Annotated in this window: 106 protein-coding genes (2 of these 106 cut by a window edge); 68 read left to right on the top strand and 38 right to left on the bottom strand. The window is 70.4% G+C overall.

Features of this window, described 5'->3' with window-relative positions; genetic code table 11:
- On the top strand, nt 1-223 hold the final stretch of the coding sequence (locus tag F9C11_RS37490; RefSeq protein WP_409182080.1) for an RHS repeat-associated core domain-containing protein. Its footprint begins 3836 nt before the window's first position; the window shows 223 of its 4059 coding nt (coding positions 3837-4059); its start codon lies beyond the left edge, outside the window; it ends in the stop codon at nt 221-223.
- Between the two features lie 55 nt (nt 224-278).
- Here the strand turns inward: F9C11_RS37490 and F9C11_RS37485 are convergent, their stop codons facing one another.
- Complete coding sequence (locus tag F9C11_RS37485) at nt 279-2075, bottom strand: AMP-dependent synthetase/ligase (protein ID WP_409182079.1); 1797 nt, start codon at nt 2073-2075, stop codon at nt 279-281.
- Between the two features lie 112 nt (nt 2076-2187).
- On the opposite strand from F9C11_RS37485, the gene F9C11_RS37480 reads away from it, so the two are divergent.
- From F9C11_RS37480 to F9C11_RS37450, 7 genes are read left to right on the top strand one after another with little or no spacing between them, the layout of a single operon-like run.
- On the top strand, nt 2188-2598 hold the full coding sequence (locus F9C11_RS37480; protein ID WP_409182078.1) for a polyketide cyclase / dehydrase and lipid transport: 411 nt from the start codon (nt 2188-2190) through the stop codon (nt 2596-2598).
- Nucleotides 2599-2607: 9 nt separating this feature from the next.
- Nucleotides 2608-3402 carry a metallophosphoesterase gene (locus tag F9C11_RS37475; RefSeq protein WP_409182077.1) on the top strand — a complete coding sequence of 265 codons (795 nt, stop codon included), beginning with the start codon at nt 2608-2610 and terminating at the stop codon, nt 3400-3402.
- A 26-nt stretch (nt 3403-3428) separates the two neighbouring features.
- Complete coding sequence (locus F9C11_RS37470; protein WP_409182076.1) at nt 3429-3866, top strand: SRPBCC family protein; 438 nt, start codon at nt 3429-3431, stop codon at nt 3864-3866.
- Entirely contained in the window at nt 3867-5024 is a 1158-nt protein-coding gene (locus F9C11_RS37465) for an ArsA family ATPase (RefSeq protein ID WP_409182075.1), read from the top strand.
- The gene (locus tag F9C11_RS37460) at nt 5021-5497 is read left to right on the top strand and encodes a hypothetical protein (RefSeq protein WP_409182073.1); all 477 of its coding nucleotides are present in this window, start codon (nt 5021-5023) and stop codon (nt 5495-5497) included. Before F9C11_RS37465 ends, F9C11_RS37460 begins: the two co-directional genes overlap by 4 nt.
- A 15-nt stretch (nt 5498-5512) precedes the next feature.
- Nucleotides 5513-6439, top strand: a complete 927-nt coding sequence (locus F9C11_RS37455) for an ROK family protein (protein WP_409187061.1) — start codon at nt 5513-5515, stop codon at nt 6437-6439.
- 53 nt (nt 6440-6492) lie between these two features.
- The gene (locus F9C11_RS37450; RefSeq protein ID WP_409182072.1) at nt 6493-7362 is read left to right on the top strand and encodes an NUDIX domain-containing protein; all 870 of its coding nucleotides are present in this window, start codon (nt 6493-6495) and stop codon (nt 7360-7362) included.
- 736 nt (nt 7363-8098) lie between these two features.
- Here F9C11_RS37450 and F9C11_RS37445 read toward each other — a convergent pair.
- Nucleotides 8099-8887 (bottom strand): SDR family oxidoreductase, encoded by a 789-nt coding sequence (locus F9C11_RS37445; protein WP_409182071.1) that lies wholly within the window; start codon nt 8885-8887, stop codon nt 8099-8101.
- Between the two features lie 108 nt (nt 8888-8995).
- Here F9C11_RS37445 and F9C11_RS37440 point away from each other — a divergent pair, with 108 nt between their 5' ends.
- Nucleotides 8996-9565, top strand: a complete 570-nt coding sequence (locus tag F9C11_RS37440; RefSeq protein WP_409182070.1) for a TetR/AcrR family transcriptional regulator — start codon at nt 8996-8998, stop codon at nt 9563-9565.
- Here the strand turns inward: F9C11_RS37440 and F9C11_RS37435 are convergent.
- From F9C11_RS37435 to F9C11_RS37420, 4 genes are read right to left on the bottom strand one after another with little or no spacing between them, the layout of a single operon-like run.
- Nucleotides 9562-10017 carry a YdeI/OmpD-associated family protein gene (locus F9C11_RS37435; protein ID WP_409182069.1) on the bottom strand — a complete coding sequence of 152 codons (456 nt, stop codon included), beginning with the start codon at nt 10015-10017 and terminating at the stop codon, nt 9562-9564. The genes F9C11_RS37440 and F9C11_RS37435 overlap by 4 nt on opposite strands.
- A gap of 19 nt (nt 10018-10036) precedes the next feature.
- Nucleotides 10037-11176 (bottom strand): glutamate--cysteine ligase, encoded by a 1140-nt coding sequence (locus F9C11_RS37430; protein ID WP_409182067.1) that lies wholly within the window; start codon nt 11174-11176, stop codon nt 10037-10039.
- A 10-nt stretch (nt 11177-11186) separates the two neighbouring features.
- The gene (locus F9C11_RS37425; protein WP_409182066.1) at nt 11187-11732 is read right to left on the bottom strand and encodes a hypothetical protein; all 546 of its coding nucleotides are present in this window, start codon (nt 11730-11732) and stop codon (nt 11187-11189) included.
- Complete coding sequence (locus F9C11_RS37420) at nt 11729-12496, bottom strand: alpha/beta hydrolase (protein WP_409182065.1); 768 nt, start codon at nt 12494-12496, stop codon at nt 11729-11731. Before F9C11_RS37420 ends, F9C11_RS37425 begins: the two co-directional genes overlap by 4 nt.
- 218 nt (nt 12497-12714) lie before the next feature.
- Here F9C11_RS37420 and F9C11_RS37415 point away from each other — a divergent pair, with 218 nt between their 5' ends.
- Together F9C11_RS37415 and F9C11_RS37410 are read left to right on the top strand one after the other, a co-directional pair.
- Nucleotides 12715-13476: a lysophospholipid acyltransferase family protein gene (locus F9C11_RS37415; RefSeq protein WP_409182064.1), complete on the top strand. Its 762-nt coding sequence runs from the start codon at nt 12715-12717 to the stop codon at nt 13474-13476.
- Between the two features lie 20 nt (nt 13477-13496).
- A complete protein-coding gene (locus F9C11_RS37410; protein ID WP_409182063.1) occupies nt 13497-13985 on the top strand; it encodes a polyadenylate-specific 3'-exoribonuclease AS in 489 nt (162 codons plus the stop codon).
- A gap of 415 nt (nt 13986-14400) precedes the next feature.
- On the opposite strand, the gene F9C11_RS37405 is transcribed toward F9C11_RS37410, so the two are convergent.
- On the bottom strand, nt 14401-15495 hold the full coding sequence (locus F9C11_RS37405; protein WP_409182062.1) for a 3-deoxy-7-phosphoheptulonate synthase: 1095 nt from the start codon (nt 15493-15495) through the stop codon (nt 14401-14403).
- A gap of 291 nt (nt 15496-15786) precedes the next feature.
- Here F9C11_RS37405 and F9C11_RS37400 point away from each other — a divergent pair, with 291 nt between their 5' ends.
- The 3 genes from F9C11_RS37400 to F9C11_RS37390 all read left to right on the top strand — a co-directional run bounded on the left by F9C11_RS37400 (nt 15787) and on the right by F9C11_RS37390 (nt 18616).
- Nucleotides 15787-16812, top strand: a complete 1026-nt coding sequence (locus tag F9C11_RS37400; RefSeq protein ID WP_409182061.1) for a 6-phosphofructokinase — start codon at nt 15787-15789, stop codon at nt 16810-16812.
- Between the two features lie 87 nt (nt 16813-16899).
- Nucleotides 16900-18171, top strand: coding sequence for a S41 family peptidase (locus F9C11_RS37395; RefSeq protein ID WP_409182060.1), 1272 nt, complete (start codon nt 16900-16902; stop codon nt 18169-18171).
- 10 nt (nt 18172-18181) lie between these two features.
- Nucleotides 18182-18616, top strand: coding sequence for a VOC family protein (locus F9C11_RS37390; protein WP_409182059.1), 435 nt, complete (start codon nt 18182-18184; stop codon nt 18614-18616).
- A 45-nt stretch (nt 18617-18661) separates the two neighbouring features.
- Here F9C11_RS37390 and F9C11_RS37385 read toward each other — a convergent pair whose 3' ends face one another.
- Nucleotides 18662-20407: a putative Ig domain-containing protein gene (locus F9C11_RS37385; protein WP_409182058.1), complete on the bottom strand. Its 1746-nt coding sequence runs from the start codon at nt 20405-20407 to the stop codon at nt 18662-18664.
- A 134-nt stretch (nt 20408-20541) separates the two neighbouring features.
- Here F9C11_RS37385 and F9C11_RS37380 point away from each other — a divergent pair, with 134 nt between their 5' ends.
- Nucleotides 20542-23382 carry an ATP-binding protein gene (locus F9C11_RS37380; protein WP_409182057.1) on the top strand — a complete coding sequence of 947 codons (2841 nt, stop codon included), beginning with the start codon at nt 20542-20544 and terminating at the stop codon, nt 23380-23382.
- A 30-nt stretch (nt 23383-23412) separates the two neighbouring features.
- Here the strand turns inward: F9C11_RS37380 and F9C11_RS37375 are convergent, their stop codons facing one another.
- On the bottom strand, nt 23413-24849 hold the full coding sequence (locus F9C11_RS37375; RefSeq protein ID WP_409182056.1) for an aromatic amino acid ammonia-lyase: 1437 nt from the start codon (nt 24847-24849) through the stop codon (nt 23413-23415).
- 10 nt (nt 24850-24859) lie between these two features.
- A complete protein-coding gene (locus tag F9C11_RS37370; protein WP_409187060.1) occupies nt 24860-25162 on the bottom strand; it encodes an ArsR/SmtB family transcription factor in 303 nt (100 codons plus the stop codon).
- 169 nt (nt 25163-25331) lie between these two features.
- On the opposite strand from F9C11_RS37370, the gene F9C11_RS37365 reads away from it, so the two are divergent.
- The 8 genes from F9C11_RS37365 to F9C11_RS37330 all read left to right on the top strand — a co-directional run bounded on the left by F9C11_RS37365 (nt 25332) and on the right by F9C11_RS37330 (nt 35524).
- A complete protein-coding gene (locus F9C11_RS37365; RefSeq protein WP_409182055.1) occupies nt 25332-26558 on the top strand; it encodes a glycoside hydrolase family 18 protein in 1227 nt (408 codons plus the stop codon).
- A gap of 60 nt (nt 26559-26618) precedes the next feature.
- On the top strand, nt 26619-27284 hold the full coding sequence (locus F9C11_RS37360) for a DUF2461 domain-containing protein (protein ID WP_409182054.1): 666 nt from the start codon (nt 26619-26621) through the stop codon (nt 27282-27284).
- A 157-nt stretch (nt 27285-27441) separates the two neighbouring features.
- Nucleotides 27442-28866 (top strand): pyruvate kinase, encoded by a 1425-nt coding sequence (pyk, locus tag F9C11_RS37355; RefSeq protein ID WP_409182053.1) that lies wholly within the window; start codon nt 27442-27444, stop codon nt 28864-28866.
- Between the two features lie 36 nt (nt 28867-28902).
- Nucleotides 28903-29805 carry an acyl-CoA thioesterase II gene (tesB, locus tag F9C11_RS37350; protein WP_409182052.1) on the top strand — a complete coding sequence of 301 codons (903 nt, stop codon included), beginning with the start codon at nt 28903-28905 and terminating at the stop codon, nt 29803-29805.
- Nucleotides 29806-30242: 437 nt separating this feature from the next.
- A complete protein-coding gene (locus F9C11_RS37345; RefSeq protein ID WP_409182051.1) occupies nt 30243-31142 on the top strand; it encodes a helix-turn-helix domain-containing protein in 900 nt (299 codons plus the stop codon).
- 13 nt (nt 31143-31155) lie between these two features.
- On the top strand, nt 31156-31359 hold the full coding sequence (locus tag F9C11_RS37340; RefSeq protein ID WP_409182050.1) for a DUF397 domain-containing protein: 204 nt from the start codon (nt 31156-31158) through the stop codon (nt 31357-31359).
- 185 nt (nt 31360-31544) lie between these two features.
- Nucleotides 31545-31751, top strand: a complete 207-nt coding sequence (locus tag F9C11_RS37335) for a hypothetical protein (RefSeq protein WP_409182049.1) — start codon at nt 31545-31547, stop codon at nt 31749-31751.
- A 761-nt stretch (nt 31752-32512) separates the two neighbouring features.
- Nucleotides 32513-35524 carry an AAA family ATPase gene (locus F9C11_RS37330; protein WP_409182048.1) on the top strand — a complete coding sequence of 1004 codons (3012 nt, stop codon included), beginning with the start codon at nt 32513-32515 and terminating at the stop codon, nt 35522-35524.
- Between the two features lie 18 nt (nt 35525-35542).
- Here the strand turns inward: F9C11_RS37330 and F9C11_RS37325 are convergent, their stop codons facing one another.
- Nucleotides 35543-37153, bottom strand: coding sequence for a succinic semialdehyde dehydrogenase (locus tag F9C11_RS37325; RefSeq protein ID WP_409182047.1), 1611 nt, complete (start codon nt 37151-37153; stop codon nt 35543-35545).
- A 67-nt stretch (nt 37154-37220) separates the two neighbouring features.
- On the bottom strand, nt 37221-37829 hold the full coding sequence (locus F9C11_RS37320; protein ID WP_409182046.1) for a TetR/AcrR family transcriptional regulator: 609 nt from the start codon (nt 37827-37829) through the stop codon (nt 37221-37223).
- A gap of 98 nt (nt 37830-37927) precedes the next feature.
- Here F9C11_RS37320 and F9C11_RS37315 point away from each other — a divergent pair, with 98 nt between their 5' ends.
- On the top strand, nt 37928-39079 hold the full coding sequence (locus tag F9C11_RS37315; protein WP_409182044.1) for an acyl-CoA dehydrogenase family protein: 1152 nt from the start codon (nt 37928-37930) through the stop codon (nt 39077-39079).
- A gap of 27 nt (nt 39080-39106) precedes the next feature.
- Nucleotides 39107-40249: a CaiB/BaiF CoA transferase family protein gene (locus F9C11_RS37310; protein WP_409182042.1), complete on the top strand. Its 1143-nt coding sequence runs from the start codon at nt 39107-39109 to the stop codon at nt 40247-40249.
- Between the two features lie 32 nt (nt 40250-40281).
- On the opposite strand, the gene F9C11_RS37305 is transcribed toward F9C11_RS37310, so the two are convergent.
- Nucleotides 40282-40803 (bottom strand): GNAT family N-acetyltransferase, encoded by a 522-nt coding sequence (locus F9C11_RS37305; protein WP_409182041.1) that lies wholly within the window; start codon nt 40801-40803, stop codon nt 40282-40284.
- Between the two features lie 196 nt (nt 40804-40999).
- On the opposite strand from F9C11_RS37305, the gene F9C11_RS37300 reads away from it, so the two are divergent.
- The 6 genes from F9C11_RS37300 (at nt 41000) to F9C11_RS37275 (ending at nt 45128) form a co-directional block, all read left to right on the top strand.
- Nucleotides 41000-41167, top strand: coding sequence for a hypothetical protein (locus F9C11_RS37300; RefSeq protein WP_162836029.1), 168 nt, complete (start codon nt 41000-41002; stop codon nt 41165-41167).
- 340 nt (nt 41168-41507) lie between these two features.
- A complete protein-coding gene (locus tag F9C11_RS37295; RefSeq protein WP_037713183.1) occupies nt 41508-41990 on the top strand; it encodes a hypothetical protein in 483 nt (160 codons plus the stop codon).
- A 193-nt stretch (nt 41991-42183) separates the two neighbouring features.
- Nucleotides 42184-42669, top strand: coding sequence for a hypothetical protein (locus F9C11_RS37290; RefSeq protein WP_409182040.1), 486 nt, complete (start codon nt 42184-42186; stop codon nt 42667-42669).
- 135 nt (nt 42670-42804) lie between these two features.
- The gene (locus F9C11_RS37285) at nt 42805-43737 is read left to right on the top strand and encodes a lytic transglycosylase domain-containing protein (protein WP_409182039.1); all 933 of its coding nucleotides are present in this window, start codon (nt 42805-42807) and stop codon (nt 43735-43737) included.
- 627 nt (nt 43738-44364) lie between these two features.
- A complete protein-coding gene (locus F9C11_RS37280) occupies nt 44365-44751 on the top strand; it encodes a hypothetical protein (protein ID WP_409182038.1) in 387 nt (128 codons plus the stop codon).
- Nucleotides 44752-44777: 26 nt separating this feature from the next.
- Entirely contained in the window at nt 44778-45128 is a 351-nt protein-coding gene (locus tag F9C11_RS37275) for a DUF3817 domain-containing protein (RefSeq protein ID WP_409182037.1), read from the top strand.
- Between the two features lie 71 nt (nt 45129-45199).
- Here the strand turns inward: F9C11_RS37275 and F9C11_RS37270 are convergent, their stop codons facing one another.
- Complete coding sequence (locus F9C11_RS37270) at nt 45200-46801, bottom strand: cation acetate symporter (protein WP_409182036.1); 1602 nt, start codon at nt 46799-46801, stop codon at nt 45200-45202.
- A complete protein-coding gene (locus tag F9C11_RS37265; RefSeq protein ID WP_409182035.1) occupies nt 46798-47235 on the bottom strand; it encodes a DUF485 domain-containing protein in 438 nt (145 codons plus the stop codon). The genes F9C11_RS37270 and F9C11_RS37265 overlap by 4 nt, the downstream gene beginning before the upstream one ends.
- Nucleotides 47236-48203: 968 nt before the next feature.
- Here F9C11_RS37265 and F9C11_RS37260 point away from each other — a divergent pair.
- Genes F9C11_RS37260 through F9C11_RS37245 form a run of 4 tightly spaced genes read left to right on the top strand, consistent with a single transcriptional unit; the run spans nt 48204 to nt 54330 of the window.
- On the top strand, nt 48204-52508 hold the full coding sequence (locus F9C11_RS37260; RefSeq protein ID WP_409182033.1) for a nitrate- and nitrite sensing domain-containing protein: 4305 nt from the start codon (nt 48204-48206) through the stop codon (nt 52506-52508).
- Nucleotides 52505-52957: a roadblock/LC7 domain-containing protein gene (locus F9C11_RS37255; protein ID WP_009075317.1), complete on the top strand. Its 453-nt coding sequence runs from the start codon at nt 52505-52507 to the stop codon at nt 52955-52957. The genes F9C11_RS37260 and F9C11_RS37255 overlap by 4 nt, the downstream gene beginning before the upstream one ends.
- A gap of 7 nt (nt 52958-52964) precedes the next feature.
- Nucleotides 52965-53735: a DUF742 domain-containing protein gene (locus tag F9C11_RS37250; RefSeq protein WP_409182032.1), complete on the top strand. Its 771-nt coding sequence runs from the start codon at nt 52965-52967 to the stop codon at nt 53733-53735.
- Nucleotides 53716-54330, top strand: coding sequence for an ATP/GTP-binding protein (locus F9C11_RS37245; RefSeq protein ID WP_081654960.1), 615 nt, complete (start codon nt 53716-53718; stop codon nt 54328-54330). Before F9C11_RS37250 ends, F9C11_RS37245 begins: the two co-directional genes overlap by 20 nt.
- A gap of 134 nt (nt 54331-54464) precedes the next feature.
- Here the strand turns inward: F9C11_RS37245 and F9C11_RS37240 are convergent, their stop codons facing one another.
- Nucleotides 54465-55028, bottom strand: a complete 564-nt coding sequence (locus F9C11_RS37240; protein WP_409182031.1) for a dihydrofolate reductase family protein — start codon at nt 55026-55028, stop codon at nt 54465-54467.
- A gap of 167 nt (nt 55029-55195) precedes the next feature.
- Here F9C11_RS37240 and icmF point away from each other — a divergent pair, with 167 nt between their 5' ends.
- Nucleotides 55196-58435 carry a fused isobutyryl-CoA mutase/GTPase IcmF gene (gene icmF / locus F9C11_RS37235; protein ID WP_409182030.1) on the top strand — a complete coding sequence of 1080 codons (3240 nt, stop codon included), beginning with the start codon at nt 55196-55198 and terminating at the stop codon, nt 58433-58435.
- A 4-nt stretch (nt 58436-58439) separates the two neighbouring features.
- Here icmF and F9C11_RS37230 read toward each other — a convergent pair whose 3' ends face one another.
- Complete coding sequence (locus F9C11_RS37230; RefSeq protein WP_409182029.1) at nt 58440-59144, bottom strand: class I SAM-dependent methyltransferase; 705 nt, start codon at nt 59142-59144, stop codon at nt 58440-58442.
- A 108-nt stretch (nt 59145-59252) separates the two neighbouring features.
- Between F9C11_RS37230 and F9C11_RS37225 the strand changes: the two genes are divergently transcribed.
- The gene (locus F9C11_RS37225) at nt 59253-60089 is read left to right on the top strand and encodes an LLM class F420-dependent oxidoreductase (RefSeq protein WP_409182028.1); all 837 of its coding nucleotides are present in this window, start codon (nt 59253-59255) and stop codon (nt 60087-60089) included.
- A gap of 51 nt (nt 60090-60140) precedes the next feature.
- Here F9C11_RS37225 and F9C11_RS37220 read toward each other — a convergent pair whose 3' ends face one another.
- Nucleotides 60141-62141: an acyl-CoA dehydrogenase family protein gene (locus F9C11_RS37220; protein ID WP_409182027.1), complete on the bottom strand. Its 2001-nt coding sequence runs from the start codon at nt 62139-62141 to the stop codon at nt 60141-60143.
- Nucleotides 62142-62285: 144 nt separating this feature from the next.
- Between F9C11_RS37220 and kstR the strand changes: the two genes are divergently transcribed.
- From kstR to F9C11_RS37190, 6 genes are all read left to right on the top strand, one after another.
- Nucleotides 62286-62924 carry a cholesterol catabolism transcriptional regulator KstR gene (kstR, locus tag F9C11_RS37215; RefSeq protein ID WP_409182026.1) on the top strand — a complete coding sequence of 213 codons (639 nt, stop codon included), beginning with the start codon at nt 62286-62288 and terminating at the stop codon, nt 62922-62924.
- 300 nt (nt 62925-63224) lie between these two features.
- Nucleotides 63225-65960, top strand: coding sequence for a DEAD/DEAH box helicase (locus tag F9C11_RS37210; protein WP_409182025.1), 2736 nt, complete (start codon nt 63225-63227; stop codon nt 65958-65960).
- Nucleotides 65960-67111: an SWIM zinc finger family protein gene (locus F9C11_RS37205; RefSeq protein ID WP_409182024.1), complete on the top strand. Its 1152-nt coding sequence runs from the start codon at nt 65960-65962 to the stop codon at nt 67109-67111. The genes F9C11_RS37210 and F9C11_RS37205 overlap by 1 nt, the downstream gene beginning before the upstream one ends.
- A 58-nt stretch (nt 67112-67169) precedes the next feature.
- On the top strand, nt 67170-67991 hold the full coding sequence (locus F9C11_RS37200) for an SDR family NAD(P)-dependent oxidoreductase (RefSeq protein WP_409182023.1): 822 nt from the start codon (nt 67170-67172) through the stop codon (nt 67989-67991).
- Nucleotide 67992: 1 nt separating this feature from the next.
- Nucleotides 67993-68544 (top strand): TetR/AcrR family transcriptional regulator C-terminal ligand-binding domain-containing protein, encoded by a 552-nt coding sequence (locus F9C11_RS37195; protein ID WP_409182022.1) that lies wholly within the window; start codon nt 67993-67995, stop codon nt 68542-68544.
- 9 nt (nt 68545-68553) lie between these two features.
- Entirely contained in the window at nt 68554-68892 is a 339-nt protein-coding gene (locus tag F9C11_RS37190; protein WP_409182021.1) for a hypothetical protein, read from the top strand.
- Here the strand turns inward: F9C11_RS37190 and F9C11_RS37185 are convergent.
- Nucleotides 68878-69588, bottom strand: coding sequence for a helix-turn-helix transcriptional regulator (locus F9C11_RS37185; RefSeq protein ID WP_409182020.1), 711 nt, complete (start codon nt 69586-69588; stop codon nt 68878-68880). The two genes, F9C11_RS37190 and F9C11_RS37185, sit on opposite strands and share 15 nt — an antisense overlap.
- A 142-nt stretch (nt 69589-69730) precedes the next feature.
- Between F9C11_RS37185 and folE the strand changes: the two genes are divergently transcribed.
- Nucleotides 69731-70333, top strand: a complete 603-nt coding sequence (gene folE, locus F9C11_RS37180; RefSeq protein WP_182890725.1) for a GTP cyclohydrolase I FolE — start codon at nt 69731-69733, stop codon at nt 70331-70333.
- Here folE and F9C11_RS37175 read toward each other — a convergent pair.
- Nucleotides 70297-71535, bottom strand: coding sequence for an alpha/beta hydrolase fold domain-containing protein (locus tag F9C11_RS37175; RefSeq protein WP_409182019.1), 1239 nt, complete (start codon nt 71533-71535; stop codon nt 70297-70299). The two genes, folE and F9C11_RS37175, sit on opposite strands and share 37 nt — an antisense overlap.
- Nucleotides 71536-71594: 59 nt before the next feature.
- Here F9C11_RS37175 and F9C11_RS37170 point away from each other — a divergent pair, with 59 nt between their 5' ends.
- The gene (locus F9C11_RS37170) at nt 71595-72989 is read left to right on the top strand and encodes a WS/DGAT/MGAT family O-acyltransferase (protein ID WP_409182018.1); all 1395 of its coding nucleotides are present in this window, start codon (nt 71595-71597) and stop codon (nt 72987-72989) included.
- A 7-nt stretch (nt 72990-72996) separates the two neighbouring features.
- Here the strand turns inward: F9C11_RS37170 and F9C11_RS37165 are convergent, their stop codons facing one another.
- Together F9C11_RS37165 and F9C11_RS37160 are read right to left on the bottom strand one after the other, a co-directional pair.
- On the bottom strand, nt 72997-73560 hold the full coding sequence (locus F9C11_RS37165; RefSeq protein WP_409182017.1) for a hypothetical protein: 564 nt from the start codon (nt 73558-73560) through the stop codon (nt 72997-72999).
- Nucleotides 73561-73893: 333 nt separating this feature from the next.
- Nucleotides 73894-74835 (bottom strand): alpha/beta fold hydrolase, encoded by a 942-nt coding sequence (locus tag F9C11_RS37160; RefSeq protein ID WP_409182016.1) that lies wholly within the window; start codon nt 74833-74835, stop codon nt 73894-73896.
- A 127-nt stretch (nt 74836-74962) separates the two neighbouring features.
- On the opposite strand from F9C11_RS37160, the gene F9C11_RS37155 reads away from it, so the two are divergent.
- Genes F9C11_RS37155 through F9C11_RS37135 form a run of 5 tightly spaced genes read left to right on the top strand, consistent with a single transcriptional unit; the run spans nt 74963 to nt 79674 of the window.
- Nucleotides 74963-76030, top strand: a complete 1068-nt coding sequence (locus F9C11_RS37155; protein WP_409182015.1) for an acyl-CoA dehydrogenase family protein — start codon at nt 74963-74965, stop codon at nt 76028-76030.
- 2 nt (nt 76031-76032) lie between these two features.
- Nucleotides 76033-77205, top strand: a complete 1173-nt coding sequence (locus F9C11_RS37150) for an acyl-CoA dehydrogenase family protein (protein WP_409187059.1) — start codon at nt 76033-76035, stop codon at nt 77203-77205.
- Nucleotides 77202-78110 carry a bifunctional MaoC family dehydratase N-terminal/OB-fold nucleic acid binding domain-containing protein gene (locus tag F9C11_RS37145; RefSeq protein ID WP_409182014.1) on the top strand — a complete coding sequence of 303 codons (909 nt, stop codon included), beginning with the start codon at nt 77202-77204 and terminating at the stop codon, nt 78108-78110. The genes F9C11_RS37150 and F9C11_RS37145 overlap by 4 nt, the downstream gene beginning before the upstream one ends.
- Nucleotides 78107-78505, top strand: coding sequence for a MaoC family dehydratase (locus tag F9C11_RS37140; RefSeq protein ID WP_409182013.1), 399 nt, complete (start codon nt 78107-78109; stop codon nt 78503-78505). Before F9C11_RS37145 ends, F9C11_RS37140 begins: the two co-directional genes overlap by 4 nt.
- Nucleotides 78502-79674: a lipid-transfer protein gene (locus tag F9C11_RS37135; RefSeq protein ID WP_409182012.1), complete on the top strand. Its 1173-nt coding sequence runs from the start codon at nt 78502-78504 to the stop codon at nt 79672-79674. Before F9C11_RS37140 ends, F9C11_RS37135 begins: the two co-directional genes overlap by 4 nt.
- Here the strand turns inward: F9C11_RS37135 and F9C11_RS37130 are convergent.
- On the bottom strand, nt 79662-80225 hold the full coding sequence (locus F9C11_RS37130) for a dihydrofolate reductase family protein (protein WP_409182011.1): 564 nt from the start codon (nt 80223-80225) through the stop codon (nt 79662-79664). The two genes, F9C11_RS37135 and F9C11_RS37130, sit on opposite strands and share 13 nt — an antisense overlap.
- A gap of 158 nt (nt 80226-80383) precedes the next feature.
- Between F9C11_RS37130 and F9C11_RS37125 the strand changes: the two genes are divergently transcribed.
- Complete coding sequence (locus F9C11_RS37125; RefSeq protein WP_409182010.1) at nt 80384-80941, top strand: DUF5134 domain-containing protein; 558 nt, start codon at nt 80384-80386, stop codon at nt 80939-80941.
- A 1-nt stretch (nt 80942) separates the two neighbouring features.
- Here F9C11_RS37125 and F9C11_RS37120 read toward each other — a convergent pair whose 3' ends face one another.
- Genes F9C11_RS37120 through kstD form a run of 6 tightly spaced genes read right to left on the bottom strand, consistent with a single transcriptional unit; the run spans nt 80943 to nt 86448 of the window.
- Nucleotides 80943-81410, bottom strand: coding sequence for a riboflavin kinase (locus F9C11_RS37120; RefSeq protein ID WP_409182009.1), 468 nt, complete (start codon nt 81408-81410; stop codon nt 80943-80945).
- A gap of 27 nt (nt 81411-81437) precedes the next feature.
- On the bottom strand, nt 81438-82298 hold the full coding sequence (locus F9C11_RS37115; RefSeq protein ID WP_409182008.1) for a MaoC/PaaZ C-terminal domain-containing protein: 861 nt from the start codon (nt 82296-82298) through the stop codon (nt 81438-81440).
- Nucleotides 82299-82309: 11 nt separating this feature from the next.
- Nucleotides 82310-83335 carry a 2Fe-2S iron-sulfur cluster-binding protein gene (locus tag F9C11_RS37110; RefSeq protein WP_409182007.1) on the bottom strand — a complete coding sequence of 342 codons (1026 nt, stop codon included), beginning with the start codon at nt 83333-83335 and terminating at the stop codon, nt 82310-82312.
- Nucleotides 83328-83594 (bottom strand): hypothetical protein, encoded by a 267-nt coding sequence (locus F9C11_RS37105; protein ID WP_409182006.1) that lies wholly within the window; start codon nt 83592-83594, stop codon nt 83328-83330. Before F9C11_RS37105 ends, F9C11_RS37110 begins: the two co-directional genes overlap by 8 nt.
- Entirely contained in the window at nt 83591-84775 is a 1185-nt protein-coding gene (locus F9C11_RS37100) for a Rieske 2Fe-2S domain-containing protein (protein ID WP_409182005.1), read from the bottom strand. Before F9C11_RS37100 ends, F9C11_RS37105 begins: the two co-directional genes overlap by 4 nt.
- Nucleotides 84772-86448: a 3-oxosteroid 1-dehydrogenase gene (gene kstD, locus F9C11_RS37095; protein WP_409182004.1), complete on the bottom strand. Its 1677-nt coding sequence runs from the start codon at nt 86446-86448 to the stop codon at nt 84772-84774. Before kstD ends, F9C11_RS37100 begins: the two co-directional genes overlap by 4 nt.
- 100 nt (nt 86449-86548) lie before the next feature.
- Here kstD and F9C11_RS37090 point away from each other — a divergent pair, with 100 nt between their 5' ends.
- Genes F9C11_RS37090 through hsaB form a run of 5 tightly spaced genes read left to right on the top strand, consistent with a single transcriptional unit; the run spans nt 86549 to nt 91647 of the window.
- Nucleotides 86549-88135, top strand: coding sequence for an FAD-binding protein (locus tag F9C11_RS37090; protein ID WP_409182003.1), 1587 nt, complete (start codon nt 86549-86551; stop codon nt 88133-88135).
- A 32-nt stretch (nt 88136-88167) separates the two neighbouring features.
- Entirely contained in the window at nt 88168-89337 is a 1170-nt protein-coding gene (gene hsaA / locus F9C11_RS37085) for a 3-hydroxy-9,10-secoandrosta-1,3,5(10)-triene-9,17-dione monooxygenase oxygenase subunit (RefSeq protein WP_409182002.1), read from the top strand.
- Nucleotides 89337-90182: a 4,5:9,10-diseco-3-hydroxy-5,9,17-trioxoandrosta-1(10),2-diene-4-oate hydrolase gene (hsaD, locus tag F9C11_RS37080; protein WP_409182001.1), complete on the top strand. Its 846-nt coding sequence runs from the start codon at nt 89337-89339 to the stop codon at nt 90180-90182. Before hsaA ends, hsaD begins: the two co-directional genes overlap by 1 nt.
- Nucleotides 90182-91081: an iron-dependent extradiol dioxygenase HsaC gene (hsaC, locus tag F9C11_RS37075; protein WP_409182000.1), complete on the top strand. Its 900-nt coding sequence runs from the start codon at nt 90182-90184 to the stop codon at nt 91079-91081. The genes hsaD and hsaC overlap by 1 nt, the downstream gene beginning before the upstream one ends.
- Nucleotides 91078-91647 (top strand): 3-hydroxy-9,10-secoandrosta-1,3,5(10)-triene-9,17-dione monooxygenase reductase subunit, encoded by a 570-nt coding sequence (hsaB, locus tag F9C11_RS37070; RefSeq protein ID WP_409181999.1) that lies wholly within the window; start codon nt 91078-91080, stop codon nt 91645-91647. Before hsaC ends, hsaB begins: the two co-directional genes overlap by 4 nt.
- An 18-nt stretch (nt 91648-91665) precedes the next feature.
- Here hsaB and F9C11_RS37065 read toward each other — a convergent pair whose 3' ends face one another.
- A complete protein-coding gene (locus tag F9C11_RS37065) occupies nt 91666-91953 on the bottom strand; it encodes a Smr/MutS family protein (RefSeq protein ID WP_409181998.1) in 288 nt (95 codons plus the stop codon).
- Nucleotides 91954-92033: 80 nt separating this feature from the next.
- Between F9C11_RS37065 and F9C11_RS37060 the strand changes: the two genes are divergently transcribed.
- Both F9C11_RS37060 and F9C11_RS37055 read left to right on the top strand, forming a co-directional pair.
- Nucleotides 92034-92627 carry a PadR family transcriptional regulator gene (locus F9C11_RS37060; protein WP_409181997.1) on the top strand — a complete coding sequence of 198 codons (594 nt, stop codon included), beginning with the start codon at nt 92034-92036 and terminating at the stop codon, nt 92625-92627.
- Entirely contained in the window at nt 92624-93802 is a 1179-nt protein-coding gene (locus F9C11_RS37055; protein WP_409181996.1) for an FAD-dependent oxidoreductase, read from the top strand. Before F9C11_RS37060 ends, F9C11_RS37055 begins: the two co-directional genes overlap by 4 nt.
- A gap of 134 nt (nt 93803-93936) precedes the next feature.
- Here the strand turns inward: F9C11_RS37055 and F9C11_RS37050 are convergent, their stop codons facing one another.
- Nucleotides 93937-94986 (bottom strand): MBL fold metallo-hydrolase, encoded by a 1050-nt coding sequence (locus F9C11_RS37050; protein WP_409181995.1) that lies wholly within the window; start codon nt 94984-94986, stop codon nt 93937-93939.
- 10 nt (nt 94987-94996) lie between these two features.
- Nucleotides 94997-96034 carry a fatty acid desaturase family protein gene (locus F9C11_RS37045; RefSeq protein ID WP_409187058.1) on the bottom strand — a complete coding sequence of 346 codons (1038 nt, stop codon included), beginning with the start codon at nt 96032-96034 and terminating at the stop codon, nt 94997-94999.
- Between the two features lie 488 nt (nt 96035-96522).
- Here F9C11_RS37045 and F9C11_RS37040 point away from each other — a divergent pair, with 488 nt between their 5' ends.
- From F9C11_RS37040 to F9C11_RS37025, 4 genes are read left to right on the top strand one after another with little or no spacing between them, the layout of a single operon-like run.
- Nucleotides 96523-96720 carry a hypothetical protein gene (locus tag F9C11_RS37040; RefSeq protein WP_409181994.1) on the top strand — a complete coding sequence of 66 codons (198 nt, stop codon included), beginning with the start codon at nt 96523-96525 and terminating at the stop codon, nt 96718-96720.
- Nucleotides 96721-96722: 2 nt separating this feature from the next.
- Nucleotides 96723-98156 (top strand): sodium:solute symporter, encoded by a 1434-nt coding sequence (locus tag F9C11_RS37035; RefSeq protein WP_409181993.1) that lies wholly within the window; start codon nt 96723-96725, stop codon nt 98154-98156.
- Complete coding sequence (locus F9C11_RS37030; protein WP_409181992.1) at nt 98153-99355, top strand: amidohydrolase family protein; 1203 nt, start codon at nt 98153-98155, stop codon at nt 99353-99355. Before F9C11_RS37035 ends, F9C11_RS37030 begins: the two co-directional genes overlap by 4 nt.
- Nucleotides 99356-99396: 41 nt before the next feature.
- Nucleotides 99397-100563, top strand: coding sequence for a low temperature requirement protein A (locus tag F9C11_RS37025; RefSeq protein WP_409187057.1), 1167 nt, complete (start codon nt 99397-99399; stop codon nt 100561-100563).
- Nucleotides 100564-100597: 34 nt separating this feature from the next.
- Here the strand turns inward: F9C11_RS37025 and F9C11_RS37020 are convergent, their stop codons facing one another.
- Complete coding sequence (locus F9C11_RS37020; protein WP_409181991.1) at nt 100598-101404, bottom strand: alpha/beta fold hydrolase; 807 nt, start codon at nt 101402-101404, stop codon at nt 100598-100600.
- Nucleotides 101405-101486: 82 nt separating this feature from the next.
- On the opposite strand from F9C11_RS37020, the gene F9C11_RS37015 reads away from it, so the two are divergent.
- Nucleotides 101487-101975, top strand: coding sequence for a pyridoxamine 5'-phosphate oxidase family protein (locus tag F9C11_RS37015; RefSeq protein WP_409181990.1), 489 nt, complete (start codon nt 101487-101489; stop codon nt 101973-101975).
- 551 nt (nt 101976-102526) lie between these two features.
- Nucleotides 102527-102904 carry a VOC family protein gene (locus F9C11_RS37010; protein ID WP_409181989.1) on the top strand — a complete coding sequence of 126 codons (378 nt, stop codon included), beginning with the start codon at nt 102527-102529 and terminating at the stop codon, nt 102902-102904.
- A gap of 385 nt (nt 102905-103289) precedes the next feature.
- Here the strand turns inward: F9C11_RS37010 and F9C11_RS37005 are convergent, their stop codons facing one another.
- Nucleotides 103290-104420, bottom strand: coding sequence for a steroid 3-ketoacyl-CoA thiolase (locus tag F9C11_RS37005; protein ID WP_409181988.1), 1131 nt, complete (start codon nt 104418-104420; stop codon nt 103290-103292).
- A gap of 255 nt (nt 104421-104675) precedes the next feature.
- On the opposite strand from F9C11_RS37005, the gene F9C11_RS37000 reads away from it, so the two are divergent.
- The 3 genes from F9C11_RS37000 (at nt 104676) to F9C11_RS36990 (ending at nt 107829) form a co-directional block, all read left to right on the top strand.
- Nucleotides 104676-105902 carry a cytochrome P450 gene (locus F9C11_RS37000; protein WP_409181987.1) on the top strand — a complete coding sequence of 409 codons (1227 nt, stop codon included), beginning with the start codon at nt 104676-104678 and terminating at the stop codon, nt 105900-105902.
- A 66-nt stretch (nt 105903-105968) separates the two neighbouring features.
- Nucleotides 105969-106754, top strand: a complete 786-nt coding sequence (locus F9C11_RS36995) for a transglutaminase-like domain-containing protein (RefSeq protein ID WP_409181986.1) — start codon at nt 105969-105971, stop codon at nt 106752-106754.
- Between the two features lie 43 nt (nt 106755-106797).
- Entirely contained in the window at nt 106798-107829 is a 1032-nt protein-coding gene (locus tag F9C11_RS36990; RefSeq protein ID WP_409181985.1) for a YhjD/YihY/BrkB family envelope integrity protein, read from the top strand.
- A 32-nt stretch (nt 107830-107861) separates the two neighbouring features.
- Here F9C11_RS36990 and F9C11_RS36985 read toward each other — a convergent pair whose 3' ends face one another.
- From F9C11_RS36985 to F9C11_RS36975, 3 genes are read right to left on the bottom strand one after another with little or no spacing between them, the layout of a single operon-like run.
- A complete protein-coding gene (locus F9C11_RS36985; protein ID WP_409181984.1) occupies nt 107862-109025 on the bottom strand; it encodes a thiolase domain-containing protein in 1164 nt (387 codons plus the stop codon).
- Nucleotides 109022-110074 (bottom strand): thiolase domain-containing protein, encoded by a 1053-nt coding sequence (locus F9C11_RS36980; protein WP_409181983.1) that lies wholly within the window; start codon nt 110072-110074, stop codon nt 109022-109024. Before F9C11_RS36980 ends, F9C11_RS36985 begins: the two co-directional genes overlap by 4 nt.
- Before the next feature lie 6 nt (nt 110075-110080).
- Entirely contained in the window at nt 110081-111064 is a 984-nt protein-coding gene (locus F9C11_RS36975; RefSeq protein WP_409181982.1) for a Zn-ribbon domain-containing OB-fold protein, read from the bottom strand.
- 79 nt (nt 111065-111143) lie between these two features.
- Here F9C11_RS36975 and F9C11_RS36970 point away from each other — a divergent pair, with 79 nt between their 5' ends.
- The gene (locus F9C11_RS36970; protein ID WP_409181981.1) at nt 111144-112673 is read left to right on the top strand and encodes an acyl-CoA synthetase; all 1530 of its coding nucleotides are present in this window, start codon (nt 111144-111146) and stop codon (nt 112671-112673) included.
- Nucleotides 112674-112760: 87 nt separating this feature from the next.
- Here the strand turns inward: F9C11_RS36970 and F9C11_RS36965 are convergent, their stop codons facing one another.
- Nucleotides 112761-113546 carry the 3' portion of a crotonase/enoyl-CoA hydratase family protein gene (locus F9C11_RS36965; protein ID WP_409181980.1) on the bottom strand. 3 nt of this gene lie beyond the right edge of the window, so only the last 786 of its 789 coding nucleotides appear in the window; its start codon lies off the right edge, out of view — the gene reads right to left on this strand; the stop codon is at nt 112761-112763.

Genomic DNA, 113546 nt, shown 5'->3' with positions numbered 1-113546 from the left:
GCCGGGCACCAAGCCGAAACCGGGCGAAACCTACGACAGCATGGTCGACGAAATCAACCGCATGCCGAACGCCGAGGTTCGCAAGCACAACCTGGACATGCTGAAAGAGATCGACGAAATGCTGAAGGAACCCCGGTATGCCGGGAAAGCGGACAAGATCCGCGAAAACCTCGTGCTGGAGTACTTCAACAATCCGAAAATCCAGGCGCCGGTCGCACTGTGACGGCAGGAAAACGGGCCCGCGCCGGGAATGGCGTGGGCCCGTTTTCCGGTCCGGGTCACTTCCGGTACAGCGCCTCGATGTCGGACGCGTAGTTCTTGCTCACCACGTTGCGCTTCAGCTTCAGGCTCGGCGTGATCTCGCCGCCCGCCTCGGTGAAGTCGTTCGCCAGCACGGTGAACTTCTTGATCGACTCCGCGTGCGACACCTGCTTGTTCGCCTCGTCGACCGCCGCCTGGATCTCCGCGCGCAGGTCCGGGTCCTCGGCCAGGTCGGACACCGTCGCGGAGTCCGGCTTGCCGTGCTGGGACTTCCAGGCCGGGAAGTACTCCTCGTCGATCGTCACCAGCGCGGCGATGAACGGCCGCTGGTCGCCGACCACCATCACCTGGCTCACCAGCGGCGCGGCCTTGATGGTGTCCTCGAGCCCGGACGGGGCGACGTTCTTGCCGCCCGCCGTCACGATGATCTCCTTCTTGCGGCCGGTGATCTTGAGGAAGCCTTCGGAGTCCAGCTCGCCGAGGTCGCCGGTGTGGAACCAGCCGTCGGTGAGGGCTTCCGCGGTCGCTTCCGGGTTGTTGTAGTACCGGCCGAACACGACGTCGCCCTTGAGCAGGACCTCGCCGTCCTCGGCGATGCGCACCGAGGTGCCCGCGACCGGACGCCCGACGGTGCCGACGCGGAACGCCGCGCTGGTGTTCACGTTCGCCGCGGCGGACGTTTCGGTGAGGCCGTAGCCCTCGAACACCGGCACGCCGATGCCGCGGAAGAAGTGCGCCAGCCGCGCGCCCAGCGGAGCCCCGCCGGACACCGCGGCGACGCAGCGGCCGCCCAGCGCGGCGCGGAGCTTGCCGTACACCAGCTTGTCGAACACCAGGTGCTTCGCGCGCAGGCCGAGCGAAGCGCCGCCCTTTTCCTGCGCCTCGCTGTACGCGACCGCGGTGGCCTCGGCGGCGTCGAAGATCTTGCCTTTGCCGTCGGCGTGCGCCTTCTGCTTGGCGGTGTTGTAGACCTTCTCGAACACGCGCGGCACGGCGACCACGAAGGTCGGCCGGAAGGTGCCGAGGTCCGGGACCAGGTTCTTCACGTCCGGCGTGTGGCCGAGGGTGACGCGGGCGGTGAGCGCGGTGATCGCGATCGCGCGGGCGAGGATGTGCGCCAGCGGCAGGAAGCACAGCAGCGAGTTGCCCTGCTCCATCAGCTCCGGGAAGGCCTCGATGTCCGCGCGGATCTCGGCGAGCAGGTTCCGGTGGGTCAGCTCGACGCCCTTGGGCCGCCCGGTGGTGCCCGAGGTGTAGACGATGGTGGCCGTCTCGTTCGCGGTCACGCCGCGACGGCGGGTGTGCAGGTCCTCGTCGGAGACCTCGGCGCCCAGCGCGGTCAGCTCGTCGACCGCCGGGGAGCCGCCCTCGATCTGCCACGTGTGCTCCAGCGTGCTGAGCCGCCCGCTGATCTCCTCGACCGCTTTCCGGTGCGCGCCGGTCTCCACGACGACGGCCTTGGCCGCCGAATCGGAAAGGATCCAGTACACCTGTTCGGGCGAAGACGTTTCGTAGATCGGCACGGTGACCGCGCCCGCGGCCCAGATCGCGAAGTCGACCAGCGTCCACTCGTAGCGGGTCTTCGACATCAGCGCGACCCGGTCGCCGTGCCCGACGCCCGCCGCGATCAGGCCCTTGGCCACGGCCGCGACCTGGTCGGCGAAGTCCTTCGCGGTCACGTCGAGCCAGGTGCCCTCGACCTGCCGCCGGAAGCTGACCACGTCGGAGAACCGCTCCGCGTTCGCCCAGACGACATCGGCCAGGTTCTCGTCGTCGGTCACCGGCTTCCCGGCGGGGGCGCTGTATTCGCGCACGTGGACCTCCGTGTTCGACGCGTGCGGTTACCCGCCAGTCAACTTAGCGTGCCGTAGACCTTAAGACCATGCTGGCACGGGGCGCGCGGCGAGGTCGTGACATCGTGTCCGGGTGCACGAACCACCAGCACTCGATCTCGTAGACGAGACCTTCCTCGTGGTGCCCCCGTCCACCGTCGCGGCCGCCTTCGCCGACCCGCGCTCGTGGCGGCGGTACTGGCCGGACCTGGAATTGCGGGTCTACACCGACCGGGGGGACAAGGGCCTGCGCTGGACCGTCACGGGCGCCTTGATCGGTACCATGGAGGTCTGGCTGGAACCTGTTCTCGACGGCACCGTGCTGCACTACTTCCTCCGGGCCACGCCTGCCGGTCCCGGCGGCGTCCCGCGCGAGCTGAGCCCGCGCGAACTGCGCCGCGAATTCGACCGGCGGGCGCGCGCGGCGAAGGACGTGGCGCTGGGGCTGAAGGAGATCCTCGAGGACGGGCGCGAGCCGGGGGTTCCGCCCCGGACCGTCGAGTAGGAGGCTCTTGTGCGGGTTCACGTCGTTTCGGACGTGCACGGCAACGCCGACGCGCTGAAGCGGGCGGGGGACGGGGCGGACGCGCTGGTCGTGCTCGGCGACCTGCTCGACTTCGTCGACTACCACGACCACGACAAAGGCATCATGGGCGTGCTGTTCGGCGCGGAGAAGGTCGGCGAGTTCGCCCGCCTGCGCCGCGAAGGCACCAGGGACGAGACGGTCGCCTACTCGCGCACGCTGTGGGCCACCCTGGACGACCCGGCCGCCGCGGTCGACGAAGCGGTCCGCGAGCAGTACTCCACGTTGTTCGCCTCGATGACCGCGCCCACGTACGCGATCCCCGGCAACGTCGACGCGCCTTCGGCCTGGCCGGAGTTCGCCGGCGAAGGCGTGCACCTGGTCGACGGCGAGGTCGTCGCCATCGGCGGGCTGCGGTTCGGCTTCGCCGGCGGAGCGGTGCTGCCCGACGGCGTGCTCCCGCGTCCGCGCAAGGGCGCGGCGTGGCGGCCGTACCTGCGGGCGCGCGAGGAGTTCGACGCGGCGGTTTCGCTGCTGGACGAGGTCGACGTGCTCTGCACGCACATCCCGCCCGCGGTGCCCGAACTGACCTACGACGTGGTCGCGCGCCGCGCCGAACTCGGGTCGAAGGCGCTGCTGGACCTGATCCGGCGGCAGCGTCCGCGCTGGTCGGTGTTCGGGCACGTGCACCAGCCGCTGGCCGTGCGGCGCCGGGTCGGGCACACCGAGTGCCGTAACGTGGGTCACTTCAAGGAGACCGGGCAGCCCTACGTGCTGCGCTGGTGACTGTGCTGTCCGGCTACGCTTCGTCCATGGCCGAGCAGTCCACGCAGTCCATCGAGGTCGACGCCGAGCCCGCACGGGTCATGTCGGTGATCTCCGATTTCCCCGCGTACCCGGAGTGGACCAAGGCGGTCCGCGAGACCGAGGTGCTCGCGACCGACGACGCGGGCCGGGCGAAACAGGTGAAGCTGACCCTCGACGCCGGGCCGATCAAGGACGTGTACACGCTCGAGTACGACTGGGACGACGACGGTCTCGGCGTCAGCTGGCACCTGGTCAAGGGCCAGATGCAGAAGGCCCAGAACGGCCGGTACGCGCTCGAACCGCTCGGCGGCGGGCGCACCCGCGTCACCTACACGCTGTCGGTGGAGCTGGCGCTGCCGATGATCGGGCTGCTGCGGCGCAAGGCGGAGAAAATGGTCATGGACACCGCGCTCAAGGAGCTCAAGCGCAGGGCCGAGGGCTAGATGCGGATCCTGCTGTTCACCGGCAAGGGGGGTGTCGGGAAGACGACGCTCGCCGCGGCTACCGCTGCCGCGCTCGCCGGCCGCGGCAGGAAGACGCTCGTCGTGTCCACCGACCCGGCGCATTCGCTCGGCGACGCGTTCGGCACGCCGCTGGGCGCCGAACCCTCCGAAGTGGACCTTCGCCGCGACGGCACGCCGGCCGGGCTGTGGGCGGCGCAAGTCGACTCCCGGGCGCTGGCCGACCGCACCTGGCACGAGCTGCGCGGCGAACTGCGGAAGGTGCTGGCCGGAGCCGGTCTCGACGTGCTGGACGCGGAAGAGCTGACCGTGCTGCCCGGCGTCGACGAACTGCTCGCGCTGAGCGAGGTGCGGCGGCTGGCTTCGCAGGGGCCGTGGGAGACCGTGGTGGTCGACTGCGGGCCCACCGCGGAAACGCTGCGCTTGCTTTCGCTGCCGGAAGCTGTGTCGGGCTACCTGGGCAGGGTGTTCGGCAACCGCCGGGTCGCGGCTTCGGTGCGGAAGCTCGGCGCACATCTCGACGCGCTGCGGGAGCTGCTCACCGACCCGCGCGTGACGACCGTCCGGCTGGTGCTGACGCCGGAACGGGTGGTGGTCGCCGAGGCCCGGCGCACGCTCACGTCGCTGGCGCTGCGCGGCATCGCGGTCGACGGCCTGATCGCCAACCGGCTCATGCCCGCGCCCGGATTCTGGCGCGGTTCGGCGGCGAAGTGGCTGCGCACCCGGCGGGACCAGCAGGACGCGGTGCTGGCGGAACTGGCCGAGGCCGGCTTCGGCCCGGACGAACTGGCCCGCGTCGAGCACCGGGCGAGCGAACCGGTGGGCGCCGAGGCGCTCGCCGAGCTGGCCCGCGAGCTGTACGGCAGCCGGGATCCGTTGTCCGGCAACGGAAAACCGGTCACGCCGCTGTTGTCGGCGGCCGCCGACGGCGACGGTTTCCGGCTGCGGATCGCGCTTCCGCTGGACCGGGATTCGGCGGTCGACCTCGCCCGCGTGGACGACGACCTGGCGATCACCGTCGACGGGTTCCGCCGGCTCGTCGCGCTGCCCGAAACGCTGCGCCCGTGCCGGATCACCGGCGCGGAATCCGACGCCGAAGGCCTGGTGATCAGCCTGGCCGGGAACCAGGGATCCGGATGAGCGAAGAGCATGCCGAGGGGGCTGCCGGGTGGTCCTCGGACGGCCTGAAGCTGGCCGAGGAGATCCGGCTGCTGGTCGAGATGGTGATCGAACGCGCCGCGCCGTGGCTGGAAGGCGTCATGGCGGCCGGGCACGGGGACCGCGCGAAGCCCGAAGAGCCGGGCGCGCCCGATGTGGAGGACAGCACTTCGGGATGCGGGTGGTGCCCGCTGTGTGCGATCGTCGCCGTCGTGCGCGGCGAGCGGCCGGAGTTCGTGGCCCGGGTCCTCGAACAGGCGGCGCAGCTCGTCGCGTTGCTGCGGGCGGTGCTCGCGGACCGGTGGGAGCCGGAGGAGGGCGTGCACATGCCCGGGTTCCGGCCCGCCGCGCATCCGCCCGCCGCGGCGGAGGCGTCGGCTTCGGAGCCGTCGTCGCGGGTCCAGCACATCGTCGTCCGCAAGCGCGCGGACTGGCAGCCGGAGCGGGAGATCTGATTGCTGACCGTAGGGGTGGACGTCGGCGGCACCAGCGTGCGCGCCGGCGTCGTGGACGAGCGCGGCTCGCTGCTCGACACGGCGCGCGTCGGGACGCCGAGCGAGGAGAACGCGCTCGAAGACGCCATCGCCGGGGTCGTCGAGACCCTGCGCAACCGGCACGACGTCGCCGCGGTCGGCCTTGCCGTGGCCGGGTTCGTGGCCCGGGACCGCCGCACGGTGATGTTCGCGCCGCACCTGGCCTGGCGCAACGCCCCGGTGGCGGACCGGATCGCCAAGCGCGTCGGCCTGTCGGTGACGCTGGAGCACGACGTCAATTCGGCGGTCGTCGCCGAGCATCGCTTCGGCGCCGCGCGCGGGGCCGGGGTGGCCGCGCTGGTCGCGCTGGGCACCGGAATCGGCGCGGGGTTGCTGCTGGACGGCGAGATCTACCGGGGCGCCCACGGGGTCGCGCCGGAACTCGGCCACCTCACCGTGGTGCGCGACGGCCGGGCTTGCCCCTGCGGGAAGTACGGTTGCTGGGAGCGCTACTGCAGCGGTACGGCGCTGGCGGCGACGGCGGTCGAGCTGCTGGCGCGGTACCCCGGCCGCTCCACCGTGCTGTCCCGGGAAATCGCCGGCGACCCCGGTTCGGTCACCGGTCGCCGAGTGGCCCGCGCGGCCCGCGACGGCGACCCGATCGCCTTGCGTGCCATGGCGGAACTGGCGAAATGGCTCGGCGAAGGGCTCGCACTGGTGGCGGACGTCTTCGACCCGGAGATCATCGTGATCGGCGGGGGAGTGTCGGAGTCCGCGCCGCTGTTCCTGGACGAGGCCCGGGAGCACTACGCCGGGGCGATCACCGGCGCGCGGCACCGCCCGCTGGCCCGCATCCGCACCGCGCATCTCGGCGACGACACGGCGATCGTGGGCGCGGCGGCGCTGGCGATGGACACGTTGTGAGCGGGTTCTGACCGGGATTAACACGTACAAGGTTCTGTGGAAGGCTGGGCCGGGTGACGCCGACGACCGCCAACCGCTTCGTGCGGTGCTCTTGCGGCAGGCAGCACTGGGGTGCGTTCGGTGCGGCCGGGTTGTTGTTGTGCGATCCCAGCCGCGGGGTGCTGTTGCAGCGGCGCGCGTGGTGGGTGCACAACGGCGGCACGTGGGCCTTGCCCGGCGGCGCCCTCGAAGCCGGGGAGACCGTGCATGAGGCCGCCGCTCGGGAAGCGTGGGAAGAAGCCGCGATCCCCGCGTCCGCGTTCCGCGCGATGTCCGCCTCGGTGCTGGACCACGGCGAATGGCAGTACACGACCGTGCTCGGCCTGGCCGACAGCGCGCTGCAGGCCCAGGTCGCGAACGAGGAAAGCGCCGAAATGCGCTGGGTCCCGCCGGACGAGGTCGCCGCGCTCGACCTGCACCGCGATTTCGCCCTCGCCTGGCCGGTGCTGCGCGAGCAACTGGGCCGGGAACTGGTGCTGGTGGTCGACGCGGCGAACGTGATGGGCTCCCGCCCGGACGGCTGGTGGCGCGACCGCCGAGGTGCCGCGGAACGCCTGCGCGACCAGCTGACCGCCCCCGCGGAGAACGGCCTGCGCGACGACGTGACCGGAATCGGCGCGGGCCCGGCGTGGTCGTGGTGGCCCCGGGTGGTGCTGGTGGTCGAGGGCAAGGCCAGAGGAGTGGAACCGATCCCGGGAGTAGAGGTCGTCGCGGCGGAGGCCGACGGCGATTCGAAAATCGTCGAGGTGACCGCCGCGGCCCGGCAACGCCCGGACGACCACGTCGTGGTGGTGACGGCGGACCGCGAGTTGCGGGGTCGGGTGGGTGATTTGGGGGCGCGGGTGTTGGGGCCGGGGGTTTTGTTGCGCGAGTTGGGCGGCTGATCGGTCGCCGCGGGGATCGTGGTTGTTCCGTCGTCGCACGGCTGCGTTTCGGGAGGCCGGGTCGTCGTGGTGCGTGGCCGGGTGGGTGATCTGGGGCGCGGGTGCCGCGGCGGGGGTGTTGCGGGAGTTGGGCGGTTGATCGGTTGCTGCGCGGGAGGTCGTGCCGCGGTGGCGGGTGTTCGCGAGTTGCGCGGCCGGGTCGGCGATCTGGGGGCGGGGGTGTTGTTGCGGGAGTTGGGCGGTTGATCGGTGGCTGCGCGGGAGGTCGCGTCGCGGTGGTGGGTGTTCGCGAGGTGCGGGGCCGTGTGGGCGACCTTGGGGCGTGGGTGCTCGGGCCGGAGATTCTGCTGCGGAATCTGCGCGGTTGATCGGTCGGCGCGCGATCGGGGTGTTTGTTGTTGCTCGCCTGGGTTTCGGGGGGGGGGGGGGGGGGGCGAGTCGCGCGCCCGGGTGGGAGATCCCGGCGCGGTTGCTCCGGACCGAGGGTTTTGTTGCGGAAGTCGGGCGGCTGATCGGTCGCCGCGGCGATCGTGGTTGTTCCGTCGTCGCACGGCTGCGTTTCGAAGGGCGCGCCGCGGTGGCGGGTGTTCGCGAGCTTCCCGGCGCGGTGAGCGTCTCGGTGCGCGGCTGCTGGGGCCGGGGACTCTGCTGCGGGAACTCAGCGGCTGATCAGTCGCCGCACGCTCCCGAGCTTCCCGGCCGCCTAAGCGACCTCCACAACACCATCCAGCAACCGTCACACGGTCTTCACCGCCCCCGCGTCGATCAGGTAGTCCGCTCCGGTGATGCTCGCCGCCAGCGGTGACGCCAGATACGCGATCAGCGCGGCCACCTCGTCCGGTTCGACCAGCCGTCCGGTCAGCATTCCGGCGCCGGCGGGGAGTCCGGCCAGCAAATCCTCCTGCGACAACCCCATCGACGAAGCCAGCTCGGCACCGTAGCTGTCCGGGCCTTCCCACAGTGCGGTGCGAACCGGCCCCGGTGAGACAGTGTTGACTCGTACTCCCTGCGGTCCGAACTCCTCCGCCAGTGCTTTCCCGAACGCGGTCAGCGCGGCTTTCGCGGTGGTGTAAGCGATCGGGCCCGAGTGCGGCATCCGCGCACCGTTCGAGGAAACCGTCACGATCGCGCCCCGGCGTTCGAGCAGATGCGGCAGCGCGGCGCGCGAAGCCCGGACCGCGGCGAGGAAGTTCAGCTCCAGCAGCTCTGTCCATTGGCGATCGGTGACCGACAGGAAACCGCCCGCTTGGCCGCTGGCGCTGTCGCCGCCGCCGACGTTGTTCACCAGGACGTCCAGCCCGCCGAGTTCCGCGACGGCCTGTTCGAGCAACAGTCCGGGGCTGTCCGGGGCGGAGAGGTCCACCGCGACGGGCACCGCGCCGGTTTCCTTCAGTTCCGGCGTGATCGTCCGGGCGGCGGCCACCACTCGCATTCCTTCGCCGATCAGCGCGGACACCGTGGCCAGCCCGATTCCCCGGCTCGCTCCGGTGACGACCGCGGTCTTGCCGGCCAGTTGCAGATCCATCGGTGAAACTCCCTGAGTCGGGTCAAGTGCGTTGCAGCTAAGCTAGCAGTTGCAACACTGATGACGCAACTAAGAACCGAACGGCAACCATGGCGTAAACTGGACGGCATGGAGAAACGGGCCCGGCGCGCGGACTCGGAACGGACGGCCCAGGCGATCCTCGAGGCTGCCGAACGCGTGCTCAGCGACAACCCGGCGGCGACCATGGAGCAGATCGCGGAGGCTGCCGGGGTCTCGCGGACGACGGTGCACCGCCGGTTCGCCAGCCGGGAGGCGCTGGTGGACGCCATGACCCTCTGGGCGACGCAGCAGTTCCGCAACGCGCTCGCCAGCGTCCGGCCCGACGTCACGCCGCCGCTGGTCGCGCTCTACCAGGTGACCGCGAACGTGCTGCGCGTCAAGCTCCGGTGGGGGTTCGCGATGAACGCGCACCCGGCGGAAGAAGGCGTGCTGACCCCGGACGTGCTCGCCCAATGCGACGTTTTCTTCCAGCGGCTGGAGGAAAGCGGCGCGCTGCGGCCCGGCGTCGACCTCGTCTGGGCGCGCCGCGTGTACTGCGCGCTCATCCACGAAGCGGCGCAGGACCAGGACGCCGACGACGACCCGGACGCGCTGGCCGCTCGCGTCGTCGACACCGTGCTCGGCGGCTTCGGCAAACCAGGCGTGACGCTGGGCTAGGGAAGCCCGTCCCCGGCCAGCTCCGCGACGATCTTCGCGATCCGGCGCCGCCGCGTCTCGGCGCGCTTGGCGGACGTGACCGCTTCGGCTCGTTCCCGTTGCGCGGTAAAGGAAAGCTTGTCGAACGCGGCCCGCGCGCCGGATCGTTCGGCCAGCGCCGCCGCGAGGTCGTCCGGCATCTCGACGGTCCGCTCGGCCAGGTCGGCTTCGAGCGTGACCTCGACCGTCTCCCCGGCGGCGACCCCGGCCGCCTCCCGGTTCGCCGCGCTGAGCGGCAGCATGAACTCGCCGGAGTAGACCGCGACCGTGCTGCGGTAGGTGTGCGGGCCGATGGTCACCCGCACCTTCGGCCGCCGCCCCTGGTCGAGAGCCTCGACGACCTCGGCCGGGACCCGGAAGCCGGTGGCGGTTTTGCCGTTGAGTTCGACAAGCGTCCGGAACGTATGCGACATCGCTGCCTCCCGGCCTCAGCTAAGCGTGCGGCACGCCGTCGCGCATCTCGGTGACCAGCGCGGCGACCACGGCCTTCAACGATCCGTTGTACTGCTTCGCCACCGCTCGCTGCCGCTGGTAGCTCGCGCCGACCCGGAGAATGTTCTCGACATCGCGCAGCTCGCGTACGCAGTCCAGCCGTCGCGCGACTGGTTCCAGCCGGTCCAGCAGCTCGGCGAGGTCTTCGGTGACGAGGCGTTCGCGGCCGGCGGCGTCGAGGATGACGATCGCGTCCAGGCCGTAGCGGGCGGCGCGCCACTTGTTCTCCTGCACGTGCCACGGCGGCAGCACCGGCAGTGTTTCGCCCTTGTCGAGACGGGCGCTGAAGTCGTCCACCAGGCACTGCGTGAGCGCCGAGATCGCGCCTACTTCCTGCAGCGTCGGCAGCCCGTCGCACACGCGCATTTCGATGGTGCCGAAGTGCGGGGCCGGGCGGATGTCCCAGCGGATCTCGGAAAAATGGTCGATCACGCCGGTGGTGAACATGTCCTCGACGTAGCCCTCCAGCTCCGCCCATTCGCGGAACTGGAACGGCAGCCCGGCGGTCGGCAGCTGCTGGAACATCAGCGCCCGGTTCGAGGCGTACCCGGTGTCCTCTCCGGACCAGTACGGCGACGACGCGGACAGCGCCTGCAGGTGTGGCGCGTAGCGCAGCAGCCCGTCGAGCACCGGCAGCACCTTGTCGCGGTGGTCGAGCCCGACGTGGACGTGCACGCCGTAGATCAGCATCTGCCTGCCCCACCACTGGGTGCGGTCGATCAGCTTGGCGTAGCGCTCCTTGTCGGTCACCTTCTGCCGGTACCACGAGGAAAACGGGTGCGAGCCGGCGGAGAACACCTCGACGCCCAGCGGGTCGGCGACCCGGTGCACCTCGTCGAGCGCCTCGTCGAGGTCGCGTTTCACCTCGGCGACCGTGCGGCAGACGCCGCTGACCACCTCGATCGTGTTGAGCAGCAGTTCCTGTTTGATCCGGGGATGCTCGGCGGCTCCGTCCGGGCGGACCGCGGCGAGCAGGTCCTCCGCGACCGACCGCAGTTCGCCGCTGCGCCGGTCCACCAGCGCGAGTTCCCATTCCGCGCCGACGGTGGACCGCCGGGACGCCTGGAAGTCGATCCGCATGCCCGCCCGGTCAGACCTGGGCGCCGTTGCTGGGGTCCGCGCCCGGCGGCGGGCCCTGGCGCACGCGCAGCAGGAGCAGCGCGATGCCGGTGGCGAGCGAGAGGATGCCCAGCGGCGTGGCGAGCGCGGGGCCGACCCCGATCAGGTTCGGCACGATCAGCAGCAGGAGCCCGACGACGAAGAACAGCAGCACGACGAACGCGCCTTTGCGCCAGCGAGGCAGCGGCGGCGGCTCCGGCGGCACGTAGTGCTCGTCGTCCTCGGCCGGGTCGCCGGAGAACATCGTGGCGTCCCATTCGGTGCCGCCGGTGCGCCAGCCCTCCGGCGACGGGGGAGCGGACGGAGCCGGCGGGTCCGCGGCGGGCTTCGGCTTGGCCTTGCCCGCGTCGGGTTCGGCTCCGGCGGGCGCCTCGGGTTCGGCGGAGCCGGGGCGTCCGCCGGAGAACGGGTCCTCGTCCAGGAACACGCCCACGCCCTCGGCCCGGAGGTCGGCCACGATCTCGGCGAACGTGGCGTCGACGTCCTCGGGCCCGTCCGCGCCTTTCCCCCGGTTCATCCGGCACCCACCTGTCCCGCCCGCAGCTTCCGGGCGAAGTCGACACTGCGGCTGAAGATCAGTTCCGCGTCGTGGTCCTGCGTCGCGACGTGGAAGCTGTTCTCCAGCACCACCTCGGTCACGTCCGTGCTCGAGATGCTGTCCAGCACTATCCGCGAGTTCTCGGGTTCGACGACGTGGTCGACCCGCGAGTGCAGCAGCAGCACCGGCTGCGTCACCTTCGGCAGGTCGGCGCGCACGATCTTCCACAGCCGGGCGAGGCTCGCCGCCGCCCGCACCGGCGTGCGCGGATAGGCCAGTTCGACCTCGCCGGGCTTCGCGATGTCGTTGCCGATCGCGCGGATCGACGGGACCACTCGCGACAGCAGCGGCAGCACCTTGGCGTCCAGGCTCAGCCGCGTGACCGACGGGTTGACCAGCACGAGGCCGGAAATGTCCGAGCCGAATTCCTCGGCGAGGCGCAGCGTGAGCGTCCCGCCCATCGACATCCCGCCGACGAACACCTGGTCGCACTCCGCGCGCAGCGCCAGCAGCGCCTCGCGGACGGCCCCGTACCAGTCGTGCCAGGTCGTCCGGTTCAGCTCGCGCCAGTGCGTGCCGTGGCCGGGCAGCAGCGGGCAGCGCACCGCGAAGCCCTCGGCGGCCAGGTGCCGGCCCCAGGCGCGCATGCCGTCGGGCGTGGCGGTGAATCCGTGGCAGAGCAGGAAGCCGGCCCCGGAGGAACCCGGGTGGGAGAACGGTTCCGCGCCGGCGAGCACGCCCATCACGAACGCCCTTCCGAATCGAAGCGGTGGAGTCCTCCCATGCTCTCACGCCGAAGCCGGGTTGTGGGGCCCACTCCGGAAGCGAGGATCCTTCCGGTCCCGCTGTGAGATGGGTCGCTGCCGCCGGGTGACCGCCCGCTCTCGCGTTGTGCCGCCCGGTGCTTGTTCCGTACCCTGACCTGCCGGGGCCCGCGCGGGCAGGAAAGGACTGGAACCCGGTGCTGTACTGGCTGATGAAGTGGGTGTTCATCGGGCCGCTGCTGAAGACGCTGTGGCCCACCAAAGTCGTCGGCGCCGAAAACATCCCCGAGACGGGTGGCGCCATCCTCGCCGGCAACCACCTCGCGGTCGCGGATTCGTTCTTCATGCCGCTGCGCGTCAAGCGCAAGGTCACCTTCCCGGCGAAGTCGGAGTACTTCACCGAACCCGGGTTCAAGGGCCTGCTCAAGAAGTGGTTCTTCACCGGCGTCGGCCAGTTCCCCATCGACCGCTCCGGCGGCAACGCCGCGCAGGCCGCGCTCGACACCGCGATCCGGCTGGTCAAGGACGGCCACCTGCTCGGCATCTACCCCGAGGGCACCCGCTCCCCGGACGGGCGGCTGTACAAGGGCAAAACCGGCGTCGCCCGGATCGCGCTCGAATCGCGCGGCGTGGTGATCCCGGTGGCGATGATCGGCACGGACAAGGTCAACCCGATCGGTTCCAGGATGTGGTGGCCGCGGCGGCTCGAGGTGCGCTTCGGCAAGCCGCTCGACTTCTCCCGCTACGAGGGCCTGGCCGGCGACCGGTTCATCGAACGGTCCATCACCGACGAGATCATGTACGCGCTGATGGAGCTGTCCGGCCAGGAGTACGTCGACATCTACGCGGCCAAGGCCAAGGAACTGCTCGCCGCCGAGGCGGCCGGGGTGAAGCCCGCGGTGCCGGCGCAGCCGAGCGCCCTGGACGCCGATCGGGTGCCGGAGACGAAGGCCGGGTAGGGCCCTACTAGAGTTCCCCGGTGCGTTTTTTCTACGACACCGAGTTTATTGAGGACGGCGTGACGATTGACCTCGTGTCGATCGGTGTCGTTGACGAGCGTGGGCGCGAGTTCTATGCCGTGTCCACCGATTTCGACCCCGGGCGGGCCGGGGCTTGGGTGCGGGAGAACGTGCTGCCCAAGCTGCCGTCCCCGGCGGATCCGGCCTGGCGGAGCCGGGAGCGGATCCGGGAGGATCTGCTGGAGTTCTTCGGGAAGCCGCCCGGCGGGATCGAGTTGTGGGCCTGGTTCGCGGCGTATGACCATGTGGCGCTGGCGCAGTTGTGGGGGCCGATGCCCGCGTTGCCTCGGCAGTTGCCTCGGTTCACCCGGGATCTGCGGCAGCGGTGGGAGGACGCCGGGAAGCCGAAGTTGCCTGCTGCGCCTGGGGATCAGCATGACGCGTTGGCTGATGCTCGGCATAACTTGCAGCGGTGGGAGGTTATTGAGGAGGCTTTTCGGAGGCGGTGAGTTTTCGGCGGGGCTGCGGGGTCGGCTCGTCGCCTGGCGGCGACATTGCCGGTTAGTGGTTGCGTGGGGCACCCCGATTTTTCATTGTGCTGACGGTTCGGGGGTGCTTGTCAAGGCGGGAAAGATGCCTTGACAAGCACCCCCGAACCGCAGGGCGGCTTTGTATCGGGGTTGGGGGAGGGGCTGGGTGCCTCGCTGTTTGGGTGCAGCGGTGCGGTTTTAGGGCTGGGTGCCTCGTTCGTGGGTGCAGCGGTTGCGGTTGGGGGAGCTGGGGCCTCGCTGTTTGGGTGCATCGGCGGTGGTTTAGGGCTGCGAGGGGAAACCTGGGGGAATTCGAGTCCGTGGGGGTTCCCCTCACGGACCGTGTAAGTCGTGAGGGGAACCCAGAGGGACTGGGGCTGTGAAGGCGGCCTCGCTAGCTGCTGCGGCGGGTGCGGACTGCGGTGGCCAGGGTGTCCAGCAGGGTTTCGGTGGTGTCCCAGTCCATGCAGGCGTCGGTGATGGACTGGCCGTAGGTCAGCTTCTCCGGGTGGCCCAGGACCAGGTCTTGGCGTCCGGCAACCAGGTTGCTTTCCAGCATCAGGCCGGCGATTCCGCGTTCTCCGGCGGCGATCCGGCCGGCCAGGTCGCGGACGACTTCCGACTGGCGGACGTGGTCCTTGCCGCTGTTGCCGTGGCTGGCGTCGATCACCAAGCGTTCCGGGAGGCCGGACTTCGCCAGGCGGGCCAGGGTTTCCTCGACGGTCGCCGGGTCGTGGTTCGGGCCGGAGGAGCTGCCTCGCAGGATGACGTGGCAGTCCGGGTTTCCGGAGGTCGTCACCAGGGCTGCCAGGCCGTCCACGTTGATGCCGGGGAAGACGTGCGACGCGGCGGCGGCGCGGGTCGCGTCCACGGCTACCTGGATGTCTCCTTCGGTCGAGTTCTTGATGCCGACCGGCATGGACAGGGCGCTGCACAGTTGCCGGTGGACCTGGCTGGCCGCCGTGCGGGCGCCGATCGAGCCCCACGTGACGATGTCCGCGATGAACTGCGGGGTGATCGGGTCCAGGAATTCGCAGCCGACCGGGAGGCCCAGCGCGGAGACGTCCAGCAGGAGTTTCCTGGCCAGCCGCAGGCCCTTGTTGACCGCGAAGGTGCCGTCCAGGTCGGGGTCGTTGATCAGGCCCTTCCAGCCCAGCGTGGTGCGCGGCTTTTCGAAGTACACCCGCATCACGACGTGCAGGTCTTCGCGCAGCGCTTCCGCCTTCGCGGCCAGGCGGCGGGCGTAGTCGAGGGCGGCTTCCGGGTCGTGGACCGAGCACGGGCCGACGATCACCGCGAGGCGTTCGTCGCGGCCGTCGAGGATGTCGACCGTTTCCGTGCGGCCGGTTTGCACCACTTTCGCGACCGCGGCGTCCACCGGATGGTCTTCGCGCAGCAGGGCGGGCGAGATGAGGGGGCTGACCGACGTGGTGCGGCGGTTGTCCAGCGTGCTCGCGTCGGCGGGGGCGGCGACGAGGGGGGTGCTCATGTGCGGGTGGTTCCTTCCTGGTGGACACCGACCCGCGGGGGACTCGCCGAGCCGGTTCGAGATCCGGCTCGGGTGGAGGTCAGCGCAGGTTCACGCGGCCGTGCCCACCCGGGGCCGGCTTCGTAAACCAGAAATAGCGCTGCACGCCGCCCAAGGTAGCACACCGCCGCGAGGGCCCTGCCCGGACCGGATCGGGCAGGTGGTCCGGCCTGCACCGATCCAGATGAAAGCCGCTACGCTGTCCGCGGACTGTGACTGGACTCTCCCTGCGAGGAAGACGGAGGCAACAGAATGCGTGTCGGTGTGCTGACGGGGGGCGGCGACTGCCCCGGCCTGAACGCGGTCATCCGCGCGGTGGTCCGCAAGGGCGTCGAGGTGCACGGCTGGGAGTTCGTCGGCTTCCGCAACGGCTGGCAGGGCCCGCTGACCGGCGACAGCCGGCCGCTCGGCCTCGCCGACGTCGAGGACATCCTCACCCGCGGGGGCACCATCCTGCGGTCGTCGCGGACGAACCCGTACAAGGTCGACGGCGGCGTCGACCAGATCCGCAAGGTGCTCGCCGACCAGGGCGTGGACGCGCTGATCGCGATCGGCGGCGAGGACACCCTCGGCGTCGCCAAGCGGCTGACCGACGACGGCATCGGCGTCGTCGGCGTGCCCAAGACCATCGACAACGACCTCGGGGCCACCGACTACACGTTCGGCTTCGACACCGCGGTCTCCATCGCCACCGAGGCGATCGACCGGCTGCACACCACCGCCGAATCGCACCACCGCGCCCTCGTCATCGAGGTCATGGGGCGGCACGCGGGGTGGATCGCGCTGCACTCCGGCCTCGCCGGCGGCGCGAGCGTGATCCTGGTGCCGGAGCGGCACTTCTCCGTGGACCAGGTCGTGCAGTGGGTCGAGCAGCGCTTCGAGAAGGAGTACGCGCCGATCATCGTCGTGGCCGAGGGCGCGCTGCCCGAGGGCGGCGAGGAGAAACTGCTGACCGGCGAGAAGGACGCCTTCGGGCACGTCCGGCTCGGCGGCATCGGCAACTGGCTGGCCGACGAGATCTCCGAGCGCACCGGCAAGGAATCGCGCGCGGTCGTGCTCGGCCACGTCCAGCGCGGCGGCACCCCGACCGCGTACGACCGGGTCCTCGCGACGCGCTTCGGCCTGCACGCGGTGGACGCGGTCGCCGACGGCGACTTCGGCGTGATGGTGGCGCTCAAGGGCACCGACATCGTCCGCGTGAAGCTGTCCGAGGCGACGGCCGAGCTGAAGACCGTGCCGCTGGAGCGGTACCAGGAAGCCGAGGTCTTCTTCGGCTGAGATTCTCCGGTGGTAGGGGCAACCCCACCACAGCGCCGGGGGCGCGCGGTATTCCGCGCGTCCCCGGCTTTTTTCTACCCTCGGCTCGTGCGAACCTTCCTGGCGGGTATGGCGATTCTCTCGGCGACCGCGGCTCCGTCTACTGTGGACGGTGTCTGGCGGACCGACGGGTACGGGCAGCTGGTCCAAGTCTCCGGCGGCAAATTGACGACCTATGACGTGACCAAGGTCAGCTGCCTGCCCGGCGCGCTGTCCGGAACCGGCGACGGCACCAGGTTTTCGACCAATGAAGGCTCCGTTGTCACCGTCCGGGCAGGCCGGATGAGTTTCGACGACAACCTCGGCGTGCGGTCCCTGCGTCGCGTCCCCGGCGGGTTGCCCGCGGAATGCCGGGCTTCCTCCGCGGACCTGTTCGACGTTTTCTGGCACAGTTTTGCCGAGAACTACCCGTTTTTCCGGGCCAAAGGCGTCGACTGGAAGTCCGAAGGGGACGCTGCCCGCCGCGAAATCACCGAGCATCCCGAACGGCTCTACGACGTCCTTTGCGGCCTGATCCGCCCGCTGCACGACGCTCACGTCGGCCTGCTCGCGGCAGGTCAGCATTGTTCTTCACCCCGTCCTGGCACACCGGATCTGAAAACGACCGTCCCGCGCGCGATCGCCGTCGCGGACGCGAATCTCGGCGCGCCGGTTCAACGCTGGGCCGACGGAGCCATCGCCTACGCCGATCTGCCGGAGGGCCGCGGGTACCTGCGGATCAGCGGATTCCATGACTACGCCGACACTTTCGCCGCCAGCAGCGAGGTGCTGGCGAAAGCGCTGGACGAGATCTTCACCGCCGACCGGGTGCGCACGCTGCGCGGCCTGATTCTCGACCTGCGCGTCAACGGCGGCGGAGACGACCCGCTCGGCCTGCAGGTCGCCGCCCGGCTCACCGACGTCCCGCACTTCGCCTACGCCAAACGCGCGCGCAACGACCCGGACGACCCAGCGAAGTTCACTGTGCCGCAACCATTTTTCGTCCAACCCGCCGCAGCGCCACGTTACTCCGGCCCCCTGACAGTTCTGATCGGAAACCTGGACGTCTCGGCGGGGGAGACCTTCCTGCAGGCGCTGCTGAACCGGCGTCCAAGGCCAGTCCTGATCGGACAGTCCACCCAGGGCGCGTTCTCCGACCTGCTGGAGCGGACGCTGCCGAAACCAGGCTGGAAGGTGGCGTTGCCGAACGAGGAATACCTCGATCCGCACGGCCGCACCTACGACGGCGCCGGCATCGGCCCGGACGTCCCGGTCCCGGTCTTCGCCCCGGACGATCTCGCCGCCGGACGGGACCCGGCGCTGGCCGCCGCCCGCCGGTAAGGTGAGCGCCATGGGGTCGGTCAAACAGTTCCAGGTCACTTTCGACTGCGCGGAACCCGCGCGCGTCGCCCGCTTCTGGTGCGAGGCGCTCGGGTACGTCGAGCCGCCGCCGCCGGAAGGATTCGCCGACTGGGCCGAGTTCGACCGGACCCAGCCGCCCGAGGAACAGGGTTCGTGGGCGGCCTGCGTCGATCCCACGGGGGTCGGGCCGAGGCTGTACTTCCAGCGCGTGCCCGAGGGCCGGGTGGTGAAGAACCGGGTGCACCTCGACGTGCGGGTCGGCAGCGGGCTGGTCGGCGAGGAACGCCTGGCGGTGCTGAAAGCCGAGGCCGAACGGCTGACGGCGCTGGGCGCGTCGGTGGTGCAGGTGCTGGAGGCGGACGGCGTGAACGAGTCGTGCATTCCGATGCAGGACGTCGAGGGCAACGAGTTCTGCCTGGACTGACGAAGCCGCCGTGCCGCGGGGTGCGGCACGGCGGCTCTCCAACGATCAGGAAACGGATACGTTCGCCGGAGCGGTGAACGCGCCGCCCGACACCTGGTAGATCTGCGACACGGTGAGGCTGCCGCCGACCGGGATCGTGTCCTGCCCGGTGATCACGACGTGCCCGGTCGATCCGGACGCGGTGCCCGGGTTCGTGTTCGACAGGGACTCGTTCGAGGCCAGGTCGAACGACAGCGTCCAGCCGTTCGCCGCCGACGTGCCGCCGTTGGTCAGGGTGAAGTGCGCGAAGGCGCCGAAGCCGTAGTCGTAGTCGGTGGTGAACTTCGCGGTCAGCTTGCCCGCCGGAGCCGTCGTGACGGTCCAGGTGAACGGAGCCTGCGCGGTCGCCCCGGCGGAGTCGGTGGCGGTCACGGTGACGTTGCTGGTGCCCGCGGCGCTCGGCGTGCCGGTGATCGAGCCGGACTTGCTGTCGATGGCCAGTCCGGCCGGGAGGCCGTCCGCCTTGTAGGTGTACGGCGAGGTGCCTCCGGAGGCGGTGACCTTCAGCGAAACCGCCTTGCCCACCACGCTGTTCTGGTTGCCCGGGTTGCTGACGCTCAGCTTGCCGTTGGTGCCGCCGCCGGGGGTCAGGCCGGCGACGCCGTGCGGCGTGCCGAGGCCGGTCGGGCCGTCCCAGCCGGTGCCCGCGTTGCAGATCACCGTGCCGCAGTTGCCGTTGCTGCCCGAGGTGACGTCGTTGAAATCGCCGGTGTGCGCGTACGGGTAGGTCGCGGCGTTGTCGCCGTCCTTCGGCGTGCCCGCGAGCGCCCAGATCCCGGCGACGATCGGCGTGGCCAGGCTGGTGCCGCCGTACTGCGACTGCTGGCCGTTGACGTAGATCGTGATGCCGGTGTTGGGGTCCGCGTCGGCCGAAATGTCCGAAGTGGCCCGATTGTCGCACGCGGTGCTGATCCCGTTCTGGAACGCGGGCTTGCCGAATTTGCTCGAACAGCCGCTGCCCGCCTTGGACCAGGCGGTTTCGGAGTAGCCGCCGCCGGACGCGGTCAGCGTCGTGCCGCCGACCGCGACCACCTCGGGCGAAGTGGCCGGGTATTCGGCCTGGGAACCGCTTTCGCTGCCCCAGTCGCCGGTGGCGGCCAGCACCGCGACGCCCGGGTGGTTGTAGTGCTGCTCGGCGTCCGACGGGATCGCGCTCTCGTGGTCGGCGTAGCTGTTGGACACGATCTTCGCGCCGAGCCTGACCGCGCTGTCGACGGCCGCCGCGAGGTCGCTGTCCTCGTTGGTGTTGGCCTCCACCAGCAGGATCTTGCAGTCGGGGCAGAGCGCGCTGACCGCGTCCACGTCGATGGCCATTTCGGTCGCCCAGCCCGAATCGGTCTTGGACGGAAGCGTGCTCGTGCCGTCCTGCCCGACCACGGTCAGGCAGCCGTTCGCCTTGGTGCAGGAGCCCAGGTTCCAGTGCGACCGGTAATCGTTGAGGTCCTTTTCGATGCCGGGGTCGTCGAAGGCGTCGACGATCGCGACGGTGGTCCCGCCGCTCTTCATCCCGGCGACGCCGTAAGCCTTCTGCAGGTCGGCCGGGCTCATCGCGCTGGCCGGGCGGGCTCCGGCCGAAACCAGTTGCACCGCCTGGCATTTCGCGTAACCGGCGGGTGCGCTGGCGCACGACGCCGGGCTCAGCTGGGGGCTGGCGCCGGCGCCCGGGGCCGAAAGCGCCGCGACCCCCGCTCCCAGCGCGAGCGCGGCGCCGGCGGCGGCCAGCCGTCTCAAGGTCATTCCTGCACGCATCATCGCGTCCTTCCTCGTACGCCGCTGCCCGGAAGGCGGGCGAAAAGCGGTGCCGCCATTGGATTTCACCGAGGCGGCGCGAACCAGGAACAACCGGCACAACCGGCCGTTGTGCCGGGGAACCCGACCTTCGGGGGATGTCCCGCGCCCCGGGGCGAGCGACCATGGACCGGCGGGAGGTGCGGGACATGCCGGACGGCGCGACGGAAACGTTCGACCGGACGCTGGTCCGGTTGCGCCGGGCAGCCGGGCTGACGCAGGAACAACTGGCGCAGCGCTGCGGGCTGAGCGCCCGCGGCGTGGGGAATCTCGAACGCGGGCAGCGGCATCCGCGCCGCGTCACCGTGCAGCTCCTCGCCGACGGTCTCGCGCTGCCCGAATCCGCCCGCGCCGAACTGCTCGCGGCCGCCCGGCGCGGCAGGCAGCGTCCGGCCGGCCCGGTCCCGCCGCCCCCTCCGGCGCCGGACCTCATCGGCCGCACCGAGGAACACGCGTTGCTGGACAAGCACCTTTCCGGCACTGGCAGGCCGTTTCTGGTCTTCGCCGGGCAAACCGGAATCGGCAAGACCCGGCTGCTCGCCGAGGCCGCGAGGATGGCCGAGGCGCGCGGCACGGCGGTGCTCTCGACGGCGTGCTCCCGGCACGGCGGGGAGCCGTACGCGCCGCTCTCCGAAGCGTTCGCCCGGCACCTCTCCGAACATCCCGCCGGGCCCGGCCTGGCGTTCCTGCTTCCCGAACAACGCACCGCCGAACCGGCTCCGCCCCGGTGGCTGATGTTCGCCGAAGCAGCGCGGTTTCTCGACACGCTGGCGCGGCGGCACGGCGTGCTCGTGCTCCTGGACGACCTGCAATGGGCCGGTCCGGACGGGCTCGCGCTGCTGGCTTCGCTCGTCCAGGACGTGCGGCCGGACCGGGTCCGGTTCCTCGCCGCCTATCGCGACACCGAAATCGCCGCGGCCGAGCCATTGGCCGACACGCTGCTCGACCTGTACCGGAAAGGCTTGCTGACCCAGCATTCGCTGTCCCCGCTGGCGGACGAGGACGCGACGACGCTGCTGCGGCACAGCGCCGGGACCGAGGTGGGGCACTCCGCCCGCGACCGGGTGCTGCGGCTCGCCGGCGGTCTCCCGTTGTTCCTGGTCCAGTTAGGACACGTACTGGGCAGAACCGGCAAACCGCCCGCGGAACTGCCGTGGGGCCTCGCGCACGCGGTGCGCCGGCAAGTCGGTGCATTGCCCGAACGCACCGCCGAGGTGCTGACGCTGCTGGCGGTGGGGCAGCAGCGGATGGACCCGGACGTGCTGGCCGCGGCCGCCGGGCTGGATCCGGCCGAACTGTCCGAGGTGCTGGCTCCCGCGCACACCGCGCGGCTGCTGGACGAAAACGCCGAGGGCGTCCGGCTGACTCACGAACTGGTCGCCGAGGTGGTGAACGGAGATCTGCCGCCGAGCCGACGGCATGTGCTGCACCGGAGACTCGCCGAGGCATTAGGCGGCGCGGCGGCGGCCTACCACTACACGCACGCGCAGGACACCGAACGCGCCGCGCAGACTCTGCGGCACGCGGCGGAAAACGCCAGCAGGCAAGCCGCGCACGACACCGCCGCCCAGCATTGGGGCGCGTTGGTCGATCTGCTGGATCGCACCGGTTCGCAACCGGCGGTCGCCGAAGCCGCCGAAGCCTGGGCGGCCGCACTCGCCGCGGCCGGTCGGTACGACGCCGCGCTCGCCGCCGCCGAACGCGCGCTTTTGGGGTACCGCAAGGAAGGGGACGAAGAACGGCAACGCCTGGTGATCGCTCGGATCGGCTACCTGCATTACCAGCGCGGCACTCCGCGGGAAGGCCTGGCCCGCATCGCGCCGACGCTGACCGAAGACCGGCCCGGCGGATCGGCCGTACGGCTGCGGCTGGCTCGCGCCGCCAACCTCTACCAGAGCACGCGCTACCGGGAGTCCGTCGAAGTCTCCACCGCCGCGATCGTCGCGGCGGAAGCGGCGGAGGACGAGCACGGCCTCGCTGGCGGACACCTGCGTCGCGGACTCGCGTTGCGCCTGCTCGGCCGCAACGAGGAAGCGCTGGCCGATCTGCACACCGCTGCGGCCACCGCGGAATTGTGCGGCGACCGGGAGATCGTCGTCCGCGCGCTGACCGGGGTTGCCGTGCTGCACCACTATCGCGGCGAACTGGCCCGGGCGGACCGGCAGTTCGACCGGATCCTCCGGCTGGCCGAGGAACTCGGCGACCGGGAGCTGCTCAGCCGAGCCGTCTGCAACGTCGGCGCGAGCGCGGTTTACGTCGGCCGCTGGGGCGACGCGCGACGGCGGTTCAGCCAGGCGCTGGAACTGGCCGGACACGGCCGCTCGCCGATGTGCGGCGCGATGGCCCTCATCGGCCGGGGTGCCTTGTGGTCAGCCTGCGGCCGCTACGACGCGGCAGCCGACGATCTGACCCGAGGGATTCGGCTGGGCCGCGAAAGCGACAATGCCGACATCATCTGCAACGCGTCCGCCCAGTTGGCGGAGAACGACGTGCGGACGGGCCGACCTGAGCGAGGCGTGCGCCGGTTGCTGCCTTTGCTTGCGCTGCAAGGGGAACGCAGCTGGCAGATGACGGATGCGCTGCCGTTTCTCGCCGAAGCGCAACTGGCCGCCGGTGATCCGGTCGCCGCCGGGGAGACCGCCGCGGAGGCGGTGGCTTGTACCGAGCACATCGAGCATATCCTCGCCCGCACGGATGCTTTTCGGGTGCAGGGACTGGCTTTTCTCCGGCGTGGGGCGGTTTCGCCGGCGGAGGAGAGCATGGAGGAAGCGCGGTCGCTGGCTGAGCGGATGGCTTCGCCGTACCTGCTCGCCCGGGTGAGCGCGGCGCTTGCCGACTTGTCGGATCACCGCGGCGACTCCGTTGCGGCGGCTCGGCATCGGAGGCGGGCGGAGGAGTTGTTCACGGAATTGCGGCGGGATGCGTTGGCGGAGGACTGAGCAGCGCGAGCTAGTGTCCACTGTGGTCAGTCAGATCCGTGCCAATTCATCCAGCACCCCAGCAGCCTTCGCGATGTCGTCGGTCAACGGCCGATCCTCCAACCGCTCATCCAGCACCTCTTCCGCCGCCGTGAACGCCGCCCGTACCGGCAGGTCCACCAGCTCCGCCTTCCGGATCCGCAACGCCCGCACCGCCGCTACCAGTTCGCAAGCCAGCACCTGCCGATAAGCAGAAGCAGCCGCCGTAGCCGCCCGCGCGGCCTGGGTCGAGAAGCTCGCGTGGTCCTCGATCCCGCGCGACACCACCGCGGTACCGAGCGTCGCGGGCAATGCCGCCTGCCGCAGTTCGGTCAGTGCGTCATGTGCCACGTACTCCAGGATCATCACCCCGGAACTCCCCGGCGGCCCGACCGCGAGAAACGGCCGCAACCCGGTGAACTCCGGTTCCACCAAGTCGCCCAACCGGGCCACGGACAGCTCCGCGACCTGATGCACCGTCGCGCGGGCCTGGTCGAGCGCGGTCGAGACGTACGCGGTGTGGAAGTGCGCATGGTGGTAGGCATCGCCGTGCACTGTGGAGATCATCGGGTTTTCCGTGCTGGCATTGATTTCCACGGCGAGCACGTCCCGCAGGTAGTGAATTGCGTCCAAAGCCGGACCCTGCACTTGAGGGAAAGCGCGCAGCCCGAAGGGATCCTGCAGCCGACGCCCCGGCTTCGGCGTGCCGTGCATGCCCAACAGCCGACGCATTTCTGCCGCGCAAGCCACCTGACCGGCGTGCGGACGTGCTTCGTGCACAGGCGTCGCGTACGCCTCGGGGTTGCCGTCGAGAGCGACGTACGTGAGCGCGGCGACGGCGTGGCTCGCGCGGGTGAGCGTGTCCAGGCTCATCGCCGCGAGGGTCGCTTCGGCGAGCGTCGCGGCGTTGCTGCTCATGAACGCCAACGCGTCGCCCGCGTGCACCGGAACCGGTGGCACCGAACCGATCGCCCACTCGCGTTCCCCGGCCAGCGCGAGCGCGGCTTCCGCCAGGGGAGCGAGGTCGCCGGTGCCGATCGCGCCCAGCCGGTGCACTACGGGAAGCGCTCCGGTGCGCACAGCTGAGGCGAGCGCGCCGATCAGTTCCGGGCTGATCCCCGACCGGCCGGCGAGCAGCTGGTTGAGCCGGATCAGCAGCATCGCGCGGATCTGGCCGTCCGGCAGCAGTTCGCCGCTGCCGCCGGCGTGGCTGCGCAGCAAGCGAAGCCCGTGCTCGGCGGGCTCGTCCACCGAGTCGTCCTTGTTCGCGCCGACGCCGGTGGTGCGGCCGTACACCACTCGCCGCGTGCTCAGATCCTCGGCCAGCTTCCACGAGTGCTCGGCGGCCCGCAGCGCGGCGATGGACACGTCGATCGCCAGCGGGCCTTCGGTGTGCGCCGCCGTGACCACGTCGGCGCACCGCAGGGTCCGGCCGTCCACTCGGATCACGGCGTGCTCCTCATTCGGTTTCGTCGAGCCGCTGTTCGAGCGCGTCGAGCCGGTCCGACCAGAACTGCCGGTAGGGCGCGAGCCACGCGTCCACTTCGGCCAGCGGTTCGGCGCGCAGCCGGTAGCAGCGGCGCTGCGCGGAGACCCGCACGGTCACCAGCCCCGCCTCCCGCAGCACGCGCAGGTGCTTGGACACGGCGGGCTGGCTCAGCCGCAGTTCGGCCACCAGTTCGCCGACCGACCGCTCGCCCTCGAGCAGCAGGTCCAGCAGCGCGCGGCGGCGGGGTTCGGCCAGCACGTCGAAGGTCTGCATCACCCCGGAAATCTGCCTCGCGGGGCATATGCCTGTCAAGGAATGCGCGTACCGCCGAATGTCCGTTTTATGGTCTAAACCATTGACCTGGTGGTCTAGTCCACTTACGGTGCGATTGTCCCCACCGTCATCAGGTGAGCACCGACGGTGACTCCTGAAGGGAGCAACGATGCTTCGCTTGCGCAGAAAACGCCTGCTGGCCTTGGCCGGCCTGGCGACCGCCGCGTTCGCCGCCGCGGCCGCGCTCGTCCCCGCCGCTTCGGCCGCCGCCCCGGCGAGAACCGAGGCCGCGTCCGGCAAGGTGGTCGGCTACTTCACCGACTGGGGCATCTACGACCGCAACTACCACGTCAAGAACATCGAGACGTCCGGGTCGGCGAACAAGCTCACGCACATCAACTTCGCCTTCGGCAACGTCACCGGCGGCGGCTGCGCGATCGGCGACGCGTGGGCCGACTACCAGAAGACCTACGACGCGGCGGGCAGCGTCGACGGCGTCGCCGACACCTGGGACCAGCCGCTCGCGGGCAGCTTCAACCAGCTCAAGAAGCTGAAGGCCAAGCACCCCGGGCTCAAGGTCATCTGGTCGTTCGGCGGCTGGACCTGGTCCGGCGGCTTCGGGCAGGCCGCGAAGAACCCGGAAGCCTTCGCGAATTCCTGCTACAACCTGGTCAACGACAAGCGCTGGGCCGGGCTGTTCGACGGCATCGACCTCGACTGGGAGTACCCGAACGCGTGCGGTCTCACCTGTGACACGAGCGGTCCCGACGCGCTGAAGAAGCTGCTCGCGGCAGTGCGGGCGAAGTTCGGCTCGTCGAAGCTGGTCACCGCCGCGATCACCGCGGACGGCAGCAACGGCGGCAAACTCGACCTCACCGATTACGCGGGCGCCGCACAGTACGTCGACTGGTACAACGTGATGACGTACGACTTCTTCGGCGCCTGGGCCGCGCAAGGCCCGACCGCGCCGCACTCGCCGCTCACGTCGTACAACGGCCTGCCGACGCAGGGCTTCTACTCGGACGCGGCCATCCAGAAGCTCAAGAGCAAGGGCGTTCCGGCCTCGAAACTGTTGCTAGGCATCGGTTTCTACGGACGCGGCTGGACCGGCGTCACGCAGAGCGCGCCGGGCGGCACGGCGACCGGACCGGCTCCGGGCAAGTACGAGCAGGGCATCGAGGACTACAAGATCCTCAAGACCAAGTGCCCGGCGACCGGCACCGTGGCGGGCACCGCGTACGCCAAGTGCGGTTCCAACTGGTGGAGCTACGACACCCCGTCGACCATCGCGGGCAAGACCGCGTACGCGAGGTCGCAGGGGCTCGGCGGCACCTTCTTCTGGGAGCTCTCCGGCGACACCACTAACGGCGAGCTGATCACCGCGCTCGCCAAGTAAGCATCGCTCGATCCCGCCGGGGCGCCGATTCTGTCGGTGCCCCGGTTTATCGTGCTGCGGGTGAAGTTCAGCGGATTCGGAGACCACGCCGTCGAGTTCTACGACGGGTTGCTCGCGGACAACACCAAGGCCTACTGGGACGACCACGTCGCGATCTACAAGGAGCACGTGCGGGCTCCGATGGAGGCTCTGCTGGCCGAGCTGGAGCCTGAGTTCGGCGCGGGCTTCGGCGAGGCCAAGGTGTTCCGGCCGTATCGCGACGTCCGGTTCGCCAAGGACAAAACGCCGTACAAGACGCACTGCGGCGGCGTGATCGAGGCGGGTCGCGGCGGGGGAGCGTACTACGTCGAGGTGGGCCCGGCCGGGCTGCGCGTCGGCGGCGGCTGCTTCCACCTGGCTCCGGACCAGCTGGCCCGGTACCGCGCGGCGGTCGACACCGAACTGCACGGGCCCGCGCTGGAGAAGATCCTGGCGAGCCTGCGGAAGGCGGGCTGGGAAATTCTCGGCGACCGGCTGAAGTCGAAGCCGCGCGGGTTCGCCGAGGACCATCCGCGGCTCGACCTCCTGCGGCACCGTTCGGTGTACGCCGTGCGAGCCTGGGAGCCGGACGATTTCCTGCACGAGCGCGAGGCGCTGGACCGGGTCCGGAAATCGTGGCGCCAGCTGCGGAAGTTCAACGAATGGGCGCGCGACCACGTGGGCCCGAGCGAGCGGCCGCGGCGCTGAGCCGGGCATCCCCCGCGCGGGTGGTTCCGGGCGGTGCTGCCCGGCGCTCCCGCGCAGCGCACGCGGACGGCCGGAACTGAATCCTTCCCGTGTTCTTCCGCCGGAGTTTCGGGATCGGTACAGACGCGAGCGGCCCGAGCGACTAGGCTCTCCGGACGTGAGCCGACGCGCGAAGATCGTTTGTACATTGGGTCCCGCGACCTCCACCCCGGAGAAGATGCGGGCACTCGTCGACGCCGGGATGGACGTCGCGAGGATGAACTTCAGCCACGGCAGCCACAGCGACCACAAGCAGGTCTACGACCTGGTCCGGTCCGCGGCCGCCGAAACCGGCCGGGCGGTGGGGATCCTCGCCGACCTGCAGGGACCGAAGATCCGGCTGGGCACGTTCGCCAGCGGATCGGCGGAATGGCACACCGGCGACGTCGTCCGGATCACCGTCGAGGACGTCGCGGGCACCCACGACCGGGTCTCCACCACCTACAAGGGACTCGCCAAGGACGCCAAGCCGGGCGACCGGCTGCTGGTCGACGACGGCAAGGTCGGCCTGGTGGTCAAGGAGGTCGACGGCCCGGACGTCGTGTGCGAGGTGACCGAGGGCGGCCCGGTCAGCAACAACAAGGGCGTGTCGCTTCCCGGCATGGACGTCTCGGTGCCCGCGCTGTCCGACAAGGACATCGAGGACCTCGAGTTCGCGCTGCAGCTGGGCGTCGACTTCATCGCGCTGTCCTTCGTGCGCTCGCCGGCCGACATCGACCTCGTGCACCAGGTCATGGACCGCGTCGGCAAGGGGCGGCTCCCGGTCGTCGCGAAGATCGAGAAGCCGGAAGCGGTCTACAACCTGGAGGCCATCGTGCTGGCCTTCGACGCGGTGATGGTCGCCCGCGGCGACCTCGGCGTCGAACTGCCGCTCGAGCAGGTCCCGCTGGTGCAGAAGCGCGCGATCCAGATCTGCCGCGAGAACGCGAAGCCGGTCATCGTCGCCACGCAGATGCTGGAATCGATGATCAACAACTCCCGCCCGACCCGCGCCGAGGCGTCCGACGTCGCGAACGCGGTCCTCGACGGCGCGGACGCGGTGATGCTGTCCGGCGAGACGAGCGTCGGCCGGTACCCGATCGAGACGGTCCAGACGATGGGCCGGATCGTCGAGGCCGTCGAGACGGATTCGCCGGTCGTGCCGCCGCTGTCGCACGTGCCGCGCACCAAGCGGGGCGTGATCTCCTACGCCGCCCGCGACATCGGCGAGCGGCTCAACGCCAAGGCGCTGGTCGCGTTCACCCAGTCCGGAGACACCGTGCGCCGCCTCGCCCGGCTGCACACCCGGCTGCCGCTGATGGCGTTCACGCCGGAGCAGAGCGTCCGCAGCCAGCTGGCGCTGACCTGGGGCACCACGACGCAGATCGTGCCGAGGGTGGACTCCACGGACCAGATGATCCAGCAGGTCGACCACGCGATGCTCGAAATGGGCAAGTACCAGCGCGGCGACCTCGTGGTGATCGTCGCGGGCTCCCCGCCCGGGACCGTCGGGTCGACGAACCTGATCCACGTCCACCGGCTCGGTGAAGACGACCACGCATAAGGGACGTGCCGGAACCTTCGCGCATAAGGTTCCGGCATGACTGAGATGGCCAGGGAAGCCGCCACCGAACTCGACACGAGCCCCGGTGGCGGCGGACAGCCGGTGCTGGACAAGCTCGTCGCGCTGCTGGACCTGGAGAAGATCGAAGAGAACATCTACCGCGGCGTCTCGCCCGCGCACTCGCCGGTGCGGGTGTTCGGCGGGCAGGTCGCCGGGCAGGCGCTCGTCGCGGCGGGACGGACCGTCCCGGAGGAGCGGCGGGTCCATTCGCTGCACGCGTACTTCATCCGCGGCGGCGACCCGAGCGTCCCGATCGTGTACGAAGTGGACCGGATCCGCGACGGCCGCTCGTTCACCACCCGGCGCGTGGTCGCGGTCCAGCACGGCAAGGCGATTTTCTCGCTGTCCGCGTCGTTCCAGAAGGACGAACCGGGCATCGACCACGCCGAGACGATGCCTGCCGACGTGCCCGATCCGGAGTCGCTGCCGACCCTCCCCGACCTGGCCGCCGGGTACGGCCTGCGCCACGCCGAACGGCCGCGGCCGATCGACATCCGCTACCTCGGCGATCCGCCGTGGGTCACCCGCACGACCGGCGAACGGCCCACGCGGCACCGCGTCTGGATGCGGGCCGACGGAACGCTGTCCGACGACCAGCTGCTGCACGTCTGCGTGCTCACCTACGCCTCGGACATGACGCTGCTCGACTCGGTCCTCGCGCGGCACGGCGTGTACTGGGACGTCGACCAGGTGCTCGGCGCGAGCCTCGACCACGCGCTGTGGTTCCACCGGCCGTTCCGCGCCGACGAGTGGTTCCTCTACGACAGCACGTCGCCGAGCGCCTCGGGCGCCCGAGGGCTGGCCACCGGCCGGTTTTTCACCCGCGACGGCCTGCACGTCGCCACCGTGGTCCAAGAAGGACTGCTCCGGGTCCGGTGAGGACGGTCGCCCGCCGATGACCACTTAGAGTGGCTGTCTGCAGAGGAAATCGCCGGAAACCGTCACACTCTCGTGGCGAAATTGCGCGAGAATACCCGTCTGAGTAATACCGTGAAGCAAAGGAAGGTGCCCGGGGCCGGTCGGGGGGCGGCCCCGGACACCGTGGTCGTCGGCATTCGGGCGGTGGCCGCGAATAGCCGAGGGCGGCCGTCGTCTAGCCTGCTCAGGGCTTCGGCGCAGCTGGATTCGCGTCTCGGCCCGCAGGATGCCAGAGTACAAGCGCAGTCTGCACAATGCAGGTCGGAACCAGATCGGAACCAGTGCCGGCCGGCTCCCGCCGCGACAGCGGGAATTCGCCGGTGTTATTACTCCACTGACAAGTCGATCAGCTGGTTAGATATGCAGTGCGGGCAACAATACGGACCGGAGGTGCTGCCGTGGCGAGAGGCCAGGGACCGACCGTTCGCCGCAGGCGCCTCGCGAGCGAGCTGCGGAGGCTGCGCGAAGCCGCCGATCTCACGATCGACGAGGTCGGCGAGAAGCTGGAGTGCTCGGCGTCCAAAGTGAGCCGCATCGAGACCGGCCACGTCGGCGTCACCCCGCGCGACGCGCGGGACATGCTCGCGCTGTACGGCATCACCGGCGACGAGCAGGAGGCGCTCGTCCAGCTCGCGCGGGAAGCGCGCAAACGCGGCTGGTGGCACGCGTACAACGAAGTCTTCACCGGCACCTTCGTCGGCCTCGAAGCCGACGCGAGCTCGCTGCGCGCGTTCCAGGCGCTGCTGGTCCCGGGCTTGCTGCAGACCGAGCGCTACGCGTTCTCGGTGATCCGCGCCCTGCGCCCGGACGCCGAAGAGGCCGAGACCCGCCGCCGGGTCGCCGCGCGGATGGCCCGGCAGCAGCTGCTGACCGACGACCCGCCGGTCGAGTACTGGGCGGTGATCGACGAGGCGGTGCTGCACCGCGTGGTCGACAGCGCCGAGGTGATGGCCGAACAGCTGTACCGGATCACCAAGATGGCCGAGAAGCCGAACGTGACCGTCCAGGTGGTGCCGTTCGGAGCCGGGGCGCACCCCGGCATGGAGGGACCGTTCCTCATCATGGGCTTCCCCGAGCAGGCCGATCCCGACGTGGTCTACGTCGACGACAGCACTTCCAGCGGCCTGTACCTCGAACAGCCCGACGACGTCCGGCGCTACGCGCTGATGTTCGACCACCTGCGCGCAGCAGCGCTCAAACCGGACGATTCGGTGGCGCTGATCACCGACGCGGCCGGCCGGTTCGCCGAACAGGCCGCCGCGGTTGAGGAACCGAGGAAAACCAACCTGAGACAGTGAGGATGTGGGGACCATGACGGCCGACCTTTCCGGCGCCCAGTGGCGCAAGAGCAGCTACAGCGGCGGCGGCAACGACTGCGTGGAGGTCGCCTTCGTCGCGGGCGGCGCCGCGGTGCGGGACTCGAAAGACCCGGAAGGCGGAGCCTTCCGCCTGCCCGCCGCCGGCTGGCGGGCCCTGCTGGACGCGGTGCGCGCCGACGGCCAGGGGCAGGCTTGATCCGTTCGCTCGACTGAGTACCGCGCGAAGACCCCTTACCCCGCTCGACCTGGACTTCCCGGGTCGCCGGCGCGGGTAAGGGGTCTTTTCGCGCCGCGGGATGGGCGATCACCCGATGCCCGGGGCGGGCCCTCAGCACGAAAGTGGACGTCGGCAGAGAACGACGACCCGCTGGGGAGAAGAAAATGAGCGACTACAACTGGGACGCCACCCGCGCCGAGGTGGACTACCGGATGGCCGAACTGCGCCGGGCCGCCCGCCAGGCCCGCTTGAGCCGCGGGAACCGGGTGGTCCGCTGGGTACGGGCGCACCGCCTCACGAACGTCGAGGTGCCCCGCCAGGAAAGGCGCACGGCGACGGTGCCGGAGGCCAGGGCGCGACATAGCGCTTGAGCCCCGGTCCGCTGAGCCGCGCAGGCGCACAGGTGCGGGGGACGGCAAGGGGGTCGGGCGGGGCGGCTGAACCAGAACACGGGTTCCGGTTCGGCCGCTCCGTCCGCCGGAGTCTGCTCGCGCGTTGCTGGCACGGGCTTTGCGGGGAGCATGTCCGCTGGGGACCGCACTGGCCGACCGGGGTCTGCTTCCACGTCGTCGCGGTGGGGAGGGCTGTGAGGGAACCTTCACGGACTTTGCCGGAGCGCTTCTGCTGTGCAGCGTGCTGCTGCGAGCCATCCGGGTGCCTTTCTTCGGGAAGCTCACTGCGGCCGGGTCAGCCGGGGATCTTCGCGACCGGCCCGGCGGACTGGGGTCTGCTCGCACCTCGTCGCGGTGGCGAGGTCTGTGAGGGGCACCTACGGACTTGCCGGAGTGCGTCCGCTGTGCAGCGCACCGCCGCGAGCCACCCGGGGTGCCTCCCAAACGAAGCTCGTTGCGGTCGTGCGGATCAGCCTGCGATCTACCGCCCAGCTCGGCGACTGGAGCCCGCCGTCACGGCGCGGAGGTCCGCGAGAGGAACCTTCACGGACCTTGCCGGAGCACACCGCACCGCCGCGAGCCACCCCGGTCCTTCCCCGCGGGAAGCTCGCCGCGGCCGCGCGGAGCACCCCGGGATCGCCCAGCATTGGCTCGTTCGTCCGCCAGCCGGACGGAGATCACTGGCCGAACCGGCCGCCACGGGGAAATCGATGCCGGAACTGTCGGGGGTGTAGGTGAGAATGCATCTCGTGCCTCGTCTCGGTTCCGGTATTCCGCTCGTCGCCCGCACGCAGGAGATGCGTCGGCTGCGCGCGGCCTTCGCGCGCGCTGAACGCGGAGAAGCAGGTGCGGTGCTGATCTCGGGGGACGCCGGGGTCGGCAAGACCCGTCTGCTCACCGCGCTCGGGGAGCACGTCGCGGCCTGCGGCGGGCTCGTGCTCACCGGCCGGTGCATCGACGTGCGCGACGGCGGTCTGCCCTACCTGCCGTTCGCCGAGGCGCTGGCTCCGCTCGGGTCGTCGGCCGATCCCGCGGTTTCGGCCGCGGTGCGGGCGCGGCCCGCGCTCGGGATGCTGCTTCCGCAAGGCGATCCGCGGCCCGCGGCGACCGGCGACCACGGGCAGGTTTCGGAGGGGGAGCGCGAGGGCGTCCGCCGGGTGCGGCCGGAGCAGGACCTGGGCCAGCTCCAGCTGTTCGACGCGGTGCTGGGGGTGCTGACCGAGGTCGGCCAGGCGCGGCCGGTGGTCGTCCTGCTCGAAGACCTGCACTGGGCCGATTCCTCCACCCGCAACCTGCTGTCGTTCCTGCTCAGCCGGTTGCGCGCGCAGCGGCTGCTGGTCGTCGGCAGCTATCGCGAGGAGGACGTCCACCGCAGGCATCCGCTGCGCGGCCTGCTGTCCGAACTGGTCCGGCTGAGCACGGTGGAACAGCTCGCGCTGGCCCCGTTCGGCCCGGCCGACGCGCGGGCGTTCGTCGCGGCGCTGGCCGAGGAACCGCTGCCGCCGGACGTGGTCGCGGACATCGCGGATAGATCCGAGGGCAATCCGTTCTTCGTCGAGGAACTCCTCGCCACCGGAGCCGATTGCCGGGACCTCCCGGCCGGGCTCGCCGAGGTGCTCCTGGCCCGGCTCGAACGCTTTCCCGCCGAGACCCGACGGGTGCTGCGCGTCATCTCGGTCGCCAACGAGTCGGTGTCGCACGCCGCGCTCGCGCAGGTGGCCGGCATCGGCGACCTGGAGCTGGACGAGGCGTTGCGGGAAGCCGTGCAGCACCACGTCCTGGTGATCGAGAACGGTTTCTACACCTTCCGCCACGCCCTGCTGCAGGAAGCGGTGTACGCGGACCTCCTTCCCGGCGAGCGCACGCGGATGCACGCCGGATACGCGGCGCGGATCAAGTCGATGCCGCAGGGCCGCGGCCACGACGCGAAGCTGGCCTTCCACAGCCTGGAAAGCCGCGATTTCGACACCGCTCTGCCCGCCTTGCTGCGCGCCGCCGACGAGGCCGAAAAACTCGGTGCCCCCGGCGCGGCTCTGCGGCACATCGAGCAAGCACAGTCCATTTGGGACGCCGTGGCCCCGGAAAACCGTCCGGAAGGCGTGGACGAGCTGAGGTTGCTCAGCGAGGCCTCGTACTTCGCGGGCACTTCGGGCGAACCGGAGCGCGCGGTGGCGTACGCGCGCTCAGCCACCGAAGCCCTCAAGCCGGACGCGTCGCCCGAGCACGCGGCGAAGGTCTGGCGTCGGCTGGCCGAAACACTGCTCACGCTGGAAGGCACGTTCGATGAGGCGGTCCGGGCCATCGAACGGGCCTGGGAGCTGGTCGCGGACCGGGAACCCAGCGGTGCGCGGGCCTGGGTGCTGGCTTCGCGGGCCGGGTTCCAGCGGCTGCGCGACCAGCCGGACGAGGCGCTGGCCAGCGCGCACACGGCGGTCGCCGACGCGCGTGCCGTCGGTGCGGTCGGTGCGGAAGCATCGGCGCTGGTCACGCTGGGCACGCTCGCCGACAGCGCGGGCGATGCCGACGAGGCCCGGGAGCGGTTGCGCGAAGCCGAACGCAAGGCGCACGACGCGGGAGCCTTGAACGTCGAGATCCGCGCGATGTACTTCCTCGCCCTCAGCTACGACGACCAGGCCGAAATGGACCTCGCGCTCGCCCACGCCGCCCGCGGAGTCGCGCGGGCCGAGGAAACCGGGCTCACCTGGAGCACGTACGGGCTCGAACTGCGCGCCCGGCTGCTCTACCTGCGCTACCTCAGCGGAGACTGGCCGAAGGAAGACGCCGCGGGCCGCGCGCGGCGAGGCGTGTCCAGCGCGGTCGCCGCGCGGATCTTGGCCAACTGGGTGCTGTTCCTGGTCGGCCGCGGCCGGTTCGCCGAAGCCGCCAAGGCGTTGCCCGGCCTCCGCGAGCAGTGGACGGCAGACCTGCAGATCGCCTTGGCCGCGGGCGACGCCGCGATCGAACTGGCCGCCTGGCGCGGCGAGCATGCCGAAGCGCTGCGGATCACCGACGAATTGGTGCAGTGGCTGGAAAAAGTCGAGACCGGGTTGCTGGGCGGGATCCGGATCGTCGCGCTGGCGATCCCGTCGGCTGCCGCGTTGGCGGCCGAAGCCCGGGCCAAGGGCGACCAGTCCGCGGCGGCCGCCTTCGCAGCCACTGGCCGGCGGCTCCTGGACCACGGCCGTCGCTGTGCTGCCGAAGGACATCCCCGCTCCGGGACCATGGGCCCGGAAGGGCGGGCGTGGCTGGCGAGGATGGAGGCAGCCGCGTCGGGGCTCGAAGGACCAGCCGATCCAGACCTGTGGGCGGAGGCGGCCGAGGCGTATTCCTACGGCGCGATCTACGAACAGGCGGTCTGTCGCTGGCGGCAGGCGGAAGCGCTGCTGGCCACCGGACGGCCGGGTGCGGCCGAAGCGTTGGAGGCGGCGCATTCGGTCGCGGTGAAGCTGGACGCGGTTCCCCTGCGCGACGCGGTGAGGGATCTGGCGCACCGGGCCCGGGTCGAGCTGTCCGGGGTAGAAGCGGCGGCGCCCGCCCGGCCGCAGCTGAATCCCCTCACCGACCGGGAACGGGATGTGCTGGAGCGCGTCGCGCTCGGCCGCACCAACCGGCAGGTGGGGGAGGAGCTGTACATCAGCGAGAAGACCGTGAGCGTGCACCTGTCGCGGGTGATGGCGAAGCTGGGCGCGAGCCGCCGGGCGGAAGCCGTCGCGATCGCTTACGACCGGGGCTTGCTCACCGCTCCCGAGTAACCGCGAGTCCCCGACCCCTTACCGGCCTGGCAGCCGCCGCAGCAGTTTCATGCTCACCGTCATGAACCGGGCCCACACCGAGCCCGGCACTCCCTTGGGCGGTCGCAAAGCCAGGCCGCGCTGCACGGCGATCGACTGCGGTTCGGTGTACTTCAGCAGCCCCTCGGAGCCGTTCCGTCGCCCGGCGCCGGAGTCCTTCATGCCGCCCATGGGCACCCCGACGGTGCCGAACGTCGCCGCGTAACCCTCGTTCACGTTGACCGTGCCCGCCTTCAGCCGCGCGCCGATTTCCCAGCCCGCGCGGCCGTTCCGCGTCCAGACGCTCGCGTTGAGCCCGAACGGCGTGTCGTTGGCCCGCTCGATCGCGTCCGTGACATCGCTGAACCCGTAGATCGAGACCACCGGTCCGAACGTCTCCGAAGCGAACGGGGTCATGCCGGGCCGCACGTCCGTCAGCACGGTCGGCTCGTAGAACAGCGGCCCGAGATCCGGCCGCGCCCGCCCGCCGGTCAGCACCCGCGCGCCCTTCGCCCGGGCGTCCTCGACGTGCGCTGACACGGTCTCCAGCTGGCTCTTCGAGGTCAACGACCCCATTCCGGCGTGGTAATCCAGCGAACCGCCGAGCCGCAACGCCGCCGTCCGCGCCACGAACTCGCGCGTGAACTCCTCGCGGATGCTGTCGTGCACGTAGATCCGCTCCACCGACACGCACAGCTGGCCCGCGGACGAGAAGCACGCCGTGACCGCGCCGGCGGCGGCCTTGGCGATGTCCGCGTCCGGCAGCACGATCATCGGGTTCTTGCCGCCCAGTTCGAGCGAGTAGCTGGTCAGCCGCTGCGCGATCCGGCCAGCCAGATCCTTGCCGGTCGGCGTGGACCCGGTGAAGCACAGGTAGTCGCATTCCTCCAGCAGCGCGTCGCCGATCTGCGAGCCGCGGCCCAGCACGATCTGCCACAACCCGGCGGGCAGCCCGGCCTCCTCGGCCAGTTCCTGCAGCCACAGCGCGGACAACGCGGTCTGGTTGTCCGGCTTCTGCACCACCGCGTTCCCGGCGACGAGCGCCGGGAAGACGTCCATCGCGGTCAGCGCGAGCGGATAGTTCCAGGGCGAGATGATCCCGACGACGCCCTTGGGGTGCCGCAGTTCGCCCGCCCGGGTCAGGCCCGGGATCACGCCGGGGGCGCGGCGCGGCGAGAGGATTTTCGCGCTGTGCTTGCCGTAGTAGGCCGCGACCAGCACGGTGGCGCTGACCTCGTCGAACGCGTCGATCCGGGCCTTGCCCGCTTCGACCTGGACGAGGTCGAGGACTTCGGCCTGCCGCGCGAGCACCAGGTCGTGCAGCCGCACGAGGAACTGCTGCCGCCGGGCCACCGGCAGCGCCGCCCACTCACGCTGCGCCTCGCGCGCGGAGGCGAACGCGGCGCGCACTTCGGCGTCGTCGGCCTGGGGGAGCGAGGCGATCGGCTGTCCGGTGAACGGCGCGGTCATCTGCACCGGCGCGTTGTCGGCGCCGCCGGTCACGCGGGCCACGAGCGCGGCCGCGCGGGCCGCGGACGGAGCGCCCGCCACACCGCCGACGGTCGCGGGCAGGGACTGGCCGGTCAGGTTCGCCGGGGTCGTACTCGTCATCGAGCGCACCTTCTTCCGTGCGGGGCCGGGTGTTACCGACGAGTACACCATACCGGCGGTATGGACACTAGTCGCCCGAGTACAGCAGCACGGCGATCCGCTTCCACTCCTCCAGCAGCTGACGGCGCCGGCGCGGGTCGCCGCCCAGCTCGGCGTCGAGGGCGAGGCCCCGGGTGAGGTTCACGGTGAGCCAGAACAGCATCTCCGCCCGCTCTTTCGGCAGGTCGCCGGCCACTTCGCTGATGTGCCCGAGCGTCGCCCGGCCCAGCGCGCGGTCCACCGGCCGGATCGCCGCGCGCAGTTCCGGGTCGGTCCGGGCGGCCACCCACAGCTCGGTGACCGCGGTGGACAGCGTGCCGGAATAGCCCTCCCACAGCAGATCGATCGCCGCCGCGACGCCGGACGCGCCGCCCGGCAGCGAGCCGAGCGAGGCGGCGAGCTGGGTGCGCAGCTTCGTGGTGAGGTGCTCGACCGCGGCCGCCATCAGCTCGGCCTTCGTGGCGAAGTAGTGCTGCACCGCGCCCTTCGAGACGCCCGCGCGGGTGCAGATCTCCTGCACCGACGCCCGCGAGTACCCGATGTCGACCAGGCAGTCGATCGTCGCGTCCAGCAGGGCGGTGCGCGTCTGCTCGCGGCGTTCGGCCTGGGTGCGGTGTCCCCGGGCGACCTCAGTCATCGCGGCTCCTGCTTTACGTACCGGACGGATGGGATGTACATTCCGCTCAGAACTTACCTGCCAAGCGTCATGTTTTCCAGTTCGCGGGAGGCCCAGCCGTGCCGTTGCAGATCCAGAAGAGCTCGTGGAGCACCACCGAACTCGAAGACCTCCGGGAGCTCGCCCGGTCGTTCCTGCAGAAGGAATTCGTGCCGAACCAGGAGCGCTGGGCGGCGGAGAAGAAGCTCGACCGGGAAATCTGGACCAAGGCCGGCGAACTCGGCCTGCTGTGCCTGTCGATCCCGGAGGAGTACGGCGGGGGCGGCGGCACCTTCGCGCACGAAGCCGTGCTGTACGAGGAGCAGGCTCGCGCCGGCGACAGCGCGTGGGGCGTGACCGTCCACAGTGGAATCGTCGCGCACTACCTCCTGGCGTACGCGTCGGAGGAGAAAAAGCGCGAGTGGCTGCCGAAGATGGCCACCGGCGAGCTGGTCGGCGCGGTCGCGATGACCGAGCCGGGCACTGGTTCAGACCTCCAGAACATCAAGACGCGCGCGGTCCGCGACGGCGACCACTACGTGATCAACGGCGCGAAAACCTTCATCACCAACGGTTTCCACTCCGACCTCGTCGTGGTCGCGTGCAAGACCGACCCGGACGCGGGCGCGCAGGGCGTCTCGCTGATCGTGGTCGAGACCAATACCCCGGGCTTCCGCCGCGGCCGCGTGCTCGACAAGGTCGGGCTCAAGGGGCAGGACACCGCCGAGCTGTTCTTCGACGACGTCCGGGTGCCCGCCGCGAACCTGCTCGGCGACGCCGAGGGCCAGGGCTTCATCCAGCTGATGCTGCAGCTGCCGCAGGAACGGCTGATCATCGCGGTGACCGCGGTGGCCGGGCTGGAAGCCGCGGTGAACCTGACCATCGACTACACCAAGGAACGCACCGCGTTCGGCCGCCCGATCTTCAATTTCCAGAACACGAAGTTCAAACTCGCCGAGGCGGCGACGGAAGCCGCGGTGGCGCGCGCGTTCCTCGACCAGTGCATCGAACGGCATCTGCGCGGCGAACTCGACGTGCAGGGCGCGGCGATGGCGAAACTCTGGACGACGGAGCGGGTGAACAAGGTCGTGGACGACTGCCTGCAGCTGTTCGGCGGCTACGGCTACATGACCGAGTACCCGATCGCGCGGGCCTGGGCGGACGTGCGGATTTCGCGGATCTTCGGCGGCACCAGCGAGATCATGAAGGAAATCATCTCCCGCACGCTCTGAAAAACGTTGCCGCGAAAGGACTTCGCCGTGAAACAAGGTCCGCTCGCCGGGCTGCGGGTGGTGGAGCTGGCCGGGCTCGCGCCTGCTCCGTTCGCCTGCATGATCCTGGCCGACCTCGGCGCCGACGTGATCCGCGTCGACCGCGCCACCCCGGGCGCCGACGTGCTCGGCATCCCGAACGACCCGCTCGCCCGCGGGCGGCGCTCGGTCGGGGTGAACACGAAAACGCCCGAGGGCGTCGAGCTGGTGCTGAAGCTGGCCGAACGCGCCGACGTGCTGATCGAAGGCTTCCGGCCGGGGGTCGCGGAGCGGATGGGCATCGGCCCGGAGCAGGTGCACGCCCGCAACCCGCGGCTCGTGTACGGCCGGATGACCGGCTGGGGCCAGGACGGCCCGCTCGCGTCGGCGGCCGGGCACGACATCAACTACATCGGCGTCGCCGGCGCGCTCGACCCGATCGGCCGGGCGGGCGAACGCCCGGTGCCGCCGCTCAACCTGGTCGGCGACTTCGGCGGAGGCGGCCTGATGCTCGCGATGGGCGTGCTGGCCGCGCTGCACGAGCGCACGACGTCCGGCCGCGGCCAGGTCGTGGACGCGTCGATGGTCGAAGGCGCCGCGCTGCTGACCACGAGCCTGCACGGGATGCGCGCGGCAGGCGTGTGGCCGGGGGAGCGCGGCGAGAACCTTCTCGACGGCGGGGCCCCGTTCTACGACACCTACGAGACCGCGGACGGCAAATACGTCGCCATCGGCGCGATCGAGATGCGGTTCTGGGCGGACCTGGTCAAGGTGCTCGGGCTGGAGAACGAAGACCTGCCGATGCACGTCGACCAGAGCCAATGGCCGCGGCTGCGCAAGATCCTGGAGGAAGCGGTCGGCCGGTTCACGCGCGACGAACTGGTCGCGCGGGCGGAAGGCACCGACGCGTGCCTCACCGCGGTGCTGTCGCCGTGGGAAGCCGCCGAGCATCCGCAGAACGCGGCGCGCGGGACGTTCGTGAACATCGGCGGCACGGTGCAGCCCGCTCCGGCACCGCGATTCGACCGGACGCCCGCCGCCACGCCGGAAGCGCCGCACGAGAAAGGCGCGGACACCGCGGAAGTGCTGGCAGAGCTGGGGTACGACGAGGCTGCGGTGGCGGCGTTGAGGGAGGCTGGGGCGATCTCGTGAGTGCTGATCACGGTTAGAACCGTGATCAGCACTCACGACGGCAGATCGGAACGGATCACCGAATAGAGAATGTGATCGCGCCACTGCCCGTCGCGGAAGTCGAACCCGCGGAGAATTCCTTCGCGGGTGAACCCGGCCTTCTCCAGCGAACGCTGCCCGGCCCGGTTGCCGACCTCGGTGCTGGCCTCGACGCGGTTGAACTGCGTGTGCGCGAACAGATAGCGCACGAGTTCCCGCTGCGCTTGCGCGCCGAGGCCGTGCCCGCGCGCCTCCGGCAGCAGGACCATGCCGATGTTCCAGCAGTAGGTGTGCGGGCCGGTTCGCGTGCGGTGCCACGACACGAGCCCGAGCGGACGCTCGTCGAGCGTGGGGACGAGCATGCCGTGGTCGGTCGTCAGCATGCCGTTTTCGCGCCAGAGCCGCCGGACGTAGCCGGGGTCGTGCCAGCCGAACCACTGGTGCTCGCCGACCGTCTCCGGGTCGTTGGTCAGCGACTCCAGCAGACCGAGGTCGGACTCGCGCACCGGGCGGAGAGTCACTGCGCCGTCGTCCATCGCCGGAGCCTATCGGGGGCGCTGGCCGGACCCCGTTCACCCGATGGTGACCGGGGTCACCCGGACGTGAGCTTTCTGGCTTGATCGGGGCCTGCGACGGGCCATTCCGGCGTGCCGTCATTACAGTGGGACCCGACTCTGCCGAGGCGGGGCCGGCGTCCGACCGGGCGCCGGGGGAGCGGAGGGGGACGAAACCATGTCGAGCGGCCTGAAGAAGATCGTCGTCGTCGGAGTGGTCGCGCTCGTGCTGTTCTTCCTGATCACGCAGCCCACCAACTCCGCGGCCTTCGTGCACCGCGTGCTCGGCTGGCTCAAGGACGGCGCCGAAGCGATCGTCACCTTCTTCAAGAGCCTCTTCGCCTGACCCCGGTTTTCCCGCTCGCCGGGGCGCTTCCGCGCGCCGTCCGGCCAACTAGTCACGCTTTGTCACCGGATCCCGGGATTCGGGCACTTCGCTCGACCATCCGGGTGGATTGGTCCCTGAAACCGCCTGGTCACCGAATTTCCGGGGTCCGGGGTATGGCGGAGAAAGCGGGTGCCGCCCTACGGTGCTCACATTGCGTGATCAGCCGGTTCTCCGGTCCCCCGGGAACCGGGTCACGGCGGGTATTCGGCCCGGTCACGCGTGGGGAGCCAATCGTGGACGCGCAACGGGGCAGGCGCTCGAAAACGCCTGCCCGTCGGGGACCGATGAGGAGGCAGGGATGACCGGAGATCCCGGAGTGGACGCGTTGATCCGGCAGTGGTCGGCCGAGCGCGAGAAGACCCCGGAGGAGCAGGAGGTCGACCGCATCGCCTCGGCCTGGCTGGCCGACGCGCCGGCCGCTCCGCCCGGCATCCCCGGCCAGCGCGCCCGGTCCGGACCCGCCCGCTGGGCCCCGGTCGAGGCCGCCGACCCCGGCTACCTCGACGCGATGCGCGCCCGGCTGCCGGAGGTCCCGGAAGAACTGCTCGTCGCCGCCGCGGGCTGGTGGCAGATGGTCGGCGACGTCGCCGAAGCGCAGCAGTGGTGGGACGCCGGGATCAGCCCGCTGGACCAGCGCGCCCTGGACTACCGCGCGGCCGGTCTCGCCCCGTCCGACCTGGCCCGGAGGCTCGGCCCGATGACGGTGCTGCAGCACCTCCGCCGGGGCAGCGCGCCCGCGTGGTGCGTCGCGCGACTGGCGCGGCAGCAGAAGCCCGCCTGATCGTCCTGCCGGTCTCGCCGCTGCTGACGCGGTGGGAGAAGAAGCCTGTTTGACAGCTGTGTTGCCTGGCCGGCGAATCGGCCAGGCAACACGGCGAAAGCGCCCGGAAATGTCTGGCACTCTCCCGGACCGGGTCGCTAAGGTTCGCGCTCGGCGCCGATCCTTCGGCGCGGCCGCGGACCGGGGAGGCCGGATGCCCATCGCCGAGGCGGAAGCCTGGCGTCGCGAGTTGCTGAGCGTCTGCGAACTCGATCTTGGCGCCGAGCCGGTTCCGCAAGAAGAACTCGACCGTCGCTGCGACCGCTACGTCGAACTGGCCGACCTGGTCAGCGGCGACGAAGGGCCCGCGGCGGTCGCCGTGCTGATCGCGTCGCTGCGCGCCGAGCAGGATTACGGCGCTCACCAGGCGGTTTACGGCGCTTTGCAGCGCTTCCCGGCGAACGACATCGTCGAGGGCGCGATCCTGGCGGCGGCCGACCTTCTCGCTCTTCCACGAGACAACAGCGGGCAAGTGCTGCAGCTCGTCACTCTCGTGGCCACGCCCGCGGACCTCGAGCACTTCCGCCGTCGCGCGCACGGGTTGGAACCGGGCGTGCGGCAACGGCTGCACAGCCTCGTCCAGGCCCATGAACAGGACGAATGGCTCGCCGGGGAACGCTCTTTCGGCAGGTTGCGCTGAGTTTTGTGCGGCGTGAACCGTCCACCTGCCGGGACCCGGATTACCCGGACGGGTGAACCGGCGCGGCGGGGAACCTGACGCTGCGCGCGTAACGCTAACCTGCGCGGGCTCGTTGTGTGTTGCGAACCCCAAGCCATGCTGGAGGACCGGAGTTTCGTGCCCGCCACCGGACAGACCCCCGACACCGCGCGGACCGGGGACGAGACCGCGGCTCCCGCTGCCGCCCCCTCGCCCGCCCGGCGCGGCCACGGCGCCGCGCTCGCGGTGCGGCTCGCCGTCGTCGTCGCGGTGCTCGCGGTCGCGGGCGGCGGGGTCTGGATCGTCACCAGGGCGGCCGCCCCGGACGCCAGCCCCACCACGACCGACATCCCGGCGCTGAGCGTCAAGGCGGTCGACGTCAAGCCCGGTTCGATCGCGCCGGTCAACGCCGTCGTCGCGGGCGGGGCGGCGGACCAGGGCACCGCCCCGCAGTCCGCGCGCCCCACCGGCGGCGACCCGCTGCAGGCCTGGGCGGACAAGGTCGCGCCGGTCACCGGCATCCCGGCCCGGGCAGTCCGCGCGTACGGCAACGCGGAACTCGCGATGCGCGAGGTCGACCGCGGCTGCCACATCTCCTGGGCGACGCTCGCCGGCATCGGCCGCATCGAGTCCAACCACGGCCAGTACGGCGGCGCGGTCCTCGGCGCCGACGGCCGCCCGTCGAAGCCGATCATCGGCGTCCCGCTCGACGGGTCCTCCGGCGTCCGCGCGATCAGCGACACCGACGGCGGCCAGCTCGACGGCGACCCGGTCGCGGACCGCGCGGTCGGCCCGATGCAGTTCATCCCGGGCACCTGGCGGAAGTGGGCGTCGGACGCGACCGGCGACGGCCGCGCCGACCCGCAGCAGATCGACGACGCCGCCCTCACCGCCGCCCGCTACCTGTGCGCGGGCGGCCGCGACATGGCCAGCCCGGCGGGCTGGTGGGCGGGGATCCTGTCGTACAACAACTCGACGGAGTACGCGCAGAAGGTCTTCGGCCTGGCGGACGGCTACGCGAAGGCGGCACAGAAGGTGCAAGCGGGCTGAGGCGCGGGCTCGTCCTCGGGCCGGGCGGGTGCGGTGCACGGAGGGTGCGAGCGGGCTGACGTGCGGGCTCGTCTCTGAGGGGAGCCCGGTCGTTGTGGTGCGGGTCGGCGGGGCCGGGCGGGTGCCGCCGGGGTGCGGTGCACGGAGGGTGCGAGCGGGCTGACGTGCGGGCTCGTCCCTGACGGGAGCCCGGCCGCTGTCGTGCGGGGTTGCGGGTCGGCCGGGCTCAATGGCGTGCGGTGCACAGAGGGTGCAAGCGGGCTGAGGCGCGGGCTCGTCCTCGGGCCGGGCGGGTGCCGCCGGGGCTCAATGGCGTGTGGTGCACGGAGGGTTCGAGCGGGCTGACGTGCGGGCTCGTTCGTGCGGGGAGCCCGGTCGTTGTGGTGCGGGTCGGCGCGGCCAGGCGGGCCCAGCGGCGTGCGGTGCACAGGAGGCGCAAGCGAGCTGGCCCCCGGCTCGCGCCACTCCGCACCTCGTCCCGGCACGGGCGGTCGGAGGCGGCGGTCCGCCTCATCAGATTTCCCCGGCACCGCGCGCCCAGTCGGCGGCTGCCCGCGGGTGGGGCCCCGGTCACGACCTCGCCGCCTCTCAGGAACGCTTTTCCCGGCCAGTGCTAGCGTCGATACCGTGCCCGCAGATCCCGGCCCGGCCGCGTCCCCGCTCGGGCGCCGGCTCCTGATCGTCGCCACGAGCGTCGTGAGCCTGGCGCTGTGCTGCGGGCTGGCCTGGTGGCAGTGGGACCGGTTCACGTCCGCCACCGGCACCTTCCAGAACCTCGGCTACGTGCTGCAATGGCCGCTTTTCGGGCTGTTCCCCGCGTTCATGTTCTGGCGCATCAAGAAGCTGCGCGAACGCGAAGAGGAAGCCGCCGGGCACAGCGAGCAGGCGCCAGCCCCAGCCCCGGTTCGCGTGCCCGCCCCGCGACCGGCCGCGGCTCCCGTCGAGGAAGACGACGAACTCGCCGCCTACAACCGCTACCTGCGCGAGCTCAACGCCCGCGACCAGCAGTCCTGAACGCCCGCGGAAGTGAGGACGCTCCCATGACGACCAGCACCGACGGTGCCGCCCCGACCCGCCAGTCGAAGGTGTCCGGCTCGCTGACCCGGTTCCGGGCCAGCGCGTACGTGACCGGCGTCGGCCTGCTCGCCCTGTGCGCCACCATGATCATCGAGTACGGCTTCGGCAACGCCACGCCCGCGCAGGTGTACTCGCCGATCCACGGCGTGCTGTACATGATCTACCTGGTGCTCACCATCGACCTCGCGATCAAGGCCCGCTGGTCGATCAAGAGCACCGTCCTGGTGCTGCTGGCCGGGTGCGTCCCGTTCGTGTCGTTCGTTGTCGAGCGCCGGGTGACCCACCGGGTGCAGGCCGGGCGCGACATCTTCTGAGCCCACGAAAAAACCGCGGCGCCCGGAACGCTTCCGGGCGCCGCGGTTTTTTCGCATCGGCAGGCGCGGGGTCAGGAGCCGAAGCCGACGCCGGTCAGCGACCGGACCTCCATCTCCGCGTGCTTGGCCGGATCGCTCTTCGCGCGGCCGACGAACGTGCCGATCGCGCCGCACAGGAACGACACCGGGATCGACACCAGGCCCGGGTTCTTCAGCGGGAACCAGTGGAAGTCGACGCCGGGGAAGATCGAGTCCGGGGCTCCGGACACGACCGGCGAGAACAACACCAGCACGACGCAGGCGATGAGCCCGCCGTAAATGCTCCACAGCGTCCCGGTGGTGTTGAACCGCTTCCAGAACAGCGAGTACAGCAGGGTCGACAGGTTCGCCGACGCCGCCACCGCGAGCGCGAGCGCCACGAGGAACGCGATGTTCTGGCCGTTGGCGAGGATGCCGCCGACGATGGCGAACCCGCCGATCACGACCGCGGTCAGCCGGGCGACCCGGACCTCGTCCTCCGCGTCCGCCTTGCCGCGCTTGACGACGTTCGCGTAGACGTCGTGCGCGAAGGAGGCGGACGCGGTCAGCGTCAGCCCGGCCACCACGGCGAGGATCGTCGCGAACGCGACCGCCGAGATGACGCCGAGCAGCACCGTCCCGCCCACGTGCAGGGCCAGCAGCGGCGCGGCCGAGTTCTCGCCGCCGGGCGCGGCCTTGATCTCGTCCGGGCCGACGATCGCCGCCGCGCCGAAGCCGATCACCAGCGTGCACAGGTAGAACACGAACATGCACGCGGTCGCCCACACCACCGAGCGGCGCGCCTCGCGGGCGTTCGGCACGGTGTAGAAGCGCATCAGCACGTGCGGCAGCGAGGCGACGCCGAGCACCAGCGCCAGCGACAGCGACACGAAGTCGAGTTTCGTGGTCCCGTTCTTGCCGTAGGAGCCGCCGGGGGAGAGCAGGTCCTTGCCCATCGGGCTGTGGTCGGCGGCCGCGCGCAGCAGGCTCGAGAAGTTGAAGCCGTACTTGCCCATCAGGAACACCGTGATCAGCGAGGCCGCGGTGAGCAGGATGGTGGCCTTGATGATCTGCACCCAGGTGGTGCCCTTCATGCCGCCGAGCAGCACGTAGGAGATCATCACCAGCCCGACCACGGTGATCACCAGCGCCTGGCCCCACTTGGAGTGCACGTCCAGCAGCAGCGCGACCAGCCCGCCCGCGCCCGCCATCTGCGCGAGCATGTAGAAGAAGGAGATCACCAGCGTCGACGTGGCCGACGCGGCGCGCACCGGGCGCTGTTTCATCCGGAAGCTGAGCACGTCGCCCATCGTGAAGCGGCCGGTGTTGCGCAGCAGCTCCGCGAGCAGCAGCAGGTCGACGAGCCACGCGACGAGGAAGCCGATGGAGTAGAGGAAGCCGTCGTAGCCGTTGATCGCGATCGCGCCGGCGATGCCGAGGAACGACGCCGCGGACAGGAAGTCGCCGGACAGCGCGACGCCGTTCTGCCGTCCGGTGAAGGCGCTGTCGGCGGTGTAGTAGCCCGACGTGGACGAGCGGCGGTTGCCCGCGCGGTAGACCACGTAGAGGGTGATCGCGACGAACAGCGCGAACACCCCGGTGTTGATCAACGGGTTGCTCGCCGAAGCTCCTTCGGCGAGCGAAGCGGTAGTCACTGAGGGGTTCCTTCCGGGACAGCGGCGGCCTTCGCGCGGATCTCGGCGGCGCGCGGGTCCATCTCGCGGTCGGCGAAGCGGACGTACAGCGCGGTGATGGCCGCGGTGGTGACGAACTGGCCGAGGCCGAGCAGCATGCCGACGTTGACCAGGCCGAAGACCGGCGTGCTCATGAACTCGCCCGCGTAGGCGGCGAGCACGACGTAGGCGAGGTACCAGACGAAGAACCCGATGCTCATCGGGAACACGAACCGGCGGAAGCGGCTGCGCAGCGAGCGGAACTCGGGGCTGCGCTGGATCTGCTCGTAGTCCGGGCCGCGCTTGCGGCGCCTGCCGCGCGGGGCGGAGCCGCCTCCTTCGCGGTCGAACAGCGCGGGCATCTGGCCGGTGTCCTCGGCGGCGGCCGGTCCGGTGGTGCGCGCGACGTTGTGCATGGCTGCCTCCGGCAACTTGCGCGGTGGATGGCGGCGGGCATCGTTCGAGAAAGCGCCCGGATCGCCCTTGCGGACTGGGAGGCGGCCATAGTAACGACGCCGCCGGAACGCGGAAAAAGCCGGTTCGCGGGGGCATCGGAAATTCCTTTTCGCCCGGGAAATAGCGCGAAACGGCGCGTCCGGGCAGATCACGGGCTGATCACTCGGAATAGTGAGCGCCGATGTCACGGGGAGTGTCCGGGTCCGGTCCGCGTTGCGGCAGACGGCGGAGTGACGGGCCGGGCAAGATCCACTACGGTGACCGGTCGTAGCCGCTGGGCGGGGCGGCCGCTCCGTTTCGGCGGGCAGGTCGCGGGCCGGGCGGGGATTCCCAGGCAGGGAAGGGAGGCTGGCAAAAATCACCGGGTCGGGCGGCGCGTCGCTGCATCTCCACAACATCGGGTTCAACTTCCGGGGGCGCCCACCCGATGGGGGCACGGAGCGTAGTCCCATCGAGGGGGTCGCTTACCCTGTGTGGGCTAATCGGGTGACGGCCGGACGCCGAGGCCGAGAGCGCCGGGTAACCGGAATTCCCGCGCCGGGCGCCCCGCGCCGAATCCGCGGCTCCGCGTTGCCGAGTTTCGACTATTTTCCCAGGTCAGCCCCCCGATGCGGAACGCAATAACGCAGGCGGCGATTGGTGTACGATTCTTTGGCCCCAGCCGCCCGCAGCGATCGATAGGCGCAGACAAGTTGATCTCGACCACCGCCGTGCAGTCCGCAAGTTGCGTCGTGCACGTGCATAGTCCCGGGAAGCCGATCGCCTCCCGGACCGGTGCCGGATCAGCACGGTCGTGCCCGCCCCCGGTCGGACGCGCGGGCAGGCGGACCGCGGGACTCCGCGCCGGGAGCGCGCTGCGCACCGGGAGCGGACGGAGCCGCGGGGACCGCCGACGGGCCGCCCCGACGCCGGACAGGGAGTCACTTTCGTGACCGTTGCAGGAGAAGGCCAAGTGCCTGTGGAGAAGCTGCTCGGCCGCCCGCCCAAGCGGCCGCGCTGGTCGTCGGGCTGGCGCGCGGCGTTGCGCTGGCGGGACTGGAGCCTGCCGGTCAAGCTGTCCGCGGTCACGATCGTCCCCATCGTGCTCGCGCTCGTCCTCGGCATCACCGCCATCGCGGGCCAGGTCTCGCGCTCGAGCGACTACCAGCGGATCGACCGGCTCGTCGCGCTGAGCACCCAGCTGCGCGCGCTCACTGACGGGCTGCAGCGCGAACGCACCCAGACCGCCGCCCAGCTGATCGCGGGCACCTCGGGCGTCACCCCGGAACTGAAGGCCGCCCGCGCGGCCACCGACGCCGCGGTCGCGCCGTTCACCGAGGCCGCCGCCCGGGTCGGGGCCGACGGTTCGAGCGTGTCCGGCGCGGTGAACTCGGCGACCGCGCAGGTCAACGAGATCGCGGTGATCCGCCAGCAGGTCGGGGCGGGCCTGCTGAACGCGGCCGAGGCCGTCGGCGACTACAACGCCGTCACCAGCGCGCTGATCGGAGCCGACACCGCGGTGTCGGCGGGCGCGAGCGCCGACGCGCTCGGCAGCACCCCGAGCGCGCTGCACGACCTCGAAGCGGCCAAGGAACAGGTGTCGGTCACCCAGTCCCTGGTGAGCTACGGCATCTCCGCGGGCACGCTGACCCCGCAGCAGCTGAGCGACGTGCGCGACGCCGAACTGCGGTTCGACGACCGGGTCGCCGACTTCAACGCGGCCGCCACCGCTCCGCAGCGGCTCGACTTCGAGAGCACGATCAAGCCGGACACCTCCTACGACCGCAAGCGGATGCTCGGCACCGTGCTCGGCGGACAGGGCGTCTCCACCGACGACGCGCTCAAGCGGCTCTCGGCGCAGGAGTGGAACAACGCCTCGAACGCGGTGACCTCGCAGCTGACCGAGGTCTCCGGCCGGATGAGCGCCGACCTCACCGCGGCGTCGTCCGCGCTGGTCGAGGACGCCGGGAGCAGCGCGGGCCTGCTGGCCGTGCTGCTGTTCGCGGCGCTCGCCGCGGCGGCCGCGGTCGTGTTCGTCATCGCCCGCCAGCTGCTGCGCTCGCTGAAGGTGCTGCGCCGCAGCGCGCTGGACGTCGCGGAGAAGGACCTGCCCGAGGCGGTCCGCAACATCCAGGAGGGCCGCGCGCAGAGCGTCGAGGTCGAACCGGTGCCGGTCCAGGTGCAGGACGAGGTCGGCGAGGTCGCGCGGGCGTTCGAGAAGGTGCACAGCCAGGCGCTGAAGCTGGCGACCGAACAGGCCGCGATGCGCGCCGGCTACTCCAGCGTGTTCGTCAACCTGTCGCGGCGCAGCCAGAGCCTCGTGCAGCGGCAGCTGCAGCTGATCGAGCGGCTGGAGCGCGACGAGGAGGACGCCGACCAGCTCGCCACGCTGTTCCAGCTCGACCACCTCGCCACCCGGATGCGGCGCAACAACGAGAACCTGATGGTCCTCTCCGGCGCCGAGCCGGGCCGCCGTTCCGGCCAGCCGGTCGCCACGCACGACGTGCTGCGCGCCGCGGTGTCGGAAATCGAGCAGTACCAACGGGTTTCGGTGCAGCACCCGCCCGCGGTGAAGATCGTCGGGTTCGCCGCGAGCGACGTCCAGCGGCTCATCGCGGAGCTGCTGGACAACGCGACCGCGTTCTCCGCGCCGGAAACCCAGGTGACGGTCGCGACGCGGCTCGCCGAGGACGGTTCGCTCAACGTCGACATCCTCGACAAGGGCATCGGCATGAACGAGTACGAGGTGGTGGAGGCCAACGGCAGGCTCACCGACTCGGGCTCGGTCGACCTCGCGACCTCGCGCCGGATGGGCCTGTTCGTGGTCGGCCGCCTCGCCGGCCGCCACCGCATCGGCGTTTCGCTGCACGGCGGCAAGGACATCGTCGGCGTGCGGGCCACCGTGGTGGTGCCGCCGGAACTGGTGATGACCGGACTGGCCACGACGCCGGGCGACCGCTCGGAACCCGGCGCGCTGCCCGGTCCCAAGGCGAGCCTCGCCGCCCCGCCCGCCGCGCCCGGCGGACTGCCGCGGCGCCAGCGCCCGGCCACCAACGGGTCGGCCGTGCCGGGTCTCGTCCCGCAGCAGGGCGGCAATTCCGAGGAAGCGCAGCGGTGGCCGTCGGCCGGCGACCTGGCCGGCTTCTCCGGGGACAAGGTCGCGCGTCCGCCGTCCGACCTCGAGGTGTCCGGCACCGCGCTGTTCAGCCCGATCCCGCGCGACGACGACGCGCCCGCCCCGCCGCCGCCCGCGCCGAAGCTGCCGCAGACCGTCGACGTCCCGCCGCCGCGTCCGGAGTCCGAGCCGGAACCGGCCGCGGAATCCCGCGACGAGCGCGACGGCGAACTGCCCTCGGGCAAGGACCTGTTCTCCGCGGCCAACGCGACGACGCTGAGCGACTGGTGGAACCAGGCCGCGCAGCAGGTCCCGGAAGTCCCGCCGCCGTCCGCGGCCGAGACGACGATCGAGAACACGCCGATCTTCGACGAGATGCTGTCGGCCTGGTTCCGTTCGCCCGCGCAGCCTCCGCCCGCCGCCGCTCCGGCCGCGTCCGGCAAGGCCGCCGCGGAGCAGGAGGAGGACAAGGACCAGCAGCGCAACTGGGATTTCGCGAGCGACGAGAACTGGCGGACAGTGCAGGCGCTGTCCCAGGTGGAGCCGACCGCGTTCACCAAGTCGGGCCTGCCCCGGCGCCGCCGCGGCGAGCAGCTCATGCCGGGCAGCGCGACGCCGGAACCGGCGGCTCCCGCGGCCGAAACGCAGGGAAGCGACCTCCCGGTCCGCGACCCGGCGGACGTGCGCGGCCGGTTGAACAGCTTCCAGCGCGGCGTCACGCGCGGACGGCAGGAAGTCCGCGGGGCCGCGTCGGAAACCGCTGGCGCCGCAACGGATTCCGCGGACGCTTCGAGCGCCACGGCGTCGCCGGAACGGGCTCGCGCCCACGACGCGGCGCTCCGGCGGCGGCAGACGGTCGCCGGCGCGTTCGGCGTTCCCGCGGACCAGAACCGTCCGGGCGGGATGCCGCAGCGCACCCCGGGCGCGACGGACGCGCCCGCCGGGTTCGGCGAGCGGCCCGCCGACGCGGACTCGTCGAACGAAACGGCGCCCGTGCAGGCCGTGCCCCCGGCGTTCGACCCGGACGGCGGCTGGCCGCGCCAGGAACCGGCCGCGCGCACGGAACTGCCCGCGCCGCAACCGAATCGCACCGTCCGGCCGGACAAGCCGGACAGCCTGCCGACCCGCCGCAAGGGCGCGAGCAGCCTCCCGCCCGCCCCGCCGACCGCCGACCCGAACCAGGTCCCGGCCGCCGTGGCCGGACTCGAGGCCGCGGTGTCCGGCGCCGGGCAGACCGCCGCCGATCAGGTTTCGGCGAACGGGCAGACCGCGACGCCGGAGAAGACGGACAGCCCGGCTTCCGCGAACGGACAGGCAGCCGCTGCGTCCGCTTCGCAGGAGACCTCCTTGTGGGGCAAGCCCGCCGAGAACCCGGGCCCGGCTTCGACGCTGACGACGTGGCGCGCCGCGCAGGCTCCGGCCGCCGCGCCGGGCCAGCCGACGGAGAACGCGGAGCAGGCTGGCCCGACGGCCGACCAGACCCCGGCGGCTCCGGCTTCCGCTTCGGCATCCGCTTCGGCTTCGGCGCAGGGATTGGCCGGGGGACTGGGCCAGACCCGGACGCCCGGACAGAACCTCCCGGGCCAGTCCGGAAGCCAAGGCCAGTCCGCGACGCAGGGCCAGTCCGGAAGCCAAAGCGCGTCCGCGACGCAGGGCCAGTCCGCGACGCAGGGGCAAGGATTGTGGGGGCAGCCCGCGACGCAAGGACAGACCGGGTTGTGGGGTCAGCCGCTGGTGCCGGGACAGGCTCCGGCGCGGCAGTCCTCCGCCGGGCCGGACGCCCCGCAGGCCCCCTCGGCTCCGGCCGGTTCGGACGGTTCGGCGAGCCCCGCCACGACTCCCGCCGAAACCACCACTGAGTGGAACTTCGGTTCCGACGAGGGATGGCGGGCCGTCCAGTCGGTGTCCCAGTCGACACCCGCCTCGTTCACTTCGGCAGGATTGCCTCGGCGCCGCCGAGGAGAACAGCTTCTTCCCGGCAGCGCACCGCCGCCCGCCGGGTCGGCGAGCCCCCGTCCGTCCCGCGATGCGCACGACGTGCGCGGTCGCCTGAGCAGTTTCCAGCAGGGGATCCAGCGCGGCAGGCACCGCACCGCGCAGGCCGCTGAGAAGAACCACGAAACATTGGAGGGTGAATGACCTCGCCGAATGCGGCCCAGCCGCAGCAGAACCAGTTCGGCTGGCTGGTGAACGACTTCGCCGACCGCGTCCCGGGCGTCGCGCACGCGGTCGTCGTGTCGGCCGACGGTCTCCTGCTGACGGCCTCCAACCGGCTGCCGCTCGACCGCGCCGACCAGCTCGCCGCCGTGGCGTCCGGGCTCGTCAGCCTCACCCAGGGGGCCGCCCGCTGTTTCGAGGCGGGCGCGGTGCGCGAGACGGTGGTCGAGATGGAACTCGGCATCATGGTGCTGATGTCCATCAGCGACGGCTCCTGCCTGGCGATCCTCGCCGCGCCCAACTGCGACATCGGGCAGGTCGCCTACGAGATGACGATGCTCGTCGACCGCGTCGGCCAGATCCTGACCCCCGAGCTGCGCGCGCAGCTGCAGGGCGCCGGGGGCTCGCTGATCGGCGAACCGGTGGGATGATGGCGCGATGAGCCAGGGGTCCGGATTGTTCGGCGAAGAGCCCGGTGCCGGCGGCGAGCCCCCGCGCGGGGACGAGCCCGCCGCCGGGGACGACGGCACGTTCGCCGACGTCCTCAACGGGTTCAGCCTTGATTCGGGCCGCTCGCGCAGAAAACGGAAGAAGAGCGGCAAAGAAAAGAAGGAATCCCAGTCCCCAGCGCCGCCCGCCGCGGGAGCGCACGCGGCAGCGGACCCGCCGGCGGCACCCGTGCCGCCGGCCGACCAAGGAGATGGTGTGACCTCTCTCGTCTCTCCACCGGGCAGTACGGACTCCGACGGCCCCAGACCGGGCGGGCTCTTCGACCCGGGACCGCCGAGCGGCGAGTTCTCGATGCCGTCGGCGATCGTCCGGCCCGAGCGCCACGATCGGGTGGACCCGGCCGAGGAGACGTCGATCGTGCGCCCGTACGCTCTCACCGGCGGGCGCACCCGGGCGAACTACGCGCTCGAGCTGGAGACTCTGATCTCCACCAAGGACCATGTCGCCGCGGGGGGCTTCCCCCAGGCGGCGGCGGAGCAGATCGAGAGCATCTCGATCATGGAAGCGTGCCGGACCCCGCGTTCGGTGGCGGAGATCGCCGCGGTGCTGTCGGTGCCGCTGGGGGTGGCCAGGGTGCTGATCAGCGACGCGGCCGACGCCGGCCTCGTCACCGTGCACCGGACGATCTCGGGCCAGGACGGCGCCGAAGCACACTTGATGTTGATGGAAAGGGTTTTGAGTGGACTCCGTCGGCTTTAAGGCACCGCGGGAAACCGCGCCCCCGACCATGACATCGGCGAAGATCGTGGTGGCGGGCGGCTTCGGAGCGGGCAAGACGACCTTCGTGGGCTCGGTGTCGGAAATCGTTCCGCTCACCACCGAGGCGATGATGACCGACGCCAGCCGCGGCATCGACAACCTCGACCAGACCCCGTACAAGACGACCACCACGGTCGCGATGGACTTCGGCCGCGTCTCGCTCGACGCGGACCTGATCCTCTACCTGTTCGGCACGCCCGGCCAGCAGCGGTTCTGGTTCATGTGGGACGACCTGGTGCGCGGCGCGATCGGAGCGGTCGTGCTCGCCGACACCCGGCGGCTCGCGGACTCCTTCGCGCCGATCGACTTCTTCGAAGACCGCGGCCTGCCGTACATCGTCGGCGTGAACACCTTCGACGGCGTGCTGGAACACGACATCAATGATGTGCGCGAGGCCTTGTCGATCGACGCGAGCATCCCGATCGTCCGATGCGACGCCCGCGAGCGCGAATCGACCAAGCAGACGCTGATCACGCTGGTCGAGTACGCGATGCGGCAGTGGATCGCGTTGCGGGCCGCGAAGGCCCACCAGTAATTTGCCGCCGGCTCCGCCGTCGCGGCGGATCGCCGTTAAGCCGGCGTCTGGAGGGGCAGCGCATCCGGCCTGGGGGCCGTGAGCACTGCCCCTCCAGACCCCGGCGCGATCCCGCGTCGGGGTCGAGGTGAGAGTCAGCGCTTCGTGCGGTAGCGAAGCAGGACGACCGTGCCGTCGAAGGTGCGGGTTTCGAGCAGTTCCAGCTCCGCGCGGTCGGCGCCCTCGGCGAAGGGGCGTTTGTCTCCGCCCAGTACTACCGGGTGGACGCAGACCAGGTACTCGTCGATGAGCCCGCGGCGGCCGAGTTCGGCGGCCAGGGCGTAGCCGCCCATCAGGACGATGTCGCCGTCCGCGGCTGCTTTGTGCTTGGCGACTTCCTCGGTCAGGTCCCCGCTGGCGATCCGGGTGTTCCAGCCGGCCGAGGTCAGGGTGCGGGAGAAGACCAGCTTCGGCTTCTTCCGCCACAGCGGCGCATAGGCCAGGTCGTGCGGATGGTCGGAAATGGACTCCGCGTCGGGCCAGTAGCCGGACATCATTTCCCATACGCGGCGGCCGTAGGCGAACATCGCGGCGCGCTGCGAGAGTTCCTGCGAGTAGCCCGAGAGTTCCGGGCCCATGACGGGCCAGTCGAACTCTCCGGCGGGGCCTTCGACGCAGCCGTCCAGCGACGTGTGGACGAGATAGACCAGGTTGGCCATGGCGGGCTCGCTTCCGTGCGGGTTCGGGTCGCCAGGAGGTCGGAGCCGATGCGGCCGACTGGACACGGTCGCCGGAGAAACTTTTCAGCAGTCGCGGAGCGCCCTTGAGAGCCGGGTCACTTCGGGCTCGGGTTTCCAATAGTAGGAAGTCCTAGTAAATTGGGAGGATGAGCGGCAGCGACCTGTACCGTCCCGCGAACCCGGTCCGGTTCGTCACGGCTTCCAGCTTGTTCGACGGCCACGATGCCTCGATCAACATCATGCGGCGGATCCTGCAGTCCCAGGGCGCGGAAGTGGTCCACCTTGGCCACAACCGTTCGGTCGACGAGGTGGCCACGGCCGCCATCGCCGAGGACGTCCAGGGGGTCGCCATCTCCGCCTACCAGGGCGGGCACGTCGAATACTTCAGCTACCTCGTCGAGCTGCTGAACGAGCGCGGCGCGGGGCACATCAAGGTGTTCGGCGGCGGCGGTGGCGTCATCGTGCGCGAGGAGATCGACCTGCTGCATTCGCGCGGCGTGGCGCGGATCTTCTCGCCGGAAGACGGCTACGAGATGGGCCTGCCGGGCATGATCAACCTGATGATCAAGGCCTGCGACAGCGACCTGTCCGCGCAGCCGCCCGCCTCGGTCGACAAGCTGCTGTCCGGCGACGTGCCGGCGCTCGCGCGGGTGATCACCCAGCTGCAGCGCGAAAACCTGCCGGAAGACTGGCTCACCGCGATCACCGAGGCCGCCGGGCGGCGGCAGGTCCCGGTCCTGGGCATCACCGGCACCGGCGGTTCGGGCAAGTCCTCGCTGACCGACGAGCTGATCCGGCGTTTCCGGCTCGACCAGGAAGACAAGCTGCGCATCGCCGTGCTCGCGGTGGACCCGTCGCGGCGCAAGGGCGGCGGCGCGCTGCTCGGCGACCGGATCCGGATGAACTGCCTCGACGGCTCCCCGGTGTACTTCCGCTCGCTCGCCACCCGCACGACCAGCGGCGAGATCCCGGCCGGGCTGCGCGAGTCGATCCTGGCCTGCAAGGCGGCCGGGTTCGACCTGGTGATCGTGGAGACGCCGGGCATCGGCCAGGGCGACGCGGGCATCGTCGACTACGTGGACGAATCGCTGTACGTGATGACGCCGGAGTTCGGCGCCGCGTCGCAGCTGGAGAAGATCGACATGCTCGACTTCGCCGACGTGGTCGCGATCAACAAGTTCGAGCGCCGCGGCGCCGAGGACGCGCGTCGGGACGTCGCGCGCCAGCTGGTGCGCAACCGCGAGGCGTTCGGGTCCGCGCCGGAGGACATGCCGGTGTACGGCACGAGCGCGGCGAAGTTCAACGACGACGGCGTGACCGCGCTGTACCAGCACCTGCGCGACATGCTCGCCGAACGCGGGCTGTCGGTGTCCGCCGGTACGCTGCCGGAGGTTTCCGGCAAGGTCTCGACGGACGCCAGCACGATCATCCCGGGCAACCGGGCGCGCTACCTCGCGGAGATTTCCGAGACGGTGCGCGGATACCACGAGCAGACCGAGAAGCAGGTCGCCGCGATCCGCAAGCGCGAGCACCTGGCCGCGGCCAAGGCCGCACTGTCCGAAGTGGACGCCAACACGGACGCGCTGGACGGACTGCTCGCCGCCGCGGAGTCCGATGTGGACGGCGAGTCGACCAAGCTCCTCGAACGGTTCCGGGCGCTCGCCGAGGACTACCGGCAGGACGAGCTGGTCGTGAAGATCCGGGACAAGGAGCTGCGCACCCAGCTGTGGCGGGAAACGCTGTCCGGCAACCGGATCCCGCGCGTCGCGCTGCCGCGCTACACCGAGTCCGGCGAGCTGCTTTCCTTCCTGCGCCGGGAAAACCTGCCCGGCTACTTCCCCTACACCGCGGGCGTGTTCCCGTTCAAGCGCGAGGGCGAGGACCCGGCGCGGATGTTCGCCGGCGAGGGCGACGCCTTCCGCACCAACCGCCGGTTCAAGCTGCTGTCGGCCGATTCCGAGGCCAAGCGGCTGTCGACGGCGTTCGACTCGGTCACGCTGTACGGCCACGACCCGGACACCCGCCCGGACATCTACGGCAAGGTCGGCACCTCCGGCGTCTCCATCGCGACGCTGGACGACATGAAGGCGCTCTACGACGGTTTCGACCTGACCGCGCCGAACACCTCGGTGTCGATGACGATCAACGGCCCCGCGCCGACGATCCTCGCGTTCTTCCTCAACACCGCGATCGACCAGAAGCTCGCCGCGTTCCGCGAGGAGCACGGGCGCGAGCCGTCCGAGGCCGAAGCCGCCCAGCTGCGGGAATGGACGCTCAAGAACGTCCGCGGCACCGTGCAGGCGGACATCCTCAAGGAAGACCAGGGCCAGAACACCTGCATCTTCTCCACCGAGTTCAGCCTCCGGATGATGGCCGACATCCAGGAATGGTTCATCGAGCACGGAGTGCGCAACTTCTACTCGGTGTCGATCTCCGGCTACCACATCGCCGAGGCCGGGGCGAACCCGATCTCGCAGCTGGCCTTCACGCTCGCCAACGGGTTCACCTACGTGGAGTCGTACCTGGCGCGCGGCATGGACATCGACGATTTCGCGCCGAACCTGTCGTTCTTCTTCTCCAACGGGATGGACGCGGAGTACTCGGTGCTCGGCCGGGTCGCGCGGCGGATCTGGGCGGTGGCGATGCGCGAGCGGTACGGCGCGAACGACCGGTCGCAGAAGCTCAAGTACCACGTGCAGACCTCCGGCCGGTCGCTGCACGCGCAGGAGATGAGCTTCAACGACATCCGCACCACGCTGCAGGCGCTGTGCGCGCTGTACGACAACGCGAACTCCTTGCACACCAACGCGTTCGACGAGGCGATCACCACGCCTTCGGAGTCCTCGGTGCGCCGCGCGATGGCCATCCAGATGATCATCAACAAGGAGTGGGGCCTGTCGAAGAACGAGAACCCGCTGCAGGGGTCGTTCATCATCGACGAGCTGACCGACCTGGTCGAGGAGGCCGTGCTCACCGAGTTCGACCGGATCTCCGAACGCGGCGGCGTGCTCGGCGCGATGGAGACCGGCTACCAGCGCGGCCGGATCCAGGACGAATCGCTGCTGTACGAGCGCAAGAAGCACGACGGCTCGCTGCCGATCATCGGCGTGAACACCTTCCGCAACCCGAAGGCGGGCGAGGACGACGTCGAGGTGGAACTGGCCCGCGCGACCGAGGACGAGAAGCAGTCCCAGCTGCGCCGGCTCGCCGAGTTCCAGCAGAGCCACCGCGAGGAGGCGCAGCAGGCGCTCAAGGCCCTGCGCGAGGCGGCCACCCGCGGCGGCAACCTGTTCGACGTGCTGATGGATGCCGCGCGGGTGTGCTCGCTGGGTCAGATCACTGAGGCGTTTTTCGAGGTGGGCGGCCAGTACCGGCGCAACGTCTGAGGCGTCACGCCCGGTCGGCGGCCAGCCGCCACACCGGGGCGAGGACACGGCCCTGCTCGTCGACGTCCAGCGAGTCGAGCGCGGTCGGGTCCGGCGGTTCGCCTTCCGAAAGGGCGGCGACCGCGGCGAGCAGGCCCTCGCGGGTCATCGCGGTGGTGTAGACGGCCGGTTCGAGCACCCGGATCGTCCAGCCGTTGCCGACCGTTTCGCGCAGATTCTGTTCGGTGATCCGGTACGGGATCGGGAACGCCGCCGGCACCTGGTCGGAGAAGCAGAAGAGGTTCAGCCGCGCGCCGGGTTTGGTCGCGCGCACTAGCGCCGCCACGTACGCGTGCCGCTGTTCTTCGTCGAGACAGTGGTACAGCGCGCTGTCGAGGATCGCGTCGAAACGGCCTTCGTATCCCTCGAGCCGGGTTGCGTCGGCCTGCGCGAAGGTGACGTCCAGACCGCGCTTCGCGGCCGTTTCGCGGGCCCGGGCGAGCGCGGTCGGCGCGCCGTCGAGACCGGTCACCCGGTGCCCGCGAGACGCGAGGAACATTGCGTTTTCGCCTAGGCCGCAACCGATGTCGAGCACTTCGCCGTGGAAGCCGCCCGCCGCTTCGAGCGCGACCACCGCGGGCTGCGGGCCGGCGATGTCCCACGGGATCTTCTCCCCGATCGGGGTCTTGCCTTGGTACATGTCCTCGAAGTCGACGTCCGTCACGTCCATCCGGAGCCTCCCTATTCAACGGGTGATGATTTAACGCTAGCGGACAGGGCCGGTGATCTGTCAACAGCCCGCGGGAATACCTGCCCGATCCGCGGAGTAGAAGGAGGCATGGATTTCGGGATCTCGACGTTCGTGACCGACGAAGGCATCCGGCCCGACGTGCTGGGCGAGGCAGCGGAGGAGCGCGGGTTCGCGTCGCTCTTCCTCGCGGAGCACTCGCACATCCCGGCGAGCCGCGAAACGCCCTACCCCAGCGGCGGCGAACTGCCGCGCGTCTACTACCGCACGCTCGACCCGTTCGTCGCGCTGACCGCGGCCGCGGTGAACACCTCGAACCTGCAGCTGGGCACCGGCGTCGCGCTGCTGATCCAGCGCGACATCATCCACACCGCGAAGGAGGTGGCGTCGCTCGACCTGGTGTCGCGCGGGCGCGTCGTCTTCGGCGTCGGCGCCGGCTGGAACCGGGAGGAAATGGTCAACCACGGCACCGATCCGAAGACCCGGGGCGCGCTGCTGAACGAGCAGATCCAGGTGCTCAAGCAGATCTGGACGCAGGAGCAGGCCGAGTTCCACGGCAAGCACTTCGACTTCGACCCGTTCTTCGCGTGGCCGAAGCCGGTGCAGACGCCGCATCCGCCGATCTACGTCGGCGGCGCGAGCGACGCGGCGCTGAAGCGGCTGGTCGAGCACGGCGACGGCTGGATTCCCAACCCCGCGGTGACGCCGGACGAGGTGCGCCGCGTGCGCCGGCATCTCGCGGACGCGGGGCGCGCGGACCTGCCGTCGACGCTCTTCGGCGGACCGGCCGACGCGGACGCGATCAAGCAGTACGCCGACGCCGGGCTGAACCAGTACGGGTTCATGCTGCCGACGCTGCCGGAGGCGGAAACGCTGGCGCTGCTGGACGAATACGCCCAGCTCGCCGCCGCTCACCGGGCGGAATAACGGGTGCTGAAGGGCCCCTCGATGCCCTCGAGGGGCCCTTCGCCGACTCGGTCAGCGCGGCAGGCCGAGCACGCGTTCCGCGGCGGCGGACAACAGGACTTGCGTGGTGCCGCCCGCGATGGACAAGCAGCGGGTGAGCAGAAACTCTTGCGCCGCCGGGGTTTCCGCGACCAGCTCCGGTGCGAGTTCGAGCGCGAACTCGGCCGTTTCCTGCCGATGCCGTACCCCGAGCAGTTTCCCCACCGAAGATTCCGCACCCGGGCCGAGGCCGTCCAACCGTCGCAGTGTCGCGCGCAGATCGAGCACCGAACACGCGCTGCCCTGTCCGATCAACGCGCCGAGCCGGTCGCGGTCCACGTCCTCCGGCGCGGATTCGAGCAGCGCCTCCACGTTTTCGCCGACCGCCGAACCCCGGCCCAGCGCGACGCGTTCGTTCGCCAGCGTCGTGCGCGCCAGTTTCCAGCCCGCGCCGGGTTCGCCGACGACATCGGCGTCCGGGACGAACACGTCGTCCAGGAAAACCTCGTTGAACACGCTCCGCCCGGTGATCTCGCGCAGCGGGCGCGTGGTGATCCCGGCGGCGCGCATGTCGACCAGGAAGTACGTGATTCCCTTGTGTTTCGGCACGTCCGGGTCGGTGCGCGCGAGACAGATCGCCCAATCCGCCTGGCGGGCGAGCGACGTCCACACCTTCTGCCCGGTCAGCAGCCAGCCGCCGTCCGTCCGGCGCGCCACGGTGCGCAGCGAGGCGAGGTCCGAGCCCGCACCGGGCTCGCTGAACAGCTGACACCACGTGACCTCGCCGCGCAGCGTCGGCTTGGCGAAGCGTTCGCGCTGGTCGTCGGTGCCGTGCGCGAGGATGGTCGGCACCGCCCAGCCGCCGATCACCAGGTCCGGCCGTCGGACGTCCGCTTCGGCCAGCGCGGCGTCGATCCGCAGCTGCGTCGCTGCGTCCGCGCCCATTCCGTACGGCTGCGGCCAATGCGGGGCGAGCAATCCGGAGTCCGCCAGCGCGGTGCGGCGGTTTTCTTCCGGCAGCGCGGCGATTTCCGCGACCAGCCGGGTGATCTCGGCGTCTTCGCCGACGTTGACCCCGAGCGTCCGCCGCTTTCCGGCCAACGCCAGGTCCGCAGCCCGCTTCCGCCATCGCGGAGAACCGCCGAGCCATTGCCGCAACGCCAACGCGCGGCGCAGGTACAGGTGTGCCTCGTGCTCCCAGGTGAACCCGATTCCGCCGAGCACCTGAATGCAGTCCTTCGCATTCTCGACCGCGGCGTCCAACGCCACCGCGGCAGCGCTCGCGACGGCCAGCGGATCACCGACGGCCGAGGCCGCGTCCCAGGCCAGCGCTTCGGCCGCTTCGGTGCGGCACAACATCTCCGCGCAGAGGTGTTTCACCGCCTGGAAAGCGCCGATCACCTGGCCGAATTGCTCCCGGACCTTGGCGTATTCGACGGCGGTGGTCAGGCACCAGCGCGTCACGCCCGCGGCTTCCGCGACCGCGAGCGTCGCGGCGAGATCGCGGACGTCCGGCAGGTCCAGCACCTCGCCCTCCGCGGTGGCGCTGACCCGCCCCAGCGACCGGGAAAAGTCGAAGGGAGCCAACGGTTCCACCGCCGTTCCGGGCGGGACCAAGACGTACTGTCCGCCGCGCGGCACGAGCAGCCACGACTCAGCGTCCGCACCGGGTACGGCCGCCGATTCTTCGAGCTGCACCGCGACCCGCGCGGTGCCGTCGGCGATCTCGGCGGCGAGTTCCTTCGCGTGCTCCGCGAGCAGCAGCCCGGCCAGCGCGGTGCTCAGCAGCGGCCCCGGCACCAGCGCTTCCGCCGCGGCGGCGAGCCCCGCCGCGAGGTCGGCGACGGTCCCGTCCGCGCCGTTCACCGACGCGGGCAGCGCGATGCCGGCGAGGCCGAGCGCGGCGAACCCGTCCGGCAGACTGGCGCCCGCGGTTTCGGCCGCGCGCACGGCGGCGATCGGATCGTGTGCCGCCGCCCAGTCCCGCACGGCGGCGGCGAGCGCGGTTTGTTCCTCGGTGAGCGCGACCGGCATCGGTCTCCTCCTCGCGGGGTACAGAGCTACTGGCGAGTGTAGAACGTGTTACAGTTTTTCCGCCAGGCGGTCGCGAGTTGAACCTTTCTCCAGGGCAGGTACGCTTACCCGGAAACTGGAACGAGTTCCGTAAGGCAAAGGGGAATGGCGATGCCGGGGAAGGCGAAGGCGCCGGCGGCGAAAACGCGGGCGAACGGCCTCGGCGCGATGGGCGAGGAACTGGGCTCCGCGGCCCAGCGGGACCGCCGCCGCCGCATCATCGACGCGACGCTGGCGCTGGCCTCCAAGGGCGGCTACGACGCGGTGCAGATGCGCGCGGTAGCCGAGAAGGCCGACGTCGCGCTGGGCACGCTGTACCGGTATTTCCCGTCGAAGATTCACCTGCTCGTGTCGGGCCTGGCGCAGCAGTTCGAGGCGGCGCACGAGAAGATCCAGCGCAGTGCGATCCCCGGCGAAACGCCCGCCGAGCGCCTGATGTTCGTCCTGGGCCGCAACACCCGCCTGATGCAGCGCGACCCGCATTTGACCGAGGCGATGGTGCGCGCGTTCATGTTCGCCGACACGTCCGCGGCCGCGGAGGTGGAACTGGTCGGCCGCCTGATGGAGGACATGTTCGCGAGCGCGATGGGCATCGACGACCCAACGGAGGCGGACCGAGACATCTTCCACGTGGTGGCCGACGTGTGGATGGCGAACCTGGTCGCCTGGGTGACCCGCCGCGCCTCCGCGGCGGACGTGGCCAGCCGCCTGGAACTTTCCGTCCACCTCCTGCTGGACAAGTAACCGCCCTCACGACCACCCCGCCACCGCCACCGCGCGCCGCCAGCCCCCACCCACCCAAGCCGCGCACCAAAACCGCACCGCCGCACCCAACGAGCGAGGCACCCACCCCTCCCCCCGCCCCCGATACGAAGCCTCCCTGCGGTTCGGGGGTGCTTGTCAAGGCATCTTTCCCGCCTTGACAAGCACCCCCGAACCGTCAGCACAATCAAACTTCGGGGGCTCCACGCACCCCATCACCAGCAATGTCGCCCGCCAGGGCGACGAGCAGAATTGTCAGACCAACCAGCTACCGTGCGAGGGGTGGAGTTCGACCAGACCACCCAAGCCACCTACCTCCCCTCCGACCCCCCGCGCGAGGGAGTTCTGGCCCTGTGGGGCGACGAGATCGAGGGAGACACCCCGATCCAGCTCGTCCTGCCCGGCGGCGGGAAATTCGCCCGCACCGAGGTGGTCGCGCGGCTCGTGCCGCTGGCGAAGGCCATCCCGCGGCTGCTCGTGCTGCCGGACGAAACCAGTCCGGCGCTGGCGGCGTGGTCGGCGGTGGTCAACGCCGGGGTCAACCTCGTAGCGCGCGGACGGCTACGACCGGCGGCCACTCCGAGCGGCCTAGCCACTTGGCGCGTAGGCCCGCTAGACGCAGCGGACGAGGAACTCCTGCGCGGCCTCGCCGCAGCGTTGCCCCCGGAAGCACACGCCCTCCCGCTTTCCGGCGTCAAACGCATCCGGCTGCACTCGCCGGAATCGCTCGTTCGCGCAGTGTGGGACGCAGCAGCGGACGTGCTGGTGCGCAGCCCGGCGGCGGCGGTCGGATCCGGCGGGGCGGCGTTCGCGGAAGTGCAGCCCACGCTGCTGGACCCGGACGGCGCGGCCTGGCTCACCGAGTTGGAAGCCCGCCGCCCGGACGGCGCGCAACTGCTGTTGCGGATCGAAGCGACCGACGAGGAATTCTCCGGAGTCCTGGCCGTCCGGTCCACCCTCGAACCGAGTCTGGTCGTCGAAGCGGCCACGCTGTGGGACGCGCCCGAGGCGGTTCTGCACCGGCTGGGCGACCAGGTGGAAACGCAGCTTCTGCTCGGCCTGCGGCGAGGCGCGCGAGCCTGGCCGCCGCTGGGCCGGATCCTGTCCGAACCGGCGCCGACCACGCTGCCGCTGTCCGACGACGAGGTGGTCGACCTGCTCGGCACCGGTGCTCGCGACCTTGGCGGCGCGGGCATCGAGGTGCTGTGGCCCAAGGACCTTTTCGCCGGGGAAGTGCGGGCGAAGGCGAGCGTCACGCAGACTCCGGCGAGCGAATCCGGTCCGGCGTTCCCGCTCAACGGCCTGCTGGAGTTCCGCTGGCGGCTCAGCCTCGGCGGCAGCGAACTCACCGACGAGGAGGTGGCGGCTCTCGCCGAGGCCAAGCGTCCGCTGGTCCGGCTGCGCGGGCAGTGGGTGAAGCTCGATCCCGCGCTGCTGGCGCGGATGCGGGCCCGGCGATCGCGGCTCACCGGAGCCGAAGCGCTGGCCGCGGCGCTCACCGGTGAGCTGGAGGTCGACGGCGAACGCGTGGAGTTCGCGCCGCAGCCGGCGTTGTCCGGGCTCGCCGAACGCCTGCGGGAAAGGGAGCCCGCACCGGTCGAGGAACCGGTGGGGCTCACCGCCACCCTGCGGCCGTATCAACGGGCCGGGCTGGGCTGGCTCGTCGCGATGACCGACCTCGGCCTCGGCGCGTGTCTCGCCGACGATATGGGGCTGGGCAAGACAATCCAGCTCATCGCCCTGCACCTGCACCGCCGCGCGCTGGCCGCGGGTCCGACGCTCGTGCTGTGCCCGACTTCGCTGCTGGGCAACTGGGAACGCGAGTTCGGCAAGTTCGCGCCGGACGTTCCGGTGCGCCGGTTCCACGGCGGCGGACGGCATCTCGACGACCTGGCCCCGGACGAGGTCGTGCTCGCCACGTACGGGGTGCTGCGCCGCGACCGGGAGCTGCTGTCCGAAGTGGACTGGGGCATGGTCGCCGCGGACGAGGCGCAACACGTCAAGAACCCGTTGTCCGCCACGGCGAAAGAGCTGCGGCAAGTGCCCGCGGCAGCCCGCGTGGCGCTCACCGGCACGCCGGTGGAGAACCGGCTCACCGAACTGTGGTCGCTGCTCGACTGGACCACGCCGGGGCTGCTCGGCCCGCTGGAGAAGTTCCGCCGCACGGTGGCGCGGCCGATCGAACGGGACCGCGACGAGACGGTCACCGGACGGCTCGCCGCGACGGTCCGGCCGTTTCTGTTGCGCCGCCGCAAAACCGACCCGGACATCGCGCCGGAGCTGCCGCGGAAAACCGAGACCGACCGGTACGTCCCGCTCACCGCCGAGCAGACCACGCTGTACGAGGCGGTGGTGCGGGAGAACCTGGCGCAAATCCGGGAGGCGCAAGGGGTGCAGCGGCGCGGCCAGGTGCTGAAGCTGCTCACCGAACTGAAGCAGATCTGCAACCATCCGGCGCACTACCTCAAGGAAAGCGCCGGCGTGCTGAGCGGGAGGTCGGGCAAGCTCGCCGCGTTCGAGGAACTGCTCGACGTCATTCTCGACGAGGGCGAGAGCGTGCTGGTGTTCAGCCAGTACGTGCGGCTGTGCCGGTTGCTGGAGCGGAGGCTCGCCGAACGCGGGCTGCCGACGGCGCTGCTGTCCGGCGAGGTCGGGCCGAAGCAGCGCGACGAGATGGTGGCCGCGTTCCAGTCCGGCGAGGTGCCGGTGTTCCTGTTGTCGCTCAAGGCGGGCGGCGTCGGGCTCAACCTCACCCAGGCCACGCACGTGATCCACTACGACCGGTGGTGGAACCCGGCGGTCGAGGACCAGGCCACCGACCGCGCGTACCGGATCGGGCAGGACCGGCCGGTGCAGGTGCACCGGCTGATCGCCGAGGGCACGCTCGAGGAACGCGTCGCCGCGGTGCTGGAAACCAAGCGCGGGCTGGCCGACGCGGTCGTCGGGGCGGGGGAGGACTGGATCACCGAACTGTCCGACGACCAGCTCGCCGACCTCGTCCGGCTCGGGAGCGGCTGATGCCGCCGCGGCGGACGTTCGGGAGCCGGTGGTGGGGCCGGGCGTGGGTGGAAGCGCTGGAGCAGCGGGCGAAACTGGACCCGAACCGGCTGCCGCGCGGGCGGACGTACGCGCGCAAGGGCGTCGTGGACGAGCTGGCGGTCAGCGCGGGCGAGATCACCGCGTGGGTGCGGGGAAGCCGTCCGGAGCCGTACCGCGTCGCCATCCGGATGCGCGAGTTCAGCGCGCGGGAGTGGGAGCAGCTGCTCGACGTCGCCGGCCGCCGGCTCGGGCACGCCGCCGCGCTGCTCGACGGCGAACTGCCGGAGGAGCTGGCCGTCCAGGCGCGCGAGGCCGGGGCCGACCTGCTGCCCGGTCCCGGCGACCTGCGGCCGCGCTGTTCCTGTCCGGACAGCGCGAATCCGTGCAAGCACGTGGCGGCGGTGTACTACCTGGTCGCCGACGAGGTGGACGCCGATCCGTTCGTGCTGTTCACCCTGCGCGGCCGGGGCCGGGACGAGGTTTTGGCTCAGCTGCGCGAAATGCGGACCCCGAGCGCCCGCCAGGTTCGCGCCCCTGAAGTCGGACTGACGCCGAAAAAGGCGTACTCGCGGCGGATCGCGCCGCTGCCGCCGTTGCCCGCCGTCCCCGGCGAACCCGGTCCGCCCGCGGTGCTCGACCTCGATCCGCCCGCCCGCACCGGCCTCACGTCCGCCGCCCTCGCCGCGCTGGCCGCCGACGCCGCGTCGCTCGCGCTCGACCTCCTGCACACGCGGGATGCCTTGGCGGACTTGACCTTTGCCGAGGACCTGGCCCGCCGCGCGGCCCGGCCGGGTGCCGACGTGTTCGGGCTCGCCGAGGCCGCCGGCGTCGCGCCGTCGGAGCTGATCGTGGCGGCGCAGGCGTGGCGGGAGGGCGGCCGGAGCGGGCTGGCGGTGCTGCGGGAGACGTGGAGTCCCGGCCCCGGCCCGATGGCGGCGGCGCGCGCGGAACTCGCGGAACTGCCGGGGGAGGTGAAGGTGTGGCGCAACCGGGTGACGGTCGGGCCGGTGCAGCTGCGCTACGGCCGGGACAGCCGGTGGTACCGGTTCGTGCGGGTCGCCGGGCAGTGGTGGCCGGACGGACCTCCGGCCGGGCAGCCGGTCGATCTCGCCTATCCCGCGGAGAGCTGATTCACTTACGCACAGTGAAACGAGACGGTGCGTCTCGTTTCGTGCTAGCGTCTGCGGCATGACGAGAACCTGGGTGATCACCGGCGCCAGTCGCGGACTGGGCCGGGCGCTGGCGCTGGCCGCCGCGGAAGCGGGCGGCCGGGTGCTGGCGACCGTCCGCGCGCCGGGCAGTGCGCCGGAGCACCGGAACGTCGTCGAGCACGTGCTCGACGTGCGGAACCGGGCAGCCGCGCGGGAAACCGTGCAGCGGGCGGTGACCGAGCTGGGCGGACTGGACGTCGTGGTGAACAACGCCGGATACGGGCTGGTCGGCATGGCCGAGGAGGTAAGCGAGACCGAAGCGCGGGACATCCTGGAGACGAATCTGCTGGGCGCGTTGTGGCTGACTCAGGCGGCGCTGCCGGTGCTGCGGGAACAGCGGTCGGGGCACGTCGTGCAGATTTCCTCGGTCGGCGGCGCCGGTTCGGTGCCCGGCTTCGGGCTGTACAGCGCGAGCAAATGGGGTCTGGAGGGGATGAGCGAGGCGCTCGCGCAGGAGGTCGCGGAGTTCGGCGTGCGGGTGAGCATCGTCGAACCGGGCGGGATGGACACCGAATGGGCGACCGGCAGCATGCGGTTCGCCGCCCCGAACCCGGCGTACGACGGGCTGCGCGAGCGGATGTTCGGCACGACGGCCGTGCCGTGGGCGGCCACCGGCACCGGCGGCGGCACCCCGCCCGCGGAGATCGCCGCGGAGATCCTGCGGCACGTCAACGACCCCGCCGACCAGCGGCTGCGCGTTCTGACCGGAGCCGATGCCCCCGGGATGGTCGCGACCGCGCTGTCGGGCCGGCTGACGGATTACCGGCAGGACAAGCGTTTCGCCGACGCGGAGAGCTGACGTGGCCCGCGCCAGCACCCGGGCCCGCGTGCACGCCGCGGTGCTCTCGCTGGCCGCCGAATCCGGTTTCGGCGGCCTGACCATGGAGGGCATCGCGGCCCGCGCGGGCGCCGGAAAGCAAACGCTGTACCGCACGTGGTCCTCGCCCGCCGCGGTCCTGCTGGACGCGCTGCTGGAACAAACCCTCGACGCCTCCGGCGAAGTCGCCATCCCCGACACCGGCGACCTGCGGGCGGACCTGGAAACCTTGGTGCGCGGCATGATCGCCGAACTGACCGATCCGGCGACAGACCGCCTGCTCCGCGCCGTGACCGCGGAACTGCAAACCGATCCGGCCATCGGCGCCGAAGTCCTGGACCGCCTGCTGGGCCCGCAACTGCGCGCGCTTGCCGACCGCCTGGCCCGCACGGAGATCGAAGCCCCGGAGGACGGCGCGGAACTGCTGCTGGGCCCGGTTTTCCACCGCTGGCTGCTGCGCACCCGGCCGTTCACGGAGGACTGGCCGGCCGCGCACGCGGAGCGGGTGCTGCGCGCGGTGTCGTCCGGCGGCTAGTTTTGCGCAGTGCCAAGAAAGACAGCGCGCCCCGACCCCGGCAGGTGGGCGCGGCAACGCCCGCTCATGCTCGGCCATTGCCAGGCTTGGAAAGCTGACCTCGAAGCTCTCGGCTCGGCGCGCGATGTGGTCGTGGAGCTGTACCCGGAGTCCGCGCCGACCACCGGCTGGAACTGGTTTCTTTCCTTCGACATCGACGGCATCGAGTTCGAAGCGTTCGTCGCGGCCGATCTCTCCACGGCCGCCTTCGAAGACGTTCGGGGCGTCTTCGAAGACCACGTCAAGTTCGACGACATCCCGGACTACCTCGCCCGCCGGCTGAAGCAGGCCAGGTCAGCTACCGCCTGACTCCGTCCCTCGAAGCTCCACGCAACACCCGCCGTCGCGAGGCGGGATCCGGGCCGTCGACACCCCTGGGACCTGCAGTCCTTTCACGACGCCGGTCAAGAAGCGGTCCGTCATTCCGCACACCAGGTCGGGCGCGCGCTTGGCCAGCGGCTGGAACGGGCAGTTGCGCAGCCGCAGGCAGACCGGTGTCTCGCGGTTCGGCTCGAAACCGTGCCGGGCCAGGACCGTGCTCGTCAGCGTCAGCCCGCGTTCGGTGCCGAGGCGGCCCGGCTTGGCACGTTCGCGTTCGGCCGCGCCTGCCGCGGAGCCGTGCCGTCCGGCCTCGCGCAGGGCGGCTTCCCGGGCCGGTTCGCCGGGAGCCGCCGACGCGACCGCGTCCACCAGGATCGCGGCCAGGACGTCCGGCTGCCGGGGCGGGATGGTGATCGCGAAGTCGGTCGCGGCGGGTTCGTAGACCTTCGGGGCGCGGCCCACTTTGCGCACGCCGCCGACGGTCTCGTAGCGGGCGCGCAGCAGCCCGGCCGTCACGAGCTTGTCCAGGTGGAACGCGGCCAGCTTGCGCGAAATGCCGACCGCGGCGGCCGCCTCCTCGCGCGTCACCGGGCGGCCGGCGTCGCGGATGAAGGCGTACATCCCCCGGCGCAGGTCCTCGTCCAGCGCCGCTACCGCGCGGATGGTCGCCAGGTCACTCGTCACACACCCACGATAACGCCCAGCGAGGTTCCCCGAACCCGCCACCTGGCTTGTTCACCTGGTCACATTGACTCCGCCGGGCAATAAGACAAAGATTTATCGGCGAAACCCTGTCCCACCGCCTCCCGAAGCCCGAGGATCGCCCATGCAGTCGTCCGGAACCGCCCTCCGCGTCGTCCACGAGCCCGTCCCCGGCTTCGACCTGGCCGCGGCCGAAAACGCGGCGGGGGACTTCCTGCGCGCGCTCGGCATCAGCCTCGACTCGGAAAGCCTGCGCGGCACCCCCGGCCGGATGGCCCGCGCGTACGCCGAGCTGTTCACGCCGCGCTCGTTCGACCTCACCACGTTCCCCAACGACGAGGGCTACGACGAGCTGGTGCTGGCCCGCGACATCCCGGTCCGGTCGGTCTGCGAACACCACCTGCTGCCGTTCATCGGGGTCGCGCACGTCGGGTACCTGCCGGGCGAGCGGATCCTCGGACTGTCGAAGCTGGCGCGGGTCGTCGAGCACTTCGCGTGCCGCCCGCAGGTGCAGGAACGGCTGACGAAGCAGATCGCGGGCTGGCTGGGCGACCAGCTGTCCCCGAAGGGCGTCGGCGTGGTGATCGAGGCCGAACACACCTGCATGACCCTGCGCGGCGTACAGGCGACCGGCTCGTCCACGGTGACGTCCACGCTGATGGGGACGCTCCGGGAGGACGCGCGGTCGCGTCAGGAGTTCTTCTCGTTGACCGGCGTGAACGCCTGAGCGTAAGCCCAGTCCAGGAAGTGCTCCACCCCGCGCACCACGTGCGTGCTGCGGATGGACGGGAACACGTCGAACGCGTGCTGCGCCCCGGCCAGTTCCGCGTACGCCACCGGATGGGCGGACTTGGCCCGCAGCCGGGCGACGAACTCCCGTGCCTCCGCAACCGGCACCAGCGAATCGTGTTTGCCGTGGATCACGAAGAACGGCGGGGCGTCCTCGGCGATCCGGTCCAGCGGGGACGCGGCGAGGTAGTCGTCCAGCCGGTGTTCCGGTGCGAACACTCGCCGGGCCATCAGGCTTTCCAGCCGGTACCGGCTTTCCGCCTCGCCGGTCGACGCGGCGATGTCGTACACGCCGTAGTGCGGCACGCAGGCCTGCACGCTCGTGTCCGCCTCCTCGAACCCGGGCTGCAGCGCCGGGTCGTTCTGGCTCAGCGCGAGCAGCGCGGCCAGGTGCCCGCCCGCCGAACCGCCGGTCACCGCGACAAAGCGGGGGTCGCCGCCGTACTCGGCGATGTGCTCGCGGATCCAGGCGAGCGCTTGTTTGGCCGCGACGATGTGCGCGGGCCAGCGCGCGGCGGGGGAGAGCGGGTAGTTGATGGCCACGCAGACCCAGCCGCGGCGGGCGAGGTGGCGCATCAGCGGCAGGCCCTGCTGCTCCTTGTTGCCGATGGTCCACGCGCCGCCGTGGATCTGCAGCAGCACCGGCGCGTCGCGGACCTTCTCGCGCGGACGGTAGACGTCCAGCAGGAAGCGTTTGCCGCCGGGGGCGTAGGCGACGTTGCGGTCGCGCACGACGTCCGGTTCGTGCATCCGGAACGGCATCAGCAGGCGTCCCCACGGCGTCGAGAAGTCCGACGGGTTCTCCAGCTGGTCCCGGTAGTCCTCGCCGAGCGCTTCGACGAGCGCGGCCTCGACCTCCAGCCGGGCCTTCAGCGACGTCCCGATGAGCGACGCGAAACCCGCCGCGGACAGCCCGGCCAGCGCCAGTCCGATCCGGTCGCTCGGGCGGCGCGCCCCGTGCCGCGCGACGTGCTGCACGGTGTCGGCCGCGGTGAGCGCGAGCAGGTGCGGCGCGAGTTCGCCGGTGAGCCAGCCGGCGAAGAACACCGGGATCGAGGTCGGCCGCGGTTTCGGCGGACGCAGGGCTAGTGCGGCGAGACCGAGCTGCGCCGCGCGGCGGGTCACGAAGTCCGGTTTCACCTGCCCGATGCTACCTCCGCCGAGCGCCGCCGCCAGGGTTCTGCCTTACGCTGGAACACATGCAGCGACTGAGCGGGCTGGACGCGAGCTTCCTCTACCTGGAGACGCCCTCGCAGGTCCTGCACGTCTGCGGCCTGCTCACCCTCGACGGCTCGACCATGCCCGGCGGCTACGCGTTCGCGGAGTTCAAGCGCCGCCTCGCCGAACGCGTCGCGGTGATCCCGGCGTTCCGCCGCAAACTCCACAATCCACTCTGGAACCTCAACCATCCGGTGTGGGTCGAGGACGAGGATTTCGACCTCGACAACCACGTGCACCGGATCGGCCTGCCCGCGCCGGGCGACGACCGCGAACTCGCCGAGCTGTGCGCGCACATCGCCGGGCAGCGGCTCGACCGGGCGCATCCGCTGTGGCAGTGCTACGTGATCGAGGGCCTGTCCGACGGACGGCTGGCGGTGCTGCTGAAGATGCACCACGCGAGCGTCGACGGCGTCGGCGGGGCGAGCCTGATCGGCTACCTGGCCGGGCTCGAGCCCGACGCGCCGCTGCCGGAGCTGCCCGCCGAGGAACGCCACAACGACGGTCTCCCGACCCGGCTGCGGCTGCTGCGCGAGAGCGCCGATTCGCTGCTGCACCGGCCGTTCGAGGTCGCCCGGTTGCTGCCGGAGCTGCTCGAACTGGTCCCGCGGTGGCTCGGCAAGGCGTTGCGCGGCAAGGGGATGCCGGTGCCCTTCACCGCACCGCGGACGTCGCTGAACGGCACCATCACCGGACACCGTTCGGTCGCGTTCGCGCAGCTGGACCTCGACGCGGTGAAGCAGGTGAAGAACGCTTTCGGCGTCACCGTGAACGACGTGGTGCTGGCGCTGGTCTCCGGTGCGCTGCGGCAATTCCTGCTCGGCCGTGGCGAGCTGCCGGGCGATCCGCTGGTCGCGACCGTTCCGGTGTCCGTGCACGAACGCACGGAACGCGATCGCGGCAGCAATCGCGTGTCCGCTTTTTTCGCTTCGCTGCCAACGCATCTGTCGGACCCGGCGGCGCGCGTGTTCTTTCTGGCCGAAGCGAATCGGCGGTCCAAGGACCACCATTACGACATCGACGCCGACATGCTCGCCGACTGGGCTCAATTCTCCCCGGCGACGGTCTTCGGACTCGGCGTGCGCGCGTACTCGGCGCTGCGGCTGGCCGAACGCCATCCGGTGGTGCACAACCTGATCATCTCCAACGTTCCCGGCCCGCCGATGCCGCTGTACCTGCTGGGCGCGCGGATCACCGGGCTGTACCCGCTGGGGCCGGTGTTCCACGGGGCGGGGCTCAACATCACAGTGCTGTCGAACGACGGCAAGGTCGGGGTCGGGTTGCTGGGGGCCAAGGAATTGGTGAAGGATTTGTGGCCGCTGGCGGACGCGTTGCCGGAGGCGATGGACGAATTGAGCAAGGCCGCGCCGGTCTGATCCGGGGTCAGGAACAGGCCTGCCGCAGCTCTTCGAGGTCGGAGACCAGTTTCCGGTTCATGGCTTTCGCGGCTTCGAGGTCCCGGTTGTCGATGTCGGTCGCGATCACCCGGGCGTCGCTGGCGGCGTTCCGGATACTGACGCGCACCCGGCTGGTGTCGGCTTCGTCGGCGGCATTGTCGAATTCGGCGCCGTAGCCGCGGAACTCCGCGGCCATCGCGCTGGCGTCGGACGTCCCGGCCAGGTTCGCGGTGATCGAGCGGATCACCCCGGCGGCCAGCCCGCATCCGGGGTCCGGGGCGGCCTTGGTCGTCGCCGGGTGCAGCGGTATCCGGGTGATCCTCGGTGCGTGCGGGATGGTGGTGGGGCTGGGTGACGGAGAGGCGGACTGCGCGGTCGTCTGCGGATGCACGGAATGGCGATCGAGCCAGGCTTTCAGCTCGTCCCAGTTGTGGATCCCGAACCAGGCCAGCAGGGCGAGCACCGCGGTCGCCACGCCAAGCCACTCCTTGACGTGCTTGGGGTCGCCGCCGGACGGCGTGCCGCCAGTGCTTTCAGACGTTTCAGACATCAGGCCCCCCTTTTTTCCGGAGGTCTAGTGTGGCAGATTTCGCATCTTTGGTCACCCTCCGTGTTGGCGATGCCGTTTCTTCGCCGGGTGGGGGTCCGGTCCCGGCGGCGAGCACGACGGTGTCCGGCCCGCCGCGCAGCGTTCGTCGGGAGTCCAATGTGGACACTTTATCGGCGAGCTGTGCCAACGCGTCCGGCTCGTCGTGCAGCGCCTCGGCGGATACGAGCGCCTAGGGGTAGAGGTGGCTGGCCGCCGCGGCCCGGCCGAGCCATGTGAGGTGGATCAGTTCGGGTCCGAAATCCTTGTCCAGGCAGAGGAGCGACGACGGCCTGGCTAGGCCGAGTCCGCGATCTCCGCCGCCCTCTCCTGTCCGCCGATCGCCGCCTGTACCGAAGTGCAAGCCGCCATCAGCGCGGCCGTGAACTGGTCCGCCGCGAAGACGCACGCGGTGTGCCCGGCCGGGATCTCGTACGTCGCGGCGTCGGCGATTCGCCGTGCCAGGCTGCGCTGATGAGCCGGGGCGATGAAACCGTCCCGCGAAGTCACCACGACCGCTGTCGGCAGGGTGAGGGTGTGCAGCCACGGCGTCGAATCGAAGCGGCCGATCTCGTCGAGTGCGACCGCGATCGCCCATGGGCTCGTCGAGCGGAATTCCTCCAGCGCCCACCGGTGGTCCTCTAAGCGGGCGAGGCGTTCGCGGCGCGGTTCGCCGGGGACCAGGCCGATGCGGGCCTGGTCGCGCAGCAGGTGCAGGGTGCGGCCGAAGAGGTCGAGCGCCACGCGCTGCCGGACGCCGCGGCGGAAGTTGCTCGCCGTCGAGCACAGGACCAGGCCGGTGACGCGGTCCGGGAAGCGGTGCGCCGCCAGCTGGCCGACCATGCCGCCCATCGAGTAGCCCGCGACCAGGAATTCGCCGATGCCGAGCGCGTCCGCGACCGCGACCACGTCGTCCGCGCAGTCTTCGAGGCTGAACTCTTGCGAGCGGATGCCCTGGCCGTGCCAGCGCTGGTCGAACACCACTACGCGGTGGTTCGCCGACAGCCGCTTCAGCACGGGATACCAGGTGAGCAGCCCGGTGCAGGCGACCGAGTGCAGCAGAATCACCGCGGGCGCGTGCCGAGGGCCGACGTCGACCACGACGGTTTGGCCGCGGCCGGGGAGGGACAGCGGCTCCGGGTCGGGGACGCCCGCGGTCGGCGGGATGGTCGCGAGCTTCCGGGTCGCTTGCCAGCCGACGTCGCCCAGCGCTGATTTGAGAACCTGTTCCGCACCCATGTCGGCGTGCCGCCCCTCTCCGCTCCACCGGTCGATCCACCGCCCGGCCCTGGGTCCCGGGGGTTGCCGAGTCAGCCCATTCCGGCTAAAAATAGAACGTGTTCCACCTAGGTGGAGGGAGACCGGAGTGGACTTCACCCCCGACGATACGCAGGGCGAGATCGCCTCGCTCGCCGCGCAAGTGCTCGGGAAGGCCGACGAACCCGCGGACCAGTGGCGAGCGCTGGCCGACGCGGGCCTGCTCGCGCTGCCCCTTCCCGCCGACCTCGGGGGTGACGGGCTCGGCGTGGACCATGTCGCCCCGGTACTCACCGAGGTGGGACGGGCCGCGGCGGCCGTGCCCGCGTACGCCGTTCTGGCGCTCGGGATCCTGCCGATCGAGGCGCTCGGCACCCCGGCGCAGCGCGCTGAGTTCCTTCCGCCCGCAGCGGCGGGGGAGACCATTCTCACTGCTGCCTTGCACGAGCCGTCCGCCCCGCTGACCGCCCTCCCGGCGACCAGCGGTGTGGCGGCAGACGGCGCGTGGGAGGTGACTGGCGTCAAGACGCACGTGCCGTACGCGGCGGAGGCGGCAAGGATTCTCACGCCGATCGCGTTGCCGGGCGGCACCGGTGTCGCGCTGGTTGATCCGCGCGCGGACGGGGTCGAGGTGCGGCCCGCGTACAACGCGTCCGGGTCGCCCGAGTACACCGTGCGGTTCGACGGCGCGCGGATCAGCGAGGCGGACTTCCTCCGGGACCGCACGGCAGGGCATGCGCTGCAGACGTTGCACCGCTACGCGTTGGCTGGCGCGCTCGCGCTTGGCGACGGACTGCTCGCCGGGGCGTTGGCGTTGACGGCCCAGCACGTCGGCGAGCGCACGCAGTTTGGTCGTCCACTCGCGACTTTCCAAGCCGTGGCACAGCAAATCGCGGACGTTTACGTCGCTTCCCGCACCGTGCATCTGGCCGCGGTGTCAGCGGTGTGGCGGCTGGCGTCCGGATTGGACGCGGACACCGAGCTGGACATCGCGGCGTACTGGCTGACCGAGGAAGCGCCGTCCGCGCTGGCTGTCTGCCACCACCTGCACGGCGGCGTCGGAGTCGACCGCACGTATCCGCTGCACCGGTATTCCTCGGCGGTGAAGGACCTCGGCCGCGCGGTCGGGGGAGCGGCGCACCGGCTCGGCCGGCTGGGCGAACGAGTGGCGGGATGAGCATGCACATCGAACTGACGGCCGCGCAACAGGAACTGCGGGCGCAGCTGCGCGAGTATTTCGCGGGCCTGCTGACCGCCGACGAGCGCCGAGCGTTGCTTCGGGAGCGGCACGGGCAGGTGTACCGCGATGTCGTGCGCCGGATGGGTCGCGACGGGAAGCTCGGCGTCGGCTGGCCCAAGGAGTACGGCGGCGGCGGTTTCGGCGAGATCGAACAGCACATCTTCGTCGACGAGGCCGCTCGGGCGGACGTCCAGCTGCCGTCGGTGACGTTGCAGACGGTCGGCCCGACGCTGCAGGCGTTCGGCACCGAGGAACAGAAAGCCCTTTTCCTGCCGAAGATTCTGGCCGGGGAAGTGCATTTCGCCATCGGGTACACCGAGCCGGAAGCCGGGACCGACCTCGCCTCGCTGCGCACGCGCGCGGTGCGCGACGGCGACGAGTACGTGGTCAACGGCCAGAAAATCTTCACTACCGGCGGCCACGACGCGGACTACGTCTGGCTCGCCGTGCGCACCGAGCCGGACGCGCCGAAGCACAAGGGCATCTCGATCCTCATCGTGGACACCCGCGATCCCGGGTATTCGTGGACGCCGATCATCACCTGCGACGGCGCGCACCACGTCAACGCGACCTTCTATTCCGACGTCCGGGTGCCGGCGAACATGCTGGTGGGCGAGGAAAACCGCGGCTGGCGGCTGATCACGACGCAGCTCAACCACGAGCGCGTGATGCTCGGCCCGGCCGGGCGCATCGGCGGCCTGCACGACCGCGTGTGGGCGTGGGCGGCGGCGCGCCGGACCCCGGACGGCACGGCGCTGCTCGACCTTCCGGACGTGCGCGCGGTGCTGGCCGAAACGTTCGCGGTCGCGCGAGTCAACGAGCTGCTGAACTGGCAGGTCGCCGCGGCGGCGGAGCACGGGGCGGTCGAGATCGCCGACGCGTCGGCGACGAAGGTGTTCGCCTCCGAGCGGATCCAGCGGATCGGGCGGCTGCTGGAGGAGCTGGTCGGGCGGCACGGCGACCTCGCCGACCCGGACACCGCGGAACTCGCCGAATGGCTCGACGTGCTGGCGAAACGGAACCTGGTGCTGACGTTCGGCGGGGGCGTCAGCGAGATCCAGCGCGAACTGATCGCCTCCGCCGGACTGAAACTGCCGAGGGTGCCGCGATGACGATCGAGGAAGCCGCCGCGAAAATCGCCGCACAGGGCGAAAGCGCGCCGAGGTTCGCGCGCGATCCGGTGAACCAGGCGATGGTGAACAACTGGGTCGAGGCGATCGGCGACGCCAATCCGGTGTACACCGACGCGGAATTCGCCGAGACAAGTGTCCACAAGGGACTCGTCGCGCCGCCGGCGATGGCGCAGGTGTGGACGATGCCGGGGCTGCACGGCGTGCGCGGGGACGACGATCCGCTCGGCCTGATCCTGAAGGTGCTGGACGACGCCGGGTTCACGTCCATCGTGGCCACCAACTCCGAACAGACCTACCACCGCTACCTGCGGCCGGGCGAGCACGTTTCGACCACGAACACCCTGGAGGACGTCACCGGACCGAAGCGCACCGCGCTCGGCGAGGGCTGGTTCGTGACCACCCGGACGAACTGGTACGTCGACGGGGAACTGGTGGCGGACATGGTGTTCCGCGTGCTGAAGTTCCGCCCGCGCGAGCCGGAACCGCCGCCGTCGCCGGTGCTGCGGCCGGTGATCAGCCACGACACCAAGTTCTTCTGGGACGGCCTGCGCGAGGGCGAACTGCGCATCCAGCGCTGGGGCGACGTGCTGCGGCATCCGCCCGGCCCGCTGCCGCCGGACGGTTCGCTAGACCCGGTTCCGGACTACGTTGTCGCAAGTGGACGCGGAACCGTCTACAGCTTCGTCGTGCACCACCATCCGGCGGTGCCGGGCAAGCGGCTGCCGTTCGTGGTCGCGCTGGTGGAGCTGGAGGAAGGCGTGCGGGTGATGGCCGAACTGCTCGACGCCGAACCGGACGAGGTCCACATCGGACTTCCGGTGACCGCCGCGTTCGTGCGCGTCGACGACGAATTGACCCTGCCCGCGTGGAAGGTGGCGCGATGACTGCCGCAGTCGGGACCGAACTGCCGCCGATGGTGCTCGAGGCGACGCCGACGTTCGTCATCAGCACTGCGCTGGCGACGCGGGATTTCCAGGACGTGCACCACGACCGGGACGCCGCTGTCGCGCGCGGTTCGAAGGACATCTTCCTCAACATCCTTACTGACACTGGGCTCGTGCAGCGGTACGTGAGCGAGTGGGCCGGTCCGCAGGCACTCATCCGCTCGATCAAGATCCGGCTCGGCGTGCCGTGCTACGCCGGGGACACGCTCACCTTCTCCGGCCGGGTCACCGCCCGCGCCGGCAACGAGGTCGAACTGGAAGTGTCCGCAGTGGACAGTCTAGGGGCACACGTGACCGGCACGGTTTCGCTGACGCTGCCGGAGGAGGACGCATGACGTTCACCGGGACCACCGCCATCGCCGGGATCGGCGCGACGGAGTTCTCCAAGGATTCCGGGCGCAGCGAACTGCGGCTGGCGGCCGAATGCGTGAGCCACGCGCTGGCCGACGCCGGGCTGAAGCCGTCTGATGTGGACGGACTGGTGTCGTTCACCATGGACGGCAACGCGGAGATCGCGCTCGCTCGCGAACTGGGCATCCCGGAGCTGACGTTCTTCAGCCGCGTGCACTACGGCGGCGGGGCGGCGGCGGCGACCGTGCAGCAGGCGGCGATGGCGGTCGCGAGCGGGATCGCCGACGTCGTGGTGGCGTACCGGGCGTTCAACGAGCGTTCCGGGATGCGGTTCGGCCGGGTGTCGGCGGCCGCGGCCCAGCAGGTGAACACGTCCGGAGTGGACAACGGGTTCCACTATCCGATGGGCATCGCGACCCCGGCCGCGACGGTGGCCATGGTCGCGCAGCGGTACCTGCACGAATACGGGGCGACCAGCGAGGATTTCGGCAAGATCGCGGTCGTCGACCGGGCGCACGCGGCGACCAATCCGAACGCCTGGTTCCACGGCAGGCCGATCACGCTGGAGGAGCACCAGGCTTCCCGCTGGGTCGCGGAACCGTTGCACCTGCTCGATTGCTGCCAGGAAAGCGACGGCGGCGTCGCGCTCGTGGTCACCAGCCTCGAACGCGCGCGCGACCTCCGGCAAGCCCCGGTGGTGGTCTCGGCGGCGGCACAGGGCAGCGGACCGGACCAGTACGTGATGACCAGCTACTACCGCGACGAACTCGCCGCGCTCCCGGAAATGGGCGTGGTCGGGCGGCAGCTGTGGGCGCAGTCCGGGATCGGACCGTCCGATGTGGACGTCGCGGTGCTGTACGACCACTTCACCCCGTACGTGCTGATGCAGCTGGAGGAACTGGGTTTCTGCGGCCGCGGCGAGGCGAAGGACTTCATCGCGGGCGACACGCTGACCCTCGACGGGAAGCTGCCGCTCAACCCGCACGGCGGCCAGCTCGGCGAGGCCTACATCCACGGCATGAACGGCATCGCGGAGGCGGTGCGGCAGCTGCGCGGCACGGCGGCGAACCAGGTCGCGAACGCCGGCACCGCAGTGGTGACCGCGGGAACCGGCGTCCCGACGAGTGGTCTGGTGTTGACTCAGGCCCGCTGAGCGGTCTTCGGCACGTAGCGCATCGCCACGGCGCCGGAGGCGAACTCCCGCCTGCCCACGAGCGTGAGGTCGAGGTGTTCCGGCAGCCCGGCGAACAACGTCGGCCCGTGTCCCACGATCCGCGGGTGCACCACGAACTCGTACTCGTCGATCAGCCCCATCGAAGCCAGCGCGAGCGGCAGCCGCACGCCGCCGGTGTACAGCCCCTTGCCGGGCTGCTCTTTGAGCCGCAGCACCGCTTCCCGCAGGTCGCCGCGCACGAGTTCGGCGTTCCAGTCGACGCTCTCGAGCTTGCTGGACACGACGTACTTCTTCGCCGCGTCGATCGTGCGGGCGAACGGTTCCATCCAGTCCGGCCGTTCGACCGGCTGGTCGGACGCCCGCCACGCCTCTTCCATCATTGCGTAGATCACCCGGCCGAAGAGCAGCGCGTCGGCGCGGGCGATGATCTCGGTCGAGTACTGGTGCAGCTCCTCGTCCGGGGCGATGCCGGCGAGGTGGTCGACGCACCCGTCCAGGGTGACGTTGATGGAGTATCTCAGTGGGCGCATCGGCCAAGAGTAGCGGTTTGACCTGGGCTTGCCGGTGCGCGCATAGCCCTTGTGGGTCAACGCGGATCACCTCATTGCTGGCTGGTGTCCGCCGCCTCGGGCGTGTCACGGTGGTAAGGCCCGTGTGACGCAGCGTGTCCGAGGAGTGAGGTGCCGAGGTGACTGTCCCGCTGGCCTGGCTGTTCACCGCACTGTTCGCGTTGCTGGCGCTGCCGTGCGTGCTGCGCCTGGTGAAACTCGACTACGTGAGTCTCGGCCACCGGGTGCGCAACGGCGATCTCGCCGAACTGCTGCTGGTCGTGGCGATGGTCGCGATGCTGTCCCCGGTCGGCGGCCCGATCCCGGCGGCGGGCTGGCAGGCGGTGCTGGTGCTGACCGCGGGCTGGTTCGCCTGGTCCGCCTGGCGCGGCCGGGCCGAGGGGCACAGCTGCGCACACCACGCGCTGTCCGCGGCGGCGATGCTGTACATGGTCACCGCGATGCCGCACGGCGGGATGGCGCACGGGCCGTGGCTCACGATGTCCACAATGGACTCCCGGCTGGCGTGGCCGGTGGTCGCGCTGGTGGCGGCGGCTTACTTCGCGGTGGACGCGGTCCGCTCGGGCGTGGTGGCGGTGCGGTCGCGCGGCACCATGATGCCGGGGCACGCCTCGCGCACGCTGTGCCGTGCCGCGATGGGCGCGGGCATGGGAGTCATGCTGCTCGCGGCGGTGTGAATCAGCCGATCCGCTGGACTTCGCCGTCCGGCGGGAGTTCGGCGAGCTTCGGCAGCGCGTCCGCCGGGTGCGCGGCAACCCATTCGCGAGCGGCGGCGACGTCCCGGCCCAGTGCGTCGATCAGCTCCTGCGACGAGCCGTAAGCCTGCTGGTTGCGCAGGTGCTTGCCGAGCCACACGGTGAGCCGCTCGCCGTACAGGTCGCCCTCGAAGTCGAGCAGGAAGGCCTCGACCAGCCGGTAGCCGTCGGCTCCGTAGTAGGTCGGGCGGCGGCCCACGGACACCGCGGCGGCCACGCGCGTGCCGTCCGCGCGTTCCGCCCAGCCGGCCCACACTCCGTCGCCGAGTTCGCCGCGCTGGTCGCGCAGCGCGATGTTCGCGGTGGGGAAGCCCAGCTCGCGGCCGCGCTTGTCGCCCGGCTCGACTGGCCCGCGCACCACGAAGAAGGTGCCGTCTCGCTCGTCCGCCATGGGACAACCGTATAACGGTCCCGATGCTCAGCGGGGCGTGAGCACTGTGTCGGCCAGCACAGGCGCGTCGTCCCGCTCCGGGGCGGTGGTCGTGACCAGCAGCCGGCCGGTTTCGCGCCACACCCGCACGCGCAGGTTTTCGCCGGGGAACACGACCCCGGCGAACTTCGTCCCGAATGCCGAGACGCGCTCGGGATCGCCGTCGAGGACCGCGTCGACCACGGCCTTCGCCACCACGCCGTACGTGCACAGCCCGTGCAGGATCGGCCGGTCGAACCCGGCGGCCTTGGCGAACGCCGGGTCGGCGTGCAGCGGGTTGCGGTCGCCGCACAGCCGGTACAAAAGCGCCTGCTGGGGCAGCGTCGGCACGTCGAGCACGAGGTCCGGTTCGGTCTCCGGCCACTCGATCTTGTCCGACGGCCCGCGTTCGCCGCCGAAGCCGCCCTCGCCGCGGGCGAAGATGCTGGACCGGGCTGTCCACAGTGGAGCGCCGGACTCGTCGGCGACCTCGGTCTCCTGGACCAGCACCGCGGCCTTGCCCTTGTCGAAGACGTCGGCGATCCGGGTGCGCGCGAGTCCCTTGCCCTCGACCGGGATCGGCCGGTGCAGTTCGATCTCTTGCTTGCCGTGCAGCACTTTCGCCAGGTCGATGTCCACGCCGGGGAACTTCAGCGCGGGCGGGGTGAAGGTGCGGAGATTCGCCGCGACGGTGGCGAAGGTCGGCAGCACGCGCAGGTCGCGTTCGTAGGTGTAGCGCAGTTCGCGTTCGGCCACCGGATCCGCGCCCGCGCCGACCGCGAGGTGGTACAGCAGCACGTCGGACGGTGTCCAAGCGAAAGCGACCTCGCCGAGATCGGCTCCGATCGCGACCGCGGGGTCGATGGGCACGGGCTCTCCACTCACTCGTAGCTGACGGACACCTCGTCGGTCAACGGTACCGACTGGCAGGCCAGCACGATCCCGTCGGCGATGTCCTCGGCGTCCAGCACCTCGTTGTTCAGCATTTTCACCTCGCCGGAGACAATGCGGCACGCGCACGCGCTGCACTGGCCCTCTCGGCAGGAATACGGCGCGTCGAGACCTTCGGCGAGCAGGTGGTCGAGCAGCTTCCGCTGCCGCGGCCAGGTGAGCTGCCGGGTCTCGCCGTCGAGGTCGACGGTGAGCGCGGTGGTCTCGCCGCCGGTCTCCTCCTCGGGTTCGGGTTCGTCCGCGAAGGGATTTCCGGTGAGCGAGTGGAATTTTTCCACGTGCACGCGTTCCCGAGGCACGCCTAGCTCGCGCAACGCGTCCTGTGCGGCGGCCATGAACGGGGCCGGGCCGCAGAGGAATGCTTCATGTCCCGAGTACGGCTTGGCGAGCGCTCGCAGCGCGGCGACAGTGGGCAAACCCTGCAAGGTTTCCAGCCAGTGCACCACGGTGAGCCGGTCGCCGAACCGCTCGGCCAGTTCCCGCAATTCCGCGGCGAAGATGACCGACTGCTCGTCGCGGTTGGCGTAAACCAGCACCACCTGGCCGCTGCCCTTTTCCAGCGCGGACTTGAGAATCGACATCACCGGCGTGATCCCGCTGCCCGCGGCGAACAACAGGAAATCGGTGTCCAAAGAGGACGGGCAGAACACGCCGGACGGCCGCAGCACGTCGATCGTCGCGCCCGCCTTCAGTTCGTCGCAGACCCAATTCGAGCCGTACCCGTCGGCGGTTCGCTTGACCGTGACCTGCACCCGGCCCTCGTGCGGCGCGCTGGAAAGCGAATAGCACCGCGCGACGGAACCCGTCCGGTCGCTGGGAATCCGCAGCGTGAGGAATTGCCCGGGGGAGTAGGCGAACCGGTCGATATGTTCGTCCGGCACGGTGAACACGATGGACCTCGCGTCCGCGGTTTCCTCGATCACCTCGGCGACGGTCAGCGTGACGACGTCAGTCATCGCCCACCTGCCCGAAATCGCCGTCGCGCACCGCGCTGTCGATGCTGTCCGCGAGTTTCTCGCAGGTGTCCAGCAGCGCGGTGTTGCCGCCGGAAGCGGCGTGCGCGGCGAACACCGGACAGCTGGTCGCGGCGTCGGTGGTCCACTGGATGCTGGTGTGCTTCAGGCTGTTTTTCTTGACCAGCACACCGGTTCCGCAGCTGCGGCACTCGTGCGGCCGCAACCCGGACGTGAGGAATTCGGTGGCTTCGGCCGTCACACCCCAGCCTCCTCCGACGTGGCGGGCACAGCCGCCGCCTCGGCCTCCGCCCGCTGGCGCGCCAGGTTCTCCCGCACCTCGGCCGCCCACACCTCGTTCGCCTTCGTGGTGTCCACTTCGAACTCGAACCGGCGCGTCATGTCCTCGGTGACGTCCGCGGCGTCCACGTAGAACTGCTCGTACCAGCGGCGCAGCTGGTAGACCGGGCCGTCCTCCTCGCACAGCAGCGGATTGTCGATCTTGGTCTTGTTCTTCCAGATCTCCACGTCCTGCAGGAAGCCGACGCCGATGCCCTTGGCGAGCTTCGCCGCGATCTTGTCCGCGTGCTCGTCGGAAACGCCGGGCATCTTCTTGACCATGATGCCCCACTGCAGCACGAACGACGTGGGCGAAACCGGATAGTGGCAGTTGATCAGCACGTTCTCGATTTCGAAGCCCTGGAAGGAGTTCACCAGCCAGTTGATCATGTAGGACGGGCCGAAATACGACGCCTCCGAGCGGAGCAGGTTTTCCTCGCCGCCGTAATTGGACGCCATGCCCACGTCCGGGCGGCCCTTGGTGTTGAGGTACTGGGTGGCGATGTGGCCTTCGAACACGTTCTTGAAATACGTCGGGAACGCGTAGTGGATGTAGAAGAAGTGCGCCATGTCCACCACGTTGTCGATGATCTCGCGGCAGTTGGCATTCTCGATCAGGATCGAGTCCCAGGTCCAGTTGCTCCACTCGTCGCTGAACGCGCCCTCGACGCGCGGGATCACCACGTGCTCCGGCGGCGGGTTGCCCTCCGGGTCGTGCCAGACGAACAGCTGCTTGTTCTCCTCCAGCACCTGCCACGACCGGGTGCGCGCCCGCAGCGGGACCCGCTTGGCGTAGGGGATCGACTTGCACTTGCCGTCGCCGCCCCACCGCCAGTCGTGGAACGGGCAGGCGATCTCGTCGCCCTTCACCGAGCCCTGGGTCAGGTCGCCGCCCATGTGCCGGCAGTACCCGTCGAGCACGTTGAGCTTCCCGGCGGTGTCGGCGAACACGACGAGCTTCGTGCCGAACGCCTGCACCGCGTGCGGCTTGCCGTCGCGGAAACTGTCCGCGAGCCCGAGGCAGTGCCAGCCGCGGGCGTACCGCGCCGGGGGCGCCCCGGCGTCGATCGTGCGGATCTGCGATCCATCGGTCTTCGGCGTCACTGCCTGCCTCCCGTGCCGGTCTGATCTTCGTTCGCCAGCGCCTGTGCCGCAAGGTAGCCGAACACCATCGCCGGGCCGATGGTCGCGCCCGGCCCGGCGTAGGTCCGGCCCATCACCGGCGCGCTGGTGTTGCCCGCCGCGTAGAGGCCGGGCACGACCGTGCCGTCCTCGCGCAGGACGCGGGCGTTCTCGTCAATCCGCAGCCCGCCCTTGGTGCCCAGGTCGCCGGGCACCACGCGGACCGCGTAGTACGGGGCCTTGGCCAGTTCGCCGAGGCTCGGGTTGGGGCGGTTGCGCGGGTCGCCGTAGTAGTGGTCGTAGGCGCTGAGCCCGCGCTGGAAGTCCTCGTCGACGCCCTTGCGCGCGAAGCCGTTGAACCGGGTGACGGTCTGCTCCAGCGCGTCGGCGGGCACGTCGATCTTCTCGGCGAGCCCGGCCAGCGTCGCGGATTTCGCCACGATCCCGGCCTGGTACCAGCGCCCGGGCAGCGGCTGCCGCGGGCCGAGGCCGGTGAACAGGTAGCGGTCGCGGTAGCGCTGGTCGAACACCAGCCACGCGGGGACGTGCTTGCCCGGACCGTCGCCGTCGCCGTACATCGCGTGCACTGCCTCGACGTACGGCGCGGATTCGTTCACGAACCGCGTGCCCTGGGAGTCGACCATCAGGCAGCCGGGCCGCGAACGTTCGGCGAGCGCGAACCACGGACCGCCGGTGAGCGGGAACGACGGGCCCCACCAGGCGTCGTCCATCAGGTCGGTCGCCGCGCCGAGCTTGAGCCCGGCGTTGATGCCGTCGCCGGTGTTCGCCGCCGCGCCGACGGTCCATTCGGTGCCGATCGGGGCGCGCTGGTACTTGGTGCGCATCTCCTCGTTGTGCTCGAAGCCGCCGCAGGCCAGCACCACGCCACGCCGCGCGCGGAACAGCGTTTCGACCCCGTCGCGGCGGGCCACGATGCCGGTGACGACGTCGTTTTCCACCCGCAGGTCGACCAGCGGCGTGTCGAGCAGCACCTCGACGCCCGCGTCCCGCAGCCCCTTCCGGAGCCCGGCCGCAAGCGCTTGCCCCATCGACAGCAGCTGCTGTCCGCGGACGCGGCCGATCAGCCATTTCATCCCGAGCGCCAGCATCCGGGCGACTCCGCGCGGATGCCGGGCGATCAGGCTCAGCCAGCGATAGTCCGACTGGGTGATCGGCACGCCGAGCGGCGGCGCGCTGTACGGCGGTTCGAGCTTGGCCAGGTCGGCGCCGAGCAGCTTGCCGTCGAGCGGCTTCGGCTCGACCGACCGGCCGCCGGGACGTCCGCCGGGCGCCTCCGGGTGGTAGTCGCTGTAGCCCGGCACCCATTTGAACTCCAGCGGCGTGTGCCGCGTGACGAATTCCAGCACCTCGGGGCCGTGGTCGAGGAAGGTCGTGCGGAGGCGCTCCGGCACGACGTCGCCGACGATCGACTCCAGGTACTGCCTCGCGCGTTCGGGTGGTTCTTCGATGCCCGCGGCGCGCAGCGCGTGGTTGCCGGGCAGCCAGACGCCCCCGCCGGAGCGGGCGGTCGAGCCGCCGAAGCAGGCCGCCTTTTCCAGCACCACCACGGAAAGCCCGCGATGGGCGGCGGCGAGCGCGGCGGTCATCCCGGCGGCGCCGCTTCCGGCCACCACCACGTCGTACTCGTCCGACATGCCACCTCACATGCAACGTGTTATCGGCTAAAGCTGGCCTGCTCGGGGCCACTTCCGTCACCATAGACGAGAACGTGTTCCAGTTCTAGGGTGGCGGACTATGGACGAGCTCGGGGCGGACGTCGTGATCATCGGAGCCGGCGCGGCCGGCGTGTGCGCGGCCATCGAAGCGGCCGACGCGGGCGCCAGCGTGCTCCTAGTGGACCGCTTTTCCGGCGGCGGGGCCAGTCGCGTGAGCGGCGGCGTGGTCTACGCCGGGGGAGGGACGCCGCAGCAACGCGCCGCGGGCGTCGACGACAGCGTGGACGCGATGTACGCGTACCTGCGGATGGAGACCGGCGACGTCGTGTCGGAACGGACCTTGCGGCGGTTCTGCGAGGAAAGCGTCGACATGGTGGCGTGGCTGGAGCGCCAGGGGGTGCCGTTCGAGGGAAGCATGTGCGACTACAAGACGTCGTATCCCAGCAACAAGCACTACCTGTACTACTCCGGCAGCGAACTCTCCGGCGGCTTCCGCGATGTCGCCAAGCCCGCGCCGCGCGGGCACCGGGTCAAGGGGCCGGGCACGTCCGGGAAGCTGCTGATGAAGCAGTTGCTGGCGGCGGCCCGCGAGCGCGGGGTGCGGATGCTGCCGCAGACGCAGGCGCTGAATCTGATCACCGACGACTCCGGCACGGTGACCGGAGTGCTCACGCGCACCTTGCGGGATGCGCCATCCTGGGTGCGGGCGCGGCACGCGCGGCTCGCGGATTGGGCGGCGAAGCCGGGCATTTACGTGCCCGCGATGCGCCGGTCCCTGCATCAGCGGGTCGAGCGGATCGAACGCAAGCACGCGCGTGAACTGCGCCTTTCCGCGCGGCGAGGCGTCGTGCTGGCGGCGGGCGGCTTCATCGTGAACCGGGCGATGGTGCGCGAGCACGCACCCGCGTATCGCGGCGGGCTCGACCTCGGGACCTCCGCCGACGACGGGTCCGGCATCCGGATGGGCGTGGAGGCCGGCGGCCGCACGGCGGAGTTGCACCGCGTGTCGGCGTGGCGGTTTCTCACGCCGCCGTCGGCGTTCCTCGGTGGGCTGCTGGTGGGCGCGGACGGACGGCGGATCATTGACGAATCCCGGTACGGCGCGGCGATCGGCGAGCGCATGATCGAGGAGCACGGCGGACGCGGCTGGCTGCTGGTCGACGAGCCGATCGTCGCCGAAGCCCGGAGGGACGGACGGAAACAGGGCCAATGGTTCGCGACACTGCAGCTGCGGTACCTGCTGGGCAAGGGCCGGGTGACCGGCGGGACCATCGAAGAAGTGGCCGCGCGCGCTGGAATCGACCCGGCGGGGCTGGCGGCGACCTATGCCGAGTACCAGCGTGGTCCGGACCCGGCGGGCAAACCGGCGGACTTCGCGCGCCCGCTGGACACGCCGCCGTACTCGCTGATCGACGTGTCGGTGAAACCCAATCTCGGCTACCCGTGCCCGATGCTGACGCTGGGCGGCCTGGTCGTGGACGAGGACACCGGCGCGGTGGCCGGGGTCCGCGGGCTTTACGCTGCCGGGCGCACCGCGGTGGGAATCTGTTCCAGGTCGTACGTGAGCGGTCTTTCGCTGGCTGACTGCGTGTTTTCCGGTCGTCGGGCGGGGTTGCACGGCGCGCGCGGGGCGGACCGCGTCGACAAAAACGAGAACGTGTTCTAGTCTTGAGCGTGTCGAGCGAGAGAGGACGGCCGATGAGCGAGCTGGCTGCCGTGATCGCGGGGGTGCGCGACCTTCTTCCCGTGCTGCGGGAACGCGCACAGGAGACCGAGGACGCCCGTCGGATCCCCGCCGAATCAGTGAAAGCGCTGCAGGAGACCGGATTTTTCCGCCTGCTGCAACCGAAACCGTACGGCGGCTTCGAAGCCGACCCGGTCACCTTCTACACCGCGGTCAAGCTCATCGCGAGCGCCTGCGGGTCCACCGGCTGGGTCGCGTCGATTCTCGGCGTGCACCCGTGGCACGTCGCGTTGTTCGACGCCCGGGCCCAGGCGGACGTGTGGGGCGAGGACCACGACGTGCGGATTTCGTCTTCGTACGCGCCGATGGGCAAGGCGACCGTTGTCGAGGGCGGCTACCGGTTGTCCGGGCGATGGAGCTTCTCGTCCGGGAGCGACCACTGCACGTGGGTGCTGCTGGGCGGGCCGGCGTTCGCCGACGGCAAGCCGGTGGACTTCTGCACGTACCTCGTGCCGATCTCGGATTACTCCATTGTGGACGTCTGGGACACGGTCGGGCTGCGCGGCACCGGGTCCAACGACATCGTCGTAGAGGACGTGTTCGTGCCGAAGCACCGCGCGCTGAGCTTCATGGCGACGTCGAAGTGCAAGACGCCGGGGCAGGAAGTGAACCCCGGCCCGCTGTACCGGCTGCCGTACGGTTCCGTGCACCCGAGCACCATCACCGCGCCGATCATCGGGATGGCGCAGGGCGCGTACGACGCGCACGTGGAGCACCAGGGCAAGCGGGTACGGGCGGCGTACGCGGGCGAACAGTCCAAAGAGGACCCGTTCTCGAAGGTGCGGATCGCCGAGGCGGGCAGCGAGATCGACGCGGCCTGGCTGCAGCTGACGCACAACATCGACGAGCTGTACCAGCTGGCCTGCAAGGGCGAGAAGCTGCCGTTCAGCACGCGGTTGCGGGTGCGCCGGGACCAGGTGCGCGGCACCGAGCGGGCGATCTCCGCGATCGACCGGCTTTTCGAGAACTCCGGCGGCCGCGCGCTGCAGCGGGGCACGCCGATCCAGCGGTTCTGGCGCGACGCGCACGCGGGCCGGGTGCACGCGGCGAACGACGCGGAGCGCGCGTACGTCATGTTCGGCACCGGCGAATTCGGTTTGCCCGTCGAGAATGCGATGGTCTGATGGTGCCCGAAGGTTCCTATGTAGACACTGCGGGCGGCATTCGCCTGCACTACCACGAGTCTGGCGCGGAGAACTCCGAGACGGTGCTGTTGCTGCATGGCGGCGGCCCCGGTGCCTCGGCGTGGAGCAACTTCGGCCGGAACCTGCCGGTGTTCGGGAAGTCCTACCGCACGCTGGCGATCGACCAGCCCGGGTTCGGCCGGTCCGACAAGCCGACCGACCACCCGCAGTACTTCCGGCACAGCGCGGACGCGGTCGTCGGCCTGATGGACCGGCTGGGCATCGAAAAGGCGCACCTCGTCGGCAATTCGCTCGGCGCGGGCGCGGCGGTCCGGCTCGCGCTGAACCACCCCGGGCGCGCGGGACGGCTGGTGCTGATGGGCGCGGGCGGGCTGAGCGTCAACGTGTTCTCCCCGGACCCGACCGAGGGCGTGCGGCTGCTGTCCAAGTTCGCCGGGGATCCGACGCGGGAGCGGATGGAAGCCTTCCTCCGGATCATGGTGCACGACCAGGCTTTGGTCACCGACGAGCTGATCGACGAACGCTTCGAGATCGCGCGTTCGCCGGAGTCGCTCGCCGCGATGCGGGCGATGGGCAAATCGTTCAGCCTGCCGGACTCCTTCGAGGAAGGCATGTTGTGGCGCGAGGCTTACCGCCTGCGGCAACGGGTCTTGCTCGTCTGGGGCCGGGAGGACCGGGTCAACCCGCTCGACGGCGCTTTGCTGGCGTTGAAGACGATTCCGCGTGCGCAACTGCACGTGTTCGGCGGCTGCGGGCACTGGGCGCAGCTGGAGAAGTTCGACGAGTTCAACCGACTCGCCCTCGACTTCCTCGGGAGTTCGTGATGGCTATCCGTTCGCTGGGATATCTGCGCATCGAAGCCACGGACATGGACGCCTGGCGCGTCTACGGGCTGAAGGTGCTCGGCATGGTGGAGGGTTCGGGCACCGATCCGAACGCGCTCTACCTGCGCATGGACGATTTCCCGGCGCGATTGGTGATCGTGCCGGGGGAGAAGGACCGCTTGGCGCAGGCGGGCTGGGAAGCGGCCAACGCCGCGGAACTGGACGACGTCCGCGCCCGGCTCGACGCGGCTTCGGTGCCGTACAAGGAAGGCACGCCGGAGGAACTGGCGGACCGCCGGGTGGCGGAGCTGATCAGCTTCACCGATCCGTCCGGCAACACCCTGGAGGTGTTCCACGGGGTCGCGCTGCAGCACCGGCGCGTGGTGAGCCCGTACGGGCACCGGTTCGTCACCGGCGAGCAGGGCCTCGGCCACGTGGTTTTGTCGACTCACGACGACGAGGCCGCGCTGAGGTTCTACCGGGACGTGCTGGGCTTCCGGCTCCGCGACTCGATGCGGCTGCCGCCGCAGATGGTGGGCCGCCCGGCCGACGGCGACCCGGCGTGGCTGCGGTTCTTCGGCTGCAATCCGCGCCACCACAGCCTGGCGTTCCTGCCGATGCCGACGCCGAGCGGGATCGTGCACCTGATGGTGGAGGTCGAGGAGACCGACGACGTCGGGTTGTGCCTGGACCGAGCGAAGCGCAAGAACGTCCCGATGTCGGCGACGCTCGGCCGGCACGTGAACGACCTGATGCTGTCGTTCTACATGAAGACCCCGGGCGGCTTCGACGTCGAGTTCGGCTGCGAGGGCCGGCAGGTCGAGGACGAGGCGTGGATCGCCCGCGAGAGCACCGCGGTTTCGTTGTGGGGTCACGATTTCTCGGTAGGCGCGCAATGACAGCGGCGGTTCCGGAGGCCGTGTCGGACCGGTTTCGCGAGGTGCTGGGCCACTTCTGCACCGGGGTGACCGTGGTGACCGGCTACGTCGAGGGCTCCACTTCGCTGGCCGGTCCCGCCGGGCCGGTCGGGTTCGCCTGCCAGTCGTTCGCGGCGTTGTCGCTGGACCCGCCGCTGGTGCTGTTCTGCGTGGCCCGGACGTCGCGCACCTGGCCCGCGCTGGCCGCGGCGGGCACGTTCGCGGTGAACGTGCTCGCCGAGGACCAGCAGGCGGTCTGCGCCGAGTTCGGCCGCCGCGGCGGCGACAAGTTCTCCGGGGTCTCCTGGCGGCCCGCCCCGTCCGGCGCGCCGCTGCTGGACGGGGCCCTGACCTGGGTGGACTGCGCGGTGCAGGCGGTCCACCCGGCCGGGGACCACTACGTGGTGGTCGGCCGCGTGACCGCACTGGGCGAGACGTCCGACGCCCGCCCGCTGCTCTTCCACCGCGGCCGCTACACGGTCACCGAACCGGTGCCGGACGCCCTCACCGCGCTGATGCCCTGGCCCCGTCCGGACGACTGGCTCTGACTCCCTCGTGAGCGGCGATCACGGTTCTAACCGTGATCGCCACTCACGAGGCCTACTCCAGCGGAAGTGCACGAACACCCGCCCGAAGTTGTCTTTGTCCTTCTCTATGCGGTGGTAGAGCGCCTTCACGTCCTTGCGCTCCAGGAACCGCAGCACGTGCTTCTTCAGTTGCCCGGACCCCTTGCCCGGGATGATCTCCACGAGCGGCGCCTTCTTCGCGACCGCCTCGTCGATGACCGCGCGCAGCGCCCGGTCGATCTCCCCGCCGCGGTTGTAGATGTCGTGAAGATCGAGCTTGAGCTTCATGCCCTCCTTCCTACCGCACGCCCATATAGTCGACATCGACTACTCTCACGCGTATAGTCGATCCTGACTAAGGAGTTGTGGTGAAGCGACGCGTGGTGGGGAATCCGCTCGGGCTGGCCGTGCTGGCGGGCTTGCTCGAGGAGCCGATGCATCCGTACGAGATGGCACGGCGGTTCGTGGAGTACGGCAAGGAGCGGGATTTCAAGTACACCCGCAGCTCGCTGTACATGGTGGTCGGGCAGCTGGAGAAGGCCGGGTTCATCGCGGCGCAGGAGACCCTGCGCGATTCCGCGCGCCCGGAGCGGACCGTCTACGCCATCACGCCCACCGGCCGGCTCGAGCTGTTCGACTGGATGCGCGAACTCGTCGCCGAACCGGCCACTGAATATCCGTTGTTCGGGGCGGCGCTGTCGTTGTTCGTGGTGCTGCCGGCGGACGAGGTGCACGAGTTGCTGCAGCAGCGGCTGGCCGCGCTCACCGCGATCGCCGACGACATCCGCGCGACCATCGAAGCCGGGCGCGAGCAGGGGCTCGCCTGGTGGTTCCTGGTCGAGGAGGACTACCGGCTGACGAAGGTCGAGGCGGAGCGCGGCTTCGTCGAACGGCTCGCCGAGTCGGTCGCCGGGGAGGACTACCGGCAGGCGTGGGAAACCTATTTCAAGGGGAGAACATGAACGTATTAGTGATCGGCGGCGGCATCGCCGGTGCGGCCACCGCGATGGCGTTGCAGCGAGCGGGCATCGACGCCACCGTGTACGAGGCTTATCCGAAGGCGGCGGACGGAGTGGGCAGCGCTTTGACGCTAGCTCCCAACGGCCGCAACGCTTTGCGGCAGATCGACGCCGATGCCGCGGTGGCCGCGGTCGGCATCGAGGTGCCCGGAATGGTGATGCAGAACCACAAAGGCCGAGCGGTCGGCAGATTCGACGGGCTGCCGGACCTGCCGTCGAGCCTGTTGCTGCGCCGGGACCGGCTGTACCGGGCGCTGATGGACGAAGCGCGGAACCGGGGGATCGCGGTCGAATTCGGGAAACGCCTGGAGTCCATTGAGGACAAGCCGGACCGGGTGAGCGCGCGCTTCGCGGACGGTTCGGTCGTTTCCGGAGACGTGCTGATCGGCGCGGACGGCATCCGGTCCGCGGTACGGTCTGCTTTGGACCCAGCGGTGCCCGCGCCGCGGTACACCGGATTGCTCGGCCTCGGTGGCTGGATTCGCAATCCCGGCCTGTCGGACACCGGGAAGTATCAGCATTTCGCCTTCGGCAAGCGCGCGTTCTTCGGCTATTTCATCGACGCGGACGAGATTCTCTGGTTCAGCAACGTCCCCGCCGCGGACCCGGCCGAGGCGAAGACCGCCTCGCCGGAGCACTGGCTTTCGGTCCTGCGGCAGCGGCACGCGGACGACGTCCCGGCGCGCGACATCATCGCGCTGCTGAAGCCGGAAGACGTGGGCCAGCCGGGAATCCTGGAAGACATCCCCACGGTGCGGACGTGGCATCGCGGCCGGGTCGTCCTGGTCGGCGACGCCGCGCATCCGACGTCGCCGAGTTCCGGACAAGGCGCGTCGCAGGCAGTCGAGAGTTCCCTCGAACTGGCCCGCGCCCTGCGAGACAACGCTGACGTGGCAACGGCTTTCGCACAGTACGAGACGGCCCGGCGGGAACGGGTGGAGCGGATCATCGCGCGGGCGGCGAAGATCAACAACGACAAGGCGGCGGGGCCGGTGGCGCGGATTATGCGTGACTTGCTGATGCCCCTGATGATGAAGACGGTGATGAATCCGGAGAAGGTTTTCGGGGACCTGCATCGTCACCGGATCGAGTTCGGGTCCGCTCCTGCCGCGGTCTAGCGGAGGCAGGCGAGTGCGGACCGGTGCCTGCCGGGGCAGCCAGTCCGGATCGCGTGCAGCTGGGTCTGCTTCGGCGGATTGCCGCGGATCGTCGGTTGGATCCGCTCGTGCCGGCGTGGAGCAGCGCGGCCGGGTCAGCCCAGGGTCTGCCACCATCCGTCCACCGGCGGCGGGGCGGACGCGTCGATCCGCTGCCCGGGTTTCGGGATCGCGAGCGGGAGGTCGTTGGCCTTCGCCTCCCGCCACACCCGGTCCGCCGGATCCGACCAGGTGTGCATGGCCAGCGTGAACGTCGCCCAGTGCACCGGGACCAGCAGCCCGCCGCGCACGTCCAGATGGGCGGCGACGCCCTCCTCCGGCGTCATGTGGATGTCCGGCCAGTTCGGGGCATACGCGCCGACCTGGATCAGCGTCGCGTCGAACGGGCCGTATTTCGCGCCGATCTCGGCGAAACCCGGGAAGTACCCGGTGTCGCCGCTGTAGTAGACGCGATGCTCCGGACCGGCGATCACCCACGAAGCCCACAGCGTGCTGTCGTTCGCGAGGCCGCGGCCGGAGAAATGCTGCGCCGGGGTGGCGACGAACCGGATCCCGGCCACGTGGGCGTCCTCGTGCCAGTCGAGTTCGACGATCCGCGCGGCCGGGACGTGCCACCGTTCGAGATGCGCGCCGACGCCGAGCGGCACGAGAAACGGCGCGTCGGTCAGCGAAATCAACGCTTGGACGGTGGGCAGGTCCAGGTGGTCGTAGTGGTCGTGGGAGATCACGATCGCATCCAGACGGCCCAGCTCCCGCAGCGAAACCGGCGGAGCGTGCAGCCGCCGCGGCCCAGCGAACGTCGTGGGCGAAACCCGGTCTCCCCACACCGGATCGCAGAGCACGCGGGCGCCGTCGATCTCCACCAGCGTGGACGCATGTCCGTACCAGGTAAGGAAAAGCCCGTCCACTGAGGTGGCGGCCGGAGAGGCGACCAGCGGGATCGCACCGCCCGGACGGCGACGGGCGCGGTCCTCGCCGAACAGGAACTCGCGCACGAGCGCACCGGGGGAGGCGGGCGTGGCGCGAGTGTGGGCGGCGTTGTGGAACACGCCGTCGGCGTACTGCGGAGACTGGCGCATCCGTTCCGCACGGGCTCCGGCGGCCTTCGCGCCGAAGGCCGCCGGAGTCAATGCTTCGAAGCTCATGCCCCCGAGTCTACGAAGCGTTCCTGAGAGGAGCCCCAGCTTCGTGCAGGTGACGCAGGGTCTGGCGATACGAAGAAACCAGACCGGTGCGCAGGTACGGGATGCCGATTTCGGCGCAATAAGCCTCGACCATCGGCTGGGCGCGGCGCAGGTGCACCGACGGCATGCTCGGGAACAGATGGTGCTCGATCTGGTGGTTGAGGCCGCCGAGCAGGACGTCGATGACCGGGCCGCCCGCGACGTTCCGGGAAGTGAGGACCTGCTTGCGCAGGAAGTCCAGTTCCGGGCGGCCGGTCAGCGTCGGCATGCCCTTGTGGTTCGGCGCGAAGATCGACCCCATGTAGACGCCCCACAGTCCCTGGTGGACGGCGAAAAACAGCAGTGCGAGGCCCGGCGGGAGGACGAGGAACAACGCGGCGAGGTAGCCCGCGCAATGGATGAACAGCAGCGTCGCTTCGAGCCCGCGGCGGCGCAGGCCGGGGCGGGCGACGGCGCGGATGCCGGACCAGTGCAGGTTGAGGCCTTCGAGAGTGAGCAGCGGGAAGAACAGCAGCGCCTGGTGCCGTCCGACGAACCGGGGAAGGCCGCGTGCCTCGCGGGCCTGTCGCTGGGACCAGACGAGGATGTCCGGGTCGACGTCCGGGTCGAGTTCCTCGTGGTTCGGGTTGGCGTGGTGCCGGGTGTGCTTGTCCATCCACCACCCGTAGCTCATCCCGATGCCGAGGTTCCCGGCCAGCCGCCCGGCGATTTCCGCGGGACGGCGCGTGCGGAACACCTGCCGGTGCGCCAGGTCGTGCGAAAGCAGGGCGATCTGCCCGAACAGGAACGCCTGGAACGCGGCCACGGCGAGCTGCCACCACGAGTCGCCGAGCATCGCGAACGCGACCCAGCCTCCCGCGAACAGCACGGTCACGAGCGAGATTCGAGCGGTGTAGTAGCCGGGGCGGCGGTCGAGCAGACCGGCGTCGGTGATCCGGCGGCAGAGCCGGGCGAAGTCGCTTCCCGGCCGTGGGGGCGAGGGGAGGACGAGCTTTTCGGTGGTCACCAGGGCGAGTATTGCCGCGCCGCGCCCCGCCGGGAAACCGGCAGACCCGACGGCCCGTGCTGGGGTTGCCCCCACCCCCCGCCTGTGCTCCCTGGACGCCGCGCAGCTCAACCGCCTGCCGGACCCCCCGAAACCCACCGCCGCAGCCGGAAATCTCACCGCCCCACCCCCTCCGAACAGCCCACACCCCCCGGCAAACGGCCCACCGCACACTCACCCAGATGCCGATCCCCCCACCACTACGCCCCCTCGCACCACTACGCCCCCCTCGCACCACTACCCCCCCCCTCGCACCGCTCTCACCAACTCAACCCCACCGCGGGATCGCGTCGGCGTGTGGAGGGACAGTGCGCACGGCCCCCAGGGCCGGGCGCACTGTCCCTCCACACGCCGACTTAAAGGCGATCCCGCCCGCGCCGACGAAGTCGGCGCCATCAAACACCGCGCCATCAAACACTGCCGAGAGCCCTACCTTCTGGCAGCGTGTTCCCATGCGTAGCTACTACCTCCCCCCGGTCCTCCCCGTAGTCGCTCTCGTCCTCATGCCGTTCCTCCCCTTCGTCAACTCCTCCGGCCTGTGGCTGGGACTTCCGAAGATGATGGTCTGGGGCGCGTTCTGGTGCCTGATGTTCACTCCGGCCTTGCTGTTGTCCGAACGGCTCATGTCCCGCAGCGGCGAGGAGGATTGACGATGATTCTCGCCTTCACTCTCGCCGGGATCGTGCTGATCGGCGTGCTCGGTTTCGTGGGCCGTCGTCGTCCGGCCGCGGATCTCGCGGAATGGACCGTCGGCGGCCGCAAGTTCGGTGCGCTCACCATGTGGTTTCTGCAGGCCGGCGAGGTCTTCACGACCTTCACCTTCCTCGGCATGGCCGGGCTGGCGTTCTCCGGCGGCGTCGCGGCGATGTACGCGCTGCCGTACGTGCCGATCGCCTACGTGGTCCTGTTTTTCCTCGCCAAGCGGATCTGGCGGATGGGCAAGGAACGCGGCTATCTGACGCAGGGCGATTTCCTCGAGGACCGGTATTCCAGCCGTGCGCTGGGCACGGTGTCGGCGATCCTCGGCGTCGTGTTCGTGCTGCCGTATCTGCAGTTGCAGATCACCGGCCTCGGGCTGATCGTCCGGCTGGTGACCGGCGACCACGCGTCCGGCACGCTCAGCATGATCGCGGGCAGCGTGCTGGTGGTCGCGTTCGTGCTGTGGGCCGGGCTGCGCGGGGTGGCGGCGACGTCGTACTTCAAGGACGCGATCATGCTCGTCGTCCTGGCGGTGCTGATCATCGCGGTGCCCGCGCATTTCGCCGGCGGCGTGTCCGGGGTGTTCCACAAGATCGACCAGCTGCATCCGGAGAAGCTGTTCGTGCACGCCGGGGCCAACGACCACACGTGGTTCATCACGAGCATGCTGGTCAGCGCGATCGGCGTCGGGCTGATGACGCTGCCGCACACGTGGCCGGCGCTGATGTCCGCGCGCGATCCGAAGGTGCTGCGCCGCAACTACACCTGGATGCCGGTGTACGAGCTGTGCCTGCTGCTGCCGATGATCATCGGGTTCGCGGCGATCCTGGTGGTGCCCAAGGGAAGCGACCCGAACGGCGTGCTGCTGACGTTGAGCAAGGAGGCGCTGCCGGGCTGGGTCACCGGGCTCGTGGTCGTCGCCGCGACCGCCACCGCGATGGTGCCCGCGGCGGGCATCCTGATCGGCATTTCCTCTTTGGTGGCCCGGAACATCACCCGGGTGCGCGGCGAGCGCAAGCAGTTCTGGATCAACCACGGGACGGTCGTGCTGGCCAGCGCGCTCGCCTTGGTGCTCGGGATCTTCCGGCCGGATCTGCTGGCGAACCTGCTGCTGCTCACCTATTCCGGGTCGGTGCAGCTGGCCCCGGCGAATCTGCTGGGCTTCCTGAAGAAGGTCCCGGTCGGCAAGGCCCCGGTGTTCGCCGGGCTGCTCGCGGGCGAGGTCGTGGTGGTCTGGCTGACCTTCGTGGACGCCAAGCTCGCCGGCACGGTGAACGTGGGGCTGGTCGGGCTTGCGGTTAACGTGGTCGTGCTCGCGATCGCGGCGCTGATCGAACGGGCCGTGACCCGGTCCGGAGACGTGGTGCAGACAGGAGAACCGGTATGACGCGGACCCTTTTCGCCGGCGGCACGGTGTTCGACGGGACGGGCGGCGAGCCCGCGCCCGCGGACGTCGTGGTCGAGGACGGCCGGATCGTCGAGGTCGGCACCGGCCTCGACGGCGATCGTGCGGTGGACTGCACCGGCGCGACGCTGCTGCCCGGGATGTTCGACTGCCACGTGCACGTCACGGTGTCCGACCTCGGGTTGCTGCAGCGGGTGCAGAAGCCGTTCTCGTACCAGTTCTACGAGGCGGCCCGGAACCTGTGGACCACGCTGAAACTCGGCATCACCACGGTGCGCGACGCCGCCGGGGCCGATCTCGGCATCAAGCAGGCGGTCGCGGACGGCCTGATTCCCGGTCCCCGCTTGGAAATCGCGATCGGCCTGATCAGCCCGACCGGCGGGCACGGCGACGGCTGGATGCCGTCCGGGCATTGCGTTCCGCTGTCGCTGCCGCACCCCGGCCGCCCGAGCGCGCTGGCCGACGGCCCCGACGAGATGCGCCGGGTCGCGCGCACCCTGCTGCGGGCCGGGGCCGACGTGCTGAAGGTCTGCACCACTGGCGGAGTGCTGTCGCCGCGGGACGATCCTCGGCATTCGCAGTTCACGCCGGAGGAACTGGACGTCCTGGTAGCCGAGGCGGCCATGCAGGGGCGGGCGGTGATGGCCCACGCGCAGGGCGCGGAGGGGGTCAAGAACGCGGTCCGCGCCGGGATCCGGTCGATCGAACACGGCATCTACCTCGACGACGAAGCGATCGAGCTGATGCTCGCGCGCGGCACCTGGCTCGTCCCGACGCTCGTGGCTCCGGTGAACGTCATCCGCGCGGCAGCAGCGGGTGCGGCGTTGCCGGACGCGGTGGTGCAGAAGGCGAAAGAGGTCGCGGAGGTGCATCTGGATTCGGTGCGCCGGGCAGTCGAGGCCGGGGTGCGGATCGCGATGGGCACCGACAGCGGCGTCGGCCCGCACGGGACGAACCTCGAAGAGCTGGAGCTGATGCGCTCGGCCGGGATGAGCCCGGCGGACGTGCTGGTCGCCGCCACGTCGTCGGCCGCGCGATTGCTGGGCAAGGACGCCGAACTGGGCCGGTTGGCACCCGGGCACCGCGCGGACCTCGTGGTCGTTTCGGGCGATGTGTACGATTTCCCGGCGTTGGCGGGGAACGTTCGGGAAGTGTGGCAGGACGGGACGCGCGCGGTTTAGGGCGGCGTTTTCGGGAGCACGGCATACTGGCCGCCGTGATCATGAAAACCGGGGAACGCCACGCGTCCTGGCTCGAGTTGTTCTTCGACCTGGTCGCGGTCGCCGGCGTCGCCCAGCTTTCGCACCTCGTGCGCGGAACGGCTTCCTGGAGCGACGCCGGCCTCTACGTCGTGTGCTTCCTCGCGTTCTGGACCGCGTGGATGTGCTTCACCGTGTACGGCAACGTCACCGGCGAAGCGGCCCGCACGATGCCGTTGCTGCTCGCGATGGCCGGGCTGGTTTTCATGGCCGGTTCGGTGCATGACCTCGGCGAGCACGCGCAGGGCTTCGCGATCTCTTACGTGGCGGTGCGCGCGCTCGCGAGCCGCGTGTGGGAGAGCCGGGAAAACCAGCGGATCATCGTCGAATGGCCGGTCGTGCACGCCGGGATGGGCGTGGTGCCGTGGTTTGTCTCGTTCTGGGTCGACGCGCCGTGGAAGTACGCGCTGTGGGCGCTCGGGCTGGCGATCGACCTGGTAGCGGGACTGACCATGTCCGGCGACCAGGTCGCGGCGAAAGTGGCGGAGCGGGCCACCCAGTCGAAACGGCCAATGCCGGGACTGGCCTTCGCGCAGCTGGACCTCGCGCATTTCGGCGAGCGGCTGGGGCTTTTCACGATCATCGTGCTGGGCGAGGGCGTGCTGACGGTCACCGAGGCGATGACCGAGGTCCCGGACTGGGAATGGCCGCTGCTCGCGACCGTTCTCGGTGTTCTGGCGCTGCTCGCGGCTTTGTGGGGAGCGGCGTTGTTCCAGGGGTTCGGCGGGATTCCTTACCTGTCCCAGACCGCTTGGGGGCCGCGGGTTCTGCTGCCGGTGCACTGCCTGGTGGCCGGGTTGCTCGCGGCGCTGGCGGCCGGGTTCGGGGAGGCCGTGGAGTCGGTTTCGCACGGGCACCTCCCGGCGGGGACGCGGTGGTTGCTGTGCGGGTGCGTCGCGGCGTTCACCGCGGTGGGCGCGGTGGCGCGGGTGGCTTCCCGGAGGTGGAAGCCGTGGGCTTTCGTCGCGGTGCTCGCCGGAGCGGGAATTCCGGCAGTGCTGGGCTTTTTCGGCGAGGAGCTGACTCCGGCGCGGTTCCTGTGGTTGCTGGTGCTGGCGGTCGTCCCGGGGCTGGTGCGGGAGTTTCCGCGGCGTCGGCGGGGTGCCGTCGCGGCTGCGGAAGGGCCGTGAAGGACTCCTTGCGGGAAGCTGAGCCCGGGAATGATCAGGCGTTGGCGAGGAGTTCCTTCAGCGCGGCGGCGAATTTGGCCGGATTGCGTTGCGGGGCCAGGTGCGCGCCCGGCGTCTCGACGAACGGCAGCCCCAGTTCGAGCGCGAGGATCTTGGCGGGCTGGTAGTGGTACCAGCCGCGGCTGGCCTCCCCGGCGACCGGGATGATCTCGGTGTTCGTCCGGCGCAGCGCGCGCAGGTCCGGCAGGTAGTCGAAAAACGGGGTCAGCTCGCGGTCGAACAACCGGAACCAGTCGCTTTCGTTCGGCAGCCGCAGATGCGGCAGGTCCGGCAGGGCGGCGCCGGCGATCCCGTCCGCGAACCGCCTGACCGCGCCCATCAGATCACCCGAACGGGCCAACCGGACCTGCGCCGCGGCGGCCTCGAGAATCCCCGCGGCGTCCGGCATCAACTGGATCGCGGGCGGCTCGTGCGCGACGAACGCGGCCACCCGGTCCGGATGCCGCGCGACGAGATCGAGCCCGATCAGCGCACCCGCGCTGGTGCCGAACATCGACACCGGCCCGCTCCCGCCGACGTGGTCGAGCACGGCGAGCGCGTCGTCCGCCTGCAGCGCCACCGGGACCGGCCCGGTCGTGGTGTCCGTGCTGGAGAAATGGCCGCGGCGGTCGTAGGCGATCACGGTGAAATCCGTGCGCAGAAGCTTGACCAGCGCCCGGAACGAGTCCGCCGCGCCGGTTCCGCCGGGGACCAGCAACAGCAGCGGTCCCTCGCCGGTCGTGCGGACGGCCAGTTCGCCGTCCTCGACCGGACAGCGACTCTCGGCAGTCTCCGCGATCATGCCGAGAGTCAAGCACAACCCGGGTCCCCCGATCGTTTCCGGGACGCCGGTTTTTGTCGGTGGCGGGTGCGAGACTGCGGGAATGACGAGTTGGGATGAGTTCAGTGCCGCCGCTCCGTCACTGGCCTCGCGCGTACGAGCCCGTTTCGCCGCCGCGGATTCGCACGTACTGGCCACGCTGCGCCGCGACGGTTCGCCCCGGGTGAGCGGCTCGGAGATCGACTTCCGCGACGGCGAGGCGTACGTCGGGTCGATGCTCGACGCGGTCAAGGCCCGCGACCTCCAGCGCGACGGCCGGTTCGCCCTGCACGCCTTCCCGGGAATCGAGGAGGACTGCGACGCGAAAATCGCCGGCCGCGCGGTGGAAGTCACCGATCCGGCGGAGGTCGCGCGGATTCAGGAGGGACAGGAGAGCCACCTGTTCCGGCTGGACCTGCACGAGGCGGTGGTGACGTGGGTGGAAGACAACACGCTGTGGATCGAATCGTGGCATCCGGGGAGCTGGGTGCGCTTCGCGAGACCGGACAACGGGCCTGCGGTGCGGACGGAGCTGGAACTGGAACGGGGGTGAGGTAGCCGACGGGGCAATGAGGCGGAGGGCCTGGCGGCTTACCGGAGTGGGCGGCGGGAGGAGTGCGGCAGGTCGGAGGGAGCGGCAGCCGAGGGGAGAGCCAGGCAGCCCGCGGCGGGCGTGGTCGGGGTCGAGGGCCGGGCGACTTGCCGGAGCGGGTGGCGGGGAGCGAGCGGTGGTGTCGGGAGGGTGCGCGGGAGGCTCGGAGGGAACGGTGGTGTCGGAGGGGGTGCGCGGGAGGCTCGGAGGAAGCGGTGGTGTCGGAGGGGGTGCGCGGGAGGTGCGGAGGGAGCGGCGGTGCGGGGATGGTGCGCGGGAGCCTCGGAGGGAACGGTGGTGTCGGGGACGGTGCGCGGGAGGCTCGGAGGAAGCGGCAGTGTCGGGAGGGAGCGCGGTAGGCGAGGAGGAAGCGGTGATGTAGGAGAGGGCGCGCGGGAGGCCGGAGCGAGCGGTGGGCGCGGGGAGCGTCAGCGGCGGAGAGAGCGGCGGAGGACAGGAAGGAGCGCGAAGGAGCGTGGAGTGAACAGCGCGAGCGGCCCTAACCTGGGCTGATGAAACTCACGTCCACCGTGCTCGACGCGCCGGATCCTCGGGCGCTGGCCGAGTTCTACCGGGAACTGCTCGGGTGGCCGATCTGCACTGACGAGCCGGAATGGGTCACCTTGCGTCCGTCCGGCGGCGGGGCGGGGCTGTCGTTTCAGCTGGAGTCGCGGTATGTGCCTCCGGCGTGGCCCGCCGGTCCCGGGGAGCAGCAGATGCAGCTGCACCTCGACTTCGAGGTCGACGGACGCGCGGCGCTGGAAGCCGCGGTCGCGAAGGCGGTCGCCGCCGGAGCGCGGGTGGCGGAGTTCCAGCCGCAACAGCTGGTGCGCGTGTTGCTGGATCCGGCTGGGCATCCGTTCTGCTTCTGGACTGACGACCGGCCTTAGCACGCGGTTTCAGTTCAAACCGGAGCGGCGCGGGGGTAAGCGGTGCCCGGACAGCGGCTTTCGGCCTCGTCCGGCGGTTCGGCGCGCGCGGCCGGAGGCACGGGAACCGACGGCCGGAGAACGAACCGGGCGATGGCCGCGCTATCGAACCGGACGGCGGCCGCGCTATCGAACCGGGCGACGGCGCACCACCGAACCGGACGGCGGCCGCGCTATCGAACCGAGCGGGGGCCGCGCCATCGAACCGGGCGGTGGCCGCGCCATCGAACCGAGCGGCGGTCGCGCCATCGAACCGGACTCCCGCGAAACCCTCCTGCCGCAGCACAACCGGCACCAACCACGCAAAAACCAGCCAGCCCAACCCAACCCCGACGCGGCCGTCAGCTCAGATCCGCTCCAGAATCGTCGCGGTCGCCATCGCCCCGCCGGCGCACATCGAGACCAGGGCCGTCGTCGCGTCGCGGCGTTCCAGTTCGTGCAGTGCGGTCGTCAACAGCCGCGCGCCGGTGCTCCCCACCGGGTGGCCCAGCGCGATCGCGCCGCCGTTGACGTTCACCCGCGACTCGTCCGGATTGTGCATGCGCTGCCACGAAAGCACGACCGACGCGAAGGCCTCGTTCACCTCGAACAAATCGATGTCGCCGATCTTCATCCCGGCCGCGTCGAGGACCCGCGTCGTAGCCTGGACCGGGCCGTCCAGGTGGTAGTACGGCTCGGCGCCGACCAGGGCCTGCCGCCGGATCCGGGCGCGCGGGCGCAAGCCCAGCGAGCGGGCCAGCGACGCGTCCATGAGCAGCACCGCCGCGGCGCCGTCGGAGATCTGGGACGACGAGCCCGCCGTGTGGATTCCGTCCGGCACCACCGGCTTCAACCGCGCCAGACCCTCCATTGTGGTCTCCCGCAGGCCCTGATCCCGGTCCACCACACCGGCTTCCGTCTGGACCGGCACGATCTCCCGGGAGAAATGCCCGGCTGCCCACGCGGCCGCGGCGTTGGTTTGCGACCGCACGCCGAAGGCGTCGACGTCCTCGCGCGTGATGCCTCGCCGGATCGCGATCCGTTCCGCCGCACCGTATTGGTCCGGCATGTCGATCGACCACGCGTCAGGTTTGGGGGAGCCGACGCCCTCGCCGCGGTTCGCGCCCAGCGGCACCCGGCTCATCGCCTCCGCGCCGCACGCCACGCCGACGCTGATCGCGTCCGCCGCGATCAAGCCGGCGACCAGGTGCGCGGCCTGCTGCGCCGAACCGCATTGCGCGTCGATCGTCGTGGCCCCGGTCGATTCCGGCAGGCCCGCGTGCAGCCACGCGGTGCGGGTCAGGTTGCCGCACTGCTCGCCCGCCTGCGTGACCGCCCCGCCGATCACCTGCTCCACCTCGGCCGGATCGATGCCCGCCCGTTCGACCACCCCGCGCACCGCCGCGCCCAGCAGTTCGGCCGCGTGCAGGCCGGACAGCCAGCCGCCGCGCTTGCCGATCGGCGTGCGTGCCGCGGCCACGATCACCGGTTCGCCCACGAGTGTCCCCTTCCGAAGCTCCGTCCCTCGCAAAACTAGAACACGTTCCTGTTAATGACAAGCAGCCGCACGACAGCGCGGAAGTCGATCACGGTCGGCTGAGCAAGCGCTCACCTGCACGGATTGGTTCTGGAACGGTAAAGTAAACAGGTTTCACTCACGGTGGTTCCGTTGGTTAACACCGTATGCTCTACTGGGGTCATAGAACGCGTTGCAGTTGGGTATCACCGCCGATCCCGCGCAGGAGGCCAAGCCGTGGCAGCCCCGCTTTTGCCCGCCGGTTTCGACTTCACCGATCCGGATCTCTACGCCAGTCGGCTGCCCCTGGAGGAGTTCGCCGAACTCCGCCGCACGGCGCCCGTCTGGTGGAACCCGCAGCCCCACAACACCGCCGGATTCGGCGACGACGGCTACTGGGTCGTCACGCGCCACGCCGACGTCAAGGCGGTCTCGCGCGACAGCGAGCTCTACTCGTCGAGGGAAAAGACCGCGATCATCCGGTTCGACGACCAGATGACCGCCGAGGGCCTCGACGCCAACCGGCTCGTCCTGCTGAACATGGACGCGCCGCAGCACACCAAGCTCCGCCGCATCGTGTCGAAGGGCTTCACCCCGCGCTCGATCGCGAAGCTCGAGGACACCTTGCGCGACCGTGCCGAGCGGATCGTGTCCGAGGCGAAGAAGAAGGGCTCCGGGGACTTCGTCACCGACGTCGCGTGCGAGCTGCCGCTGCAGGCGATCGCCGAGCTGATCGGCGTGCCGCAGGAGGACCGGCTCAAGATCTTCGACTGGTCCAACCAGATGATCGCCTACGACGACCCGGAATACGACCTCGAGCCGATCGCCGCGTCGGCGGAACTCGTCGGCTACGCCTGGAACATGGCCGAGGACCGCCGCCGCTGCCCGATGGACGACATCGTCACGAAGCTCGTCCAGGCCGACGTCGACGGCGAATCGCTCGGCTCCGACGAGTTCGGCTTCTTCGTGATCCTGCTGGCCGTCGCGGGCAACGAGACCACCCGCAACGCGATCACGCACGGCATGAAGGCGTTCCTGGACCACCCGGAGCAGTGGGAGATCTTCAAGGAGCAGCGCCCGAAGACCGCGCCGGACGAGATCGTCCGCTGGGCGACGCCGGTCGTCGCGTTTCAGCGCACCGCGACCCGCGACACCGAACTCGGCGGCGCGCAGATCCGCAAGGGCGACCGCGTCGGGATGTTCTACAGCTCGGCCAACTTCGACCCCGACGTCTTCGACGAGCCCGGCAAGTTCGACATCCTGCGCGAGGACAACCCGCACGTCGGCTTCGGCGGCACCGGTTCGCACTACTGCATCGGGGCGAACCTGGCCCGGCTGGAGATCGACCTGATCTTCAACGCGATCGCCGACGTGATGCCGGGCATCACCGAGGTCTCCGCGCCCGAGCGGCTGCGTTCCAGCTGGCTCAACGGGATCAAGCACTACCAGGTCCGCTACGCCTGAGCAGGCGAAACGCCCGGGCGGACCGCCTGCCCGGCAAGGAACGCGACGCACCGGCATGATGGCCCCGTGCGCACGACGGTGGACGTGGAATTCGGCGTCCGGGTGACGAAACCCGGTCTCGCCGCGATCTCGGTCGCCGCCGTGCGCGCGGACGCCGGCGAGCTCACCGTGTCCGACGCCGGTTCCGCGCGCACCGCCGAGTTCGAACACGGCACCCGCGCGGAGGTCTACGACCTCGCCGAGGGCGAGCATCGCGTCACCTACCACGGCGAACGCGTGCTGCATCGCGGCAACGCCGAACCCGTCACGCTCGCCGACATCGCGCGGTACACGCGGCCCAGCCGGTACTGCCCGTCCGACCGGATGGGCGGTCTGCTGCCGCCGGGCATCGGGGAGCTGACCGGCGCACGGGCGCGAGTGCAGGCGATTGTCGACCACGTACACCGAAGGCTCGCGTACGTCGTCGGCTCCGGCGGCCCCACCTACGACGCCATCGACACGCTCCTCGCCGGCGAAGGCGTCTGTCGCGACTTCGCGCACGTATGCGTCGCACTGTGCCGACTCGTGGATGTCCCCGCGCGCTACACCTCGGTGTACGCCCCGGGTTTGCAGCCGATGGACTTCCACGCGGTCTTCGAAGCAGGCATCGACGGCCGCTGGTATGTCTTCGACGCCACCCGGCTGGCCCCGCGGCAGACCATGCTCCGCATCGCGACCGGACGCGACGCCGCCGACACCCCGTTCCTCGCGACGCTGGGCTGCGAACTCGACTTCCTCGGCGCGACCGTCTTCGCCACGACCGACGAGCCGCTGCCGCGTGACGACGGGCACGCCCCGGTCGTACTGGCCTGAATGCGTGTCTTTTGCGACAAACAGCGCGTCCGCTGGGTAAACAGTGACGGTGAAGCGTTCCCGCAAGACCCCCGGGCCGAGCAGATGGGCCCGCGCGCGTGCCCGGTACCGATGGCTGGACCACATCGCGCGCGCCACCAACCGGTACATCGACTACGGCGGCTACCACTACGTCGCGTCGATCACCTACTTCAGCCTGCTCTCGCTGGTGCCGATCCTGATGCTGGCGTCGTCGGCGGCCGGGTTCGTGCTCGCGACGCAGCCGCATCTGCTGGACGCGCTGGTCCGCAGCATTTCCGGTTCGCTGCCCGGCCCGATCGGCTCGCAGGTGTCGTCGATCCTGACCGGGTTCGTGGAGCAGCGCACCGGCGTCGGGGTCGCCGGTCTGGTCGTCGGCCTGTACTCCGGCTGGAACTGGATGAACGCGCTGCGGGACGCGCTCACCGCGATGTACGGCCAGAACCGGTCGGAGGGGCCGCTGCTGCGCACGATCCTGATGGACGTGCTGGCGTTGCTCGGCCTCGCCGCGGCGCTGCTGGTGTCCTTCGGGATCTCGGTGTCCGGCACCGCGGTCGGCCGCTCGCTGCTCGGGCTCGTCGGCGTCGAGGACACGAGCTGGGGGCACAATCTGCTGTCGTTCGTCTCGGTGCCGCTGGCGCTGCTCGCCGACTGGATGGTCTTCCTGTGGGTGCTCACCCGATTGCCGCGGGAACGCGTCGGCTGGCGCAGCGCGATGCGCGGCGCGGTCGCCGCGGCGATCGGCTTCGAACTGCTCAAACTGGCCGGCGGGTTCTACCTGAACCTGATCAGCAAATCGCCGTCCGGCGTGGCGTTCGGTTCGGTGATCGGTCTGCTGTTCTTCATCTCGCTGATCGCCCGGATGCTCATCTACATCACGGCCTGGACCGCGACCGCCCGCGACGCGCCGCGCAAGCCGGTCCAGCCCCCGGCGGCGACGCAGCTGCGGCCGATCATCGCGCCCAAGCAGAACAGCGGCAAGGCGGCGCTGCTGGGGGCTGTAGTGGGCGCGTTGGGGACGTTGTTCGCGTTGAGGGGGCGTCGGAAGGGGTCGTGAGTGGCAATCCCGGTTAGAACCGGGATTGCCACTCACGAGGGCTTGGCTGCCCCCACGACCCACATGCTGAAGTACTGCGAGCCGCCGCCGTAGGCGTGTCCCATCGCGACCCGGGCACCGTCCACTTGGTACTTGCCCGCGCGGCCCATCACCTGCTTCGCCGCTTCGGAGAACCGCAACATCCCGGACGCCCCAATGGGATTCGACGACAGCACGCCGCCCGACGGGTTCACCGGCAGCCGTCCGCCGATCGCCGTATCGCCGGCCTCGGTGATCTTCCAGCCCTCTCCTTCGGCAGCGAAGCCGAGGTTTTCCAGCCACATCGGCTCGAACCAGGAGAACGGCACGTAAATCTCCGCGACGTCCACTTCGGACAGTGGGTCGACAATGCCCGCGTCGCGCCACAACGCCGCTGCCGCGTCGCGACCGGCTTGCGGGCTGACCTGGTCGCGTCCGGCGAACGTCGTGGGCTCGGTCCGCATCGCCGTCGCGTGGATCCAGGCCGCACCGCCCGGCACGGCGTCCCCGGCGGCTTCGTCGCCGAGCACCATCGCGCAGGCGCCGTCGGAGGACGGACACGTTTCGTCGTACCGGATCGGGTCCCACAGCATCTGTGACGCCTGCACCGATTCGACCGTGATGTCCGCCTGTTGCAAATGCGCGAACGGATTCAACGCGCCATTGCGCCGATCCTTCGCCGCCACGATCGCGCCGATGTGTTCAGGCGCGCCGGAACGGCGAATGTACGACCGGACGTGCGGCGCGAAGTAGCCGCCGGCCCCAGCACCGACCGGCATCTGAAACGGCGGCAGGATCGAAAGACCCCACATCGCGTTCGACTCGGACTGCTTCTCGAAGGCCACCGTGAGCACGCGCCGGTGCACGCCGGACTGGATCAGCGAAGCCGCGACCAGCGCGGTCGATCCGCCGACCGAACCCGCGGTGTGCACGCGGATCAGCGGTTTCCCGTTCGCGCCCAACGCGTCCGAGAGGAACAGTTCGGGCATCATGACGCCCTCGAACAGGTCCGGCGCCTTGCCGATCACGACGGCCTCGATGTCGTCCCACCCGACCTGGGCGTCCGCCATCGCACGGTCGATCGCTTCGCGGAGCAGGCCGGCCATCGACACGTCGGTGCGCTTCGCGCGGTGGTGCGTCTGCCCGGTTCCGAGCACCGCGGCGAGCTGTTTCGTCATCGTGCCTCCAGCACGGCGAGGAGGTTCTGCTGCAGGGCAGGTCCGCTGGTCGCGTGGGCGAGCGTCTTCGCCGCCTCGCCGCGATGGATCCGCGCGGCTGCTTCGCCGATCCGCGCGAGACCGGCGGAGAACATCGGATTCCCGGTGAGCGCGCCGCCGGACGGGCTGATCCGGACGCTGTCGTCAAGCTCGAGTTCGCGGCGCAGGATGAGTTCCTGGTGCGTGAACGGCGCGTGCAATTCGGCCAGTTCGACGCCGTCGAGATCGAGCCGGGCGGCCGCCGCGGCGGTGGAGGGGGAGCGCGTGAGGTCGCGCGCGCCGAGCACGGGCGAGTCGATCCGGTGCTCCAGCCCGGAAATGATCGCGGGCCGCTCCACGAGGTCGCGGGCTCGTTCCTCCGACGCCAGAATGATCACCGACGCGCCATCCGTCACCGGCGCGATGTCGTGTGCGCGAAGGGGATCGGCGACATACGGAGTGTCGAGCAGTTCGGCGGCGTCCACGGTTCCGGACAGCTGCGCGGCCGGATTGTTCGCCGCGTCTGCCCGGGAACGGGCGGCGACTTCGGCCATGTCCTTTTCGGACCACAGCCCGCCCTCGAGGCCTAAACGGGCCTGCAGTCCGGCGATCGCCAGCGAGTCCGGCCACAGTGGAGTGACGAGATACGGGTCGAGCTGCATCGCCATGACCCGGCGGAGCTGTCCGGCGCTGGCCTTGCCGAAGCCGTACACGAGCGCGGTGTCGACCTCGCCGGTGCGGATCTTCAGCCACGCCTCATACAGCGCCCAGGCGGCGTCCATTTCCACATGGGACTCGTGGATCGGCGGGAACGCGCCCAGCGCGTCCACCGCGGCGATGAACGAAAACGCGCGCCCGGCAAGGTAATCCGAGGACCCAGAGCACCAGAATCCGATGTCTTGTTTGGACAGTCCGGTGGCGGCGAAGGCTTCGGCGAGGATCGGCACGAGCATTTCCACGCCGTTGGTGGTGCCCTCGGTCTTGCGGACGTTGGGCGCCTGCGCGAAACCGGCTACGGCTACTTCAGGCATGGTTCCTCACAGGTGGTGGGCGAAGGTCTCGTACGCGGCGTCCGGCTCGCCGGTGGGTTCGAAGTGGCTGATGTTCTCCAGCGACGTCCACCATTCCTCGCGCGGCCGCCAGCTGGCGCGCACGCGCATGCCCATCCGGACCTCCTCGGCGGCGCACCCGAGCACCAGGTGCAGGAACGCGATGTCGGCGCCGTCGAGCAGGATGTAGGCCGCGACGTACGGCGGTTTGATCCGCTGGCCGAGGAACGGCACGTTGACGATGCAGAACGTCGTGACGATGCCGGTGTCGGGCAGTTCCACCTCGTCGGTGGTCGGCACGCCGTCGACCGGGCACGCGCCGCGCGGCGGGATGTACACCTTGCCGCATTCCGGGCAGCGCTGGCCGAGCATCCGGCCTTCGGCGAGACCGCGCAGGTACCGGCTTTCCTCCGGCGACGCGGAATGCTGGTATTTCAGGTGCACCGGCGTGATGATCACACTGACCGGTGCGCCGTCTTCGCGTTCCGCCACCGGCGGCGGAGCCTCGGTGGGCGTGGTGTCCGGCGCGTCCGCGGGCAGGAAGTACGCGATGTCGCGGATGTGGCCGACCGTCTCGTCGGCCCATCGCACGCGAACGCGCTGTCCGATGTGGACATTGTCCGGCGAGCCGGCGTCGAGCGCGTGCAGCAGGCTGGTGTCCGCGCCGTCGAGTTTCACCAGCACCCAGGCGAACGGGCGCGACAGCGGCTGGCCGTCGAGCGGATCCGCGCACCAGGACCAGGAAACCACGGTGCCTTCGCTGGCGACTGGGACGAACTCCGTCAACGGGTCCGCGGTGGCCGGGTCGTACTCGACCGGCGGCACGTGCACGCGGCCGTCGCTGCCGCGCACGCCTTCGATCCGGCGTTCGCGCAACGCGTTGACGAACCGGCCGAGCACCGGGCCGGTCGAACGGGTGTAGTCGAAGCCGACGTTGAGCGGCGCCGACAGAGGGGCATCCGAAACCGTCACGGCTCCGAGTGAAACACGTTCTCGAATCCGAGGCAAGGAACCTGTTGTGTCTATGTGGAACGCGTTCTAGATTTGAAGGATGGACCTGGGACTGTGGACCATCGCCGCGGCCGAGCCCGCCCGGGTGGCGCTGGTGGATCCGGACGGGCGGGAAATCACCTACGGCGAACTGACCGCGAAAGCCAACCGGTACGCCTCGGGGCTGCGCGAGCTGGGACTGGGCGTCGGCGACGCGGTGGTGCTGCTGCTGCCGAACGGCGACGACCTGGTCGCGGCGCACTTCGCGGCGATCCAGACCGGGCTGTACGTGGTGGTGGTGAACTGGCATCTCGTCGGACCGGAGGTGGCATACATCCTCTCCGACAGCGGAGCCAAGGCGTTTCTGGCGCACGAGCGGTTCGCGGACGTCGCGGCGGCCGCGGCCGACGAGGCCGGACTGTCCGCGTCGGCGCGGTTCGCCGTGGGGTCGGTGCCGGGCTTCCGTCGCGTCGAGGAACTGGGTGCGGGGCTCGGGGACGGGCGGCCGGACAACCGGACCTCGGGGTCGCCGATGCTCTACACCTCGGGCACGACCGGGCGGCCCAAGGGCGTCAAGCGGCCGTTGACCGGAGCGGATCCGGATCAGGTGCCCGCCGCGTCGACGTGGTTCTTCGGAGTGTTCGGGTTGCGGCCGTTCGACGATCACGTGCATTTGTGCGGGTCGCCGCTGTATCACACGGCGGTGCTCAATTTCGTGGCTATTTCGCTGCAGCTGGGGCATACCGCGGTGCTGATGGACCGGTGGGACGCCGAGGAAATGCTGAGGTTGATCGAGCGGCATCGGGTGACGCACAGCCATATGGTGCCGACGCAGTTCCGCCGCTTGCTGGCTTTGCCGGAGGAGGTGCGCACGAAATACGACCTCAGTTCGCTGCGCGTGATGATTCACGGGGCCGCGCCTTGTCCGCTCGAGGTCAAGCGGAAGATGCTCGAGTGGTGGGGGCCGGTGGTCACCGAGTACTACGCGGCGACCGAGGGCGGCGGGACGGTGATTTCCGGCGAGGACTGGCTGCGGAAGCCGGGGTCGGTCGGGTTGCCGTGGCCGGGGTCGACCATTCGGATTCTCGACGACAACGGGAACGAAGTGCCGACCGGCGAGACCGGCACGGTGTACATGAAGATGGGCGACTCGAAGTTCGAGTACCACCGCGACAAGGCCAAGACGGAGAAGGCCCGGGTCGGGGATCTGTTCACGTTGGGTGACGTCGGGCATCTGGACGAGGACGGGTATTTGTTCCTGCACGACCGCAAAGCCGACATGATCATTTCCGGCGGGGTGAACATTTACCCGGCGGAGATCGAGGGGGAACTGGTGATGCATCCGAAGGTGGCCGATGTGGCCGTGTTCGGGGTGCCGCACGAGGATTGGGGCGAGGCGATCAAGGCGGTGGTGCAGCCTGCCGAGGGGGTCGAGGGGTCGGCTGAGCTGACGGCTGAGTTGCTTGCTTATGCGGAGACTCGGTTGGCTCGGTTCAAGCTGCCCCGGTCCGTCGATTACTTGCCGGAACTGCCTCGGGATCCGAATGGGAAGTTGTACAAGAGGAAGTTGCGGGAGCGATACGTGTCGTGAAGGTGGGCCACCACCCCTCAGCCGGGTGGGCTGAACGTCGGTGAGGGGCACCCTGGGTTCCCTCAGGGCGCCCCTCACCGACAGTGGTCAGCGGCCTTGGAAGTTCGGCTTTCGTTTTTCGGTGAAGGCTTTCGGGCCCTCTTTCGCGTCCGCGGAGGCGAAGACTTCGATGCCGTACTTCGCGTCCAGTTTGAAGGCGTCTTCCTCGTGCATGCCTTCGGTGTCGCGGATGGTCTTGAGGATCGCGCGTATCGCCAGCGGGCCGTTGTCGTTGATCAGTTCAGCGAGTTCCAGCGCGCGAGTCAGCGCTTGACCGTCGGGGACGACGTGGCCTACCAGTCCGATGTCGCGGGCCTCCGCGGCGGTGATGTGCCGGCCGGTGAGGAGGAGGTCGGCGGCGACGGTGTACGGGATTTGCCTGGGCAGCCGCACGGCCGAGCCGCCCATCGGGAACAGGCCCCAGCGGGGTTCCGAGACGCCGAATTTCGCGCTTTCCGCGGCCACCCGGATGTCCGTTCCCTGCAGGATTTCCGTGCCGCCCGCGATGGCCGGGCCTTCGACGGCGGCGATCAGCGGTTTGGTCAGCCGACGGCCCTTCAGCAGGCCTTCGATGCGGCTCGGGTCGAAGGAGCCGTTCGAGAAGGATTTGTCGGGAGCGTTGCGGGACATGGATTTCAGGTCCGCGCCCGCGCAGAACGCACCGCCGGCGCCGGTGAGGACGCAGCTGCGCACCTGGTCGTCGGAATCCGCCCGGTCCCAGGCCTCGACCATGATCGAGAGCATTTCGCCGGTGAGGGCGTTGCGGGCTTCCGGACGGTTCATCGTCACCACGAGCGTGTGGCCTTCGAGGCTGACGAGTGCGTGGGGTTCGGC

It is taken from the genome of Amycolatopsis sp. VS8301801F10, from assembly GCF_046195355.1.
In the GTDB taxonomy this organism is placed as follows: domain Bacteria; phylum Actinomycetota; class Actinomycetes; order Mycobacteriales; family Pseudonocardiaceae; genus Amycolatopsis.
The sequence above is the reverse complement of the archived record's forward strand: the minus strand, read 5'-3'. Positions and strand labels throughout refer to the sequence as shown.

Bases quoted from the DNA above. Each gene is read 5' to 3' on its own strand.
- F9C11_RS37040 (WP_409181994.1), top strand. From the start codon at position 96,523: ATGCGTAGCTACTACCTCCCCCCGGTCCTCCCCGTAGTCGCTCTCGTC.
- F9C11_RS37275 (WP_409182037.1), top strand. From the start codon at position 44,778: ATGACGACCAGCACCGACGGTGCCGCCCCGACCCGCCAGTCGAAGGTG.
- F9C11_RS37150 (WP_409187059.1), top strand. From the start codon at position 76,033: ATGCACATCGAACTGACGGCCGCGCAACAGGAACTGCGGGCGCAGCTG.
- F9C11_RS37220 (WP_409182027.1), bottom strand. From the start codon at position 62,141: ATGCCGGTCGCGCTCACCGAGGAACAAACCGCGCTCGCCGCCGCCGTG.
- F9C11_RS37290 (WP_409182040.1), top strand. From the start codon at position 42,184: ATGCCCATCGCCGAGGCGGAAGCCTGGCGTCGCGAGTTGCTGAGCGTC.
- hsaA (WP_409182002.1), top strand. From the start codon at position 88,168: ATGAGCGAGCTGGCTGCCGTGATCGCGGGGGTGCGCGACCTTCTTCCC.
- hsaC (WP_409182000.1), top strand. From the start codon at position 90,182: ATGGCTATCCGTTCGCTGGGATATCTGCGCATCGAAGCCACGGACATG.
- F9C11_RS37145 (WP_409182014.1), top strand. From the start codon at position 77,202: ATGACGATCGAGGAAGCCGCCGCGAAAATCGCCGCACAGGGCGAAAGC.
- F9C11_RS37200 (WP_409182023.1), top strand. From the start codon at position 67,170: ATGACGAGAACCTGGGTGATCACCGGCGCCAGTCGCGGACTGGGCCGG.
- F9C11_RS37295 (WP_037713183.1), top strand. From the start codon at position 41,508: ATGACCGGAGATCCCGGAGTGGACGCGTTGATCCGGCAGTGGTCGGCC.
- F9C11_RS37365 (WP_409182055.1), top strand. From the start codon at position 25,332: ATGCTTCGCTTGCGCAGAAAACGCCTGCTGGCCTTGGCCGGCCTGGCG.
- hsaB (WP_409181999.1), top strand. From the start codon at position 91,078: ATGACAGCGGCGGTTCCGGAGGCCGTGTCGGACCGGTTTCGCGAGGTG.
- F9C11_RS37425 (WP_409182066.1), bottom strand. From the start codon at position 11,732: ATGAACCGGGGGAAAGGCGCGGACGGGCCCGAGGACGTCGACGCCACG.
- F9C11_RS37420 (WP_409182065.1), bottom strand. From the start codon at position 12,496: ATGGGCGTGCTCGCCGGCGCGGAACCGTTCTCCCACCCGGGTTCCTCC.
- F9C11_RS37025 (WP_409187057.1), top strand. From the start codon at position 99,397: ATGAAAACCGGGGAACGCCACGCGTCCTGGCTCGAGTTGTTCTTCGAC.
- folE (WP_182890725.1), top strand. From the start codon at position 69,731: ATGCAGTCGTCCGGAACCGCCCTCCGCGTCGTCCACGAGCCCGTCCCC.
- F9C11_RS37390 (WP_409182059.1), top strand. From the start codon at position 18,182: ATGGGGTCGGTCAAACAGTTCCAGGTCACTTTCGACTGCGCGGAACCC.
- F9C11_RS37330 (WP_409182048.1), top strand. From the start codon at position 32,513: ATGCATCTCGTGCCTCGTCTCGGTTCCGGTATTCCGCTCGTCGCCCGC.
- F9C11_RS37400 (WP_409182061.1), top strand. From the start codon at position 15,787: ATGCGTGTCGGTGTGCTGACGGGGGGCGGCGACTGCCCCGGCCTGAAC.
- F9C11_RS37090 (WP_409182003.1), top strand. From the start codon at position 86,549: ATGGACGAGCTCGGGGCGGACGTCGTGATCATCGGAGCCGGCGCGGCC.
- F9C11_RS37405 (WP_409182062.1), bottom strand. From the start codon at position 15,495: ATGAGCACCCCCCTCGTCGCCGCCCCCGCCGACGCGAGCACGCTGGAC.
- F9C11_RS37250 (WP_409182032.1), top strand. From the start codon at position 52,965: ATGAGCCAGGGGTCCGGATTGTTCGGCGAAGAGCCCGGTGCCGGCGGC.
- F9C11_RS37385 (WP_409182058.1), bottom strand. From the start codon at position 20,407: ATGATGCGTGCAGGAATGACCTTGAGACGGCTGGCCGCCGCCGGCGCC.
- F9C11_RS37225 (WP_409182028.1), top strand. From the start codon at position 59,253: ATGGATTTCGGGATCTCGACGTTCGTGACCGACGAAGGCATCCGGCCC.
- F9C11_RS37065 (WP_409181998.1), bottom strand. From the start codon at position 91,953: ATGAAGCTCAAGCTCGATCTTCACGACATCTACAACCGCGGCGGGGAG.
- F9C11_RS36980 (WP_409181983.1), bottom strand. From the start codon at position 110,074: ATGCCTGAAGTAGCCGTAGCCGGTTTCGCGCAGGCGCCCAACGTCCGC.
- F9C11_RS37265 (WP_409182035.1), bottom strand. From the start codon at position 47,235: ATGCACAACGTCGCGCGCACCACCGGACCGGCCGCCGCCGAGGACACC.
- tesB (WP_409182052.1), top strand. From the start codon at position 28,903: ATGACTGAGATGGCCAGGGAAGCCGCCACCGAACTCGACACGAGCCCC.
- F9C11_RS36985 (WP_409181984.1), bottom strand. From the start codon at position 109,025: ATGACGAAACAGCTCGCCGCGGTGCTCGGAACCGGGCAGACGCACCAC.
- F9C11_RS37120 (WP_409182009.1), bottom strand. From the start codon at position 81,410: ATGGCGGACGAGCGAGACGGCACCTTCTTCGTGGTGCGCGGGCCAGTC.
- F9C11_RS37055 (WP_409181996.1), top strand. From the start codon at position 92,624: ATGAACGTATTAGTGATCGGCGGCGGCATCGCCGGTGCGGCCACCGCG.
- F9C11_RS37430 (WP_409182067.1), bottom strand. From the start codon at position 11,176: ATGCGGATCGACTTCCAGGCGTCCCGGCGGTCCACCGTCGGCGCGGAA.
- F9C11_RS37285 (WP_409182039.1), top strand. From the start codon at position 42,805: ATGCTGGAGGACCGGAGTTTCGTGCCCGCCACCGGACAGACCCCCGAC.
- F9C11_RS37205 (WP_409182024.1), top strand. From the start codon at position 65,960: ATGCCGCCGCGGCGGACGTTCGGGAGCCGGTGGTGGGGCCGGGCGTGG.
- F9C11_RS37130 (WP_409182011.1), bottom strand. From the start codon at position 80,225: ATGCGCCCACTGAGATACTCCATCAACGTCACCCTGGACGGGTGCGTC.
- F9C11_RS37465 (WP_409182075.1), top strand. From the start codon at position 3,867: ATGCGGATCCTGCTGTTCACCGGCAAGGGGGGTGTCGGGAAGACGACG.
- F9C11_RS37460 (WP_409182073.1), top strand. From the start codon at position 5,021: ATGAGCGAAGAGCATGCCGAGGGGGCTGCCGGGTGGTCCTCGGACGGC.
- F9C11_RS37010 (WP_409181989.1), top strand. From the start codon at position 102,527: ATGAAACTCACGTCCACCGTGCTCGACGCGCCGGATCCTCGGGCGCTG.
- F9C11_RS37020 (WP_409181991.1), bottom strand. From the start codon at position 101,404: ATGATCGCGGAGACTGCCGAGAGTCGCTGTCCGGTCGAGGACGGCGAA.
- F9C11_RS37335 (WP_409182049.1), top strand. From the start codon at position 31,545: ATGAGCGACTACAACTGGGACGCCACCCGCGCCGAGGTGGACTACCGG.
- F9C11_RS37160 (WP_409182016.1), bottom strand. From the start codon at position 74,835: ATGGGTGCGGAACAGGTTCTCAAATCAGCGCTGGGCGACGTCGGCTGG.
- F9C11_RS37470 (WP_409182076.1), top strand. From the start codon at position 3,429: ATGGCCGAGCAGTCCACGCAGTCCATCGAGGTCGACGCCGAGCCCGCA.
- F9C11_RS37110 (WP_409182007.1), bottom strand. From the start codon at position 83,335: ATGACTGACGTCGTCACGCTGACCGTCGCCGAGGTGATCGAGGAAACC.
- F9C11_RS37015 (WP_409181990.1), top strand. From the start codon at position 101,487: ATGACGAGTTGGGATGAGTTCAGTGCCGCCGCTCCGTCACTGGCCTCG.
- kstD (WP_409182004.1), bottom strand. From the start codon at position 86,448: ATGTCGGACGAGTACGACGTGGTGGTGGCCGGAAGCGGCGCCGCCGGG.
- F9C11_RS37445 (WP_409182071.1), bottom strand. From the start codon at position 8,887: ATGGATCTGCAACTGGCCGGCAAGACCGCGGTCGTCACCGGAGCGAGC.
- F9C11_RS37370 (WP_409187060.1), bottom strand. From the start codon at position 25,162: ATGCAGACCTTCGACGTGCTGGCCGAACCCCGCCGCCGCGCGCTGCTG.
- F9C11_RS37165 (WP_409182017.1), bottom strand. From the start codon at position 73,560: ATGTCTGAAACGTCTGAAAGCACTGGCGGCACGCCGTCCGGCGGCGAC.
- F9C11_RS36970 (WP_409181981.1), top strand. From the start codon at position 111,144: ATGGACCTGGGACTGTGGACCATCGCCGCGGCCGAGCCCGCCCGGGTG.
- F9C11_RS37230 (WP_409182029.1), bottom strand. From the start codon at position 59,144: ATGGACGTGACGGACGTCGACTTCGAGGACATGTACCAAGGCAAGACC.
- F9C11_RS37255 (WP_009075317.1), top strand. From the start codon at position 52,505: ATGACCTCGCCGAATGCGGCCCAGCCGCAGCAGAACCAGTTCGGCTGG.
- F9C11_RS37240 (WP_409182031.1), bottom strand. From the start codon at position 55,028: ATGGCCAACCTGGTCTATCTCGTCCACACGTCGCTGGACGGCTGCGTC.
- F9C11_RS37325 (WP_409182047.1), bottom strand. From the start codon at position 37,153: ATGACGAGTACGACCCCGGCGAACCTGACCGGCCAGTCCCTGCCCGCG.
- F9C11_RS37300 (WP_162836029.1), top strand. From the start codon at position 41,000: ATGTCGAGCGGCCTGAAGAAGATCGTCGTCGTCGGAGTGGTCGCGCTC.
- icmF (WP_409182030.1), top strand. From the start codon at position 55,196: ATGAGCGGCAGCGACCTGTACCGTCCCGCGAACCCGGTCCGGTTCGTC.
- F9C11_RS37140 (WP_409182013.1), top strand. From the start codon at position 78,107: ATGACTGCCGCAGTCGGGACCGAACTGCCGCCGATGGTGCTCGAGGCG.
- F9C11_RS37135 (WP_409182012.1), top strand. From the start codon at position 78,502: ATGACGTTCACCGGGACCACCGCCATCGCCGGGATCGGCGCGACGGAG.
- F9C11_RS37435 (WP_409182069.1), bottom strand. From the start codon at position 10,017: ATGTCGCATACGTTCCGGACGCTTGTCGAACTCAACGGCAAAACCGCC.
- F9C11_RS37170 (WP_409182018.1), top strand. From the start codon at position 71,595: ATGCAGCGACTGAGCGGGCTGGACGCGAGCTTCCTCTACCTGGAGACG.
- F9C11_RS37320 (WP_409182046.1), bottom strand. From the start codon at position 37,829: ATGACTGAGGTCGCCCGGGGACACCGCACCCAGGCCGAACGCCGCGAG.
- F9C11_RS37030 (WP_409181992.1), top strand. From the start codon at position 98,153: ATGACGCGGACCCTTTTCGCCGGCGGCACGGTGTTCGACGGGACGGGC.
- F9C11_RS37440 (WP_409182070.1), top strand. From the start codon at position 8,996: ATGGAGAAACGGGCCCGGCGCGCGGACTCGGAACGGACGGCCCAGGCG.
- kstR (WP_409182026.1), top strand. From the start codon at position 62,286: ATGGCGATGCCGGGGAAGGCGAAGGCGCCGGCGGCGAAAACGCGGGCG.
- F9C11_RS37035 (WP_409181993.1), top strand. From the start codon at position 96,723: ATGATTCTCGCCTTCACTCTCGCCGGGATCGTGCTGATCGGCGTGCTC.
- F9C11_RS37305 (WP_409182041.1), bottom strand. From the start codon at position 40,803: ATGGACGACGGCGCAGTGACTCTCCGCCCGGTGCGCGAGTCCGACCTC.
- F9C11_RS37380 (WP_409182057.1), top strand. From the start codon at position 20,542: ATGTCCCGCGCCCCGGGGCGAGCGACCATGGACCGGCGGGAGGTGCGG.
- hsaD (WP_409182001.1), top strand. From the start codon at position 89,337: ATGGTGCCCGAAGGTTCCTATGTAGACACTGCGGGCGGCATTCGCCTG.
- F9C11_RS37050 (WP_409181995.1), bottom strand. From the start codon at position 94,986: ATGAGCTTCGAAGCATTGACTCCGGCGGCCTTCGGCGCGAAGGCCGCC.
- F9C11_RS37340 (WP_409182050.1), top strand. From the start codon at position 31,156: ATGACGGCCGACCTTTCCGGCGCCCAGTGGCGCAAGAGCAGCTACAGC.